The following is a 114,596-nucleotide window of genomic DNA, read 5'->3' on the forward strand; positions in this document are numbered from 1 at the left end:
AACCGGCCAGCAGCCCGGCAACCAGCAAGGCGTTGCGTTTTGTTGTCATTGTTATGCCCTCAGGATTGCACGCAAAACCTCTGTGAAGAGGCTATGGCAACCATCTTAGGAAGCACTTCGCCGCAACCCCATGCTGCTTTGGTGGCCGCCGCCCAGTACCTTGGTAGTAGGGCTTGTGGCGCACACCCAAATCAGGTGCGGTTTGGGAAGTCTTCCCGGCAACAGCGGGACTTTTTCCGTATCCGCCCAGCCGCCCGGCGCACCACCCTGTGCAGGCCAAAACCTCCACTGGGAACTGCAACCATGACAATAAGATCGCTACCCGCCCTTTCCCCCCTGTCTATCGCCGTGCAGGCTTTTCTGCTGGTGGGCAGCCTGTCCCTGAGCGCTGCCGGCCATGCCGCGAGCGAACCGGTCGCCGCCACGCACAACGTCAGTTGGGAAGACATCGCCAACGATCACCTGACCACCAAGGACGTGCTGCAATACGGCATGGGCACCAACGCCCAGCGCTGGAGTCCGCTGGCCCAGGTCAACCACAAGAACGTGTTCAAGCTGACGCCGGCCTGGTCCTACTCGTTCGGCGATGAGAAGCAACGCGGCCAGGAATCCCAGGCCATCGTCAGCGACGGCGTGGTCTACGTCACCGGTTCCTACTCTCGGGTATTTGCCCTCGACGCCAAGACCGGCAAGCGCCTGTGGACCTACAACCATCGTCTGCCGGACAACATTCGCCCGTGCTGCGACGTGGTCAATCGCGGGGCGGCAATCTATGGCGACAAGATCTACTTCGGCACCCTCGATGCGCGGCTGATCGCCCTCGACAAGAACACCGGCAAAGTGGTGTGGAACAAGAAATTCGGTGACCACGCCGCCGGCTACACCATGACCGGCGCGCCGGTGCTGATCAAAGACAAAGTCACCGGCAAGGTGCTGTTGATCCACGGCAGTTCCGGGGACGAATTCGGCGTGGTCGGCCAGTTGTTTGCGCGGGATCCGGACACTGGCGAAGAAGTCTGGATGCGGCCCTTCGTCGAAGGTCATATGGGCCGTTTGAACGGCAAGGACAGCACCACCACCGGCGACGTGAAAGCGCCGTCGTGGCCGAATGACCCGACCACCGAAACCGGCAAGGTCGAAGCGTGGAGCCACGGCGGCGGCGCGCCTTGGCAGAGTGCGAGCTTCGATCCGGAAACCAACACCATCATCGTCGGCGCCGGCAACCCCGGCCCGTGGAACACCTGGGCGCGCACCTCCAAGGACGGCAACCCACACGATTTCGACAGCCTCTACACCTCGGGCCAGGTCGGCGTCGATCCGAGCACCGGCGAGGTGAAATGGTTCTACCAGCACACCCCGAACGACGCCTGGGATTTCTCCGGCAACAACGAGCTGGTGCTGTTCGACTACAAGGACAAGGAAGGCAAAGTGACCAAGGCCACCGGCCACGCCGACCGCAATGGCTTCTTCTACGTGGTGGACCGCAACAACGGCAAATTGCAGAACGCCTTCCCCTTCGTCGACAACATCAGTTGGGCCAGCCACATCGACTTGAAGACCGGCAGACCGGTGGAAAATCCAGGCCAGCGTCCGGCCAAACCGCTGCCGGGGGAAACCAAGGGCAAATCCGTGGAAGTCTCGCCGCCGTTCCTCGGTGGCAAGAACTGGAACCCGATGGCTTACAGCCAGGACACCGGGCTGTTCTACATCCCGGGCAACCAGTGGAAAGAGGAATACTGGACCGAAGAGGTCAACTACAAGAAAGGCTCGGCGTATCTGGGCATGGGTTTCCGCATCAAGCGCATGTACGACGATCACGTCGGCACCTTGCGCGCGATGAACCCGACCACCGGCAAAGTGGTGTGGGAGCACAAGGAACACTTGCCGTTGTGGGCCGGTGTACTGGCGACCAAGGGCAATCTGGTATTCACCGGGACCGGCGATGGTTTCTTCAAGGCGTTCGATGCGAAGACCGGCGAGGAACTGTGGAAATTCCAGACCGGCAGCGGCATCGTCTCGCCGCCGATCACCTGGGAACAGGATGGCGAGCAATACGTCGGCGTGACCGTTGGCTACGGCGGCGCGGTGCCTCTGTGGGGTGGTGATATGGCGGAACTGACCAAACCGGTGGCTCAAGGCGGGTCGTTCTGGGTGTTCAAGATTCCGAGTTGGGATAACAAGACCGCTCAGAAGTAACGCCGCCAACCTTGCCGATACGACTCACGTAGCAGCTGTCGAGCCCCGGCGAGGCTGCGTTAGCGGTGTGTCAGGCACACCGTCGACGCAGCCTCGTTTCACTCGACAGCTGCTACGTGAAGCCGTACCGATACCCACTTAGAGGTTTCGTGATGAGATATCTGCCTTTATTGCTGCTCTTGACCCTTCCCCTCGCTTACGCCGACGACGGCGACGACGGCCCTCTCATCATCAACGGCTGCACCCTCGCCGAGCACAGCCAATGCCCTGGCGCGAATCTCAAGGGCGCGAACCTGAGCAATCAGGACCTGCGCAGCATGAACCTCAGCGGCGCCGACCTGCGCGATGCCGACTTGCGCCACGCCCGCCTCGACCTCGCCAACCTGGAAAAAGCCCAACTGCAAGGCGCCAACCTGACTCGCGCCAGCCTGCAACAAAGCAACCTGCGCCTTGCCGACTTCACCGGCGCGACACTGATGGCGATCCAGGGTTGGGGCCTGTTCGCCCAAGGCGCGCAATTCGAAAACGCCAACCTCAGCGCCGCCTACCTGCAATTCGCCCGACTCTCCGGGGCCAGACTGCACAACGCCAACCTGCGCGCCGCCGACCTGGAAATGACCTGGCTGAGCAAGGCCGACCTCAAGGGCGTCGATCTCAGCGATGCCAATTTGCAGGAAGCCAAGTTTGGTGAGAGCAACCTGGAACAGGCGAACCTCAGCGGCGCGCGGCAGCATTATGCGAATTTTCAGGATGCGAATATGGAGGGGTGCACGGGATGCCCGACCACTTGGGACAAATGAGCCGTGAACTGATCGTTCCCACGCAGAGCGTAGGAACGATCAACATCCCAATCCCCCGGTTGATACATAACCCTGTGGGAGCGAGCCTGCTCGCGAAAGCGGTGTAACAGTCGACGGAAAGGTTGAATGTAGCGACGCCTTCGCGAGCAGGCTCGCTCCCACAGGGGCTTGCGGTGATTGAACTAACCCGCCTTACGCACCACCCCCATATCAATCCCCAAATGCACCAGCTCCGTATGCGACGTCACTTGCAACTTGCTCTTCAACAACGTCAGGTGATTGGAAACCGTCTTGCTGCTGATATTCAGCTGCTCGGCAATCAACCGTGCCGGGGTGCCTTTGGCGAGCATCACGAATATCTCCAGTTCGCGCTGAGTCATGCTTTGCAAACGCGGATCGCTGGCGTCCTGTTGCGGGTGGCACGCCAGTTGAGTGGCCAGCGGCTGCTCGATATAGGCATGCCCGGCGAGGATCCGCCGTACCGCTTCGATCAACACTTCCGGTGCCGAGCTTTTGGTCAGATAGCCCGAAGCCCCCGCCTCCAGCGCCTGACGCACCAGCGGCAATTCATCGTGCATGCTGAAAAACAGCACGCGCAGTTGCGGCAAGCGCTGACATAATCGTCGGGTCGTTTCTAACCCGCTGATCCCCGGCAAACCGAAATCCATGATCACCAGGTTCGGCACCGCTTCCTGAACCCGGATCAGCGCTTCTTCGCCGGTGGCAGCTTCGCGCACTTCCATCGCCGGCAGCAGCGCCCGCAACAAACTGGCGTAGCCCTGACGGACCACCGCATGGTCGTCGACCAGCAGAATATTCATGACGCCTCCAAAGGCATGCTCAAGGCCAGCGCCCAACCGGCGCCGGGGTGGCTGATGATCCGCAGTTCGCCGCCGAGGCTGCGGGCGCGTTCGAACATCGAGTACAGCCCCACGCCCGGCCGTTGCGGCTGGGCGGCACCGCGCCCGTTATCGCGGATCAGCAATCGCAAGCGCCCGCCACGATGCTGCAATCGAACCCGCACCTGACTGGCCTCCGCGTGGCGGGCGATGTTGGTCAAGGCTTCCTGCAGCAGGCGATACAAATGGGTTTTGTTCGGCCCCGACAACGCCGGTAATTGCGCGCTGACCCGCAATTGGCAATCGATGCCCTGGCGGCCCTGCCATTGTTCCACCAGCAAACCGAAGGCGTCGGACAACGGCAGGTGTTGCAGCACCACCGGGTACAAGTCGTGCACCAGCGCGCGGAAACCCTGTTGCAGATGCTCGCAGTTATGCTCCAGCTCGCGCACCGTGCGTTCGACGGTGTCTGGCTGATCCGCCACCAGACGCAACAAACAGGCTTGCGCACGAATCCCGGCCAGGTACTGACCGAGGTCATCGTGCAGGGTCTGCGCCAAATGCGTGCGTTCCTGCTCCTGCACCGCGAGCAAGGTTTGGGTGAGTCGGGTGTTGTCGGCGCGGGCCTGTTCCAGCGCGCCGGTCATGCGATTGAAGTGGGTCGCCAGTTGCCGCGCCTCGGGCACGCCTTGCCCGCGCAGCCGCACGTTGAGCTGGCCAGCGGACACTTGTTGCAAGGCGCGGAGCAGTTCGTCGAGCAGGCCCATGCCCCGGCGCACTGCCCAGCGAATGGTCAACAGACTCACCAGCAACGCCAAACCGCAGAGGAACAGCACTTGTTGCAGCGAATCCCAGACCTCATCGATCTCGTCTCGCGGATCGACGTCAATCATCACTCGCCGGCCATCCTTCAAATCCAGCACCTGGGCGCTGTGACGGGCGTCGGCGAACAGCAGGCGCCCGAGCCAGGCATCCAGGCCATCCTGCACCGGCAGCCGCGCGGCTTCGCCCGGTTCCAGCCAACGCACCCGTACGTGGCGCAAGCTGCGGGTGAGGCGCGGTTGAAGGCTGACCGGGTCACGCTCGGCGGTTTCACTCAAATACTCGACCACCGCTTCGGCGGATTCCAGCTCACGCTCCACATCCGCCAGCGCCTGATGCACCAGCAACGCCATGCACGCCAGGGTCACCAGGGCGAAAAAGCCGCAGACCCACAGGTTGATCCGCCACAGCGCCGACACGCTTAGCGCCCCGGCAATGCGGGCGACATCTGCACCAGCGTCGGTCGCGGGCCGTGCAGTTTGTCGACGCCGATCAGGGTCAGGATCAGCAGCAACGGCAGGAGCAGCGCCTTGAGAATACGCATGGTCGATCTCCTCCTCAGTGATGGCCGTTGAAACCCATGCTAAAACCGCGCCGCCCGGGATGAGCTACTACCTTGGTACTGGCTTAGCGGTACTTTCTGCATATTTCCTCGGCCCCTCGGGCTTCCTATGCTGGCGCTACCTGTAACGGAGTGCCCTATGCGCCAGCTTGCCCCTTACGCCTTGATCTACCTGCTGGCGATTGCCTGCGCCGCCGGGCTGGCGACCCAGAGTCAGGCCGCCGATGCGCCGTTGCAGGTGCAGATCGGCTACCTGGGCTATCGCCCCGATCCGGGGCCGCTGCTGTCGAATGTGATTCCCGAACCCGCCGATGCCGGCCTGCGCGGCGCTGAACTGGCGATCACCGACAGCAACAGCACCGGACGTTTTCTCAACCACAGCTACAGCCTGGTCAGCGCCAGCGCCGAGACCCCGGATGCGCTGATCGAAGCCGCCAAGGCCCAGCACGCTCAGGGCCTGCGCCTGTTTGTGGTGAATGCGCCGGTGGAAACGCTGCGTCGGCTCAGCGCGGTGCTGACCGACAGTTTGCTGTTCAACGCTGGCAGCCCGGATGACAGCCTGCGCACCACCGACTGCTTGCCGAACGTGCTGCACACCTTGCCGAGCCGAGCGATGCTCGCCGATGCGCTGGCGCAATTTCTGGTGGTGCGCAAATGGCAGCGGGCGCTGCTGATCGTCGGGCCGACCCCGGACGATCAAGCCTATGCCGCCGCCCTGCGCCGCGCCGCCAAGCGCTTCGGCCTGAAACTGGTGGCGGAAAAAGCCTGGAGCTTCGACAACGATCAACGCCGCAGCGCCCAGGCCGACATGCCGCTGTTCACCCAGACCGCCGAATACGACGTGGTGCTGGTGGCGGACGAACGCGGCGACTTCGGCGAATACGTGCCGTACCAGACCTGGTATCCGCGTCCGGTAGCCGGGACTCAGGGCTTGACCCCGGTGGGCTGGCACAAAACCGTGGAAACCTACGGCGCCGCGCAGCTACAAAAACGCTTCGAGGCCATGGCCGGGCGCTGGATGAATGACCGGGATTTCGCCGCGTGGATGGCCGTGCGCAGCATCGCCAGTGCCGTGAGCAAACTGCGCCAGGTCGATCCGATGGCGATCCGCGCGCTGGAGATCAGCGATCAATTGCCGCTGGACGGTTTCAAAGGTCGCAAGCTCAGTTTTCGGCCGTGGAACGGTCAGTTGCGCCAACCGATCCCCATCGTGCAACCGCGGGCACTGGTCAGCACCTCGCCCCAGGACGGTTTCCTGCACCCGTTCAACGAAATGGACAGCCTGGGCTACGACAAGCCCGAAGTGACCTGCCGCTTTCCCTGATCCAACTTTCCACAAAATCAACAACAAAAAAGGAATCCGCCATGCGCCGTACCCTGCTCTCATGCGCCCTGCTGCTTGCCGCCGGGCACGCCGTGGCCAGCACTGCCTGGGTCTCCAACGAAAAGGACAACAGCCTGAGCCTGATCGACATGCAGACCCTGCAAGTCACCGACACCCTGCCCGTCGGCCAGCGCCCGCGCGGTCTGTTGCTGTCCCACGACAGCAAGTTGCTGTACATCTGCGCCAGCGACTCGGACCGGGTCCAGGTGATGGACGTGGCCACGCGCAAGATCATCAAGGAATTGCCATCGGGCAAAGACCCCGAGCAATTCGCCCTGCATCCCAATAACCGCTGGCTCTACGTTTCCAACGAAGACGATGCGCTGGTGACGGTGATCGACACCGAAACCTCCAAGGTGCTGAGCCAGATCAACGTCGGCGTCGAGCCGGAAGGCATGGCCGTCAGCCCCGATGGCAAATGGGCGGTGAACACCAGCGAAACCACCAACATGCTGCACTGGATCGACACCAGCACCCAGACCCTGGCCGACAGCACGCAGGTGGATCAGCGGCCGCGCTTCGTCGAGTTTTCACCGGACGGCTCGCAGCTGTGGGCCTCGGCGGAAATCGGCGGCACAGTGACGATTCTCGACGTGGCGACGCGCAAGGTCCTCAAGACCGTGAGCTTCCAGATCAAGGGCGTGCACCCGGACAAGGTGCAACCTGTCGGGATCAAGCTCAGTGCCGACGGCAAGTACGGCTTCGTCGCCCTCGGCCCGGCCAACCATGTGGCGGTGGTCGATGCCAAAACCTTCGAAGTGCTGGATTACCTGCTCGTCGGCCGGCGGGTCTGGCAGATGTCGTTCACCCCGGATCAGAAGCAATTGCTCGCCACCAATGGCGTCAGCGGCGATGTGTCGGTGATAGATGTCGACAGCCTCAAGGTCAGCAAATCGGTCAAGGTCGGGCGCTATCCGTGGGGCGTGGTGGTGACCCCATGAACACCCTGGAAGTCAGCGAGCTGAGTTTCGCTTATGGCGCAAAAGAAGCGCTGCGCCAGGTGAGTTTCAGCCTGGTGCCGGGACGGTTTGCGGCGTTGCTGGGGCCGAACGGTGCGGGGAAATCGACGCTGATTGCCTTGCTGACTAGGCTCTACGACGTACAGCGCGGCGATATACGAGTCGGCGGCTGTTCGTTGCGCGATGCCCCACGCCCGGCGCTCAAACAGTTGGGTGTGGTGTTTCAGCAAAGCACGCTGGACCTGGACCTCAGCGTCGAACAGAACCTGCGTTATCACGCCGCGCTGCACGGCATGTCCCGGCGCCAGACCGGCCTGCGGGTTGACGCCGAACTGTCGCGCCAGGCGTTGACTGAACGCCGTCGTGAGCGGGTGCGTGAACTGAATGGCGGCCACCGTCGCCGGGTGGAAATCGCCCGGGCGTTGCTGCATGAGCCGCGTTTGTTGCTGCTGGACGAGGCCAGCGTCGGCCTCGACCCGGCCAGTCGCCTGGCGCTGAATCAACACATCCGCAGCCTGTGCCGCGAGCAAGGCATCAGCGTGCTCTGGACTACGCACTTGCTGGATGAGGTGCAGGCCAGCGACGACTTGTTGATCCTGCATCAAGGCCGGCTGGTCGCCAGCGGCCAAGCCGACGCGCTGAGCTTGGAACACGGCGGTGACCTCGGTTCTGCCTTTGCTCGACTGACCACCGCAGGAGCCGCCCGATGAACGCGTATTGGCAGTGTTTCAGCGGCATCGTGTTGCGTGAATGGCTGCGTTTTGTGTTGCAGCGCACGCGGTTCCTCAGTGCTTTGGTGCGGCCATTGTTGTGGCTGCTGGTGTTCGCCGCCGGGTTTCGCGCGGCGCTGGGCATTGCGATCATCGAGCCCTACGACACCTACATTCCGTACGAGGTGTACATCATTCCGGGGCTGGCTTGCATGATCCTGCTGTTCAACGGCATGCAGGGCTCGCTGTCGATGGTCTACGACCGGGAGATGGGCAGCATGCGCGTGTTGCTGACCAGCCCCCTGCCCCGGACCTTTCTGCTGTGCAGCAAACTGCTGGCGACCTCGCTGATTTCGCTGCTGCAGGTGTATGCCTTCCTCGCGATTGCCTGGGTCTACGGCGTGCAACCGCCGGCCATGGGTTTGCTGATCGCGTTGCCGGCGTTGCTGCTGGTGGCGTTGATGCTGAGTGCGCTGGGGTTGCTGCTGTCAAATGCGATTCGCCAGTTGGAGAACTTTGCCGGGGTGATGAACTTCGTGATCTTCCCGCTGTTTTTCCTGTCGTCGGCGTTGTATCCGCTGTGGAAAATGCGCGAGTCGAGTGAGTGGTTGTATTGGTTGTGTGCGGTGAATCCGTTTACCCATGCTGTCGAGCTGGTGCGGTTTGCGCTGTATGAACGCTTTAATCCGCTGGCACTGGCGGTGTGTGTGGGCTTGACGCTGGTGTTCGTGCTGCTCGCCGTGCTCACCTTCAACCCGCAACACGCCGCCCTGCGCAAAGCCACCTGACCACACATCCCCCCGTAGGAGCTGTCGAGTGCAACGAGGCTGCGATCTTTTGATCTTTAAAAGCAAAGATCGCAGCCTCGTTGCACTCGACAGCTCCTACAGGGAAATTGTGTTGAGCACAGGCACAAAATTACTACTTTAGTACTGCTTTACCTGTCTATCGTCGCATTCCCTTCGCACCGCGACTGGCATGTAATGGGTTCATAACTATAAGGATTGAACCCCCATGCCGCGTTCCCGACGTCGTCTGCTACGCCCTTGCCTCGCTGCCCTGTCGCTCAGCCTGTTGCTGAGCACCGCGCAGGCCGAAACCCCGCTGTTCTCCGCTGACGGCTACCGCATCGGCCTGTACCGCAGCCCGACGCCGAATCAGCTGCAAGGCGCGACCATTCTCGACACCCCTGCCCTGCAAACCCTGCTCAACCAGACACCGCGCCCGGTGCTGATCGACGTCTACCGTCGCCAGTGGCTGCAAGGACGGTTCATCGAAGACCAGCCCCATGCGAACCTGCCCGGCAGCCATTGGCTGGCCAATACCGGTGACGGTGATCTGACGCCCGACTGGCAGGCTTACTTTGCGCGTAATCTGGACACATTCACCGACGGCGACCACCAGCAACCGCTGGTCTTCTACTGCCGCTCCGATTGCTGGTTGAGCTGGAACGCGGTAAAACGCGCCACCGCCATGGGCTATAAGTCAGTGTATTGGTATCGCGATGGCCTGGATGCCTGGCAAGCGGCGAACCTGCCTGTTGCGCCGGCCCAGCCCGAGCCCTTCCCCTGACCCGAACACTTGCATGTTGTTGCCCCACCCAAAAACACAATAATGAGGTGAAAGGCTATGTACAAAATTCTGATTGCCGATGATCACCCGCTGTTTCGCGAAGCCATTCATAACGTCATCAGCGACGGGTTCCCCGGCAGCGACGTGATGGAAACCGCCGACCTGGACAGCGCCCTGCTGCTGACCCAGGAACACGACGACCTGGACCTGATCCTGCTGGACCTGAACATGCCCGGCATGCACGGCCTCAATGGCCTGATCAACCTGCGCAACGAGGCACCGACGATTCCGGTGGTGATCGTGTCGGCCGAGCAGGACAAGCAGATCGTGTTGCAAGCCATCACCTATGGCGCGGTGGGTTTCATCACCAAATCCTCGCCACGCCTGCAAATGACCGAGGCGATCCAGCAGATTCTCAACGGCAATGTGTACCTGCCGCCGGACATCATCCGCACGCAAAAACCCGGCACCCACCGCCGCATGAACGACAACCCGAGCTTCCCGCCAGAACTGCTCCAGGCCCTGACCCGCAAGCAGTTGCTGGTACTGGAACGCATGACCAAGGGCGAATCGAACAAACAGATCGCCTACACCCTGGAAATCGCCGAAACAACGGTCAAGGCGCATGTGTCGGCGATTTTGCGCAAACTCAATGTGCACAACCGGGTGCAGGCAATCTTGAGTGCCGGGGATATAGATTTCGGGTCTTACTTACGGCGCTGAAACACAACTCCTGAGCGCAGGACACACTCCCTGTAGCAGCTGGCGAAGCCTGCGTTCGGCTGCGCAGCAGTCGTGAATCAGGCAATGGGGTTCATCAGGACGACCGCGCCGTCAGGGTTTACGACTGCTTCGCAGCCGAACGCAGGCTTCGCCAGCTGCTACACAGGTTCTGGGGCAACTTGGGTTAGCGGGCTGGGCCGAGCAAATGACTCATCGCCGTCTTGAGCTTCATCGGCCGCACCGGTTTATGCATCAAGGTGTGCCCCAACTCGCGAATCTGCATCTTGAGTTCATTGCTGTAATTGGCGGTGATCATCATCGCCGGAATGGCTGACCCACGCCGCGCATTGATCCGGGCCACGGCGTCGACGCCGTTCTGGTCGTCGTCCAGGTGATAGTCGGCGATCAGCAAATCGGCCTCTTCGTGATAGTTGTCCACTTGCCGCGCCAAATCCTGCTCCGACAACGCCGTCACCACCAAACAGCCCCAACCTTCCAGCAACGTGCGCATCCCCGCGCAAATCGCCGCGTCGTTGTCCAGCACCCACACCCGCGCACCGCGCAGGCGTTCAAGCATCGGCTCGCTCATCAACAGGCTCGGCAACGCCTTGGGTGCGGTGGCGCTGAGCGGCACTTCGACAGAAAACATCGAGCCCTTGCCCGGCCACGAGCGCACGTGAATCCTGTGCCCGAGGATCCCGGCGATTTTCTCGACAATCGCCAGCCCCAGGCCCAAGCCGCGATCCTGATCCGGACGCTGCACATCGCCACGCTTGAACTCCTGGAAAATCTCCTCCAAGCGGTTTTCGGCAATGCCCATGCCGCTGTCCCAGACTTCAATCGACAAGCGCTGATGATGGCGCCGGCACCCGAGCACCACGCGCCCGCTGTAGGTGTAGCGAATCGCATTGCTCAGCAGATTGCGCAGGATCCGCGCCAGCAACTGAATGTCGCTGCGCACCAACGCCGAACAGGGGATGAAATGCAATTCCAGCCCTTCACTGCGCGCCACTTGGGTGTATTCGGCGGCAAGGTTTTCCAGCAATTCGCTAAGAGCGAACGGCGCGATATCGGCCTTGATCACCCCGGCATCGAGTTTGGAAATGTCGACCAACGTGCCCAGCAGGTTTTCCACGTCTTCCAGGGAATTGCTGACGTTGCGCACCAGAATCGCATTGGCCACCGGCTCCCGGCGTTCGAGCAAAGCGCTGGTAAACAGCCGCGCGGCGTTGAGCGGTTGCAGCAGGTCGTGGCTGACGGCCGCAAGAAACTTGGTCTTCGACAGGTTGGCTCGCTCGGCTTCGAGTTTGGCTTCGCGCAGTCGTGATTCGGCGCGGCGACGCTCGTCGATCTCGCGCAGCAACTGGTCGTTAAGGGTGGTCAGTTCGGTGGTGCGTTCGCGCACCCGCAACTCAAGGTTTTGATAGGCCTGGTGCAGCGCTTCGGCGGTGCGGCGGCGTTCGGTGATGTCGCGGATCAACACAAAAATCCCCACCACTTCCCCGGTGGCCAGGCGATTGGGCACGTAGGAACGCAGCATGTAGCGCTCCTGATTGTTGATGTTGGTTTCGGCGAACTCGAAGGTCACGCTCTCCCCGGCCAAGGCCCGGGCGACGTAGGCTTCCAGGCGCTGGTAATGCTGCTCGCTGTGCACTTCGCGCAGGCTCTGCCCGAGCATCACGCCGCGAGGCCAGCAGTACCATTCTTCGTAGACTTTGTTGGTGAATTCGTAGACCAGATCGGCGTTCAGGTAGGCGATCAGCGCCGGCACGTGGTCAGTGATCAGGCGAATCCAGCGTTCGCTTTCGCTGAGCGCTTCGGCGTGCTGGTAGCGTTCGGTGATGTCGGTGAAGGTGTTGACGAAACCGCCGGTGGGCAGTGGATGGGTGCGGATTTCCAGGACCCGGCCATCGTAGAGGCGCTGCTCGCACTCCTGCACCGGTCGCCCATTGCTGTCGCGACTGGCCGGGGTCAGCAGGTTCAGTTCGCTGTCGGCAATCACTTCGGCAAACGGTCGATGGGCCGCCACTGGCGCGAGGCCGCTGAGTTCAAGAAAACGTCGGTTCCACAATTCCAGGATGCCGTCGGCGTTGACCATCGCCACGCCCTGGGACAGGTTGTCCACGGCCCGTTGCAGCAGGTGGGATTTCTGCGCCACCGCTTGCTCGCGGCGCACGGTTTCGCTGAGTTTGACGTCGGTGATGTCGGTGAACAGGATCACCCGCCCGCCTTCCTGGGTCGGCCGTTCGCTGACTTGCAGCCAGCGGCCATTTTGCAGGCGATACAACAGATTCTGATCGGCATGCCCACGCGGTTCTTCGGTGAACAACCCGGTCGCTGTCATCAGCCGCTTGACCTCAGCCAGGTGCATGCCAGCGATGATCCGCACCCGGCTGTTGCCCCAGAACGCCTTGAAGCGGCTGTTGAACAGCACAATGCGCTGATCTTCATCGAACAGCACGAAGGCATCGGAAATGCTCTCGATGGCATCAATCAAATGTTGATGGGCGGTTTCGGCCCGCAGGCGCGCGTCGCTGAGCAAGTGATTGCCAGCCTTGAGCTCGGCCATGGCCTGGTTCAGCGCGTCGGTGCGTTCGCGGACCTGTTCGGCCAGCACCACCGAATGCTGGAACGCGGCATACGGGTCGTTGCCCCGGGTGATGCCGGATTCGATGCGTTCGATCAGCGCGCCATTGATGCGCTGCAGTTTTTGATTGTCGCGCTGCAGGCTGGCGATCTGCGCCTGGAGCTCAACGGTGTCCAGGGGAACGGCCTCGGGCAATGGCAACCCCGGTGAAGGTCTGGTTGATGTGCATGCCATTGAACTGTTCTCCGTAGGTGTTGAAACCCATCACCCGATGCTCACGCAAAAACGCCCCGATCGGTTCCAGACTGCCGCGATCTTCCAGTTCCAGACGTCGCAGAAAGCAGTCGCAGCCGATGGTCAGCAACAGATCGCCGAGGCGTTGTTCCAGGCCTTCGAACAGCGCTTGCAGGTTCGGCAGCATCGGGCCGGGAGTCATGGCGGTGAGGACGATGCCGTTTTCCACGGCGCAGTAGAAACTCAAGCTCAGGTCCGGGTGCACCTGCTGGATGGCGCGCACGTAGTACTGGTCGTTGATCCGCACGGCCAGCGGGTGCGCGGCGAAGATCCGGTGATCGAGCTCGGCCACCGGCACGCCGATGTGCCGGGCGTACTCCTCGGCGGCGGGTTCGGCGTTGAGTTCGAAGACCCGCCGCGAGGCGCTGTCGGCACCGGTGACCACCAGTTTCTCCGCCCGGGGCAGGATGTGGTGGGTGGTGAACACTTCGAAATCGAGCCAGGTGTTGACCAGCACCACCACCGCCGCGCCGCTGTGGAACTCGCCGCCGAAATACACGTGGGTGTGGGTCAGGTAGTTGTCGTCGCCAGCAGAACCGCCGAAATGCGGGATGTCACCGAGCGCTGCACTTAACGCGGCGAGGACCATTTCCTCACGGCTGGACAGGCCATCGAGCAGGGTCAGGGCGAAGCTGTTGCCCTTGATCGGCGCCAGGGTGTTGCTGCGGCAGCCGCTGACCAGTCGTTCGACCATCTGCTGGGCGTCGATCAGGCTGAAGCGCTCCATTTCGTCGATCAGTTCGATGGCGATGGAAAAGTGCCGATGATCGAAGCCCACCGCCGTCACGCAGTTGCGGCCGTAACCTTGCGGGGTGATTTCCCCGGCGCTGGTGCAACCCACCAGGCGAATCCCGCCGAAGCTCTGCTGCAAGGCCTGGCCCAGCGCCTGCAAGTCGTACTCGGCGGAACAGAAAAACAGCACGAACCCCAAGTGCGGATGCAACAACTGTCGCGCCAACTCCTGCGCCGCCTGCTGCGCGTCGGTGGCCTGGGACATCGCGCTGACCACGCCTTCACTCTGGACCTGCTGCATCGTCGCCTCCCGCAGGTGCGCATGTATGAGGTGCGAGTGTACGAAGCCTGCGGGCCGGGACGTATGCTACTTGGGTAGCGGTCTTGGGCTTCGATGGGATGAGAGGGGTTGCGTAGGTCCCCCAAACACCACACATCCCCCTGTAGGAGCGAGGCTTGCCCGCGAAGAGGCCGTCACATTCAACATCAATGTCGACTGACACACCGCTTTCGCGGGCAAGCCTCGCTCCTACAGGGATCTGTGTGGGGAGCGAATCTCGCCGCGATGCGCGCAGCCAGACTCGCCACCCAAGCCTTACCAGGTCAACACCGCCCCCACCGCAAACGTATCGGTATCCTCGTTCTGCGCACTGGTGTCGTGCCCGTCGATGCTGAACTGGTTGTACTCCGCCACCAGTTTCAGGTTGTCATTCACGTCATGGAACAGCGCAATTCCGCGCGTCTTGTAATCCGCGCCGCTGCCCACCACGCCGTTGCCGTCGTCATCGGTCTTGCCGTAGGACAGCGCCAAGCGGTTCTTGCCGAGTTTGTAGGAGCCCTGCATCAGGTAACCGGTGCTGTCGACATTGCGCAGCGTGGCTTCACCGGCGTTGTTGGTGAAGAACGGATTGATGCCCTTGGCCTGGAAGCCGGAACCGGTCAACGACAACCCGCCCATTTTCGCCTGCACGCCGTAGCCGAGGCCTTTGGAGGTGACGGACTGGACGGTGGAGTCGGTGTTGTCCGAGGTCTGGTAGCTGCCGTTGACCCAGCTGTAAATCTTCGCCCCGGCGACGTCGAACTGGTAGGTGATCTCGCTCTCGGTGCGCGGGTTTTCCTGGTAGGCCTTGCCCAGCGGGCTGCTGTCATTGGTGTCCACCGGGTCCATGATCCCCACCGCTACGCGCAAGCCGTCCATCACCGGCGTTCGGTAGGTGATTTGCGAAGTCGGAAACGGATACGGATAACCGCTGCCGATGTTGCCGAACGACACCCCGCCACCGTCCACTAACCCCAGGCTGTCGCTGACCTGGCCGTAACCGGCGAGCAGTTCATCGAGCAGGATGTTGGATCGGGCGAACAGGCCGAAGTCCTTGCCGATCAACACTTCGCCCCACTCCGGGTTGGCCACGGTACCGTAGAACTGCCGCACATCGATGGCAGTGTCGGTGCCGTTGGTTTCGCTGTCGTTGATGGTCACCCAGAACGACGCGCGGGCGCCGAGCTTGAGGTCATCGATCTGCTTGCCCATGTTGAAGCCCAGGTAGTTGGGCAGGAAACCCATCTTGACCCGCGCCTGGCGACGGTCGAACTGATCGCCGGCGCGGTCGACCTTGCTGTTCACATAGAAGGCGTTGATGTAGCCGTCGGTGGAAAACGTGGTCTGGTCCTTGTCGTACAGCATGATCTCGGCTTCGGCGAATGAGCTCAGGCCAAGGGACGACAGGCCGGCAATAACGGCAGGCAAGAAACGATGCGAGAAGTTCTTATTGTTGTGCATGACGCGCTCCGCAACAGGGGACAAGTTGTCGGAGGCGATTATCGAAAGCTGACCGGCGGCGTCATACGCTGCCTTGGCGGCGGTTTTGAGCTGCTTTGGAGGGGCCGGGGATGCGCGGCAAATTCGGTGTAAGACCGGGCCGTGGCAAGGCCCGGAACTTTGGGTGTACGCCTGCGAGCGCTACTGGCGTGCGGAGGAACCGGTCCTGCCTAGACGCCCGCTCTAAACAGCATGTAAGCGGCGACCACGATGCAGACGCTGGCGAAGCCGACTTGCAGTGCACGGGCCGGAACCCGGGCGCACAACTGGCGGCCAATGATCATGCCGACGATGCTGGCGACGATAAACGCCACGCCAAAACCATCAATTCTGACGCCTGCATGGAACGCACCGATCACGCCGATGGCCGAGATCAAACTGATCACCATCAACGACGTGGCGACGATCCCGCGCATCTGCACATCGGTCAGTTGCTTGAACGCCGGCACGATCAGGAAACCGCCGCCGACGCCGAGCAACCCCGAGACCACGCCGGTCACCGCGCCGAGGGCCGCCAGGGTTGCGGTGCATTTGGCGGTCCAGGAAAAGCGCCCGGTCTGTTGATCGAGCATGCAATTCTTCTGGCCCCAGTTGGCGTGGCCGTGGTCGCTCGGGCCTTCGTCCTGACGCTCCCGGCGCAACATGCGCCAGGCCACCATGACCATCAGCAGGCTGAACAGAATCATCAGGATTTTTTCCGGCAACTGATGGGCGAAGTAGATGCCCAACGGCGAAAAAATCGCGCCAAGCAAGGCAATCAGCAACGCCGCGCGATAGCGCACCAGGCCATGCCGTAAGCCGTCGATGGCGCCAACGGCTGCCGCGCTACCCACCGCAAACAACGCGACCGGCGCCGCTTGGGTCATGCTCCAGCCGAGCCCGAGCACCAATGCCGGCACCGCCAGAATCCCGCCTCCGGCCCCGGTCAAACCGAGGACCAGGCCCATGAGCACACCAAAAAAACTTGCCAGCAACATAGGGTTCTCTCAGTCGACCTTGGACACAGCGGTCAGCCACTCGCGGCCCTTGAGCATGCCGTTCCAGTAGAACCACGGCAGCAGGCTCGCCTTGAGCCACCACGCCGAACGACGCGGCACGGTCGGGTCGAGGGGAAAGGTCGGCAGCAACTTACCGGCATAGCCGAACTCGGCGAGGATCACCTTGCCCTTCTCCACCGTCAGCGGGCAGGAACCGTAGCCGTCGTATTTGAGTGGCAGCGCTTGATGCTTGCGCAGGGCCAGCAGGTTTACCGCAACCACCACGATTTGCTTGCGCACGGCGGCAGCGGTTTTTGCGTTGCTGGTGGAGCAGATATCGCCCAGGCCAAACACCTCGGGATAACGCACGTGTTGCAGCGTGTGCGTGTTGACTTCGCACCAGCCGGCGGCGTCGGCCAAGGCGCTTTGGCGGATGAAATCGGGAGAAACCTGAGGTGGCACGACGTGCAGCAGGTCGAAGGTTTTCTCTTCAACCGTCACCGCGCCGGCAGCATCCTTGACCTCGAACCACGCGGTTTTCGCCGGGCCATCGACCTTGATCAGGTTGGAAGTGAAGGCCAGCCGGGCGTTGTATTTTTCGATGTATTTCATCAGCGGCGGCACGAAGGTCGGCACGCCGAACAGCGCGGCACCCGCGAGGTTGAACTCGACGTCGATGTTGTTCAGCACGCCGCTTTTCAACCAGTGATCGCAGGACAGGTACAAGGCCTTTTGCGGCGCGCCGGCGCATTTGATCGGGATCGGTGGCTGGGTGAAGATCGCCTTGCCGCCGCGCAAACCCTTGACCAGCTCCCAGGTGTAGGCCGCGTGTTGATAGCTGTAGTTGGAGGTCACGCCGTGCTGGCCGAGGGCTTCCTGCAAGCCTTCGATCTTCTCCCAGGCCAGGCGCAGACCGGGGCAGACGATCAGGTTTTGATAGCCGACGGTGCGGCCGTCATTGAGGGTCAGGTACTTGTTGTCGGCGGCGATGTTAGTGACCGACGCCTGCAACCACGTCGCTTGACGCGGCATCACGCTGGCCATCGAGCGTACGGTGTCTTCCACCGCATAAGCGCCACCGCCGACCAGGGTCCAGGCCGGCTGATAAAAGTGTTGGGCGTTGGGTTCGATAACGGTGATGTTCAACGACGGATCGCGCTTGAGCAGGCTGGCGACAAAACCAATCCCTGCCGTGCCGCCGCCTATCACCACGATGTCTGCACTGATGGTTGGGCCCCAGTGTTGATCGTTCATAGGTTGTTCCTTTTTACTGCTGCACGCATTGAGTCAGGTCAGGCACGCTCTGTGTAGCAGCTGCCGAGGTACGAGGCTGCGTTCGCTCGTAGCAGCTGCCGAGGTACGAGGCTGCGTTCGCTCGTAGCAGCTGCCGAGGAACGAGGCTGCGTTCGGCTGCGAAGCAGTCGTAAAACCTGAGTACGCGGTTTACCTGAAACACCGCGCCGCCTGATTTTACGACTGCTTCGCAGCCGAACGCAGCCTCGTGCCTCGACAGCTGCTACATCGGCCGAACGCAGCCTTCGGCAGCTGCTACAACGGACGTCGTCATGCAAAGCTTTTCAGTACCGCTCCGCAATACAGGCCGGATAGGGTCTTCATCACTTGGATCACTTCGTGGCTGGCCAGGCCGTAGAAAATGTATTTGCCTTCACGACGAGTCGCGACCAGGCCTTCGTCACGCAAAATGCCCAGCTGTTGGGACAGTGTGGGCTGGCGCACGCCGGTCATGGTTTCCAGTTCGCCGACGTTGCGTTCGCCCTGGGTCAATTGGCAAAGGATCAGCAAGCGATCTTCGTTGGCCAAAGCCTTGAGCAGCGCGCAAGCTTTGGAGGCTGAAGCGCGTAACTGGGCGACTTCACATTCGGTCAGACTGGATTGCATTTGCAGGATGCCTTCGACGTCACTTAAGCTGCAGACATTATGTGTAAACATAAAGTGTTGCAACCGGTTACTGTCTTCCTACCCTTTTCACAGGTCCGTGTCCCATGCCCGCGCTGATTGAAGCCTTCCTCGACCCCGCCTCGTCGACCTACAGCTACGTCGTCTACGAGCAGGACGGCGGGCTCTGCGCGATCGTCGACCCGGTGCTCGATTACGACCCGGCCGCCGGGCGCACCACCACCGTCCAGGCCGACCGCGTGATCGCTTTCGTGCGCGCCCATCAGTTGCAAGTGCAATGGCTGCTGGAAACCCACGCCCATGCCGATCACCTGTCCGCCGCGCCGTATCTGCGCCGGGAGCTGGGCGGGAAGATTGCGATTGGTCAGTCGATCAGCAAGGTTCAGGGCGTGTTCAAGACCCTGTTCAATCTGGAGCCGGAATTCTGTGTGGACGGCTCGCAGTTCGATCACCTGTTCGCGCCGAATGAATCGTTCATGATCGGCAACCTCAAGGCCACCGCCCTGCACGTGCCTGGCCATACCCCGGCGGACATGGCGTACTTGATCGACGGCGATGTGATTCTGGTGGGCGACACGCTGTTCATGCCGGATGTCGGCACGGCGCGTTGCGATTTTCCGGGGGGCGATGCCCATCAGATGTTCGCCTCGATCCACAAGCTATTGGCTTTCCCCGCTGGTGTGCGGCTTTACGTTTGCCACGACTATCCGCCAGAGGGACGCGAGCCTCAGTGCCAGACCACAGTGGGTGAGCAGTGCCAGAGCAACATTCACGTGCATGACGGTGTTGATGAAGCGGCGTTTGTGCAGATGCGCACGCAGCGTGATGCCGGGTTGGGCATGCCGAACCTGTTGCTGCCGGCGATTCAGGTGAACGTGCGGGCGGGGAATATGCCGCCAGCGGAAGAAAACGGCGTGACCTACCTGAAAATCCCCCTGAATAAACTCTGACCCGTAGCAGCTGTCGAGCCCCGCGAGGCAGCGTTCGGCGGCGAAGCCGTCGCAAAATCCGCAACCGTGCTCTTTCAGGTAAACCGCGTTGAATGGATAACGACGGCTTCGCCGCCGAACGCTGCCTCGCGGGGCTCGACAGCTGCTACAGGGGGAATGCGTTTAGGTGCCTAGGGTCAACCCATTCGCCGGCAACGGCAGCGCGGTTTTGTAGCGCACTTGCTTCAGCGCAAAGCTCGATCGAATGTTGGCGACGCCGGGGACTTTGGTGAGGAAGTCCATCATAAAGCGCTCCAGCGACTGAATCGTCGGCACCAGCACCCGGATCAGATAATCCGGATCCCCCGCCATCAAGTAGCACTCCATCACTTCCGGGCGATCCGAAATCGCCTCTTCGAAATGCGCCAGCGCCTCTTCCACTTGCTTCTCCAGGCTGACGTGGATGAACACATTCACGTGCAGCCCCAGCAGGTCGGCGTCCAATAGCGTCACTTGCTCGCGAATCAGCCCCAATTCCTCCATCGCCTTGACCCGGTTGAAGCACGGGGTCGGCGACAGGTTCACCGAACGGGCGAGGTCGGCGTTGGTGATGCGGGCATTCTCCTGAAGGCTGTTGAGAATGCCGATATCGGTACGGTCCAGTTTGCGCATGAGACAAAACCACCTGTTATTTTTGTTTATGCAGATTTTTTATCCTCAAATGATCGCCAACGCAACGAAACACAGATAAATATTCTCCTGCGCCGGGCCTATGATGTTTGTAGGACAAGATTTCCATCACCCATGGAATGACCGTCAGCTCACTACAAGAAATTCACAAGATCGAGCGTAGAAGCCATGAACCAAGCGTACGAACCGCTGCGCCTGCACGTTCCCGAACCTTCGGGCCGTCCCGGCTGCAAAACAGACTTTTCCTACCTGCATCTGACCGACGCAGGCCTGGTGCGCAAACCCCCAATCGACGTTGAACCGGCCGACACCGCTGATCTGGCCAAGGGCCTGATTCGCGTGCTCGATGACCAGGGCAACGCGCTTGGCCCATGGGCCGAAGGTGTACCGTCGGAGATCCTGCGTAAAGGCATGCGCGCCATGCTCAAGACGCGGATTTTCGACAACCGCATGGTGGTCGCCCAGCGTCAGAAAAAAATGTCGTTCTACATGCAGAGCCTTGGCGAAGAAGCCATCGGCAGCGCCCAGGCCCTGGCCTTGAACATCGACGACATGTGCTTCCCCACCTACCGTCAGCAAAGCATCCTGATGGCCCGCGAAGTGCCGCTGGTGGACCTGATCTGCCAACTGCTGTCCAACGAGCGCGATCCGCTCAAGGGACGTCAGTTGCCGATCATGTACTCGGTACGCGATCACGGCTTCTTCACTATTTCCGGCAACCTCGCCACCCAATTCGTACAGGGTGTGGGCTGGGGCATGGCGTCGGCGATCAAGGGCGACACCAAAATCGCCTCGGCCTGGATCGGCGACGGCGCTACCGCTGAATCCGACTTCCACACCGCCCTCACCTTCGCTCACGTGTACCGGGCACCGGTGATCCTCAACGTGGTCAACAACCAGTGGGCGATTTCCACCTTCCAGGCGATTGCCGGCGGTGAAGCCACCACGTTTGCCGGTCGTGGCGTCGGTTGCGGGATTGCCTCCCTGCGGGTCGATGGCAACGATTTCGTCGCAGTCTATGCCGCCTCTGCCTGGGCCGCCGAACGCGCGCGCCGCAACCTCGGTCCGACCATGATCGAGTGGGTCACCTACCGCGCCGGCCCGCACTCCACCTCAGATGATCCTTCGAAATACCGTCCCGCCGACGACTGGAGCCACTTCCCGTTGGGCGATCCGATCGCGCGCCTCAAGCAGCACTTGATCAAGATTGGCCAGTGGTCCGAAGAGGAACACACCGCCGTCAGCGCCGAACTGGAAGCCGAAGTGATCGCCGCGCAGAAAGAAGCCGAGCAGTACGGCACCCTCGCCGGTGGCCAGACGCCAAGCGCCGCGACCATGTTCGAAGACGTCTACAAAGAGATGCCGGAGCACTTGAAGCGCCAGCGTCAAGAGTTGGGGATCTGACATGAACGACCACAACACCAGCATTGAATTGGAAACCGCCATGACCACGACCACCATGACCATGATCCAGGCCCTGCGCTCGGCGATGGACGTGATGCTTGAGCGCGACGACAACGTCGTCGTATTCGGTCAGGACGTGGGTTACTTCGGCGGCGTGTTCCGTTGCACCGAAGGCTTGCAGAGCAAGTACGGCACCTCCCGCGTCTTCGATGCGCCGATCTCCGAAAGCGGGATCGTCGGCGTCGCGGTGGGCATGGGCGCCTACGGTCTGCGCCCGGTGGCCGAGATTCAGTTCGCCGACTACGTGTACCCGGCGTCGGACCAGATCATTTCCGAAGCCGCGCGCCTGCGTTATCGCTCGGCCGGCGAGTTCACCGCACCGATGACGTTGCGCATGCCTTGCGGCGGCGGCATCTACGGCGGCCAGACTCACAGCCAAAGTATCGAGGCGATGTTCACCCAGGTCTGCGGCTTGCGTACGGTCATGCCGTCCAACCCGTACGACGCCAAGGGCTTGCTGATCGCCTCCATCGAAAACGATGACCCGGTGATCTTCCTTGAGCCAAAACGCCTGTACAACGGCCCGTTCGACGGCCACCACGACCGCCCGGTAACCCCATGGTCGAAACACCCGGCCGCACAAGTGCCGGACGGCTACTACACCGTGCCGCTGGACGTCGCCGCCATCGCCCGTCCGGGCAAGGAAGTGACCATCCTGACCTACGGCACCACGGTTTATGTGTCGCAAGTCGCTGCTGAAGAAAGCGGTGTCGACGCGGAAGTCATCGACCTGCGCAGCCTGTGGCCGCTGGACCTTGAAACCATCGTCAAATCCGTGAAGAAAACCGGTCGTTGCGTGATCGTTCACGAAGCCACCCGCACCTGCGGTTTCGGCGCCGAACTGGTCGCGCTGGTGCAAGAGCATTGCTTCCACTACCTGGAAGCGCCGATCGAACGCGTCACCGGTTGGGACACCCCCTACCCGCACGCGCAAGAGTGGGCGTATTTCCCAGGGCCGTCCCGAGTGGGCGCGGCGTTGAAACGGGTTATGGAGGTCTGAATGGGCACGCACGTTATTAAAATGCCGGACATTGGTGAAGGCATTGCAGAAGTTGAGTTGTCGGTATGGCACGTCAAGGTCGGCGACATGGTTGTCGAAGATCAGGTGCTGGCCGATGTGATGACCGACAAGGCGATGGTCGACATCCCTTCGCCGGTGCACGGCAAGGTGATTGCGCTGGGCGGCCAGCCGGGCGAAGTCATGGCGGTTGGCAGCATTCTGATCAGCATTGAAGTGGAAGGCGCGGGCAACGTTAAAGAGTCCGCGCAGCCTGTTGCTGCTGTTAAAGAAGCACCGGCTGCAGCGCCTGCTAAAGTTGAAGCCGTTGCTGAAAGCAAGCCTGTAGCAGCGCCCCGCCCTGCGGTTTGTCAGGGTCCGATGGTGGCTCGTGAAGCCGACGAACGTCCGCTGGCCTCGCCGGCCGTGCGCAAACATGCGCTGGACCTCGGCATCCAGTTGCGCCTGGTGCGTGGCACTGGCCCTGCTGGTCGCGTGCTGCATGAAGACCTCGACGCGTATCTGGCTGAAGGTCAGTCGAACGCCTCGGCACCGGTGGCGGCTTACGCCCAGCGCACCGATGAACAGCAAATCCCGGTGATCGGCATGCGCCGCAAGATCGCCCAGCGCATGCAGGACGCCACCCAGCGTGCCGCCCACTTCAGTTATGTCGAAGAAATCGACGTCACCGCCGTGGAAGAACTACGCGCGCATCTGAACGAAAAACATGGCGCGACTCGCGGCAAGCTGACTTTGCTGCCGTTCCTCGTTCGCGCCCTGGTGGTTGCCCTGCGTGACTTCCCGCAGATCAACGCCCGTTACGACGACGAAGCCCAGGTCATCACCCGCCTCGGCGCGGTGCATGTTGGCGTCGCCACCCAGAGCGATATCGGCTTGATGGTGCCGGTGGTACGTCACGCCGAAGCCCGCAGCCTGTGGGACAGCGCGCAGGAAATCTCGCGCTTGGCCACCGCTGCCCGCAATGGCAAGGCCAGCCGCGATGAATTGTCCGGCTCGACCATTACCCTGACCAGCCTCGGCGCGTTGGGCGGCATTGTCAGCACGCCGGTATTGAACCTGCCGGAAGTGGCGATCGTCGGCGTGAACAAAATCGTCGAACGCCCGATGGTGGTCAAAGGCCAGATCGTGATTCGCAAGATGATGAACCTCTCCAGCTCCTTCGATCACCGGGTGGTCGATGGCATGGACGCGGCGCAATTCATCCAGGCCATCCGTGGCCTGCTCGAACAACCCGCCACCCTGTTTGTGGAGTAGGCAATGCAAAACCTGAACACCACGCTGCTGATCATCGGCGGCGGTCCTGGCGGTTATGTGACGGCGATTCGTGCCGGTCAGTTGGGCATTTCGACCATTCTGGTGGAAGGCGAATCGTTGGGCGGCACCTGCCTGAACATCGGCTGCATTCCGTCGAAGGCGCTGATTCACGTCGCCGAACAGTTTCACCAGACACAGCATCACAGTCAGCATTCGGCTTTGGGCATCAGCGTTTCGGCGCCGACCCTCGACATCACCAAAAGCGTCGAGTGGAAGGACGGCATCGTTGATCGCCTGACCACCGGCGTCTCGGCGCTGCTGAAGAAGCACAAGGTCCAGGTCATCCAAGGCTGGGCCAAGGTGATCGACGGCAAGACCGTTGAAGTCGGTGACACGCGGATTCAGTGCGAGCACCTGGTGCTGGCCACCGGTTCGAAAAGCGTGAACCTGCCGATGCTGCCGATTGGCGGGCCGATCATTTCCTCCACCGAGGCGCTGGCGCCGAAGTCCGTGCCTAAACGGCTGATCGTGGTCGGTGGTGGGTACATCGGTCTGGAGCTGGGGATTGCCTATCGCAAACTCGGCGCCGAGGTCAGCGTGGTCGAGGCTCAGGATCGCATCCTGCCGGCCTACGACGCGGAACTGACGCATCCGGTGCACGAAGCGCTGAAGCAACTCGGCGTGAAGCTTTACTTGAAGCACAGCGTGCAAGGTTTTGATTCTGCTAGTAATACACTGCAAGTTCTTGATCCGAATGGCGACACCATTAACCTGGAAACCGATCAGGTACTGGTCGCGGTCGGCCGCAAGCCGAACACCCAGGGCTGGAACCTCGAAGGCCTGAATCTGGCGATGAACGGTTCGGCGATTAAGATCGACAACCGCTGCCAGACCAGCATGCGCAACGTCTACGCGATCGGCGACCTGAGTGGCGAACCGATGCTCGCGCACCGGGCCATGGCTCAGGGCGAGATGGTCGCTGAGCTGATCAGCGGCAAAACCCGCGAATTCAACCCTACCGCCATTGCCGCCGTGTGCTTCACCGACCCGGAACTGGTGGTGGTCGGCAAGACTCCGGACGAGGCCAAGGCTGCGGGCCTGGACTGCATCGTTTCCAGCTTCCCGTTCGCCGCCAATGGCCGGGCGATGACCCTGGAATCGAAAACTGGCTTCGTGCGGGTGGTCGCTCGTCGGGACAATCACCTGATTGTGGGTTGGCAAGCGGTGGGTGTTGGCGTGTCGGAGTTGTCGACCGCATTCGGCCAGAGTCTGGAAATGGGCGCACGGCTGGAAGACATCGCCGGCACCATCCATGCGCATCCGACGCTGGGTGAGGCGGTGCAGGAAGCGGCGTTGCGTGCCTTGGGGCATGCGCTGCACCTCTAACGCATAGAACCTGTAGGAGCGAGGCTTGCCCGCGAACAAGGCACCACGGTGTACCTGATACACCGCGTTATCGTTCTTCGCGGGCAAGCCTCGCTCCTACAGGGAACGATCAGCGAGAGAGATCGAATTCCGGGCTGCGAAACCACCCCGGAATGAAGTATTGTTGTCCCCATCCAAAAAACGTCAGAAGCCTTGAACCGTTTCGGCGGTTGTTAAGTGATAGAGGGTGTCATGGGTAACGAAAGCATCAACTGGGACAAGCTGGGTTTTGACTACATCAAGACCGACAAACGCTATCTGTCGTACTGGCGCAATGGCGAGTGGGACGCAGGCACCCTGACCGAAGATAACGTGCTGCACATCAGCGAAGGCTCGACTGCCCTTCACTATGGCCAGCAATGCTTCGAAGGCATGAAGGCCTATCGTTGCAAGGACGGCTCGATCAACCTGTTCCGCCCGGACCAGAACGCCCTGCGCATGCAGCGCAGCTGTGCACGCCTGCTGATGCCGTTCGTCGAAACCGAGCAGTTCATCGAAGCCTGCAAAGCCGTGGTTCGCGCCAACGAGCGTTTCATCCCGCCTTACGGCACCGGCGGCGCGCTGTACCTGCGTCCGTTCGTGATCGGCGTGGGTGACAACATCGGCGTGCGTACCGCCCCCGAGTTCATCTTCTCGATTTTCTGCATTCCGGTCGGCGCCTACTTCAAGGGCGGCCTGACCCCGCACAACTTCCTGATCTCCAGCTACGACCGCGCAGCCCCACAAGGCACCGGCGCAGCCAAGGTCGGTGGCAACTACGCCGCCAGCCTGATGCCTGGCTCCCAGGCCAAGAAGGCGCACTTTGCCGACTGCATCTACCTGGACCCGATGACCCACACCAAAATCGAAGAAGTCGGCTCGGCCAACTTCTTCGGGATCACTCACGACAACAAGTTCGTCACCCCGAACTCGCCGTCGGTACTGCCGGGCATCACCCGTCTGTCGTTGATCGAGCTGGCTAAATCGCGTCTGGGCCTGGAAGTGGTCGAAGGCGACGTGTTGATCGATAAGCTGTCGGACTTCAAGGAAGCCGGCGCATGCGGTACGGCTGCCGTGATCACCCCGATCGGCGGCATCAGCTACAACGATCACCTGCACGTGTTCCACAGCGAAACCGAAGTCGGCCCGGTCACTCAGAAGCTCTACAAAGAGCTGACCGGTGTACAGACCGGCGACATCGAAGCGCCAGCGGGCTGGATCGTCAAGGTTTGATTTGACGCCAGTTGCGCAAAAGCCCTCCATTGCCTGGCAATGGGGGGCTTTTTCATGCGGCCTGAAGGCAATAGAGATCCCCTGTGGGAGCGAGCCTGCTCGCGAAGACGGCAGCACATCCAATATTGATGTGTCAGAGAGACCGCTTTCGCGAGCAGGCTCGCTCCCACATTAATCTGCTGCACCGTGTCTGTTGTCTCCCAGCGCAATCCGTTTACCACCCCTTCCCTTGATCCCACTGGCCTGCCCATCCTGCTGTTTCCCGGTACGCGCCTGAGTGATCAACCCCGGAATCAACGCCCCTTCCGGCAGGTTTTTCCAGAACCTCGCCGGCAGATGCCCCTGCATCACCTTCGGATTCAGCCGCGCCGGGTTGAAGATGTGGCTGTAGTAGGTCAGCCACATATCACCGTGAGGATCGTCGACGTTCTGCGCCAGCCGTTGCCATTCAATCGGGCATTGGCGTTGGTGAATCAACTGTTGGCCATCGTAATAGACCCCGTCGCGAGGCGTGGCGATCAGCCAACGGTGGCGGCCCATGCGGGCAACGAAATGCTCGCTGGCGCTGTGCAGGATGTCGTGGGCCGGTTCGTGCCACGCGACATACTGCGGGCCTTCGCTGGCTTGAGCTCGCTCGACGAAACGCACGAACGCATGCAGGTGATGGGCTTCGCGCTGCACTTGCTTGATCCGCCGTTGCAGTTCGCTGCCGAGCTTATCGCCGGCCAGCATCGCCGTGCGGTCGCCGTGACTGACCCGCCACAACACCTCATACAGCAAACTCCAGCGTTGATCGCCGTGATAGCGTGCGGCGCTTTCAAGAATACCCAGCAACGCCAGCGGGATTCGTGCCTGAAACGGGCCATTGCCCTCGGGCGGCGCATCATCGCTGGCGAACAGGTCAGTGACACCTTCCGACGCCCAACTGACGAGACTCGGATCAACCTCATGGCTGAGCAGCCAACGCGCCTGCTGACGCCAGGTCTCGAACAGGTCGTCGCAATCCAGATTGATCATCCCCATAACCCCATCTGTTGCGGCTGCGGCCGGTCACGCAGTTGCTGATACAGCAAATGGCTGGTGACTTCGGCCTGCTGCGGGTGGTAATCGCTAGTGATGATGAATGGCTTGGCCTTGGCCAGCACGCAGCGCATGCGTGCCAGGTCTTCATAACGAATACGTCGTTGTTGGCGCAGTTCCACCAGACGCTCGGTAGTGCGCAGGCCAATCCCGGGAATGCGCGCAATCAATGACGCCGCTGCGCGGTTGAGGTCCAGTGGAAACACCTCGCGATTCTCCAATGCCCAGGCCAATTTCGGGTCAATGTCCAGCGCCAGGTGCCCCGGCCCCTTGAACAACTCGCCAGCGGTGAATCCGTAGCTGCGCAGCAGAAAATCAGCCTGATACAAGCGGTGTTCGCGCATCAACGGTGGCGCGGCGAGCGGCACGCTTTTCGGGCTGTTGGGAATCGGGCTGAACGCCGAGTAATAGACCCGACGCAGACGATAGTTGCCATACAACGCCTGGGCGCTATGCAGAATGGTGCTGTCGTCAGTGTCATCGGCGCCGACGATCATCTGCGTGCTCTGCCCGGCCGGAGCGAATTTCGGCGCCCTAGGTTCGTTGAGCACGGTTTGTTCGCCGGTGTAGATGGTTTGCATCGCTTGTTTGATCGAGCCCAATTGCTTTTCCGGGGCCAGGGTTTGCAAGCTGGCGTCGGTGGGCAGTTCAATGTTGACGCTGAGCCGGTCGGCATAGCGCCCCGCTTCCTCGATCAGCGCTGGATCGGCTTCGGGAATGGTCTTGAGGTGGATATAGCCCCGGAACTCGTGGTCTTCGCGCAGCAACTTGGCCACGCGGATCAACTGCTCCATGGTGTAGTCCGCCGAGCGGATGATCCCGGAACTTAAAAACAAGCCGCTGACGCAGTTGCGCCGGTAGAAATCCATGGTCAGCGTGACCACTTCTTCAGGCGTAAACCGCGCCCGGGGCACATCGCTGGAACGGCGGTTGACGCAGTACTGGCAATCGTAGAGACAGAAATTGGTCAGCAGGATTTTCAGCAGCGAAACACAACGCCCGTCCGGCGTGTAGCTGTGGCAAATGCCCATGCCATCGGTAGAGCCCAGGCCACTCTTGCCCTCGGAGCTGCGCTTGGGCGCACCGCTGCTGGCGCAGGACGCGTCGTACTTGGCCGCGTCGGCGAGAATGCTGAGCTTGTCGATGAGTTCCATGGTCAACGCCTGATACTGTTCGGATATACAGTATAGCGTCGACCTTGCGGACACAAGCCATCCACGCACCTCTCATCGGACAGGATGAAATCGACGCCCTGCCCGATTCGTCACTAGACTTGCCCCGTGCACTCGCAATCGACAGGTGTCAGGAAACCATGGGCAAACTCTGGCGAAAGTATCTGGCCTTGCTGGACACCGACTTCACCACGCAGGTGTTCGATAACATCAAGAACCTGCTGGTCTGCGCATTACTGTTTGCGGCGGGCACCAACGCCTTGCACAGCGAGCACCATCCGTACATGGGGCTGCTCACCTCGGATGTGGCGGGCTGGGCGCTGATTGCGGTGTCGGCGCTGTTGATGCTGCTCAGCGTCAGTGACGGTCTGCGGCGCTTGTCCCGGCTGCCGTATCACACGGCGTTCCAGGTGATTTTATTTTTGATCTACCTGGTGCTGGCAGTGCGGGTGGTCGAGTATGTCTGGGATTTCCGGGCGTAGGAAAGATCGGTGGGCAACACCAGCTCAAACCGCGCACCCATCTCCTTGCGCCCCACCGCCGTCAACGCCAATGCCCGACTGTCCAGGTCCTGCGTCACCCATTTACGCTTGATCGCCACCTGTAACAATGCCGCCCCCAACGAACCGCCCAGATGCGGCCGGCGCACACTCCAGTCCAGGCACGGGCAGGAGAAGCGGCGACGCATCGTGCTCAAATCCTTGACCTCGATCCCCAGCCCTTCGAAAAACGCTTCGCCGCTGTCGCTCAGTTGATAAACCTGCTCGTCGGTTTCGAGTACCCACCCTGCCTCGATCATCCGGTCATGCAGCAACACCGCCAGGGTGCCGGCCATGTGGTCGTAGCAGGTGCGGGCGAATTGCAGGCGATCCGGCGTGCGCGGGTTGAAGGTTGGCGCAACGTTCTGGCCGATCACCATCAGGGCTTCCAGGGCTTGGGCCACCCGTTTGTCAGCGAGGCTGTAATAACGATGGCGGCCCTGGACGTGCAGCCGCAACAGCGCCAGTTCCTTGAGTTTGGCCAGGTGCGCGCTGGCCGTGGAGGCACTGACCTCGGCAATCGTCGCCAACTCGGTACTGGTGCGGGCGTGGCCGTCCATCAGCGAGCAGAGGATTTTCGTCCGGGCCGGTTCCGCAATCGCGGCCGCCACCTGAGAGACGCCGATGTCGTGTTGTTCAACGTTCATATTTCGCTCCCGGACGAATCAAGGCCCTTGTGAACTGGAGATAGTAGCAACACTTTCCCCACCACGAACAAGGCTGCGACCCATGGACCCGATCATCGCTGCGACTCATGCCGATCCATATCCTTATTACGCACAACTGCGTGCCGAGGGAGGACTGGTTTTTCATCAAGGACTGAAACTGTGGGTGGCCAGCAGTGCTGCAACCGTGGCGGCGGTGCTGGCGCATCCGGATTGCCACGTGCGTCCGTCGGCTGAGCCGGTGCCCAAGTCAATTGCTGACGGGTTGGCTGGCGAGGTGTTTGCCCGGTTGATGCGCATGAACGAGGGTGAACGGCAGCGTTGCCCTCGGTCGGCGATTGAGCCGGGGCTTGCATTGATTGATGTGAAGGAAGTGCAGGCGTTGGTCAGTGCACGATTGATCACTGCGGATGCAGAGGGTTTGTCCAAGGCGATGTTTCGCGGGCCGGTCGGCGTGGTCGCTGCGCTGTTAGGGTTCCCGCCCGCTCAAGCACGATTTGTCAGCGAGTTGACCGCCGATTTCGTGGCGTGCCTGTCGCCGCTGAGCAATCCCGCTCAACTGGACGTAGCCCATGGAGCGGCTGAACAGCTGCGGGGGTATTTCATCGAATTGCTGGAGGATCCCGATGCGCAGAGTTCGCTGTTGAACGGCATCAAGCAGCGATTTGCGTCGTCGGATAATGAAATGCTGATCGCCAACCTGATCGGACTGTGTTCGCAAACCTATGAAGCCACGGCGGGGTTGATCGGCAACGCATTGGTGGCGTTGATTCGAAACCCGTCATTGCAACGCGATTTATCCTCCACTGATGACCTGATCGCAGAAACCCAGCGCTTCGATCCATCAGTACAAAACACCCGCCGCTTCGTCGCCGCGTCTTGCGAAATCGACGGCGTGCGCCTGGAGCCCGGCGACACCATCCTGGTGCTGCTGGCCTCGGCCAATCGCGATCCGCAGCTCAACGACAACCCCGACTCTTTCATCCTTGACCGTCCGAATCGTCGCAGTTTTACCTTCGGCAGCGGCCGCCATCAATGCCCTGGGCAGACACTGGCCTTGAGCATCGCCAGCGCAACGTTGACGCAGATTCTGACGATAAAACCAAAGCTGGACGGTTTGACCTGGCACTACCGCCCTTCGCTGAATGGTCGGATTCCGCTATTTAGCGAGGTTCAAGACTGATCGTTCATGCGGAGCAAGCCTTCGACAACGCCAGGTAATGTCCAAGGTGTGTCGGCCAGGGCAAGGGCTCCGCTTTTCTTCAATTCATCGACGGATCCATAGCCCCAAAGCGCTCCTATCGGGATCACCGCATTTCTCTGGGCGGCCACCATGTCATCACGTTTATCGCCAATCATGAACACACTGGATGGCGGCTTCGCAAGGGATGCCAGCAGTCTCTGTACCAAGTCAGCCTTGTCATCCAGCTTACCGTCGGGTGAGGTGCCGAAGATCGACTGAAAAGATCCCGACAATCCATTGCAGGCCAGCATTTTTTCAGCAAACTCCTGGCGCTTCGAGGTCGCCACAAAGAGCGAATAACCGTGGTCCGAAAAATAGCTGAGCGTTTTTGTCATACCAGCGTAAGGAAGGCTTTTATAGAGCCCTTGCTCCCGGTAGTGCGAGCGGTACAAGTGGACGCACTCGTCCACGCGATCGTCGGCAAACGGCGCTAGCAATTCTGCGACTATCTGGTTCATCGGGGGCCCAAACAGCCTTTGCGTCTCAGCGCCGGGAGTAAAGTCATGGCCCAGTTGCCGTATGGCGTACGTCAAGCTCTCGACGATTCCGGGGGCCGAGTCGAGGACAGTACCGTCCAGATCGAAAATGATGACGTTGAAATCAGTCACGCTTGGAACCTCCTGTTCGCAAAAGGGGCGCTGCCGAAGGCTGCGATCTTTTGATCTTCCTCCCCAACACAACAAAAAAACCGCCCTCATTTCACCGAGATGGCGGGTTTTGTCGTTTCAAACCACGGGCAATCCATCAATCATCCCGCGTCAGCACTTCCAGCAATTCAATCTCAAAGATCAAATTCGAATTCGGTGGAATCGCGCCCATCGTGCGCTCGGCATACGCCAAATGCGCCGGCACCAGCAGCTTGCGCTTGCCGCCCACCTGCATGCCCATAATCCCCTGGTCCCAGCCTTTAATGACCCGGCCAGTCCCGATCACGCACTGAAAAGGTTTGCCTCGGCTGTAGGAAGAATCGAACTCGGTGCCGTCTTCCAGCCACCACGATATTGCGTCGTGATCAGCGCGCCTTTGACCGCTGCTTTGCCGTCACCCGGTTCTAGGTCGATTACCTGAAGCTCATCATTCATTACATGCACTCGTCTGTTCACTCCCTCGCAAGGGCTTATGGGCGTCGTTTTCCCAGAATTGCGAGCAATTGGCAACCGTTCGGCGCGGTTTGGATCTATTTACGCTCGTCAGGCTGAACTAAGATAAGCAGCATCACCCTCTCGGTTGAACATGTCATGACGGCCATTGCTGAATGAGTTTCCTCTGGATCAGCGCTGCCATTGGCTCAGTGATGCTTACCCTGCTGGTCGCTCTGCTCTGGCGCCAGTATTCCCTGCAACAGCAACTGACCGAATGCCGCGCGCTGATCGCCAGCCTGTCCAAAGGACAAAACATTCATCTGGACGGTGACGCCGAGCGCTTCAAGCGCAGCCAGTATTTCGCGCGTATCGGCACGTGGGATTGGGACGTGGACACCGACAAGCTCTACTGGTCGGAGGCGATCTACGGCATGTTCGGATTCAAGATCGGCGAAGTTACGCCCTCCTACACCTTGTTCTGCTCCTGCGTGCACCCGGACGACCGGGTCAAGGTCCGCGCCGGTGAATTACGTTGCCTGGAAACCGGCGAGAACCATGACGAGGAATACCGCGTGGTCTGGCCCGACGGCACCATCCGCTGGTTGCGCGAAACCGGCAATGTGGTGAAGAACGATCACGACACCACGATCAAAATGATGGGCGTGGTGCGCGACATCACCGAAGAAAAAGCCTCGGCCAGCTACCTGCAACACCTGGCCCACTACGATCCGCTGACCGGCCTGCCCAATCGCATTGTCCTGGAAGAACGCCTGTCAGAAGCGCTTGAGCAGGCGCGGATCAGCGCGACACGGGTGGCGCTGGTGTTTGTCGACCTCAATGGATTCAAGGCCATTAATGACCATTACGGTCATGCGGCGGGCGACCGGGTGTTGGTCACCACAGCGACCCGGCTGAAAAAAATCTTGCGCGCAACCGACACCGTTGCCCGGATCGGCGGCGACGAATTCGTGGTCATCCTGCAAGGCTTGCCCACGGGCATCAACTTGCAGGACGAAGCGCGCAGCATCTGTCAGAACATTTTCATCGAGCTTTCACCGCCGATGACGATTGGCAATGATCAGCGGCACATCGGCACCAGCCTCGGGGTCGCGGTGTTCCCGGATCATGCGCCGAGCATGGATCGGCTGATTCATATCGCGGATCTGGCGATGTATGAGGCGAAACGTAGCGGGAATAATCAGTATCGGTTGGGGGCCATCAACCCGGCGCGTGCTCATAGTGAATAACTCCGAACACGCGCCAAGACGCTAGCCGCGCGACTTACCGCTCTACCGGCGTGACATCCACAATCGTCCCGTTCGTGATCTTCACCATCATGTACTTGTCATTGATCTGCACCCACTGCGCATCAGCCGACGGCGCCTTCAGGCCTTTGGCCTTCCAGTTCTTCACGGCTTTTTCGCTGCGTTGATACATGTCCGGTGCGCGGTCGCCCTTCACCAGGCTGCGGGAATTGTTGACGCCGGGCTGGACGGTTTTCTGGGGTGGCTCTGCGGCCTGGACGATGGGGCTGATAGTGGCGATGCCGGCGACAAGGGCGAGGCTGGCGATAAGGGTTTTTCTGTTCATCGGTGAACCTCCTGGGTTGTCGTGGTACCTGAGTTCCGACTGCGCGGGCGGCGAATCATTCCTTACTGTAGCGATGATTCTGCGACCCACTGTATCGGGGCCGGCGTATCGGCTCGGCGTAAGCTGCGGAAAAGCCATCGGGATTCGCCATGCACATCGCCATTCTGACCTTCGACGGTTTCAACGAACTGGATTCGCTGATCGCCTACGGCATGCTCAGCCGAATATCGCTGCTGGGCGACCAGGACTGGCGAGTGAGCATCGCGTCGCCGACGCCCAAGGTGACGTCGATGAACGGTTTGACCATTGATTCGCACATCAATCTGCAGCAAGCCTGCGAGGCCGATGCTGTGCTGTTTGGCAGCGGCAGGAAGACCCGTGAAGTGGCCGATAACCCGGCGATCATGGAGCAACTTAACTTCGACCCGGCGCGGCAACTGCTGGGAGCGCAATGCTCCGGCACGTTTCTGCTGGCCAAACTGGGCCTGCTCGGTGATGCCCCGGCCTGCACCGATACCACCAGTAAACCCTGGGTGCAGGCGGCCGGCGTCAACGTCATCAACCAGCCCTTCTACGCCAACGGCAACATTGCCACGGCGGGTGGCTGTTTTTCGTCGCAGTATCTGTCGGCGTGGTTTTTGGCACGGCTCAAAGGCACTGAAGCGGCGCGGGAAGTGCTGCACTACTTCGCGCCGGTGGGTGAGAAGGAAGATTATGTGGCTCGGGGGATGGCGCATATCGCGGGGTATATCTGACAGGTGGGTTGTCTGTTTGGACGCCTTCGCGAGCAGGCTCGCTCCCACAGTTGTTCGCGGTTGTTCGCTGATTCTGTGTTCGCTGAAGATCCCTGTGGGAGCGAGCCTGCTCGCGAAGGCGGCAGGCCAGACACCAACAACCTCAGCCCCATTGATCCGCCCCACGCATCAATACATGCCAACTATGCAATTAACATATTGATGCCCCTGCTCCACTATCCGCCCCAATAAGAACCGTGCGCCGCCCCCACGCGGCGCACGTCATAAAAGCGGTGGAGTACACGTCAATGACAGCAGCAATCCCTTCCGGTCGTTCCCGGGCCGGTGCGATTTTCCGGGTCACGTCGGGCAATTTCCTCGAACAGTTCGACTTCTTCCTTTTTGGCTTCTACGCCACGCAGATCGCGGCCGTGTTCTTTCCAGCCAGCAGCGAATTCGCCTCCCTGATGATGACCTTCGCGGTGTTTGGCGCGGGTTTCCTGATGCGCCCGCTCGGCGCCGTGGTGCTGGGTGCCTACATCGATGATGTGGGCCGGCGCAAAGGGCTGATCGTCACACTATCGATCATGGCCAGCGGCACGATTCTGATTGTGCTGGTGCCCGGATACGAAAGCATCGGGCTGTTCGCGCCGGCCATCGTGTTGATAGGCCGCTTGCTGCAAGGCTTCTCTGCGGGCGCGGAAATGGGTGGTGTCTCGGTGTACCTCTCGGAGATCGCCACGCCGGGCAACAAGGGCTTTTTCACCAGTTGGCAGTCGGCCAGCCAGCAAGTGGCGATCATCGTCGCGGCAGCGCTGGGTTATGGGCTGAACCAATGGATGGCGCCGGCCATGATTGCCGACTGGGGCTGGCGGATTCCGTTTTTCGTGGGCTGCATGATCGTGCCGTTCATCTTCTTCCTGCGCCGCAACCTGGAAGAAACCGAAGAGTTCGCCGCACGCAAGCACCGTCCGAGCATGGGCGATGTGTTCCGCACCCTCGCGCAGAATTGGGTGATCGTGTTCGCCGGGATGATGATGGTCGCCCTGACCACCACCGCGTTTTACCTGATCACCGTGTACGCGCCGACCTTCGGCAAAACCGTGCTGCACTTGAGCACGTCCGATGCGTTGCTGGTGACGCTGCTGGTCGGTGTTTCCAACTTCTTCTGGCTGCCGCTGGGCGGAGCCTTGTCCGATCGCATCGGGCGGCGTCCGGTGCTGATCGCCATGGCGCTGCTGACCCTGGCCACGGCCTATCCGGCGCTGACGTATCTGGTGAACGCGCCGAGTTTCATCAACATGCTGCTAGTTCTGCTGTGGTTGTCGTTCATCTATGGCTTGTACAACGGCGCGATGATCGCCGCGCTCACCGAAATCATGCCGGTGGAAGTGCGCGTCGCCGGGTTCTCGCTGGCGTACAGCCTGGCCACCGCAGTGTTTGGTGGTTTCACCCCGGCGATGTCGACAATGTTGATCCAGTACACCGGCGACAAGGCGGCACCCGGTTACTGGATGAGTTTCGCCGCGCTCTGTGCGCTGTGCGCAACGCTGTTTCTCTATCGCCGCGCTTCCGGGCGCCTGCAACCGGCCGTGTCGTGACCGACCTTTGACTGCGAGAACCATTCGATGAAAAAGCTTTTTAACTATGCAGCACTGGTCCTCATTGCGAGTCTGAGCACCGTCGCCCAGGCTGAAGAAATTCGTGTAATGACCTCGGGCGGTTTTACCGCCGCCTACAAAATCCTCGGCCCGGAATTCGCCGCGTCCACCGGCAATACGCTGGATACGGCACTCGGCCCGTCCATGGGCAAGGCGCCGGAAGCGATACCCAATCGCCTGGCGCGTGGTGAACAGGCCGACGTGGTGATCATGGTCGGCTACGCACTGGATGACTTGATCAAACAAGGCAAAGTCGACCCCGCTTCACGGGTGGAGCTGGCGGACTCGCGCATCGGCCTGGTGGTGCGCGAAGGCGCGGCGAAGCCGGACATCAGTTCGGTGGAGGGCCTGAAAAAGACCTTGCTTGATGCGCAATCAGTGGCCTATTCCGACAGCGCCAGCGGTGTGTACATCGAGGAGCAGTTGTTCAAAAAATTGGGCATCGAAGACCAACTCAAGCCGAAGTCGAAGATGATCCCGAAAATACCGGTGGGCTCGGTGGTTGCCACGGGCGATTACCAACTCGGCTTCCAGCAGGTCAGCGAGTTGCTGCCGGTGCCGGGGGTGAGTTTTGTGGCGAAGATCCCCGAGTCGGTGCAGTCGGTGACCCGCTTCGCCGCCGGCATTCCGGTGGGCGCGCAACACCCGGCGCAGGCCAAGGCGTTGCTGGCTTACCTGGCCTCGCCGGCCGTTCAGCCGCAGGTACAAGCCACCGGGCTGGATTCGGTCAGCCGCTGATCGTTGGTGGCTGGACTTTCATTTCCACCACCAGCCGTTCCAGTTCCAACGCTGCCGGGGTCAAGGTTCGACCCCGGCGCTTGATCAGGCCGACACTGCGCATCACTTGCGGATCGGTCAGCGGCACCCGAGTCAAAATCGGGTGATCCTCCGCCGGCATCGCCATCAATGGCACCGCCGCCACACCCAGCCCCGCCTCCACCAGACCGATCATCGTCGTCACATGACGGGTTTCGCAGATGCTCGGTCGCTGCGGCACCACACCGGCCAGCGCTTGATCCAGCAAGAAGCGATTGCCCGAGGTCTTGTCGAGGGAGATGTAGTCCTGCTGGTAAAACTCGTCCCAGGTCACGCTGCTGCGCCCGGCCAACGGGTGATCGCGTCGGCAGGCAACCACGTAGCCTTCCTGCACCAGCGGTTCGAATTCGACTTCTGCTTCAAGGGTGCCCATGAAACTCAGGCCGAAATCCGCCTCGCCATTGACCACGGCACTCAACACGTCGTGGGCGCTGGAATCGAGGACTTTGACCTTGATCCGCGGAAATTGTCGGTGGTAATGCGCGATCACTCGCGGCATGAAGTAATACGCCGCTGACGGCACGCAGGCGACGGTGACATGGCCGAGACGGGTCGAGGCGACTTCGCTGATGCCGAGCAGCGCTACGTCCAGATCGTCCAGCAAACGCTCGACGCTGGGAATGAAACCGCGCCCCGCCTGGGTCAGGCTGACTTTGCGGGTGGTGCGTTCGAAGAGTTTCACGCCGAGGGCATCTTCGAGCTTTTCGATGCGCCGGCTCAGGGCGGGTTGGGAAATACGCACCGTGTCGGCAGCCTTGCGAAAGCTGCCCTGCTCAACCACGGCGCGGAAGGCTTGCAGGTCGTTGAGGTCGAAGTTGATGGCCATGTGGGTGCTCAGGGGCAGATTGATTGATCAGCTTATCCTATTAGTCCTTGGAATTGATGTTGCGAGTGAGGACGCCTTCGCGAGCAGGCTCGCTCCCACAGGAAGTTCTGCTGGGCACAGATTGTGTGTGCGGCACAGATCCCCTGTGGGAGCAGGCTTGCTCGCGAAAGCGGTGTGTCTGGCGAAAAGGATGTTGGATGTGATGGCCCCTTCGCGAGCAAGCCCGCTCCCACAGGGGCCTCTGCCGGGCACAGATGATGTGTACGGCACAGATCCCCTGTGGGAGCGGGCTTGCTCGCGAAGGAGGTGTGTCAGGCAACTTCATTTCATCTGCAAGGCTGACGCACGCGGCCTCAGCCTTTATCCTTGTCACCCCCGCTATACCGAGTCTATGGAGTTTCGCCATGCCCCATGAAGGCAACCTGTTGCAAGCCGCTGTCGTGTTTCTGTTCGCGGCGGTGCTTACCGTGCCTTTGGCCAAACGCCTGCAATTGGGCGCGGTGCTGGGTTATTTGTTTGCCGGGGTGATCATCGGGCCGTCGGTGCTGGGCTTGATCGGCAATCCGCAAAGCGTCAGCCACATCTCCGAGCTAGGGGTGGTGTTGCTGCTGTTTATCATCGGCCTGGAGCTGTCGCCGCGACGTTTGTGGGTGATGCGCAAATCGGTGTTCGGCGTCGGCCTTGCGCAGGTATTGCTGACGGGCTCGGTCATCGGCGTGCTGGCATTGTTTGTGTTCGGCCAGTCGCTGAACAGCGCGATTGTGCTGGGTCTTGGCCTGGCGTTGTCGTCCACCGCGTTTGGTTTGCAGAGCCTCGCCGAACGCAAGGAACTGACCAGCCCCCACGGGCGATTGGCGTTCGCCATTCTGCTGTTCCAGGACATCGCCGCGATCCCATTGATCGCCATGGTGCCGTTGCTGGCCGGCGGTGATCACACCACCAGCGCCGCCGAAGATCTGAACCACGGCTTGCGGGTCCTGGGCAGTATTGCGGTGGTGGTGATCGGCGGACGTTATCTGCTGCGGCCGGTGTTTCGGGTGGTGGCCAAGACCGGTCTGCCGGAAGTTTCCACTGCCACTGCGTTGCTGGTGGTAATCGGTACTGCATGGCTGATGGATCTGGTCGGCGTGTCGATGGCATTGGGGGCGTTTCTCGCCGGATTGCTGTTGGCGGACTCCGAATACCGTCACGAACTGGAAGCGCAGATCGAACCGTTCAAGGGTTTGCTGCTGGGACTGTTCTTTATCAGCGTCGGCATGGGCGCTAACCTGAGTCTGCTGCTGAGCGCACCAATCACGGTGCTCGGGCTGACCCTGCTGCTGATCGCGATCAAGCTGCCGCTGTTGTTTGTCGTCGGACGGCTGGCCGGTGGTTTGGGCAAGGTCAGTGCGATTCGCCTCGGCATCGTGCTCGCGGCGGGCGGTGAGTTTGCGTTTGTGGTGTTCAAGATCGGACGCGATCAGGGCCTGTTCGAGCCGCGTCTCTACGACCTGCTGGTGCTGACGATTACCCTGTCCATGGCGGTAACACCACTGCTGTTGCTGCTGTGCGCGCGGCTGTATTCGCCGAAAGTGCAGCCAGTGGTGGTGCCGGAAAAATTCCGCGACATCGACACCGACGCCCCGCGTGTGGTGATTGCCGGCATGGGCCGGATGGGCCAGATCGTTTCGCGGATTCTGCGCGCGCAGAACATCAAATTCGTGGCGCTGGACACCTCGGTGGAAACCATCGAACTGTCCCGCAGCTTCGGCGGCGTGCCGGTGTTCTACGGCGACCCGATGCGCCCGGAAATCCTCAGTGCAGCCAAGGTTGAGCAGGCGGAATATTTCGTGATCGCCACGGACGACCCGGACACTAATATCAAGACCGCCGAAGTGGTGCACCGCTTGTACCCGCACATCAAAATCATCGCCCGGGCGCGTAACCGCCAGCACGTTCACCGCTTGGTCGACCTCGGCGCCGAGGCGATTCGGGAAACCTACTATTCCAGCCTGGAAATGAGCCGCCGCACACTGGTTGGTCTCGGATTGACCCAGGCCCAGGCGGATGCGCGGATCAAACGCTTCAAGCATCACGATGAACAGGTGCTGGAAGCGCAGCATGCGGTGTATGACGATGCGGCGAAGGTGTTGCAGACCGCGCAGGAAGCGCGGGCGGAACTGGCTAAATTGTTTGAGTCGGATCAGTTGGAGGAGCAGGAGTCGGGTAAGGCTTGAAGGCTTGCGTAATAGGCAAGCCGCCTTCGCGAGCAGGCTCGCTCCCACAGGGACTCTGGTTGAGCACAAATTGTGGATACACCCGAGAATAAATGTGGGAGCGGGCTTGCTCGCGATGGCGGAGTGTCATTCAGCATTGTTGTTAACTGACCCACCGCTATCGCGAGCAAGCTCGCTCCCACAGTTTGTTACGCCATTTTCAGTGCTTTCACCTCAACCGCGCCCTTGACCTCAAACCGGTCCGCGAGGAAAGGCGTGATGTCCAGCGACAGCGGTTCGTGGTTCACCAGTTTATCCAGCAACACCCCGGTAATCGCCGACGTCAGGATGCCGGTGCGGAAGTGCCCGCAGGCATTCAGATACCCCTCCACTCCCTTCATCGGCCCCAGAATCGGCAATTCATCCGGCGACCCCGGACGCAGCCCGGCCCAGGTGCGCTTGAGATTCACGTCAGCCAGCTCCGGAATGCAGCGCACCGCGCCTTGTACCAGCCCGGCGATTTCCGGGTAGGTGGTGGTGACGTCGAAGCCTTTGTCTTCGGTGGTGCTGCCGATAAGGATCTCACCGTTGTCCTTCTGCGCCACGTAGCAATCGCTGGTGGTCAGGCAACCGCGCAGGATCTTCGGCATGCGTTCGGTCAGCAGGATCTGGCCTTTCACCGGGTTCACCGGTATGCGAATCCCGGTGGCCTGCTCGCTCAGGTCCGCCGCCCAGGCACCGGCCGCATTGATCAGCGTGTCGCAATGAAACACCCCGGCCTCGGCGGTTTGCACACCGGTGACCCGCGAGCCATGGTGTAAAACCCCGGTGACGTTGGTGTTGAAATACATGTCCACACCGTTCTGCCGCGCGCCTTCGGTATAGGCATCGGCCAGGCGGAACGGGCTGACCTGGTGATCGCAAAGGAACTCCAGCGCTCCCCTCGCCTCGTGGCTGACGGCTGGCTCGGCTTCGCGCAAGGCGGCCTGATCGAGCCAGCGCACCTGATCCGCCAGATGCGGAATGCAGGCAACGATATGCTCGGCGTAGAGCCGGTCTTCATCGTCGTAGATCACAAACTTCAGTCCGGTCTTCTCGAACTTGAAATCCATCCCGTGGTTGTCTTGCAACTCCTTGTGCAGCGCCGGGTACATCGCGTTGGACTGCAAGGCGAAATCGAAGAACGACTGCGGCAGGATGTGCGGCGTGCTGGAGTCCACCACCACCGCCGAGCCGTGGGCTTCGCGCTTGCGATTGGCCGACATCATGCGAAAGAAAATCACCCCGCAGCCCAACCCCACTGACTCGCCAATAGCCCACAAGCCACCGGCCGAGGCCCGGGTCGCGTTGCCCGGACGCTTGAAGTCGATCAGCGCCACCTTGAGGTTTTTGCGCTTGGACAATTGATAGGCGCAGGACGCCCCGATCACACCGCCGCCGGCGATGACCACGTCATAGAACTTACTCATGGTTGGCAGCCTCCGTGGCGGCGTTGTGGAAGGCAGAAAATGGAATCGGATCGATGGGAAAACGCGGTCGCAGCCAGCCCACATCCTGACGCCCGGTGGCTTCGCGCAACCGATCGCTGCAATAACCGACGCACATCCGGCCCTGACAATCGCCCATGCTGACCCGGGTACGCATTTTCAGGCTGGCCATGTCTTGCACGCCTTGCTCCAGCGCCCGGTCGATGTCGGCGCGGGTTGCGTGTTCGCACCGGCAGATCACCGTGTCAGCGGCAGGCAATGCGGTCTGCCCGGCACCGCGTTCGGTGTAGCGATCGACCGCCGCACGAAAGCGCACAATCGCCTTGAGTTTCGACAGATAGCGGTCACGTCGGACCAGCGCCAGTTCCGTGTCCAGTACGTCCCGTTGCAACAGGATCGATAGCGCCGCGATCCGCCCGGCGAACATTGCCGCTTCGCCACCGCGAATCCCGCCCATGTCACCGGCCAGGTGCACGTGGGGCTCGTGGCTTTGCTGCCAGATATTGGCGCTGGCTCGCAGGTAACCGTCGTCGCTGAAGCCGTGGTTCAGGCCCATCTGCTGGCTGAGTTGAGTGCGCGGGATAAAGCCGTAACCGACCGCCAAGGTCTGGGCGGCAATGGTTTCGGCGCGACTCAGGTCCGGTTCCCAAGTGCGGGAATACGGCGCCACGGTGACGGATTTCAACTCGCCGTCGCCCTGGGCCTCGACCACGCCCCAGCCGTAATGCATCGGGATGCCGTGCAGTTTCAAGAACGTCAACATGCTCAAGCCATCGAGAAACAGCTGCGGTTTGTTCAGCAGCGCCAGGCTTTCCCGGGCGATCTTGCCAAACCCGCAGGCCTCGTAGACCCCGGCGACGGTAACCCCGGACGCGTGCAACTGACACGCCACCAGCGGCAGCAACGGACCGGTGCCGGTAATGACCACCGGGCCCTGAGGCTTGACCACGCCGCTCTTGATTTGCAACTGCAGACCGCCGAGCAGAATGACGCCAGGCAAGGTCCAGCCGGGAAATGGCACGCTGCGTTCATGGCAACCGGCCGCCAGCAGCAGTTGCGGATACTCGAATTCGTGCAAGCGCTCGTCGCCATCCAGCACCACCAGTGCACGAGTGCCCTCGGCACCGACCACGCGATGATTGAGCCGCACATCGATCAGCCCCGACTGTTCCTGGAATTCACCGTGCAAGCGGCTCAGGATTTCCGAATAGCGCGGCCCCAGATAGTCGAGCTGAACGCCATCGCGCAACGGCCCGCGATAAACCACACCGCCAAGCCGCGAGGCTTCTTCCAGCAAGGTGCTGCGCACGCCATGTCGAGCCAGCTCAATGGCCGCGGCCATGCCCGCCGGGCCGCCGCCGACGATCACCGGATGCAGGCTCATAAGGCCTCCTGCTCGGCGATGCGATTGACCTGGGTTTCGACGGTCATGCCGTCACGCGCGATCGTCTGGCAGGCGCGACGCTTGTGCCGGCCGTTGATCTTCACCAGGCAGCACTGGCACACGCCCATGCCGCAATAGGCGCCGCTGATCTGATCGTGATCGTTACGGGCCACCTGGCGCAGGCCAAGGGACTGGATGACCGTGAGGACGGTTTCGCCGATGGCGGCGCTGACCGGTTGGCCGTTGATGTGCAAAGTCATATCCGCCCTGGCCAGCGGCTGGATATCGAAGGTTCTGTCTAAGCGTTGCATTGCAATGTTCTTCCGTGAAAGGTTCAGGTGGGTTCGTCAGCTCCATGCCGTACTACACCTTGCTGGCCAACTGAATACACAACAACGAGGAGGTCTGCATCGGTACTTCGACAGCGCAATGGCTGCGCATGAAAAGTACCTTAGCCGGTACAGCAGAGAGGGCCTGGATCTTTTACGTTAAGCGATATTTCAAAATTAAATATTGATCCACGCCAGTAAAAATGCCCTCCCCTCTAGCCCGGGCCTCAGTTGGAAAAAACGTACTGTCCCTTGATTTTTTTCGGCCCGATAAAGTTCAGGTCCGGGAACAGCAGTGTCTTGAGCCAGGCCACAAAAAACACCATGCCCAGGCCGATCGCAGCGCCGATCAACGTCGATACTGGATCCTCGGAAAAACCCTTGAACACTTGCGAGGCCTGGCTAAGGGAAAGGATCACGTACACGGTGTAAAACTGCGCCCGATACTTGTAGAAACCGTAGGCGAACCACAACGGAATCAACCCGCCAATCAACGTGAAAATCACCATCGCCTTCGGCCCGATCATCGCGCCCAGGGAGAACCCCGTGAGTGCGCCGAGCAAGGCTTGAGCAATCATCAGCCCGAGCAACACCTTGACCTTGCCCTGATGCTGCGCGTTGCGCGCCGGGTCCGGGTGCGAACCGATCCAGTAAGCCAGCACGCGGTCCTTGACCGCCCCGCCGGAAAACGCCTTGAACGTCTCGGTTTTGGAACGCCCGGCGTCGAGCATCGCCGTGATTTGCTGTTTGATTTCCTTCTTGTCCAAGCTGCTTCTCCCTGACACAACACAATTAAATGTGTGAGCGAGCCTGTGTGGCGAGGGGGCTTGCCCCCGTTCGGCTGCAAAGCAGTCGTAAAACCATTGCATGCGGTGTATCTGGTGCACCGCGATGGCAGGTTTTAGGGCCGCTTCGCATCCCAACGGGGGCAAGCCCTCTCACCACACAAGCCCGCTCCCACAGACGATAAATCGCGTTACATATTGCCCCAGAAAGCAAAACGCCGCTTCTACCAGAGGCAGAAGCGGCAGAGGCATGAGCCTCAGAGGGATCAGTGCATGAACAGGGCGATCAAAATGATGATCGGGATTGGCACGCCAAGAAAGAACAGAAGTAGTGAGCGCATGATGATTCTCCCGGGTTAGCGAACTGGTGGCAGAGTGGTGGTGGTTACGTAGGCATCCGATTCCAGATACACCACGGCATCCCGACGACGACCGCCAAAGGTTGCGGCAAGGCTGGCGAAGAACGCACCGGCCAGCAGCGCGACGAACATCCACAACGCGGTCCAGGCAGCGACTTTGGCAGCGGTGTCAGCGGCCTGTTGAGCGGCAAGTTTGGCGTCGGCAATGGCTTTCTGAGTGCGGGCGTAAACCTCATCCACGCGACGTTCGGCATCAGCCTGGGTCAGGTTGGTACGCTGGGCGACCAGTTGTGCGAGGTAGGTCCGGTCTTCAGCAGCCAGTTGGCCGTTGTTGCTCAGGCTGCGCACGAAGATGCGAGTCACGGTGCCACGGGCGGCGTCATCGCTGACGGCGGCCGGACGATCATCGCGGAACAGGCTATCGATGAAGTAACCGTACTGGTCACTGTTGGTGTTACCGGCAGCTGTGCCCGCCGCTTGAGTCACGGCACTTGCAGCGCCACCGGCAACACTCGCCCCGGCCTGCACACCACCGCTGACAATACTGCTGACCGAGCCGACCACCAGGGTCGCGGTTACCAGAGTTGCCACGCACCAGGCCAGGAAGCCATGGGCGGTATCACGGAAATACACTTCATCACCATGCATGTTGGCCCACTTCACCCGCAAGCGACCGGCAATGTAGCCGCCGAGTCCGGATGCCACGATTTGCGTGACCGCCAGCCAGATGATCGTTGAAATGCCCAGGCCCTTGGCGCTGACGCCCTCGTTGGCCCACGGTGAGACAGCTGAAAAGCCCAGGCCGAAGCCGAGCAATACCAGAATCAGCGACAACGCCGCTGCGGCAGCAGCCCCGGCGAAGATCGCGCCCCAGGACACGCCCGAGAGCGTGCTTGACTCTTCTGCGGCAGGATAAAAACCCTCTGAGGATCTATTCATTATTGTTCAGCTCCAGGCATGAAAGATGGTGTTACAACTCTTCGAGAGAGGAATTGCAGGCACCGTGCCAGTCGCCAGATATAAATAAATCTTTATATATCAATAATTTAAAAATCCTAAAAATCCTAGGACCATGCATTTTGCAAGAGCTGCTGAATATCAGCGGGTTTTATGCATTGGGCTCATGCCCTGTTTGGGCCTACTTGCGCTTGTAGCTTTTGTTACCGCTTGGCGTCAGGCAATACACGCCGCCTCGGGGGCCGGTGCAGAACGAACTGGTGCCGCATGCGCAACCATCGTCGCTCTGTAAAAGCGACTGGGGTCGCGCCTGACTTTGGCCGCCATACATTGCCGAACAACTTTTCTTCGAAGCGCTAATGGAGCCGTCGTTACACAAAAACAGCTCGCCGTCGCAGCGATCAATGCCGCCCTTCTTGCCTGAACAGGGGGTATTGCCCGCCCAAGCGGCTGCGCTGATCACGCTCAGCAACAGCACAAACATCGGCATCCAGCCACGACGAATCAACCTGCGCACAGTGCAACTCCTGTCAAAATCATGGCCCGATGATATCAACCTTCCAGGCAAATAAACGGAGCGCACGCAAGGTTCCTCAACCAACATGAAAGTTAATTTAATAAGCCGCGCGCATTTCTTGGCAAAATGCCCTCATTCTGTAACGAACTGAATAGCAGGCCCGCCCTATGACCCGCATCTTGACCATCGAAGACGACGCCGTGACCGCCCGCGAGATCGTGGCCGAACTGAGCAGCCACGGTCTGGACGTGGATTGGGTCGACAATGGCCGCGAAGGTCTGGCGCGCGCGGTCAGCGGCGACTACGACCTGATCACCCTTGACCGCATGCTGCCGGAGCTCGATGGCCTGGCCATCGTCACCACGCTGCGGACCATGGGCGTGGCCACGCCGATCCTGATGATCAGCGCCCTCTCCGATGTCGACGAGCGCGTGCGCGGGCTGCGGGCCGGTGGCGACGATTACCTGACCAAACCCTTCGCCACCGATGAAATGGCGGCGCGGGTGGAAGTGTTGCTGCGCCGGCAAAGCACCGTCAGCGCCCAGGCCACCACGTTGCGGGTAGCGGATCTGGAGCTGAACCTGATCAGCCACGAAGCCAGCCGCGACGGCGAATTGCTGACCCTGCTGCCCACCGAATATAAATTGCTGGAATTCCTGATGCGCAACACCGGGCAAATCCTGTCGCGCATGATGATTTTCGAAGAGGTCTGGGGTTATCACTTCGACCCCGGCACTAACCTGATCGACGTGCACATCGGCCGTCTACGCAAGAAGATCGACCCACCCGGCAACGTCCCGTTGATCCGGACTGTGCGAGGCTCGGGGTATGTCATTGCTGAACCCCTCTAAAGGCTGGCGCTCTTCCAGCAGCCGCTTGCTGGCGCTCTACAGTTCACTGTTCGTGGCCTGGAGCGGGATTCTGATGGGGGTCATGTATTACGAGGTGTCCGGTTACCTGGACAACCTGGCCAAGCACTCGTTGATGCAACGCCAACACCTGTTTTCGCGCTTTCGCGGCGAACAACTGGTGGACGCGCTCGCCGCCAGCATGACTTTCGACATTCGCGGCATCGACGCCTACGGCCTGTTCGATGCCCAGCATCGTTACCTCAGCGGCGCTCTGCGGGAGATCCCGGCGGAGCTGCCACTGGATGGCCGGATTCACATGCTCGGCAACTGCGCCGAGTCCGACGACCCGACCCTGCCCGCCGACAGCTGCGACGCCGTGGCGACTCCGACGCTGGACGGTCGCTGGCTGGTACTGGTGCGCGACAACGGTTCGTTGTTCGCCGTGACCCAGATCATCCTCCACGCGTTGTTCTGGGGCGTGTCGCTGACCATTCTGCCCGGCATTGCTGGATGGCATCTGTTACGCCGCCGTCCGTTGCGGCGCATCCGCGCGATCCAGGCCAGCGCCGAAGCCATCGTCGCCGGCGACTTGACCCATCGCTTGCCCCTGTCCAATCGCCGCGACGAACTGGACATGCTCGCCGCCATCGTCAACGCCATGCTTGAACGCATCGAGCGCTTGATGAACGAAGTCAAAGGCGTGTGCGACAACATCGCCCACGACCTGCGCACCCCGCTGACCCGCCTGCGAGCGCAGCTCTATCGGATCCAGCAACAGGCAGACGAGAGCTCGCCCCTGGTGCAGCAACTGGATTCGGTGCTGGCCGAAGCGGATACATTGATGGCGCGGTTTCGCGGATTGCTGCGGATTTCTGAACTGGAAGATCGTCAGCGGCGTTCCGGTTTTGTGCAGCTCGATCCAGTGCCATTGCTGCGGGAACTGCATGACTTTTATCTGCCGCTGGCGGAGGAAGGCGAACTGACGTTCCAACTACAACTGCCTGAGTCCTTGCCGACACTGAATGGCGACCGGGCTCTGTTGTTCGAAGCGGTTGCGAACCTGTTGAGCAACTCGATCAAATTCACCCCGCCCGGTGGCAAGGTGATCTTGCGCGGGATCAATCAAGGTGGGCATACGCGGATCGAAGTGCTCGACTCAGGGCCGGGTATTCCGCCGTCCGAACGCGAAGCGGTGTTCCAACGCTTTTATCGGGCTGAGGGTGGTAATCAGCAGAGCGGGTTTGGGCTGGGACTGTCGATCGTCGCAGCGATTGTCAGCCTGCACGGCTTCACCCTGGAAGTCGGCACCAGCGACAACGGCGGCGCACGGTTGGGGCTGGATTGCCGGCAGAGTTTGATCCCGCAAACCTGACAGCCACAGCAAAATCCCCTTGTGGGAGCGAGCTTGCTCGCGAAGGCGTTGGGTCAGTCGACATTGATAGTGACTGACACTCCGCTTTCGCGAGCAAGCTCGCTCCCACAGGGGATCTGCCGTGTACGCGAAATTTGTAGAAGTCCCCAATCTAATGTGGGAGCGGGCTTGCTCGCGAAGGCGCAGTGTCAGTCAACATTGATAGTGACTGACACTCCGCATTCGCGAGCAAGCCCGCTCCCACAGGGGTTTTGCGGTGGGGCTCAGGCCGGGTAGTTGGCCCGCAGGGCTTCTAGGCCGCCCTTGTAGATCCCGTCAAACAGCGCTTCGACTTCTTCATCGGTCACGCCTTTGGCGGTGAACCGGCCGGACCAGGTCACGCGAGCGCCCTGCCCTTGTGCTTCAACACGCAACGTTGCCAGGTAATCAGTCGCCGGGAACGGTGCCTGCTCGATCGAGTAGCTGTAACTTTTCCCCGCGTTGTCGAACGCTTCCAAACGCTCAACCACCACGGCGCCATCCGCCGTTTGCAGGCTACGCACGCGGCCGCCTTCGCTCAGTTCGCTTTTCACAATGAACGGCAGCCAGTCCGGCAGCGAGTCGAAGCCGCCGATCAATTGCCAGACTTGGTCGGCCGAAGCCGGGATGTCGATAGTTGCTGATGCAGTTGCCATAAATGAGTGTCTCTCTATGAATTCAGTTCAGATTGCCATGCTGTCGACGACGCCGCCATCCACGCGCAATGCCGCGCCGGTGGTGGCCGAGGACAGTGGCGAGGCGATGTAGGCCACCAGGTTGGCGACTTCTTCGACGTCGGCCACGCGCTGGATGATCGAGCTCGGGCGCGCCTTGCGTACGAAGACGTCGGCTTCTTCCCGGGCGCTGCGGCCGGACTCGGCGGTGGCGTCCTTGAGCATCTGTTCCAGGCCATCGGTAAACGTCGGGCCGGGCAGGATTGCGTTGACCGTCACGCCAGTGCCGGCCAGGCGTTTGGCCAAACCGTGGGACACCGCCAGGTTGGCGCTTTTGGTCACGCCATAGTTGATCATGTCGGCCGGGATCGCCACCCCGGATTCCGAGGACAGGAAGATCACCCGGCCCCAACCATTCTTGACCATCTCGGGCGTGTAATGCCGGGACAAGCGCACGCCGGAGATCACGTTGACTTCATAGAAGCGCGTCCACTCGCTATCCGGTGCATCGAAGAAATCCACGTCATCGAAGATCCCGAGGTTGTTCACCAGGATGTCCGCTCGCGGTTCGGCGGCGAACAACTGCTCGGCGCCTTCAGCGGTGCCGAGGTCGGCGGTCAGGCCACGCAGTTGCGCGCCCGGCACGCTGCCGCGAATGCTCGCCAGCGCTTGCTCAACCTTGGCCGAGTCGCGGCCAATCACCACCACCGTGGCGCCGCACTCGGCCAGCGCCTTGCTGATGCCCAGGCCAATGCCGGCGGTGCTGCCGCTGACGATGGCGAGTTTTCCTTTCAGATCGATTTTCATGCTCAACCTCCAATGATTGGCAGTGGTGCGCGCTCGGAAACCAGTTTCGCGTCACGCAATGCCTGCCAGAACGCCGCAGGGATGACCTCCGACAACGCGGCCACATCTTCAGCGATGCGGTCGGGACGGCTCGAACCCGGAATCACCGCCGCCACTGCCGGGTTGGCCAGGGAGAACTGCAATGCCGCCGCTTTGACGCTGACGCCGTGGGCCGCCGCAATTCGCTTGATGTGCTCGACTTTATTGATGATTGCCGGGCTCGCCTTTTGATATTCGAAGTGCGTACCGCCGGCCAGGATGCCCGAGCTGTAAGGACCACCGACGACGATTTCAACGTTCTGCGCCAGGGCCGACTCCATCAAGCGTTGCAAGGCGCGGTCATGATCGAGCAGCGTGTAGCGACCGGCCAACAGGAAACCGTCCGGCTGGGCTTCGGTGAGGTCCAGGGTCAGCTCGCACGGCTCGACCTTGTTCACGCCCAGGCCCCAGCCTTTGATCACGCCTTCTTCGCGCAAACGGGTCAGCACTTTGAACGCGCCGGTGCGGGCCTGATTGAAGTATTCCAGCCATTGATCGCCGTAGAAGTCCTGGGCGATGTCGTGAATCCAGACGATGTCCAGGCGATCGGTTTGTAGGCGTTTGAGGCTGTCTTCGATCGAACGCAGGGTTGCGTCGGCGCTGTAGTCGTTGACGATTTTGTTCGGGCGACCGTGTTCGAATACGCCGGCCTTCTCGCCGAGATCACGGGCGGCGGTGTCTTCGATTTCATCGAGGATCACCCGCCCGACTTTGCTGCTGAGTACATAGTCGTCGCGGTTGTATTGGGACAACGCGGTGCCGAGGCGGATTTCCGACAGGCCCGAACCGTAGAACGGCGCAGTGTCGAAGTAACGCACGCCGGCATCCCAGGCGGCGTGCACGGTGGCCATCGCCTCTTCTTCCGGGATCGCGCGGAACATGTTGCCCAATGGGGCGGTGCCGAAACCCAGCGCGCCGGGCAGTTTGTCTTTCAAGCTCATGGGTGATTCCTCTTGAGTGTCGAGGTCAGCTTTGGTGACCGTTGAGCCGATCGTAGATTGCCGTGATCGGACCGTCCAAGACATAATGCGCAGCACTTGAGTCCCCAGAGGTCTGACATGATCGACATCCGCCAATTGCGCTACTTCGTCGCCGTCGCCGAGGAAGAACACGTCGGTCGCGCCGCCGAACGCCTGCACATTTCTCAGTCGCCCCTGAGCCGGCAGATCGCCCAGCTCGAAGAACGCCTGGGCCTGACCCTGTTCGAACGCAGCCAGCAACGCATTCGCCTGACCCGCGACGGCCAGACCTTTCTCGCGGAAACCCGTGCCTTGCTGACCCACGCCAATCGCCTGGAATCGTTGGGCAAGCGCCTCGGCCGCGGCGAAGAAGGCGGCTTGTGCATCGGCTATATCGAAAACGCGATGCACGCTGGCGTGTTGCCGAATGCCCTGCGCGTGTTGCGCGTGGACCGGCCGAATGTGCACGTCGCGCTGTACAACTTGAGCTCTGTGGAACAATTGGAAGGCCTTCGCCAGCGTAGTCTGGATATTGCCCTGGTGAGCGAGCCGCCCGTCGCCGACGACCCGGATCTGTTGGGTTTTCAGGTACTGGACGACCCGATGCTGCTGGCTTTGCCTGAGCATCACCCGCTGGCGCATCAGGCCACGTTGGGACCAGCAGACCTGGCTGATCAGGAATGGATCGGCGTGCAACACCGGCAGAATTGCGCGAGCCGCGAAGACTTCGTCAGCGCCTGCATCCGTGCCGGGTTTACGCCGGACATTCGGATGGAGGCGACAGAGCCGTTTACTGCGCTGGGGCTGGTGGCGTCAGGGCTGGGGATTGCGATGATTCAGAAAGGCTTGAGCCGCAATGCACCGCCGGGGGTGGTGTTGCGGGAAGTGCCGTGGATTTCGTTTACCACGCCGTTGTGGGCTGCGTGGCACCGGATCAATTTGCGGCCGTTGGTGGAGACGTTCAGGAAGGTGCTGACTGAGCCCGCACAGCAACCGGTCTACAACAACACCACAAAACCCTGTGGGAGCGAGCTTGCTCGCGATAGCGGACTGTCAGCCAACATCTATGTTGAATGACCCACCGCAATCGCGAGCAAGCTCGCTCCCATAGTTGATTTGTGGTGTTCATCGGATCTCGACCACGACTCGCTCCGCCAACGCCAGGCAACTGGTCAACCCCGGCGACTCAATGCCGAACAGATTCACCAATCCCGGCACACCATGCTCCGCCGGGCCGCTGATGATGAAGTCAGCGGCCGGTTCGGTCGGCCCAGTAATCTTCGGCCGAATGCCGCTGTAGGCCGGTTGCAGGCTGTCATCCGGCAACCCCGGCCAGTAACGGCGGATCGCCTGATAAAAGCCATCCGCCCGGCGCGGATCGACGCGATAGTCGATGTGATCGACCCATTCCACGTCCGGCCCGAACCGAGCCTGGCCGCCCAGATCGAGCGTCATGTGCACCCCGAGCCCAGCGCTTTCCGGTGCCGGATAAACCAAGTGCCGAAACGGCGCCCGGCCGCTAAAGCTGAAGTAACTGCCCTTGCACAAACGCGCTGTTGGAACGTGCTGTGCCGGCAAGCCGCTGATCCGGCTCGCCACCTCAGGCGCGGACAACCCGGCGCAGTTGATCAACTCACGACAGGTCAACGTAATGGGTTGCGCACCACCCATTTGCAGTTCAAATCCCTGCTCAATACAACGCGCCGCCACCAGCGGCGTATGAAACGCAACCGACGCGCCCGAAGCTTCCGCATCCCCTTGCAGCGCCAGCATCAACCCATGGGAATCGACAATGCCGGTGGACGGCGACCAGAGCGCAGCGACGCAGGACAACGCCGGTTCAAGCTCTCGTGCCTGATCGGCATCCAGCCATTGCAAATCATCGACACCATTGCGCAACCCCTGCGCCAGCAGCCGTCGCAACGCCGCTCGCTGATCCTCATCGGTCGCAACAATCAACTTGCCCAGCCGCTGATAATCAACGCCACGCTCATCGCAAAAGGCATACAAGCGCTGCTTGCCCTCGACACACAGCTGCGCCTTGAGGCTCCCGCTCGGGTAATAAATCCCCGCATGAATCACCTCGGAATTGCGCGAGCTGATGCCCACGCCAATCCCCTCGCCGGCCTCGACCACAATCACTTCGCGCCCGCTCAAAGCCAACGCCCGAGCCACCGCCAGACCGACCACGCCGGCCCCGACCACCACGCATTCGATATCGACGCTCACCTGCCCTCCGCTCATTTCACGCCAGACCCCGTTCCCGATAATCGATCAGGCTGGAGAAAATCGCCAGCAGCAGGGCCATGACCACAAAGAAGATCAGCACCAGGAAGTACGACCCGGTGAACTGCACGATCAAGCCGATCAGGATCGGCACGATCACGCCAGCCATGTTGCCGCAGAAGTTCATGGTGCCGGCCAGCACGCCGGTTTTCGAGGTGCCGCCGAGGATCGACGGAATGCACCAGTACATGCCGCACCAGCGAATGAAAAACATCGCCACGCAGAGCAGGCCAATCGCTTTGCTCGCTTCGTTCGCATAGGCCACCGCCAGCATGCACAGCGCCGCCACCAGCGCCGAACCGCTGAACATGCTGCGCATCACCAGGTTGGGCGAGGCGCCGCTGGATTTCCATTTGTCGCCGAGATAACCACCCACCAATTCGCCAACGAAGCCGCACATAAAGATCAAAAACGTCGCGCCGCCCATGCTGGAGATGTTCAAGCCGTGGGTCTGGTGCAGGTAGCTCGGCATCCAGGTCAGCAAGCCGTAAAACACGCTGAGGATGCAGCAGTAACCGGCGAACATCGCCAGCACCGAGCGGTCCTTGAGCAGTTCTTTAAGCGGGATACTGGTGACCGCGCCGGGTTGGCTGGTCTGGCGATTGCCTTCAGTGATGTGCGCCAGTTCCGCAGCGTTGACGCCGGGGTGTTCGCTGGGGTGGTTGCGGATGTATTTCCAGGCCAGCACCCCGGCGAGCATGGTGCCGACCCCGGCGATCACAAACGCGATGCGCCACGAGTCGAACCAGCCGATCAGGCCGGCAATGATGATCGCGCCAAACGCACTGCCCAACGGTGCGCCGCCGTCGACCAACACCGCGCCGCGTCCGCGTTCGTTGGGGGTCAGCCAGGCGCCGTTGAGCTTGGCCCCGGCGGGCATGATCGGCGATTCGGCGATGCCCAAACCCATGCGGGTGATGAGCAGGAGGATCCAGTTGTGCGCCCCGGCGGCCAAGGCCTGGAACGCGCCCCAGGCGACGGTCGCAATGACAATCACACGGCGGGTCTGGAAGCGATCCAGCAGCATGCCGCCGGGAATCTGCATCAACGCGTAAGACCAGAAAAACGCGCTGAGCATCAAGCCTTCCAGCGCAGGCGGGATCTGGAATTCACTGGAAATCAGCGGCAAGGCCACCGACAGCGAGGCGCGGTCGATGTAGTTGATTGCGGTCAGCAGCAACATGATCAGGAAGATGCGCCAGCGCACGCTGGTGGGACGTTCGGCGGCGGACAGGGACAGCGTTTCAGCACTCGGATTGTTCATGAGGGGCGCTCTTTATTGTTGTGGATGCAAGCTGCCCAATGCCCATCAGTCACGACGCAAAACCTGTAGGAGCGAGGCTTGCCCGCGAAGGCGGTGTGTCAATAACGATAATGTTGACTGACACGACGCCTTCGCGGGCAAGCCTCGCTCCTACAGGGGTTTGCGTCATGGCTGACTGGCATTCGGCAAGCAGTCCCACTCTAATCACGCGCCTGACAAGTGAATAATGATGGGATCTGATTGGGGGATTACCAAACGTCATCCCCCGCAAAGATCAGAACGTGCCGGGGTAGCTGCCGCCGTCCAACAACAGGTTTTGCCCGGTGAGGAATCCAGCCTGGGCGCTGCAGATGAACGCGCAATAGGCACCGAACTCGTCAGGCTGGCCGAAGCGTTGGGCCGGCACATGTTTGCGCCGCTGTTCGCTGATGCTTTCGACGCTGGTGCCGTTGGCGTCGGCGGCAGCGCTCAGCGTCTTGTGCAAGCGCTCGGTTTCGAACGGTCCCGGCAGCAGGTTGTTGATCGTCACGTTGTTCCCGGCCAGCTTCGACTGACGCGCGAGCCCAGCGATAAAACCGGTGAGGCCACTGCGGGCGCCGTTGGACAGGCCCAGCACATCAATCGGCGCCTTCACCGCGCCGGAGGTGATGTTGACGATGCGCCCGAACCCACGCTCGGCCATGCCATCGACGCAGGCCTTGATCAGCTCGATGGGCGTGAGCATGTTGGCGTCCAGCGCCTTCAGCCAGTCTTCGCGCTGCCAGTCGCGGAAGTCCCCCGGTGGCGGGCCGCCGGCGTTGTTGATCAGGATGTCCACCTGCGGACACGCCGCCAGCACCTGCTCGCGCACGGCGGGTTCGCTGATATCTCCGGCAACGGTGCGCACTTCGACGCCCAGGTTGCGCAACTCTTTGGCAGCGGACTGCAAGGTTTCTTCGCCGCGCGCATTGATCACCAGGTTGACGCCCTCCTTCGCCAAGGCCCGCGCACAGGCCAGGCCCAAGCCTTTGCTGGCGGCGCAGACGATGGCCCAGCGGCCCGAAATTCCCAAATCCATGACGATGCTCCTGACAGTTGAAAAACCTTACGTTACCACTGCTGCCCGATACCTCAGGGGATGACAAAGGGTGATCACCGGATCAGACCTTTTCATTATCAGCCGCCCGCCCCGCTTATTACTGTCTCCCGACCAATAAAAAACCGGAGACACCCATGAACCCGTTCCAGTTTTATTTCCCCACAACTTTGAAGAGCGGCACCGGCCTGGTGCGTCAGGCCGGTGCATTGCTCAAGCCGCATGTTCGAAAAAAACTGCTGGTGGTCACCGATCAGGGGCTGATCGCGTCCGGGGTGATGGAGAGCTTTTTCGCCTCGCTGGCTGAAAGTGAAATCCGCTACGAAGTGTTCGCCGGCGTCGAACCGAATCCCACCACCGACGTGCTGGAACGCGCCGTGGCCTTCCTGAAAAGCCACGAGTGCGATGCAGTGATCGGCGTCGGTGGCGGCAGCAGTATCGACACCGCCAAGGGTGTGGCGGCCATGGCCACCAACCCCGGCAACATCCTCGACTACGAAGGCTACGACAAACTGCTGCACCCGCCGCTGCCGATTTTCGCGATCCCGACCACCTCCGGCACCGGCAGCGAATGCACCGCCTCCACGGTGTTCACCAACACCAAGACTCTGTTCAAGACCGTGATCATCAGCCCGGCACTGTTTCCAAAACTGGCGATTCTCGACGCCGAACTGACCCTCAAATTGCCGCCGTCGATCACCGCCGCCACCGGCATGGACGCCCTGACCCACGCCATCGAATCCTACGTGTCGAAGCAGGCTAATCCGGTGAGCCAGGCCCTGGCCCTGCAAGCGATCAAGATGATCTGCACGCACCTGCCCAAGGCATTCTTCACCGGTTCCGACCTGCACGCGCGGGAACAGATGCTGCTCGGCTCGTTCCTCGCCGGCGTCGCGTTTGCCCAGTCGAAACTCGGCAACGTGCATGCGATCTCCCACACCTTCGGCGGCGTCTTCAACATCCCCCACGGCATCGCCAACGCGACGCTGCTGCCCTACGTCATCGAATACAACCTGGCGGCCTGCCCGGAGCTGTTCCGCGAGATCGCTATCGCCATGGGCGAAGACGTCGATGGCCTGAGTCCTGTTCAAGCGGGCCGCAAAGTGGTCGAGCACGTCATGGCGCTGAACCAGGCCATTGGCATCCCCGCCAACATCAAGGACCTGGGCGTGGACCTCGACTACATGCCGCAGATGGTCAGCGACTCGATGCGCAGCGGCAACGTACTGGTCAACCCGCGCCTGACCACCGCCGCCGACATCGAACGGATCATCAACAACGCCTACCACGGCACTCATTCCTGAAGAGACCAACCCCATGTTTTACGAAATGCGCACCTACACGATCCAGATCGGAAAAATGCAGACCTACCTCAAGCACTTCGAGGAAAACGGCCTGCCGGTGATCTCCCGCTACGCCAAATTGGTGGGCTGGTGGTACACGGAAATCGGCGAGTTGAACCAGGTAATCCATATCTGGGCCTACGAGAGCCTGGATGAGCGAATCAAGAAGCGCGCGGCGTTGTATCAGGATGCGGATTGGCTGGAAGGGTTTGTGCCGATTGCGTTTCCGATGCTGGAAAAAATGGAATCGAAACTGCTGATCGCGGCGGATTTCTCACCGATCAAATAACCCCCAAACGCCACCGCCCCCTGTAGGAGCGAGGCTTGCCCGCGAAGGCGGCGTGTCAGTCAACATCATCGTTTCTGACACACCGCCTTCGCGGGCAAGCCTCGCTCCTACAAGGGCGGGTATGCCCCAATTCCAAGGACAACCTCATGTGCGACCACAACACCAATAACACCGCCGCCGACCGTTCTCCCGACATCAAAAAACTCCTCGAAGGCCTGCCCACCAATTGGGGCAAATGGGGCCCTGACGATGAAGTCGGTGCCCTGAATTACCTGCAAAGCGCCGAGATCCTGCGCGGCATCACTTCGGTGCGCCAGGGCAAGACCTTCACCCTGCAAGTGCAGATCGGCCATCCCAAAGGCGAACCGCTGTGGCCCGGCCGACGCCCGTCGATGCGGGTCAATGTGCTGGACAAGGGCATTTCCTCGCTGGCAAAACCCACTTCGACGGCCATGTGGAATACGCCGACGATGTGATCTTCATGCACCTGCAAGGCTCGACCCAGTACGACGCCTTGGGTCATGTGTGGCACGACAACAAATTGTGGAACGGCTACGACGCCATGAGCACCATCGGCAGCATGGACAAGGCCAGTATTTTGCCGATTGCCGAGCGCGGAATTGTCGGGCGCGCAGTGCTGATCGACATGGCACGTCATCGCGGCAAAGCGGTGCTGGATAAGGGCGAAACCTTTACCCATCTGGACCTGTTGGCGGCGGCGAAAGCCCAAGGCATCGAGATCGAGAAACGCGACATCCTGATCATCCGCACCGGTTGGATCGGCTCGTTCTATGACCGCGAACCGGAAGAGTTCTACAAGGATTTCGCTGAGCCAGGCCTGACCTTCAGCCGTGAACTGGTGGAATGGTTTCACCAGATGGAAATCCCCAACCTGGTCACCGACACCATGGCCAACGAAGTGGCGGTCGACCCCACCACCGGCGTGCTGATCCCGTTGCACAACGCCTTGATGCGCAACCTCGGCGTGACCTTCACCGAAGTGGCGCTGCTCGATGAGCTGGCCAGTGATTGCGCCGCCGACGGCCAGTGGAAATTCCTCTACACCGCCGCGCCGCTGAAGATTGTCGGCGGCACCGGGGCGCCGGTGAATCCGATCGTGATCAAGTAGTCAGGTCGTTCTGCAGTTCGTTGATCAGCAGGGTCGCCGCCGGAGACAGATCGGCGCCGGCTCTGGTGATCACGCCGAAAGGTTCGTTCAGCGCACGCAACGCCACCGGCAGCTTCACCAGCAGATGGAATTGCTCGCAGTACTCGGCGACTTCCACGGGAATCACCGCCAGCAACGTCGGGTCCTGTTGCACCAACAGAATGGTGGCGAGGATCGACGAGGTTTCCAGCGGATAACGCGGGATCTCCAGCCCCGCTTCGTTGAGTTCACGTTCCAGGGCCTGACGCATCGGCATGTCCTTGGGATAGACGACCCAGCGGTAATCGCTCAACTGCGAGAGTTGCAACGACTCAGCAGCGGCCAGGGGATGGTCTTTGCTGGCGACCACTGCCAAGGGTTCCTCGCTGAGCTCGATGCAGTCATAAGCCTCGGTTCGCTGGCCAACGCTGGTGCGACAAATCGCCAGATCCAGCCGCCCCTGATCCAGCAACCCAAGCAAGGTGGCGCTGGTGTTCTCCACCAGTTCCACCGACAACTCTGGCTGCTTGAGGCGCAACGCAGTCAAGGCCCGGGTCAGCAACGGCACCGCGCCCATGATTACCCCCACCGACAAACGCCCGCCCTGACCTTGCAGGATGCTGAGCATTTCCTCGTGCAAATGCTCGACATCGCTGTGGATCAGCCGGGCGTAGCGAATCATGCAGCGCCCCATTTCATTCGCCACCAGGCCTTTGGGTTGGCGTTCGAACAGCGGCATGCCAATCAGTGATTCAACTTCGTGCAAGGCTTTGGTGGCGCCGGATTGGGAGATCGAAATCTGCTCGGCGGCCTTGTGCAGGGAGCCCCGATCATCCAGGGCGATCAGCAGGCGCAGTTGTTTGAGCCGCAGGCGTGAAGCGATGCTGGCAAGGGTAGGAACCATGTCCGTGTGTTCTCCATTCCAGGAAAAAAACTCAGGCAAAAAACAGCCTTTGTAGCAGCTGGCGAAGCCTGCGCTCGGCCCTGTAGCAGCTGGCGAAGCCTGCGTTCGGCCCTGTAGCAGCTGGCGAAGCCTGCGTTCGGCTGCGAAGCAGTCGTGAAACCTGAGAACGCGGTCCAGCTGAAGCACCGCGTTGACTGATTTCACGACTGCTGCGCAGCCGAACGCAGGCTTCGCCAGCTGCTACAGAGCCGAACGCAGGCTTCGCCAGCTGCTACAAGGGCCGAACTCCGGCTTCGTCAGGTGCTACGGGTGGTGGGTATCAGTGGATCGCTACCGGGTTGATGTTGACCTGGGTCGAGCCCTTGTACAGCGGCTGGCCGAGGACAAACATGAACTCCCACGCCTTGTCTTTGACCAGTGCGCGGCTGTCGATCAGTTCCAGGTTGTAGATGCCGTTCTTGGCCAGCATGTACTGGTTGACCGGGAATTCCTGACCGTCCTTGGCCGGGTAGATTTCCGACGCCCAGGTGTCACCACCGAAGGCGACGATCTGCTTGTCGACCAGCCATTTCGCCGCTGCCATACCGATGCCCGGTTCCACCGCGAGGAACTTCTTGTTGTCCTTGCCCAGCAGTTCCAGCCAACCGGTGTTGAACAACACCACATCGCCTTTCTGGATGGTGACGCCTTGCAGGTCGAGGGCTTTCTGGATGTCGGCGACGGTAAATTCGGTTTTCTCCGGCACGATTGGTGTGCCGTATACGGCGGTCATGTCCAGTACCACGCCACGGGTAACGATCGGCGGGACCTTCTCGATGCCGAGTTTTTTCACGCCTTCGACAGTGACGAAATCCGCCGCACGATTGCCGTTGTAGTAGACGTAGTCGATGCCGATATGGCCGATGCCATTGAGCTGGGTGCCGACGCCAGTCCAGCCCACGACCAGTTCATCGTTGAAGGTGAATTTGTTCGGGCCCATGGTCGTGCCACCCGCCTCGCCCGGCTGTACGTTGGTCAGGTTGAAACTGCGATGACGGAAGGCCGGCAGGGTCTTGTCGATGGGCACGGCCAGTGGGTAGGTCTTGCCGGTCTTGATCAGTTTGGCAGCGTTGAGCACCGAGTCGGCGTTGAGCAGATTGAGCGCACCGATCTCATCGTTGGCGCCGTATTTCGAGGGGTACCACTTTTCGGCATCCGCAGCTTGAGCGGCGCTGAAGGTGAAGATCAAGGTGAAAGGCAGTATCAAACGATTGAGCATTGGGGGCGTCCTTATGGGGTTGCAGTGACCCCAAGGTACGCAGCCCGCCTGTGCGGAAACAGACAGGTATGGGCAATACATTTGTTCTGGAAAGGCACGATTCCCGTAGGAGCGAGGCTTGCCCGCGAAAGCGTCGTGTCAGCCGACATCGATGTGTCTGACACACCGCTTTCGCGAGCAAGCTTCGCTCCTACAGGGAACTGTGCCGGCTATAAATCTTGCGAACAACACTTGAACAAATGTGGGAGCGAGCCTGCTCGCGAAAGCGGAGTGCCAGTCGACATCAACGTGTCTGACACACCCCCTTCGCGAGCAAGCCCGCTCCCACAGTGGTCGGTGTGAAATCGAAATGGCGTTACGTCAGCCGTAAACCATTTCCGGATTACCCGCCTCCAGCGCCGCCGCACGATTAGCCGCCGGCGGATAAATCCACTGGGTGTTGATCATGCGCTTGCGCGCCTTGCCTTCGTCGTGGGTCAGCAGCACTTGGCGGTCCCAGCCTTCGGTGTACACCGCGCCCCACTCGCCCAAATCCAGGCAGGTGGCGTAGAACGGCTGGCGGTATTCCAGGGTCGGCACGCCCACCAGATCGGCGGCGACGTTATGCCCGGCAAAGCGGCCCATGAAGATCGCGTGCTGGCAGGACATCAACGAGTAATGACCTTCGTCATCGGTCAGGGCCATGGCCACATCGCCTGCCGCGAACACGTGATCGGTGCCGACCACACGCAAGTCGCCGGTGACTTCAACGCGGCCCTGGCGATCCAGTCGGGACGAGACTTGTGAGGTCAGGCCGCTGGCGATCATGCCACCCGTCCAGATCACAGTCTTGGCTTCGATACGTTTACCGGCAGCAGTCAGCACGCCGTTTTCATCAATCGCCACCACCCCGCTGCCAACCTGGAACTCAATGCCCATCGACACCAATGCTTCGGTGATCATTGGCCGTGGTTTCGGGCCCAAGTCCGGGCCGATTTCTTCGTTGCGTTCGATCACGATGATCTTGAACTGGGCATCTGTGCCATGCAGGCTGCGCAAGCGTTCCGGCAACTCAGTGGCGACTTCCAGGCCAGTGAAACCACCGCCGACGACCACGATGGTGTTGCGTGCCGGCGAATCCGGCAGATCGCCCAACTCCGTCAAATGAAGATCCAGCTTTACCGCATCGGACAACTGGTCCACGGCGAAAGCGTTTTCCAGCAGGCCCGGTACTGGCGGGCGATTGAGTTTGCTGCCACTGGTCAACACCAGACGATCATAGGGCACGCTGATGCGGCGGCCATCGCTGGTCAGCGCATGCACCACCCGATCGCTGGAGGTGTCGATGCGCTCGACTTCGGCTTCGATGAACTTGACCCCCGCCGCTTCCAGCAATGGCAGCAGCGGCGAACTCATCTCGTGGGGAGCCTGTTCGTGCAGGCGCGGACGAATGACGATTTCCGGCTTGGGGGAAATCAGGGTAATTTCCACATCGTCAGTCTTGTCGTTGAGGTCCAGCACGCGTGCCGCGCCCAAGGCGCTCCAGACACCGGCGAAACCGGCACCGACGATCAATATTTTGCGGGACATGATGGCTACCTTCGTTCTCGTGATGGAGGCAGACAGCGAGCGACTGTCTGCTGGTTCGGGAATCGATGGTAGGGCTGGACGCTGGCCCCCGAAATGACATAAAACCCTGAAATCCTGCCGTTTTTACCCGGCGTTGTGGAAGCTGCCCATGAATGAAATTGCTCAGCCGCGCTCAATCGTGTTCGTCGCCTACCCCGACATGGGCCTGCTGGACCTGACCGGGGCGCAAACCGTGTTCTGGGCCGCGTCCAAAGCCATGGCCGAACGCGGTTTGCCGGGGTACGAGCGCCACACCGCGAGCCTGAGCGGTGGCCTGATCCAGACCGCCGAGGGGCTGGTGGTCGAGACGTTGCCGTTGAGCGATTTCGCCGAGCTGGCCATCGACACCCTGATCGTTCCCGGCGCGCCGAATATCCGCCAAGCGATGCATGATTCTCTGGAACTGGTCACTTGGTTGGCGGCGGCTTCGGCCAAAGCCAAGCGCACCGCGTCGGTGTGCAGCGGCACGTTTCTGCTGGCCCAGGCCGGGTTGCTCGAAGGCCGGCGCGCGGCGACCCATTGGGCAATGTGCGACATGCTCAAGGAAGGCTTTCCGTCGATTGAAGTCGACAGCGATGCGATCTTCGTCCAGCAAGGCAACGTATGGACCTCGGCGGGAGTCAGCGCCGGGATCGACCTGGCACTGGCCTTGGTGGAAGCCGATTGCGGCCGCGAAGTGGCGTTGCAAGTGGCACGCGAACTGGTGGTGTTTCTCAAGCGCCCCGGCGGCCAGGCGCAGTACAGCGAGATGCTCCAGGCGCAAACCCGGGACGGCGCGGTTTTCGACGACTTGCACCTGTGGATCGCGCAGAACCTGAGTCGCGAAAACCTTACGGTGGAGGTGTTGGCCGAACAGGTGCAGATGAGCCCGCGCAACTTTGCCCGGGTCTACAAACTCAAGACCCGTCGCACCCCGGCCAAAGCCGTGGAAGTTCTGCGGCTGGAGGCGGCGCGCCGGCTGTTGGAAGACTCTGAACGCAACATCGACCAAATCGCCCGGCAATGCGGGTTTGGCGATGAAGAACGCATGCGTTTTACCTTTCAACGCAACCTCGGTGTTTCGCCACGGGATTATCGGAACCGGTTTTCCCGTTGATTCATGGTTGTATTTGTAGGAGCGAAGCTTGCTCGCGAAGGCGGCGGCACATCCAGCGATGATGTGACAGATACATTGCCTTCGCGAGCAAGCTTCGCTCCTACACTGTCATTTACCTGAACCAACTCTAACTTCAATAAACAAATATGAAGTTTCCACACTCAATAGCGCATTAATCGAACATTTACGGTTGACTTGCCCCACCCGCCTGAGTAAATTGCGCGGGCCGGTTTCACAGGCCTTTTTTCAACTCACAAAAGAATCCAATGGACACAGTATCTAGTCGCTGTCGGGTAACTGCGAATTCGCAGGATCTGGCACATAACCCAGAACATGACGGGACTCGACTTTGCGGTCGGGTGAGCTGCGCTAGAGCTTGATGCTCCACCGTAACTTGCCTCGCCGGCGTCAGTCCGGTCCAGAGGTATGTTATGAACTTCAAATCCACTGTAATGCCCGGCGTACGCGCCTTTGCCTCGACCATGCGGGTCAAGTCCTGCCGTGAGCGTCTCGCCCCGGCCGTGGCCCGCGCGCCGTTTTCCAGCCATTCCTCCCCTGCCAAGGCGCACCTGCGTGCCAACTGGCGCGTCTGCCCGATGACCGGCCAGCTTCAGCAACGCTGGAGCGTCGACGACAACTCGGAACCACCGAGTCGGCGCATCGCGCGCCTGTTCCAACAGGCGAGCCTGATGCTCAGCCTAGCCCTCGGCGCGCGCACTTTCAATTGAGCTGAAGGCACTTTAAAAGTCCTTCCCCAGCGTTTTCCTTATATAGGAATTCGGCAACTTCTTATTGCCTGTTAAATAGTGAGTTAGTTATGGACGAAGCCAGTAGACGGTTCGCTGCCCACAACTATTCAGTTGCTGGCCAGCGAACGTTAAACCCTGAAACGCAACTATCAGAATCGATCGCTTATTGGCGGCTCGACATACGTGCGCTCGTCTTTCATTAGCTGAGGTGCCTGTGTGTCGTGCCGCAAGCCTGCGGCAGGAGCACAGCAATGACCCTTGTAAACACCGCAAAAAAAGCCACTCGCGGCGCCAGCACCGACAACGCCAAACTGTCGATGCGCGCCGCCCGGGAAGCGCAAAACGGCCTCGCCGTGACGCTGACCAACCTCAATGCCAGCACCGACGGCCTGACCGAACTCGAAGCCCAGGGCCGCCTGGCGCGCAACGGTCACAACGAAGTGGCCCACGACAAGCCGCCTCACGCCCTGATCCAACTGCTCAAAGCCCTGAACAATCCGTTCATCTATGTGTTGCTGACCCTGGCCGGTATCAGTTTTTTCACTGATTACTGGTTGCCGATCAGCAGCGGTGAAGCGGATGACGCCGACCTGACCAAAGTCATCATTATCATGACCATGGTCAGCCTCAGCAGCCTGCTGCGTTTCTGGCAGGAATATCGCTCGGCCAAATCCGCCGAAGCTCTTAAGGCGATGGTGCGCACGACCGCCACCGTACTGCGCCGCGAGCACAACGACGGCACACCACGGCTGCGGGAAGTGCCGATGCGCGACCTGGTGGCCGGCGACATCGTGCAGCTGAGCGCTGGGGACATGATCCCGGCGGACATCCGCCTGATCGAGTCCCGCGACCTGTTTATCAGCCAGGCGGTGCTGACCGGCGAAGCGTTGCCAGTCGAGAAGTACGACACCCTCGGCAATGTCGCGCAGAAGTCCGCCACCAGCGCGGCGCCTGATCAATCGAACTTGCTGGACCTGCCAAACATCTGCTTCATGGGCACCAACGTGGTCAGCGGCACCGCGAAAGCCGTGGTGGTCGCCACCGGGGCGCGGACTTACTTCGGTTCGCTGGCCAAAGCCATTGTCGGCTCACGGGTGCAAACGGCGTTCGACCGCGGGGTGAACAGCGTCAGTTGGTTGCTGATCCGTTTCATGCTGGTGATGGTGCCGATCGTTTTCCTGCTCAACGGCTTCTCTAAAGGTGACTGGGGCGATGCCTTCCTGTTTGCCCTGGCAGTGGCTGTCGGTTTGACCCCGGAAATGCTGCCGATGATTGTCAGCGCCAACCTGGCCAAAGGCGCGATGGCGATGGCCAAGCGCAAAGTGGTGGTCAAGCGCCTCAACGCGATCCAGAACTTCGGCTCGATGGACGTGCTGTGCACCGACAAGACCGGCACCCTGACCCAGGACAAAATCATTCTTGAGCACCACGTCGACAGCCACGGTCGGCGCGATGATTCGATCCTCGAACTGGCGTGGCTAAACAGTCATCACCAAAGCGGTTTGAAAAACCTGATGGATCAGGCAGTGGTGCTATTTGCCAATGCTAACCCAGCATTCCGCGTGCCTTTCGCCTACAGCAAAGTCGATGAATTGCCCTTCGATTTTGTGCGGCGACGCCTGTCGATCATCGTCAAGGACAGCCGCGACGATCACCTGATGGTGTGCAAAGGCGCGGTCGAGGAAATGCTGTCGATCGCCAGCCACATCCATGAGAACGGCCAGGTGGTCGCGCTGGATGCGCAGCGGCGCAAAGACCTGCTGGCGTTGGCCAACGAGTACAACGAGGACGGTTTCCGGGTGCTGTTGGTGGCGACTCGCGAGATCCCGAAAGCCCAGAGCAAAAACCAGTACCACACCGCCGATGAGCGTGATCTGGTGATCCGCGGCTTCCTGACCTTCCTCGATCCGCCGAAGGAAACCGCTGGCCCGGCGATTGCCGCACTGCGGGATATGGGCGTGACGGTCAAGGTGCTGACTGGCGACAACGCCGTGGTCACCTGCAAGATCTGCCGCGAAGTCGGGCTCGATCCAGGCACCCCGCTGCTCGGTCAGGACATCGAGCACATGGACGACACCACCCTCAAGCTGCGGGTCGAAGAACGCACGGTGTTTGCCAAGTTGACGCCGCTGCAGAAATCCCGGGTGCTGAAGGCCCTGCAAGCCAACGGTCACACCGTGGGTTTCCTCGGCGACGGCATCAACGATGCGCCGGCGCTGCGCGATGCCGACGTCGGTATTTCCGTGGACAGCGGCACTGACATTGCCAAGGAGTCGGCGGACATCATCCTCCTGGAAAAGAGCCTGATGGTCCTCGAAGAAGGCGTGCTCAAGGGCCGCGAAACCTTCGGCAATATCATGAAGTACCTGAACATGACCGCCAGTTCCAACTTCGGCAACGTGTTCTCGGTGCTGGTGGCGAGTGCGTTCATTCCGTTCCTGCCGATGCTGTCGATTCATCTGCTGCTGCAAAACCTGATGTACGACATCTCTCAGTTGGCGTTGCCGTGGGACAAGATGGACAAGGAGTTCCTGCGCAAACCGCGCAAGTGGGATGCGAAGAATATCGGGCGCTTCATGCTGTGGATCGGGCCGACCTCGTCGATCTTCGACATCACCACGTTTGCCCTGATGTGGTACGTGTTCGCCGCCAACAGCGTGGAAATGCAGAGCCTGTTCCAGTCCGGCTGGTTCATCGAAGGGCTGCTGTCGCAGACATTGGTTGTGCACATGCTGCGCACCCAGAAGATCCCGTTCTTCCAGAGCACCGCGGCGTTACCGGTGATCCTGGCGACCGGCACGGTGATCTGCCTGGGTATCTACATCCCGTTCTCGCCGCTGGGGACGTTGGTCGGTCTGGTGCCGTTGCCATGGGAATATTTCCCTTGGCTGGTGGGCACCTTGCTCAGCTACTGCGTGGTGGCGCAAACCATGAAAACGATCTACATCCGCCGGTTCAAGCAGTGGTTCTGATCGCCTGAACACCACCATCCCCTGTAGGAGCGAGGCTTGCCCGCGAAGACGGCCTCACATTCAACATTGTTGGCGGCTGACACACCGCCTTCGCGGGCAAGCCTCGCTCCTACAGGGGCAATGCGTTTAACCATACGAATAAAGGAGAGTTCTCATGTCGGGAACGACTCTACTGATCAACCTCGCCGGCGCCATTGCACTGTTGCTGTGGGGCACGCACATGATTTCTTCGGCGCTGTTGCGCGGCTTCGGCACGCCGCTGCGCCAGTGGATGGGCCAGCACCTGAACAACCGCTGGCTGGCCTTGCTCGCGGGCATCGGCATCACCGGCATCCTGCAAAGCAGCACCGCCGTCAGCCTGATGGCCACCTCGTTCACCGCTGCCGGCACCTTGGGCCTGGCCCCGGCGCTGGCGGTGATGCTCGGTGCCAACATCGGTTCGACCCTGGTGGTGCAACTGCTCAGCGCTGACATCTCGATCCTGACGCCGCTGGTGCTGCTGACCGGCCTGATCGTTTTCCGGTCGAGGGATGACTCGCGTTTCGAGAGCATCGGCTGTGCGCTGATCGGCCTGGGGCTGATGTTGATGGCCCTGCACCTGCTCGGCTCGACCCTGGCGGAGGTGGAAGGCACGCCGGTGTTCCAGCTGATCATGCAAAGCCTCGACGGCGATCTGTTGATCGCGTTGCTGGTGGCGCTGATCCTCACCTGGCTGTGCCATTCCAGCGTGGCGGTGGTGCTGCTGATCGTGTCGCTGGCCGCGACCGGAATGCTCTCGGTGACCACCATTGCCGCGTTGGTTCTGGGGGTGAACATCGGCGGCGCGTTGCCGTCGGTGATCAATACCGGCTCCAACGTTGGCCGGCGCCTGCCCCTCGGCAATCTGCTGGTGCGCACGCTTGGCGCGGCAGTGGTATTGCCGTTGGCCGGGTGGTTTGCTGAGTTGAAGCTTGATCCAACAGCGCTGGTGGTTTATCTGCACACCGGTTTCAACCTGCTGCTGGCGCTGGTGTTTATCGGTTTCACCCAGCCGATGGCCAAATTGCTGACTCGCCTGTTGCCGGAAACGCCACGGGATGTCGATCCAGGCATGCCGCGCTACCTCGACGAGGCGGGTCTGGAAGTGGCCAACATCGGCCTGTCGAATGCCGCCCGCGAAGCACTGCGCATCGCCGACATGCTCTCGGCCATGCTGGAGCGCACGCTGCAACTGTTCCACACCTCGGCGCCGGTCTGTGCCGATGAGGTGCGACGCATCGATCAATCCCTCGACGTTCTGAGTGCGGCGATTCGTGCGTATCTGGCGGACATCGGGCAAGAAGGCATCAGCGACAGCGATGCTGATCGTGCCCAGGAAGTCCTGACGTTCGTGATCAATCTGGAACACGCGGCGGACATTCTTTCCAGCAGCCTGACGCAACTGGCCATGCGTCGTTTGCGCCGTGGCGAACATTTCTCGGTGTTCGAGCTGCGCAACATCGCGCCGTTGCACGAAGCGTTGCTGGAAAGCCTGAGCCTGGCGATCACCGTGTTCCTGCGCGAAGACATCGGCACCGCGCATCAACTGGTCCAGCGCAAGGAAATCGTGAGAAGACTGGAAGCCGAAGCCAGCCGCGCGCACTTTCGCAAACTGCAGGAGGACAAAAGCACCTGGGCCGAATCCGGCGATATCTTCCAGCGCGTGCTGCGTGACTACCGTCGGGTACATCACCACATCGCCGCCCTCGCCTACCCGTTGCTGGAACGGGCCGGTGAGTCGCTGGGGGATGATCAGGCCAAGGAAACCTCGCCATGCGCGTCCTGATCTGTGCCGGCCGCCATTACACCGACAGCCGCCAGTGCCGCCGCGTGCTCGACGCCTTCCAGCGCCTGCACCCGGTGCAGGTGCTGATCCATGGTGGCAATCAATACCTGGGCGCCGACATCGAGGAATGGGCCCGCGAACACGGCGCCGACATCGTGCGCTACCCACCCAACTGGCAACGCCACGGCAAACTCGCCGAACGCCTGCGCAACCACTTCATGCTACGCGACAGCCGCCCCGACGTGGTCATCGCCCTGCCCGGCGGCGAAGACACCGAAGAACTCGTCGCCCAGGCCCGGGTTGCGGGCCTACAAACCCTGTCGGTAACAGATCGCGATTGAAGCACCAGAACACAAACCCTGTGGGAGCGAGCCTGCTCGCGATGGCGGTGTGTCAGGCAGCATCAATGTTGAATGTGATGGTCTCTTCGCGAGCAGGCTCGCTCCCACACTGGATTTTCAGTGAACTCAAAATCTGTGATCCACCTCGCCCCCTGTGGGAGCGAGCCTGCTCGCGAAGGCGCTGTGTCAGGCGACATTGATAGTGCTTGATATGGCGCTATCGCGAGCAAGCTCGCTCCCACATTGGATTTTCAGTGAACTCAAAATCTGTGATCAACCTCGCCCCCCTGTGGGAGCGAGCTTGCTCGCGATGGCGGAGTGTCAGGCAACATCAATGGCACGCGCCCTCCCACATTGCGCCTGGCGCAAATCACATTTTCCGCAATTGCACGAATGCGCGATTCCAAACCCAGTCAGTATTCCGACAGCCTCAATTCGGGTTCAACAGCGCCTCGCGTAACAGCCTGGCCGCTGGCGAGTCGGGCACGTTTTTGCGCGAGACCAGTTCATAGGGTTCGCTGCGCGAGGTGATGGGCAGCGGCAGTGTGGTGGTAAAGCCGTAGCCGGAGCAAAACTTCGCCACGTCGGTGGACACCAGCGCGACGAGGGTCGGGTTTTCCTGAAGCAACGACAACGTGGCAAAAGCCGAGGTGGTTTCCAGCAGGTGCACCGGGAAGCGCAAGTCGGCTTCGTGGAACTCGCGCTCCAGCAGCAAGCGCATGGGCATGTTGGCGCGATAGACCACCCAGCGGTAATCCACCAGGTCCTTGAGCGAGAGTTGCCGGGCATAGGCGAATGGATGTTGAGTGCTGGCGATCACCGCCAGGGTTTCTTCGACGAATGTAGAGCTCTCATATAAGTAGGGGGTGGTGCTGATCGTAGTGCGGCAGATCGCGAGGTCCAGGCGACCGGCGTCGAGTTGGCTGAGCAACGCCGCGCTGGTGTCTTCGACGATTTCGATGGACAGTTTCGGGTTGTCGGCAATCACTCGGCTGATCGCGGTGGTCAGCAGCGGCACGGCGCCCATGATGGTGCCGACCGACACGCGCCCGCCCTCGCCGCTCATGATGCCGATGATCTCTTCGCGCAGGTGCGCGAGGTCGGTCTGGATCAATCGCGCGTAGCGAATCACCGAGCGCCCGGCGTCGTTCGGTTCAAGCCCGCGGTTAGTCCGGGTGAACAGTGAAGTGCCGAAAGTGGTTTCAATTTCCTGCAGCGCTTTGCTCGCGCCGGGTTGGGTCAGCGCGACCTGTTTGGCCGCGCCCAGCAAGGAGCCGTGCTCATCCAGCGCAATCAGCAAACGAAGCTGTTTGATGTGCAGGCGGGACATGATCGAGTTCAGTGAGGGCGTCATCAGGGTTAACTAAAAGTTATAGAGGTATCGAAAGTTGTCAGTATCGGGGCTCGCCACGACGGCCCTATAGTCCACCCCACAACCAGGCAATGCAATGGGTTTGACCAGAGAGCGATAGCCCTCCTGCCCCGGACCGATTGCAACAATAACAATCCTGTATAACTTGTGGTGAATCATGTCCCTCATCAATTACGTCACCAAAATCCAGTTCGGCTACGACAGCCTGGCGCATCTGGCCGCCGAAGCCGAGCGCGCCGGCATCACCCGGCCACTGATCGTCACTGACATCGGCGTGCGCAATGCCGGCATCGTCGACAAAGTCATCGCCGCCCTCGGTGGCAGCGCTCCAGCGATTTTCGACGCCACGCCACCCAACCCCAACGAACACGCCGTACGCGAAGCGGTCGCGCAATATCGCCTCGGCGAGTGCAACGGCATCATCGCGGTCGGCGGTGGTTCTTCCATCGATCTGGCTAAAGGCGTAGCGGTCTGCGCGACCCACGACGGCCCGCTGCAAAGCTTTGCGGTGATCGAGGGCGGACTGGATCGCATCACCTCGGCTACCGCGCCGCTGATCGCGATTCCGACCACCGCCGGCACCGGCAGCGAAGTCGGCCGGGGTGCCATCCTGATTCTCGACGATGGTCGCAAAGTGGGCGTCATCTCACCGTATGTCGTGCCTCGCGTGGCGATCTGCGACCCCGAGCTGACCCTCGGTTTGCCAGCGATGCTGACCGCCGCCACCGGCATGGACGCGATCGCGCACTGCATCGAAACGTTCATGGCCCCGGCCTTCAATCCCGCCGCCGATGGCATTGCCCTGGATGGCCTGTGGCGCGCCTGGGAACACATCGAACGCGCCACCACCGAGCCCGGCGACCGCGAAGCGCGGATGAACATGATGAGCGCCTCGATGCAAGGCGCCCTCGCATTCCAGAAAGGCCTGGGCTGCGTGCACAGCCTGTCCCATGCCTTGGGCGGGATCAATCCGAAGCTGCACCACGGCACCTTGAACGCGATCTTTCTGCCAGCCGTCGTCGACTTCAATGCCAACGCCCCGACCGTACGTGACGAACGCAAGCTCGAACGCCTGCGCCACGCCATGGGTCTTGAGGCCGACGCCAATATCGGCGCCGCCATCGAGGACATGACCCGCCGCCTCGGCCTGCCGACCCGCCTGCATGAGATCGGGGTCGACGAGAGCCTGTTCGCCGGCATCGTCGAAGGCGCGTTGCACGATCACAGCCACAAGACCAACCCGCGCGAAGCGTCATCTGCGGACTACCTGTCGATGCTCGAACAATCGCTGTAAGCAGCCGCTATCCAACAACAATAAATCAGGAGGCAACCGCGTCGTCGAACTCACCCCACGAGCCTCGACGCCAGCGGAACAATCATGAAGCCCACCGTCCTTATCGAACGGCAAGCGTCCATTGCCATCGTCACCCTCAGCCACCCAGGGAAAATGAACGCCCTGACCCTGTCCATGTGGCAGGACCTGGGTGATGTCATGACCGAACTGTCCGCCGACACCTCCGTGCGCTGCGTGGTGTTGCGCGGCGCCGGTGAACAGGCGTTTGCCGCCGGCGCCGACGTCAGCGAATTCCCCAGCGTGCGCGCCAACCAGGCCCAGGCCCGTCACTACGCCGAAATCACCTCGGCGGCGATGCGCGCCGTGGTCGAGTGCCCGCACCCGGTGATCGCCATGATCCACGGCGTGTGCGTCGGCGGTGGCCTGGAAATCGCCGCGTTGTGCGACCTGCGCATCTGCGGCACCTCCAGCCGTTTCGGCGCGCCGGTCGGCAAGTTGGGGCTGGTCATGTCCTATGACGAAATGGCCGGGCTCGTCGCCCTGGCCGGGCGCTCGACCACCCTGGAGATTCTGCTGGAAGGTCGCATTCTCGACGCCAACGACGCCTACGTGAAAAACCTCGTGACCCGGGTCGTGCCGGATGCCGAGGTCGAATCCGAGACCCTCGCCAGCGCCAAACGCATCACCCAGGGCGCGCCTCTGGTCGCCCGCTGGCATCGCCAGGCCGCGCGCCAACTGGAAGCAGGCGTGGCACCCACTGCCGAGCAGATCGACGCGAGTTACTCCTGCTACGACACCGAAGATTTCCAGACTGGCCTGAACGCGTTTATCGCGAAAGCCAAACCACAATTCGAGGGCAAATAACATGGGACCGCTGACAGGCATGCGCGTAGTAGAACTGGCTCACATCATGTCCGGGCCGGTGTGCGGAATGATGCTGGCCGACATGGGCGCCGACGTGGTGAAGGTCGAGAAAGTCCCGGACGGTGATGATTCGCGCCGCTTCTCGCCGATCATGCAAAGCGGTGAGTCCGCCTCGTTCATGGTGGTCAACCGCAACAAGCGCGGCATTGGTCTGAACCTGAAAACCGAGGGCGGCCGCGACGTGTTGCGCCGGCTGTTGCTGGACGCCGATGTGGTCACGGAAAACTACCGGGCCGGCACCATGGAGAAATTCGGCCTGGGCTACGAAGCGCTGAAAGTCATCAATCCAGGGCTGATCTACTGCGCGATTTCCGGCTACGGGCGCAGCGGGCCATTCGGCGAAAAAGGTGGTTTCGACCTGATCGCCCAAGGCATGAGCGGCATGATGAGCATGACCGGTGAAGCCGGGCGTGAACCGGTCAAGGCCGGCTCGCCGGTGGCCGACATCAACTCCGGCATCCTCGCCGCCCTCGGCATCTGCGCCGCCTACGCCGCCAAGCAGAAAACCGGCCTCGGGCAAATGGTCGACACCTCGCTGTTCGAGGCCGGCCTGCAACAGATGTACTGGCCAGCAGCGGCGTATTTCGCCGATGGCACCATCCTGCCAAAAATGGGTTCGGCCAACTCCACCAGCGCGCCGTACCAGGTGTTCCGCACCGCCGATGGCTGGATCAACATTGGCGCGGCCAACCAGGCCAACTACGAACGTCTGGTCGAAGCCCTGGCCGTGCCGCAACTCAAGGCTGATCCGCGTTTCGCCAGCAATGCGTTGCGCATGGAGCATCGCCTGGCCCTGGTAGAAATCCTCAACGAAGTGCTGGTCGCGCGCACCACGGATGAATGGATGGTGTTGTTCGACAGCCTCGGCCTGCCTGCCGGGCCGGTCCTGGACATCGCCGCCGCGCTGGCGCATCCACAAACCATCGCTCGCGGCATGGTCGTTGAAACCGAACACCCCACCGAAGGCCGAGTGCGCGGCATGGGCCTGCCGATTCACTTCTCCGACATGGACAACGGCGCCCCGCCGGCCAGCCGTCACGCGCCGCTGCTGGGCGAGCACACCCGCGAAGTGCTGAAGGAAAGCGGGTATGCGGACGATGAAATCGACGAACTGATTAAAAGCAAAGCCGTGGTGGCATTGGCATAACCCATAACCCCTGTGGGAGCGAGCCTGCTCGCGAAGGGGCCGTCAGCCTCGACATCTGTGTTGACTGACCCACCGCTTTCGCGAGCAGGCTCGCTCCCACAAGGAACCGTGCTCGCTTAACGAACTGAACAACTACAAAAACAATAAGGTGAACATCATGAGCCGTATCTTGACCGAGACTGTCAGCCGCCGATCATTCCTGGTATCTGCCGGCGTCACCGTCGGTGGCGCCTTTGCCGCCAACCTGCTGCCGTCCAGCGTCTTCGCCGCGACCAAGCCGATTGTGTTGCGCTACACCAGCAGCCTGCCCGACACCCATCCGCTGAACAAACAGATGAAGGCCGCGTCCGAAGCGATCAAGGCTGAAACCAACGGCGCCGTGGACTTGCAGGTGTACGCCAACGGCGCCATGGGCGGCGACACCGACATGCTGTCCCAGGTGCGCGCCGGGGCCATCGATTTCATTCCGTTGCCAGGCGCGATTCTCTCGACCCTGGTGCCGGCCATGTCGATCGAAAGCATGCCGTTCGCGTTCAAGGACTACGAGAGTGTCTGGGCAGCACTGGACGGCAAGCTCGGCGAGTACGTGCGCGCCAAGACCGAGAAAGTCGGCCTGATCCCGATGGAAAAAGTCTGGAACAACGGCTTCCGCCAGATCACCAGTTCGACCCGGCCGATCAACACCCCGCAAGACCTCGCCGGTTTCAAATTGCGCGTGCTGGTCAGCCCATTATGGACCTCCATGTTCAGCGCCCTCGGCGCCTCGCCGACCGGCATCAGCATCAACGAAACCTACTCTGCGCTGCAGACCAAAGTCGTCGACGGCCAGGAAAACCCGTTGGTGGTGGTCGAATCCGCGCGCTTCTATGAAGTGCAGAAATACTGCTCCATGACCGACCACATCTGGGGCGGTTTCTGGATCGTTGCTTCGGGCAAGACCTTCCCCAAACTGCCCGCCGACGTGCAGGAAATCGTCTCCCGGCAGATCAACGCTGCGGCACTCGTTCAGCGTCAACAAGTCATCGACCTCAACACCAGCCTGGAGCCGTCCCTGACCGCCCACGGCATCACCTTCAACAAAGTCGACCGCGCATTGTTCCGCGCCGACCTGCAATCGAAAGGCTTCTACACCCAATGGAAAGACAAGTACGGCCCGGAAGCCTGGAGCTTGCTCGAGCAGTACGCGGGTCAATTGTCCTAAGCCGGAGACCAGGTCATGAAAAACGACATACCAATGACGGATGTTTCTCCCGCTGAAGGACTCAGCCCACGCCAGACCACTTTCCGTCTCGGCCGCGCCCTCGATACCGGGTTGCGCTGGTTGACCGAAGGCAGCGCGGCGTTGCTGGTGGTGATCGAAGTCACCCTGCTGTTCTGCAATGTGTTCTCGCGCTACGTGCTGAATCAGCCGATTGTGTGGGGCGATGAACTGGCCTCGCTGCTGTTCCTCTGGCTGGCGATGCTCGGTTCGGTGGTGGCGATGCGGCGCGGTGAACACATGCGCCTGACCTCGTTTATCGGGCGCTTGCCTGCGGAAAAACGCGCCTTCGTCGATACTCTGGGCGCGGTGATCGTCATCACCTTTATCGGGCTGCTGTTCACCCCGGCCTGGGAGTACGTCAGCGACGAGTGGATCATCACCACCGCCGCCCTGGAAATCCCCAACGCCTTTCGCGTGTCCGCCATCGCGGTCGGCCTGAGCCTGATGCTGATGACCTGCGTCGCGCGTCTGCTGACCAGCGCGCGGCTGATCGACTTCTCGGTGTCGGTGGCAATGCTCGGCTCCCTCGCGGCGCTGTTGTGGGTCGCGGAAGGCCCGCTGTTGCTGATGGGCAACTGGAACCTGGTCGTGTTCTTCATGATCGGCGTGATGGCGATGATCGTCATCGGCGTGCCGATCATGGTCGCGTTCGGCCTGGCCACGGTGGCGTACCTGTCGACCATGACCAGCACGCCCCTGACCCTGGTGGTCGGGCGTATGGATGAAGGCATGGCGAGCCTGATCCTGCTGGCCATCCCGTTGTTCGTGTTCCTCGGTGCCTTGATCGAAGCCATGGGCATGGCCCGCGCGATGATCCGTTTCCTCTGTTCGTTGATCGGCCATGTGCGCGGCGGTCTGTCGTATGTGCTGATCGGCGCCATTTACCTGATCTCGGGTATTTCCGGCTCCAAAGCCGCCGACATGGCCGCCATCGCGCCGGCGCTGTTTCCGGAAATGAAGAAACGCGGCGAGGATGAAAACGAACTGGTGGCGATGCTCAATGCCTCCGGGGCGATGTCGGAAACCATTCCGCCAAGCCTGGTGCTGATCACGATCGGTTCGGTGACGGGCGTGTCGATTTCCGCGCTGTTCACCGGTGGCTTCATGCCTGCAGTCGTGGGCGCAATCGCCATGGCAGTGGTGATCTGGTGGAAGAACCGCAAAGGCGAAGCCTCTACCGGCAAACGCGCCACAGGCAAGGAAATCGGCCACTCACTGCTGCTGGCATTGCCAGCGCTGGCCCTGCCCTTCGTGATCCGCACCGCAGTGGTCGAAGGGGTCGCCACCGCCACTGAAGTCGCCGCCATCGGCGTGGCCTACACCTTTATCGTCGGTTTGCTCTGCTATCGCTGCTTTGACTGGCGCCGCCTGTATCCGATCCTGGTCAGCACCGCCGCATTGTCCGGCGCGATTCTGATCATCATCGGCAGCGCCACGGCCATGGCCTGGGCCCTGACCCAGTCCGGTTTCTCCCATCAACTGGCGCTGGTGATGTCGACGGTGCCGGGCGGCGCGATGGGCTTCCTGATCATCTCTGCGGTGGCGTTCATCCTGCTCGGCAGTTTCCTCGAAGGCATCCCGGCCATCGTGCTGTTCGGGCCCCTGCTGTTTCCGATTGCCAAGACCATGGGCATCAACGATGTGCATTACGCCATGGTCGCGATCTTCGCCATGGGCCTGGGCCTGTTCGCGCCACCGTTTGGCGTGGGTTTTTACGCTGCGTGCGCCATCGCCAAGGTCGACCCCAGCGGCGCCATGCGTCGGGTCTGGCCGTACCTTGGCGCACTCGTGGTGGCCTTGGGCGTGTTGATCGCCGTGCCATGGATTTCCATCGGTTTCCTGCCTAACGCCTGACTCATTCTTTGATATCCCGAGGTTTCTCATGAATTTCTCCACGCTGGAAGCCGGCACCGCCACCGAACGCAAACTGATCGTCGATCGGGAACGCACCATTTCATTCTTGGGCGAGGACTTGCGCATCTACGCCACACCGCGCCTGGTCGATGACATCGAACAGACCTGCCTCGACTACCTGCTGACGTTCCTGGGTGAAGGCGAAAACACTGTCGGCGCAGCCGTCGATATTCGCCACGTCGGCGCCACGCTGCTGGGCATGGCGGTGAGCATTGTTGCAACCGTCACGCGGATCGAGGGCCGTAGCGTCACCTTCAATGTCGAAGTACGCGACGACGTCGAGTTGGTGGCCACCGCCGCGCATACCCGCGTGCTGGTCAACGTCGCCAAATTGCGCAGCCGGGTCCAGGCCAAGGCCGAAGCCGCTGCCGCCGGTGAAGTCGAAGACGGCGTGCTCAGCCCTTCCCAATTCGCCTCGCGCTAAACCAAGGGACGCCCCCATGATCACGCTGCACGAACGCAATGGCTTGCCGAACCTTGCCGCCGAGGATGCGCTGCCGATTGTCGATGCTCACCATCACTTGTGGGACCTCGGTAACGGTCGTTATCCGTGGTTGCAGGACGAGTATCACGAGGGGTTTTTTCTCGGCGACTATCACAGCCTGTGCCGTGATTTCTTGCCGGAAGACTTCCTCGCCCTGACCAAAAAGCAACGGCTGATCGGCACCGTACACGTCGAGGCCGAGCGGGCGCGAAATGAGCAAGTCGCCGAAACCCTGTGGCTGGAACAGGTCAACGCGCGCTACGGCTTCCCGAATGCCATCGTCGCCCACGCCTGGTTCGATCGCGAAGACAGCGCCGAGATTCTTGCGGCCCAGGCTGCGCGGCCACTGGTGCGGGGGATTCGTTCCAAACCGGTGACCTCGGCGTCGCCGGATGTCTCGATTGCCGGCGCTCGCGGCACCATGCAGGACCCGAAATGGCTGGAAGGTTTTGCACGGCTGGCTGAACACGGTTTGTCCTGGGATTTGCGCGTGCCGCCTTGGCATCTGGCGGAAGCCGCCGAAGTGGCGGCGATGTTTCCGCAGATCCAGATCGCCCTGAACCACACCGGTTTCGCCTGGGATCGCAGCCCCTCGGGCATGGCGCGCTGGCGCGAGGGGCTGGAAGCGTTGGCGATGCAGCCCAACGTGCATATCAAGCTGTCGGAGTTCGGCCTGAAGGATTCACCCTGGAACTATCAGGACAATCGCGTGGTGGTGATCACGGCGCTGGAGATATTCGGCCCCGAGCGCTGCATGTTCGCGAGCAATTTCCCGGTCGCCGGGTTGCGCGCATCCTACGACACGATTGCCGATGGCATGGCAGCGATGCTCGCACCACTGGGGCGTGCCGTGCAGGAAGCGGTGTTCGCCGGCAATGCTCAACGGTTCTATCGCCTGGAGCCACAACATGGATGACTGGCGCGCACGCTTTCTGGCCAGTGGCGACGACGCGGACCTGCCGATCGTCGACGCCCATCAGCATTACTTCGATATCGATGTCCATTACTACCCGTGGCTCAACGACCGCCCCTTGCGACCGTTTCGCTATGGCGATTACTCGTCGATCTGCCGCACCTTTTTGCCCCAGGATTATCGTCGGCTGACCGGCCAGCATCGCATCGTGCAAACGGTAGTGATCGAAGGTGAATGGGACCCCGCAACTCCGGCCGATGAAGTGAGTTTTATCGAGTCTTTGGCGCAAGACGAGCCGACCCTGGCAACCATGGTCGGGCAGGCCTGGCTGGATCGCGAGGATGCACCGAGCCTCTTGCGTGAGTACGGCAAACACCCACTGGTACGCGGCGTGCGCCACAAACCCACGGTCACCACCCGTGAAGACTGGCGCGAAGATTTCGTGGCGCCGGGCTCCATGCGTGATCCCCGTTGGCGCGAAGGTTATGCCCGACTGGCCGAATACGGCCTGCACTTCGAGTTGCAGGCGCCGTGGTGGCATTTGCCTGAAGCGGCGGAGCTAGCCAGGGACTTTCCCGACGTGACCATCGTGGTCAATCACACGGCGCTGCCGGCGGATCGCTCGGCAGAAGGTTTGGCTGGTTGGCGCGACAACCTGGCGCTGCTGGCCCGCGAGCCAAACATCGCCCTGAAGATTTCCGGTATTTGCATCCCCGGCCAGGCATGGCCCATCGAGGCCAACCGCGTGGTGGTGAATGACGCGATTTCGATTGTTGGTGTCAGTCGCTGCGCGTTTGCCAGCAACTACCCGGTCGATGGCGTGGTGAACAGCCTGAGCGAAGTGTTCGACGGTTTCAAAACTATCGTCGGGGATCGCTCCCGCGCTGATCGGCTCGCCCTGTTTCACGATAACGCCCGACGCATTTATCGGCTCACTTGATCCCTATCTGAACAGCCCTTAAGGAGTTCCCATGTTTGAAGTTTCAGGCCACAACTACATCGCCGGCGCTCGCTCGGCACGCGGTTCGAATACCGTGCAAAGCCACGACGCCAATACCGGCGAAGCGCTGCCGTATCGGTTCCATCAGGCGACCGTGGAGGAAGTGAACGCCGCTGCCGAAGCAGCGGCCACGGCGTACCCGATATTCCGCAATCTTTCTGCCGCCCGACGTGGCGAATTCCTCGATGCCATCGCCACCGAACTGGAAGCGCTGGACGATACCTTCATCGCTTTGGTCTGCCGCGAAACCGCCCTGCCCGCCGGGCGCATTCAAGGTGAACGGGCGCGCACCAGCGGCCAGATGCGCCTGTTCGCCACAATGCTGCGCCGGGGCGATTTCTACGGTGCGCGCATCGACCGCACCCTGCCGGACCGCCAACCGCTGCCGCGCCCGGATCTGCGCCAGTACCGCACCGGCCTCGGCCCGGTCGCGGTGTTCGGCGCCAGCAACTTCCCGCTAGCCTTTTCCACGGCTGGCGGTGACACCGCTTCCGCCCTCGCCGCCGGTTGCCCGGTAGTCTTCAAGGCCCACAGCGGGCACATGGCGACTGCCGATTACGTGGCCGATGCGATCACCCGTGCCGCGCGTAAAACCGGTATGCCCGAGGGCGTGTTCAGCCTGCTCTACGGCAGCGTCGGTGAGGCATTGGTCAAGCACCCGGCGATTCAAGCCGTAGGCTTTACCGGCTCGTTGCGCGGTGGTCGGGCCCTGTGTGACATGGCGGCGGCGCGGCCGCAACCGATCCCGGTATTTGCCGAAATGAGCAGCATCAACCCGGTGTTGCTGATGCCCGCAGCGCTCAAGGCTCGGGGTGAAAAAATCGCCAGCGAACTGGCGGCTTCCGTGGTGTTGGGCGCCGGCCAGTTCTGCACCAATCCCGGTTTGGTGCTGGGCATTCGCTCGCCGGAGTTCAGTGCGTTCCTCGAACGTTTTGGCGCGCTGATGGGCGAGCAAAACCCGCAGACGATGCTCAATACTGGCGCGTTGAAAAGCTATTGCCACGGCTTGGACAACCTCCACGCACACGCCGGCATCACCCACCTGGCCGGCGACGCACAACAGGGCAATCAGGCGCGACCGCAGTTGTTCAAGGCTGATGTCAGCTTGTTGATTAACGGTGATGAGTTGCTGCAAGAAGAGGTCTTCGGCCCTACCACCATCGTGGTCGAAGTCGCCGATCACGCCGAGTTGCTCCGGGCGCTTCACGGTTTACGCGGTCAATTGACCGCGACCCTGATTGTCGAGGATTCGGAACTCGACACTCTGGCCGAAGTGCTGGCCCTGCTGGAGCAGAAAGTCGGGCGCGTGCTGTTCAACGGTTATCCGACTGGCGTGGAAGTCAGCGATGCGATGGTGCACGGCGGGCCGTATCCGGCGACGTCGGATGCGCGCGGCACGTCGGTCGGCACGCTGGCGATCGATCGATTCCTGCGGCCGGTGTGCTACCAGAATTGCCCGGACAGTTTGTTGCCCGAGGCATTGAAAAACGCCAACCCGCTGGGCATTGCCCGACTGGTTGACGGGGTCAGCACCCGCGCGGCGCTGTAAGCAATTCAGACCTAGTAACCACTAACAAACCAGAGCAACTCCCGCGCCTGTTGAAAAACAGGCGTCGGACACGCTCGTCCCAAAAACCGCTGTAGCCATAAAAACAACAACAGAGGAACACCGATGAAAGTTCAACTTCACCCGACACTGCGCTTGTCCAGATTGATGTTGGCGCTCACCGCAGCCGTGCTGATCAATGCAAGCGTTTCTCAACTCGCGGTGGCAGAAACCGCACCCACCGCGACGGCAGCGCCCATGCAATGTGCAACTGAAACCACACCGCGCTACACCAAGACTCCCACCGGTTACCTCATGGTGCTGCGCATGGGCGACAACGCCTTCAAGGAGCTGACCAAACTGGCCATCGCCGAGAAGATCCCGAGCGCTTCCATCAGCGGTATCGGCTTCGGCAATGTGAAGTTCGGCTTCTGGAACAAGGATAAAAAAGACTTCGACGCCAAGGTCTTCAGCAACGTCGAGATGGCCAGCATCACCGGCTCCGTGGCCTGGAAGCACGACCAGCCTTCGATCCATATGCACGGTGTCGCCGGCGACGCGACCTTCCAGGCCTATGGCGGCCACATCCTCGATTTCGACGTGACCACCGGTTCGATGGAAATCACCGTGATCGTGCACCAGCGTCGCCTGGAGCGCGGGATTGATCCGTGCATTGGCGCCAACGTCCTGGGTATCTGACGCAAGTTCCAGGCTCCCGCAACTGCGGGAGCCACCCTCCTGAATTCGAATTACAAAAAAATAGGGGCGATTTAGATGAGCAACAAAAGCACGGTTGTAACCCTCGCGTTGGGCGCCATTGCATTGAGCACCCAAGCAAACGCGGACTTCCTGAGCGATAGCAAAGCCACCCTGGGCCTGCGCAATTTCTACTTCAATAATGACAACCGCGACGGCACTGCCACCCCTTCGAAAACCGAAGAGTGGGCGCAGGGTTTCATGCTGGATTACAAGTCCGGCTACACCGATGGCGTGGTGGGTTTTGGGGTTGATGCGCTGGGTTTGATGGGCGTTACGCTGGACAGCGGCAAGGGCCGGCATGTGGGCAGCTCGATGATTCCTTCGGACACCGATAACAGTGCGGTCGATCAGTGGAGCCGGCTGGGATTGACCGGCAAGGTCAAGGTGTCGAAAACCGAACTGCGCCTGGGCACGTTGATGCCGAAGCTGCCGATCCTGGTGTCCAACGACGGGCGCCTGCTGCCGCAGACCTTTGAAGGTGGGCAGATCACTTCGGGGGAGTTCAAGGACCTGATGTTCACCGGTGGTCGAATCGAGCACGCGACAGGCCGGGGTTCAAGCGACCAGACCGGGCTGGCGGCCACTGGCGGTACGCGGGAGAGCAATGCGTTCGACTTTGCCGGCGGCGACTGGAAAGTCACCAAGGACCTGACTGCGCAGTACTACTACGCCAACCTCGACAACTACTACACCCAGCAGTTTTTCGGCCTGATCCACACCTTGGCGATTTCGGAAGGTCAGTCCCTGAAAACTGACTTGCGCTACTTCAAGACCGATTCGTCCGGGGCCAACAGTTCGGGCACGTCGGGCTACAAGATCAGTGGCTACACCGAGGGCGGTGATGGCGAGATCGACAACAAAACCTGGAGCGCGGCGCTGATCTACAGCCTCGGTGGCCATGCGGTTACTGCCGGTTATCAAAGCGTGTCGAGCGGCAGTGGTTTTACTCAGCTGAATCAAGGCTCCTTGCCGGACAAAGGTGCTGCCGGGGTCAGTCTTTATTTGTATACCGATCGCCTGATCCAGACGTTTACCCGCGCGGGTGAGCGCACGTCGTTCGGACAGTATGCGTATGACTTTGCGGCGCTGGGGGTGCCGGGGTTGAAAGCGTCGGTCATGTACCTGAGCGGGGACAACATCAAGACGGTTTCTGGCGACAACCAAAAGGAATGGGAGCGGGATATCAGCCTGGATTACGTCCTGCAATCAGGCGCGCTGAAAGGCGTCGGGTTTGGCTGGCGTAACGGCAAGTCGAACAGCGAAGCGTCCCGCAACCAGGACCAGAACCGGCTGATCGTGAGCTACAGCATCCCACTGCTGTAGGAGCGAAGCTTGCTTGCGAAGGCGTCGGCACATCCAGCATCTTCGCTGACAGTTACACCGCTTTCGCGGGCAAGCCTCGCTCCTACAATTGATATGGGTTGAACCAGATATCTGTGAACAACCCACCCCCCCTGTAGGAGCGAGGCTTGCCCGCGAAGAGGCCATCACATTCAGCCCCCATATCGCCTGACACACCGCCTTCGCGAGCAGGCTCGCTCCCACATTAAATCTCGAGTGGATGCAGGACTTGTGATCAGCCTTAATCCCCTGTGGGAGCGAGCTTGCTCGCGATAGCGTCCGCACATCCAAAATCAATGTAGCTGACCCACCGCCATCGCGAGCAAGCTCGCTCCCACAGGGGGGGGCTTTGGTGGATGCAAAATTTGTGTTCGCCAGTCATTTATGTGGGAGCAGGCTTGCTCAGTTCGGCCTTTTTTCCGCAGCGCCCGATGTACGCGCCCACCCCGCCACCAATTGTGCGGTGATGCTGACCCCGCCGCACACGATGATTACCACGTCATGGGCCTCGGCAATCGCTGGGTGATCGAGGTACGCCACCGCCAGTGACACGCCGCATGCCGGTTCAACCAACTGGCGCAAGTCGCTGGCGTAACGGACTACGCCCATGATTGCCTCATCGTCGCTGAGCACTACGCATTCGTGGGGGAAGTCGCGAATATGCTCCACCGGCCACGCCGCCACTTGGGCCGCGCCGAGGGAGGTGGCCACCGTGCTGATCCGCGCCAGCCGCACCGGGCGCCCGGCTTCGACGGCGGCGGCAAACGACGCCGCGCCTTCGGTCTCGCAGGCGACGATCCGGCAATCCATGCGTTTGTGGCGGATCAATCCAGTGAGGATCCCCGCCAGCAAACCACCGCCGCCGACCGATGTCACCACCACATCGACCTCGGGGCAATCCTGAAGAATTTCATCAATCATCGTGCTGTGGCCTTCCCAGAGAACAGGATGATCGAACGCCGGCACGTATTCAGTGTTCGCGCCCCGCGCCAATTCCTTGGCCCGTTGATTGGCTTCGTCCCAGATTTTGCCGTGGACCAGCACCTCGGCCCCAGTCTTGCTGATCCGCAAGCGGGTGCTTTCAGGGGTGGTGTTGGGCACGACGATGCAGGCTTTCAGACCCAGACGAGCAGCGGCCACAGCGGTAGCAAACCCGGCATTGCCACCGGACGGACACACCACTTTGCGTTTGCCCTGGGCCGCAGCCTGGCTGCACAAAAGCCCCATGCCGCGCAGTTTGAACGAACCGCTGGGTTGCAGGTTTTCCAGCTTGAGCCAGATGCGCCGGGTTGGCGTGGACAGGGTCGGGTGCAGAATCAGCGGTGTTCGGATGTGCAGCATCGAGGGCTCCTGGCGACACCCAGAGCCCGTCGAAATCCTTCAACGAGCCCAGGATGAAAAGGTGAATGGGCCTTATCCAAGCTTAGTTCACCCCTGCCCCTGCCCGACCTTTTCAACGATAACGCGGTGCCGCCGTGGAGTGCCCGAACAGCCCCGACAGCGCCCGGCGTTGAGCCTCGTAAGCGTCCCACTTGTCGCCTTCATGCAGGCTCGGAATCGTCACCACTTCGCCCTGGGCCAGCCCGGCCAGTGCAGCATCGACCATGTCCTGGGCCGACATCACGATCTCTTGCGGCAGGTTTTCCACCGGGTTGCCGGCCTCGCTCCAGAAGTCGGTGGCGGTGGCGCCGGGTAACACGGCCTGGATGCGAACGCCTTTATCGGCCAGTTCATGATGCATCGACTGACTCAAGCCAAGCACAAAGGCCTTGGTCCCGCCGTACACGCCGTTGAGGATTTCCGGGCCGATGGCGACGATCGAGGAAATGTTGATCACGGTCCCCGCGCCACGGGCGACGAAACCCGGCACCACGGCGTAGGCCAAACGCATCAGCGCGGTGACGTTGAGGGTGATCATGTCTTCCATCTCGTCCACCGGGCTGCCGAGCAACGGCATGACCCCGCCGACCCCGGCGTTGTTGACCAGCAAGGTAATACTGGCGTCAGTGCGCAGGATGTTTTCGACCCGTAGCAGGTCGGCCTTGTCTTTCAGGTCGGCGGCGACCACTTCCACGGCGCGCCCGGTTTCGTTGCTCAAGTGGTTGGCCAGGGCGTTTAATTTACTTTGGCTGCGGGCGACCAGGATCAGGTCGTAGCCTTGCCGGGCGAGACGGTCGGCGTAGACCGCGCCGATGCCGGAAGATGCGCCAGTGATCAGGGCGGTGCCTTTGGATGAAAGTGCCATGTCGCGTTTCCTTCACAGTGAGGGCGATAAGCTCGCCGGGTGTGAACAGTTATAAAGCGACTGACACGAGTCTCAAATGACGTTTAAAGTACGTTTTCGGGACATGACCTTTTGAGGACACAAAAATGACTTCCGTGGCGTTTGTGGTGTTCGAGGGTTTCCAGTCCATGGCGCTGGCAGCCATGCCGGTGTTCGAGTACGCCAATTTCAGCGCCGGCGAGACCCTGTATGAAGTCAGCGTATTGTCCGAAGATGGCCGCACATTGCGCGCTTCCGGCGGCTTGAGCGTCGGCACTGAGGCGTTTGATCAACGGGTGTTCGACACGGTGATTGTGGTCGGTGGCGACGCGATTCTTGAGCAGGCGCCCGAGGCGGTGCTGAGTTATGTGCGTGACAGCGTAAAAACCGCGCGGCGCACGGCGTCGATTTGTTCCGGGGCATTCGTGCTGGCTCAGGCCGGGTTGCTTGAGGGACGCCGCGCCACCACCCATTGGGCGTACGCGCGGGAGTTGCAAGCGCGGTTTCCGACGATCAAGGTCGAGGAAGACCGGATCTTCGTGATCGACGGTTCGATCTGGACTTCGGCAGGCATGACTGCCGGTATCGACCTGGCGCTGGCCATGGTCGAAAAGGACCACGGCGCCGAACTGGCCCGGGCCGTGGCGCAGAAACTGGTGATGTACCACCGCCGCGCAGGTGGCCAGTCGCAGCACTCGGCATTGCTGGAACTGGAGCCAAAATCCGACCGTATCCAGACCGTGCTCGGTTATGCCCGGGAAAACCTGGCCTCGGCGTTGTCGGTGGAGCAACTGGCGGACGTCGCGCGGCTCAGTCCAAGGCAGTTCAGCCGGGCGTTCCGCGCCGAAACCGGGCAATCGCCGGCCAAGGCCATCGAGAACCTGCGCCTGGAAGCGGCGCGGCAGCTGCTGGAACGCGGTCGATTGACCCTGGATCAGATTGCCGAGGAAAGCGGTTTCAGTGATCGGCGAAGGATGCGCGAAGCGTTCCTCAGGGCATACGGGCAGCCGCCGCAAGTGATTCGGCGCAACGCCAGATCCGCATGACCCTGCTGCTGGTGATCTGAAGCCCGACACCAAACCTGTGGCGAGGGAGCTTGCTCCCGCTGGGCTGCGCAGCGGCCCTTAAAATCTTGTGAGCGCTACGCACTCAAGCGGGAGCAAGCTCCCTCGCCACAAGAGCCCCTCATCAATCCCCCCGCCCCAGACGCTATCTACACTTGTCTTATGTAGCCTGTGGAGCTAGCCATGAACATCTCGCCCAAACTGGCATTTTTCGCCGTCGTGTCCACCCTCGCCTACCTCGGCCTCGCGGTGTGGGGATTGGGTGGGTTTGCGACGTTCTTTTCCCACGGTTCGCTGGTGGTGGTGGCGTTGGCGACTGTGGTGATGGCGATTGCTTCGCTGTTCACCGAGGTCAACCTGAGTTCCGGCGAACGGGAAGACCGGGCCAATCGCTGGGTGCTGCCGGTGTTCGGGATTATCGGGTTGCTCAGCGGGTATTTGCCGGCGTACACCGACCGCATCGATTTCTGGACCTTCGGTGGCGAGGGCGTGCGTTGGCTGGGTGCGCTGCTGTTCATTGTCGGCGGTGCATTGCGCTTGTGGCCGGTGTTTGTGCTGGGCAAGCGTTTCAGCGGATTGGTGGCGATTCAGCCGGGGCATACGCTGGTCACCGACGGGATTTACCGCACCTTGCGCAATCCCAGTTACCTGGGGCTGATGGTCATTGGCATTGGTTGGGCGTTGGCGTTTCGTTCGGTGGTGGGGTTGATTCTCGCGGCGTTGACGTTGATTCCGTTGATCGCGCGGATTCACTCCGAAGAGGCGCTGCTGCGGGCGCAGTTTGGGCGGGAGTATGAGGATTATTGTGGCAGGACCTGGCGGTTGCTCCCAGGCATCTACTGACACACCTCGATCACTGTGGGAGCGGGCTTGCTCGCGAAAGCGGTGGGTCAGCCTCTATCAATGGTGACTGACACGACGCCTTCGCGAGCAAGCCCGCTCCCACAGGGGAATGGGTTGGTCAGGAAGAATGCACGCGGATTCGGCCATCGGCATCGGTGCGAACTTCGGCTGATGCGTAATCAGCCATCGTGTCATGCGGCGTCTGGATCGGATGATCATGCGTCGACGTAATCACCAGCAAATCAGCCTCCGCCGCTTCAGCCGCCTGAATCCCCACGGTGGCGTCTTCAAAAATCAGGCACTCCGTCACTTCAACGCCTAACCGCTGGGCCGCCAATCGATAACCGGCCGGATCCGGCTTGCCCGCTTTCACGTCCTCGGCCGTGACCATCACCGCAGGCTCGGGAATCCCCGCCGCCGCCATCCTGCGCAACGCCAAGGCCCGCGGTGCTGACGTGACAATCGCCCACTGATCAGCAGGCAACGTCTTCAGAAACGCAGCCGCGCCAACCACCTCGACAATCCCTTCCACGTCCTCGATTTCCGCCTCGGTAATAAACGCGGCCTCAGCCTCGGCATCCAGCCCCGGCAAGCCTTGGCGGTTGATGGTGTCGATGGCGCGCGCGCCGTGAATCGTCGGCAGGAATTTCGCGACATCGATGCCATGGCGCAACGCCCACGCCGTCCAGATTCGCTCGGCGGCGGCGATGGAGTTGAGGACGGTGCCGTCCATGTCGAACAGAAAGGCGCGGTATGACGTGTTGAAAACGGATTTTTGAGCAGGCAAAAGACAGCTTCCTATCGCAAGGGGCCAGGCAGGTGTGTCGAGCAATGTACCACCGACAATCGATCACAATCGACGTAGCAGCTGCCGAAGGCTGCTCCTACAGAGGACGATGTGTCTTCAGAGCCCCCTCCACGCAATCGAGTAATTGCCCCAATGCCCACGGTTTCTTGATGAACGAAACCGAATGCCGCACCCCGGCGCTTTCCGGGGTTTCGAAGCCGGACATGATCATGATCGGTTTTTCCGGCCAGCGATCACCGAACTCATTGGCCAGGTCCGCGCCGTTGCGCTTGCCGGGCATCGTGATGTCCGTCAGTAACAGCATGACCTTACCCGCGTGTTCTTCCAGGTACAGCGTCGCCGCATCCGCGCTGATTTGCGGCTCCACGACAAAACCTTCTTCCTGAAGAATTTCGCAGAGAAACTCCAGAATCAGCGGGTCGTCCTCCACCACCAGTATCAAGCCGCCAGGTAACGACTCGCCCGCCATTGTTATTGGATTCATGACCTGACCACTCCCTGATTGCATAAATGATTTCGCAGCTCAAATCTGCCACCTATCAGGTATGAGCGGCGGACTGAGCGGAAATTCATTTTTGATACAAGCCAAGTTGAAATCAGGCGTCCTGCAGGATCAGATCGGCGCCCTTCTCCGCCACCATCAGCACGGCGGCGTGGGTATTGCCGCTGGTCACGTTGGGAAAAATCGATGCATCGACAATGCGCAATCCGTCAATTCCGTGAACCTTCAACCGTTTGTCGACCACCGACTGCTGGTCATCCGCGCCCATCGCGCAGGAACCGCACAGGTGATAAATCGAACCGCTGTTTTCGCGAAAGTACTGCAACATCTGTTCGTCACTTTCGACCACTGGTCCCGGCAACACCTCGGCGACGGTGATGCCCTTGAGCGCCGGCGCCTGCATGATCTTGCGCATCAGTCGACTGCCCTGGATCACCTCGTCGATGTCCTTCTGCGTGCTCAGGTAGTTGGGATCAATCAGCGCCGCGTCCCGTGGATTTTTCGAGGCGATCTCGATATGCCCGCGACTGGTGGGCCGGCACGGGTTAAAGCACAGCAGGAAGCCTGAATATGGCTCGGGCTTGAGGCTGGCCTTGTTGTTTTTCGGAATCTGGTACGACAGCGGGTTGAAATACAGTTGCAGATTCGGATTGGCCTGGGTGTCATCACCCCGGAAGAAGCCACCGGCCTGGTTGACGCTCATCGCCAGCGCGCCCTTGCGGGTCAGCAGGTATTTGAGCCCGAGCTTAAACTGGCCAAACAGCGAACTGAGCTGATCGTTGAGGGTCGGGATGTTGGCCTTGTAGTAATAGCTGGCGCACAGGTGATCCTGCAGATTCTGCCCCACCGCCGGCAGGTGCTTGACCAGCGGGATTTGATGTTTGGCCAGCAGAGCCTGATCAGCGACGCCGGACAATTGCAGGATCTTCGGCGTGTCCACGGCCCCGGCACAGAGGATCACTTCCTTGCGCGCAGTGAAGGTGCGGACCACGCCGTGCTGGGTCACGGAAATCCCGGTCGCCCGCTCGTTATCAAACAAAACCCGATCCACCAGGGCGTAGTGCTCGACCGTCAGGTTCGGTCGGCTGAGCGCCGGGTGCAGGTGCGCGAAGCTGCTGGAGCAACGCTGGCCATCCTTGGTGTTGACGTCGTAGATGCCCGAGCCTTCGAATTTCGGGCCGTTGAAGTCGTCGCTATGCGGGTAACCGAGTTCGTCGCAGCCCTTGAGGAAAACGTCGCAGATTGGATGGGTCTGGCCCTTCATCGGGGTGATGCTGATCGGGCCGCTGCCGCCGTGGTATTCGCTGTCGCCCAGCGGGTGGTTTTCCAGTTTGCGGAAGTACGGCAGCACGTCCTTGTAGCCCCAGCCGTCGTTGCCGTTGGCCGCCCAGTCGTCGAAGTCATGGGCCTGGCCACGGACGTAGACCATCGCGTTGATCGAGCCGGAACCGCCCTGCACCTTGCCGCGCGGGGCGTAGATTTCGCGGTTGTTGAGTTGCTTTTGCGGCTGGCTGTAGTACATCCAGTTGAAGGTCGGGTTGTAATACATTTTCGCGAAGCCGACCGGGATCTTGAACCACAGCGAGCTGTCCTTGCCGCCCGCTTCCAGCAGCAGCACCGTGTACTTGCCCGAGGCCGTGAGGCGATTGGCGAGGATGCAGCCGGCGGCGCCTGCGCCAGCGATGATGTAGTCGTATGTCATGTAAGTCGTTGTCCAAATAAAACCGTCATGCGCAAAACCTGTGTAGGAGCGAAGCTTGCTCGCGAAGGCGTCGTGTCAGTCATCATTGATAGTGGCTGACCCACCGCTTTCGCGAGCAAGCTTCGCTCCTACAGGGGATGTGCCATTTCCGTCAGCCCCTGGCCGGCGATGTGTCTTTGACGTCAGCCGGGGTCGGCGCCATTTGCAGGTGCAAACGCTCGCCGGTGTACGGCGAATGCCGACGCACCACGTCCATGTTCAGCTCAACCCCAAGACCCGGCTCGGTGGACGGGATGATGTAGCCGTCCTCCCATTGCAGCGGTTTGGTCAGCACTTCGGCGTGGAAACCACCCCAGGTCATGATGCTTTCCTGAATCAGGAAGTTCGGTGTGCAGGTCGCCAACTGGAAACTCGCCGCCGCGCCAATCGGCCCGTTGTAGAGATGCGGCGCGATTTGCGCGTAATAGGCCTCGGCCATGCTCGCAATTTTCTTGGCTTCCAGCAGACCGCCGCAGCGAGCGACGTTCATCTGCAAAATCGACGCGCCGCCGGCCTGCAACAGCTTGAAGAATTCGTACTTGGTGGTCAGCCGTTCGCCGGTAGCAATCGGGATCGACGTCTTGGCCGCGACTTGCGCCATGGCCTCTTCCTGGCCCGGCGGCACCGGTTCTTCGAACCACAGCGGGTCGTATTTCTCCAGGCGCTTGGCCAGGCGAATCGCCGAGGACGGGACCATTTGCCCGTGGGTGCCGAACAGCAGGTCGCACTTGTCGCCCACCGCTTCGCGGATCTTGCGGCAGAAGGTTTCGCAGCGTTCCAGCACTTCCAGCGAGATCTGGTGCCCGGAGTACGCGGTGTACGGCCCGGCCGGGTCGAACTTCACGGCGGTGAAGCCTTTATTCATGTTGGCGATGGCGCATTCGGCGGCCAGGTCCGGGTCGTCGTAGTCGTACTCGCCTTTACTGTTGACCGGGTACAGGTAGGTGTAGGAACGCAGGCGTTCGTTGACCTTGCCGCCGAGCAATTCGTAGACCGGTTTGTTCGCCGCTTTGCCGATGATGTCCCAGCAGGCCATCTCCAGGCCGCTGACCACGCCCATCATGGTCAGGTCCGGACGCTGGGTGAAACCACTCGAATAGGCCTGGCGAAAAAAGCGCTCGATGTGATGCGGGTCGTGGTTGAGCAGGTAGCGTTCGAACACGTCTTCGATGATCGGCAGCATGGCTTTGGGGCCGAAGGTCGCGGCGTAGATCTCGCCCACGCCTTCGATGCCGCAATCGGTCTTGAGCTTGACGAACAGCCAATACATGCCGCCGATGTGCGGTGGCGGTACGGCGACGATATGGGTTTCAAGGGCGACGATTTTCATCTCAGGCACCTGTTTTTTTCGAAGATTGACGATTGATTCGGGCGCGCAAGGTCAGGGCCGCAAGGGTCCCGAGCAGGCCGACGAAGGCGATGTAGCCGAAATACAGTTTGTAACCAAAGGCACCGGGGAAATGCTCGGTGAGGTAGCCGTTGATCAAGGGAATAAAGGCGTCCGGCAGGTAACCGACCACCGAGACAATGCCGATGGCCAGGCCGGTGATGCGCAGCGGAATGTTGCAGGTGTCGAGGATCGCCCAGTACAGACCGCGAATCGCGTAGGTCATCAGGCCGATGAAGATCACCGTGCCGATCAGCAAGCCCATGCTGTTGAGCGCCGGGAACACGATCAGGCCGACCATCGCCAACGTCGCGAGGAACAGCGCCACGATCAGCACCGAGATATTCGAGAACTTGTCACCGAGCCAGCCGCCGCCGATGCCGCCAATCGGGCGCATCCACAGCTTGATGGTGGTGATGGTGCCGGCCATGACCGCAGTCATCCCGCCGCCCTGCAGATAATCCGAGAAACTGTAGGTGGCCCAGAAGATGTGGTAACCGCAGAACACGATGGCGGTGACCAGCCACAGTTCAGGGATTTTCACCAACGTCGCCAGGTCGCTGAGCAGGTTGTACTTGCCCTTCTCCACCGCCCCGGTGTCGTCCATCGACTTCGGGTCCTTGATCAGCACCAGCACACAGCCGATGGCGATACAGGTGAAGGCGTAGAGGTAAACCACGTGCTTGAAACCTTCAGCGGCGGACTCGCCACGGGTTTCGGTGGCGAAGGCAAACAGCCCTAGCGCGACCGTGGCTAGCAACGCTTCCACCAGCCCGCGACCGCCATCGAGGATGCCGAAGAACCGGCCCTGTTCCGTGTGATGGGCGATCATCTTCACGCGCTTGAGTACCGAGGCCCAGAACGTCAGGCCGGTAGTCAGGCCCCAGCAACCGAAGATGATCATCAAACCGGTCATCGACGGCGCGGTGGAGTACCACAGGCCCAAGGCGCCAGTGGCCACCAGCGAGAAAAAGATCAGGAAACGCGGGGCAATCCGGTCCGCCAGCCAACCGCTCGGCAAGTAGCTGAGCAGGAAAATCGTCCCCAGCATCGAGTACAGATAACCCAGCTCGCTGTGGTTGATCTGGAACACTTCGAGCATGGTGGTCTGGTAGACCTGGCGCAGGTACAGGATCGGGTAGATCGCACCGGCGGCCAGTACCAGCAGCATCAATTGGATGTAGCGACTTCCCTTGTCACTGTGGCTTTTTGAACCCGCGTTCGAATCCTGAACAGCGGCAACAGTGGTTGCAGGCTTGGACATCGAGTAGACCTCTGGCGCCCAGTGGTCTGGGCGCTCTGATAATTGTTTTTATATATCTCAGGTGTACTCAGGCCTTTGTGGGAGCGGGCTTGCTCGCGAAAGCGGTGGATCAGGCCATTGATGTATCGACTGACACACCACCTTCGCGAGCAAGCCCGCTCCCACATAAGCGAGAGGGTGCTGCACGTGGATCAATAGTTCATAACGACCAATCGGGTCTGGGTGAACTCAAGCATGCCGTGCTTGCCGTCATCACCGCCCAGGCCGGAACGTTTCCAACCGGCGTGGAAGCCCTGGTACGGGTCGGCCGGGGTGCGATTGACGTACAACTCGCCGGCCTCGATAGCGTTGGCGACTTTCATCGTGGTGCGGTAGTTCTCGGTGTACAGCACCGAGGACAGGCCGAACTGATGATCGTTGGCCATGGCCAGCGCTTCGTCGATGTCGCGGTACTTGAGCACCGGCAGCACCGGGCCGAAGATTTCTTCCTGGATGATTTCCATGTCCTGGCGGCAGTTGCTCAGCAAGGTCGGCGGGTAGAAATGACCGTGGCCTTGCGGGATAAAACCGCCTGTTTCCAGTACAGCACCGTCGGCGATGGCGCGCTCGACCATGGCGTGGATGTTCTGCCGCGAACTGGCGTTGACCAACGGGCCCATCAGGCTGGCGTCGGTGGCGCGGTCGCCGAACTGCACGGCACTGATCTTGGCTTTGAGCAGTGCAAGGAACTGGTCGTAGACGCTTTCCTGCACGTAGACCCGCTCCACTGCCGTGCACAACTGGCCGCAGTGGGTGGTCTTGGACGCGACGATGGCGCTGGCGGCGGCTTCAAGGTCGGCGTCAGCTTCGATGATCGCCGGGGTTTTGCCGCCCAGTTCAAGCGATGGCTTGGCAATGTTGGCCTTGCAGTAATCGAGCACGATGCGCCCGGCGTTGACGCTGCCGGTCAGGGTAATCAGACCGACGGCTTTGTGGCTGCAAACGGCGGCGGCGGTGGCGTGGTCCATGGTCAGGATATTCACCACCCCGGCCGGCAAACCGGATTGCTGCACAGCCTTGGCGATTTCAAACGCCGAGGTCGGGGTGTTGTTGCTCGGGCGCACCACCACGGTATTGCCGGCAATCAACGCCGGGGCGATTTTGCGCAGCAAGGTGTAGACCGGGTAGTTGAACGGAATCAGGCAAGCGACCACGCCGATGGGTTCGCGGTGCAGAAACAGGTTTTCGTTGGGACTGTCGCTGGGAATGATCTCGCCTTCGATCCGCCGCGCCCACTCGGCGTGGTAACGGGTGATCTGCGCGGCGTAGCGGGCTTCGTTGCTGGCGTCGCTGACACTCTTGCCGGATTCGGCAGCCAGGGCTGCACCGATATTCTCGGCGCAGGCGTCCAGGGCGTCGGCGAATGCGCGCAGGTGCTCGGCGCGTTCGATGCTGGTGAGTTTGCCCCAGAGCTTTTGGGCAGCGGCTGCGGCGTCTACGGCAGCGGTGGCTTCAGCACCGGTGGCCGCTGAGACGTGGCCGACCAAGGCTTCGGTCGCCGGGTTGTAGACTGCAATCAGCGCTTCGCTGGCAGGCTCAATGAAGTGACCGTTTACAAAGTTTCGCTCGAGTCGCATGTGCATCGCCCATCGTTGTTTTTATCCAGTTCCCGCAGTCTTGGCATCCGGGGCGGGTTGAACAAACGATTTATTGAGCGGGGTAACATTCAAAAAATGCAGGTTACTCATTTCCTTGTAGGAGCGAGGCTTGCCCGCGAAGGCGTCAGAACATTCAACATCGATGTTGACTGACACGACGTCTTCGCGGGCAAGCCTCGCTCCTACAGGGGGTGTGGATGTCTAGTTGGCGGCGGTGGACGGTTCGAGTTGGCGTTGCGCCAACCAGATTTCTTCCTGCAACCACTGGCTGAACACCTGCAATTGCGGATTCAGGGTCTGCTCCGGCCGGGTCACCAGCCAGTAGGATTGATGCCCTTCCACGTGCACGTTCAGCACCTGGGTCAACTGCCCGCTGGCCAGTTCCGGGGCGACCATGTGCCAGTCGGCGATGGTGATGCCCAAACCGTCAGTCGCCGCGCGGATCGCCAGGTCCAGCAGGTCGAATTCATAACCGCCCTGGGTGTCGACGCCGCTGATTTTCGCCGCATCCAGCCAGTGTTTCCAGGTCAGGTAGCGCTGGTCTTCCCGAGCCAGTACGTGCAGCAACGTCAGGCGATTGAGGTCGATGCCACCCTCGCTCCACTCCCGTGAATACAGTGACGGCGCGCACACCGCGATGTGCCGTTCCTGAATCAGCAGCGAGCTGTCCAGCCCATCCCATTCGCCATCGCCAAAACGGATCGCACAGTCCAGGGTGCTGGTTTCCGCCAGGCTGTCTTGCAGACGGGTGGTAATGCTCAACTCCAGTTCCGGGTGCTTCTCGCGCAGGCGTCCCAGGCGCGGCATCAGCCAGCGGCTGGTGAAGGTCGGCGGCGCGTTGATGTGCAGACGATTGGCGTGGGATTTCTGCTGGATGCTGCGCACCGTCAGCTCGATCTTGTCGAAAGACTGGTGCAACGCCCGCAGCAACACCCGGCCAGCACTGGTCAGTTCGAGGTGATGATGCCGTCGTTCCAGCAGGTTTTCGCCCAGCTGTTCTTCCAACTGACGGACCTGCCGACTGACCGCGCTCTGGGTGACATTGAGCAACTCAGCCGCCCGGGTAAAGCTGCCGGTGCTGCCGGCCACTTCGAAGGCTTTGAGCGCATTGAGCGCGGGCATTTTGCGTTTCATGAAGAGGACTCGCGCAAGGGCTGACGAGTGCCAAGCATCCCACGGCTTGGGGGAAATTTCCTGAGTAACATGCATTTTTGTGTTGTGCGGGGTGATTTGGACAGCATCACCACACCCTGTAGGAGCGAGGCTTGCCCGCGAAGGCGGCTGGCCTGCCAACATCTGGGTTGAATGTGATGACGCTTTCGCGGGCAAGCCTCGCTCCTACAGGGATGGGGGTCGGTTTTGGCCCTGTCATTGTCGCTCACGCATAAATAGCATGAGTATTTCGCCGCACACTCATGACTATTAAGCACTGGCTGTTTTCTTTATATAAACGCTAGTCTGCTTTTAATTAAACACAGCAATACACCGCCGCACTTACATAGGGCGAAACGTTCAACTTCGCCCCATCCTGTTGCAATTAATCCGAGCGGAATATATGTCACCCACTGTTAATTCACCCGCCAGAAGTATTGGCCTATTGGCGCTCATCTTCACGGCCTGTAACGCCACCACCCACGGTTTCAGCATTTTCCTGTATTCGGCGTTATTACCCGAAATCCGCCAGGCGTTCGAACTGAGCTACAGCCAGGCTGCGTTTATCGCGGCGCTATTGCAGCTGTTTTATATGGGCGCGTCGATTGCCAGCGGCATCGCGGCGGCGTGGATCAGCCCGCGCAACATGGTGCGCCTGACGATGGCCTTGAGCCCGGCGCTGCTGGCCCTGGCCGTCGCCACGCCATGGGTGCTGCCGTTTGCGCTGTGCCTGGCACTGGTTTCGGCGTGTGCGGTGTCGAACTGGAACGCGATCGCGGCGCTGGCCAGCGAGGTGATCCCGGCCTCCCATCGCAGCCGCGTTCTGGGGCTGGCGTCTTCCGGGGCGGCGTTTGCAATTTGCCTCAACGGCGTGTTGATCGCTTTGCTGCACGGTATCTCGTTGACGCACTTCTGGCTGATCTGCGCCGCGCTGACGTTGATCGTCACCACACTGACCTTCTGGGCCCTCGCCCCGCTCGCTAAACAGCAAGACCTCAAGCCCGGCAGCCCGCCTTCATTGCGCCGGGTCCTTCGGCAATGGCTGCACCTGTGCCTGGAGCACCCGGTGGCGCTGCATATTCTGCTACTCAGTGCTTTTATCGGCGGGATCAGCGGACCGTTCCTCAACTTCCTCTCAGCTTTCGCCAGCGAACGCCTGGGCGCCACCGCGCAAATCACCGGTTCACTGTGGACGCTGATTGGCATCGGCGGCGTTGTCGGTGGTTTGCTCCTGGGTGCATTGGCGGATCGCTGGGGCGCGTTGCGGGTCATGGCATTGAGCATCGGCGCGTTCGGCCTGGCGATGCTGGCCCTGCTCTGGCAGCCGAGCCTGGGCCTGACCTGGCTGGCGGCCGGTTTGTTCGCGCTGTTCTATTTCCCGGCCTGGGGTTTGATGGCCGCCTACCTCAGCGCACGCTTGAATCCGGTGCAGAGTCTGCAAGTGGTGAGCCTGAGCATGGTCGGTTATGGCCTGGGCAGCGCCACCGCCAATTGGCTGTGCGGCTGGCTGCTGCAAGCCACCGGGCAGTTCGCCCTGGTGCACGGCTGGATCGCCTGCTGGGTGGCGGCCAGCCTGTTATTGCTGGGGTTGATGGCCCGTCGCCAATCCCGCGAGCCCGCGCTCGGCCAGCCACTCTGAACGGCTCAACTCGCGGCTGAAAATCTCCACCAGCGCCTCGACCGCCGGCGCCTGAGACTGAGCGGAACGCCAGAACATCAACTGCGCCGGGTCGATCGGCGGGAAGCCCTGCGCGTCATCCAGTACCTGCCAACCCGGCGGCACCAGGCGTCGCGCCGTAACGCCCACAGACTGGCCCTGCTCGATGGCGATCCCGATGCCCCGCGGGCTCTGGCTGGTGTAAACCACATGCCACGGCCGCCCGGCCTCGGCCAGCGCCCGCACCGCGTTGGCCCGGAAGGCGCAGCCCTCGGCGTACACCGCCAACGGCACCGACTCGCCCTCGCCAGCGCACCACCCTTCAGCCGCCACCCACGCCAGCGGCTCGTCGCACAGGTATTCCCCCGGCTGCAGATTGGCGTGCTGCACACCCAGCACCAGATCCAGTTCGCCGCGCTGCAAACGGCCGACCAGCGCGGTCGACATCTCGCAACAAATGTCCGGCCGCACCTGTGGAAACTGCGCCTGAAAGTCGCGTAGCACCCCGGCCAGGCAGAACTGGGCGTAATCCTCGGGCACGCCGACGTGAATGCACACGTGCTCGTCGGGCTGCTGCACGGCGTTGATCGCATCGGCGTGCAGCTTGAGGATCTGCCGGGCGTAGATCAGAAAGGTTTCGCCGCCGGGGGTCAGGCTCACCGAACGACTGGTGCGTTGCACCAGCGGCGTACCGACGATTTCTTCCAGCCGCTGCAAACTTTGACTGATGGTCGATTGGGTTTTATGCAGGCGTTCGGCGGCCGCGGAAAATCCGTGGCATTCGATAATCGCGACAAAGACTTTAAGTAAGGTCCCATCCAGTTCGCCTGACATAACTATCGCCCCTGCCGATGGATTCGATCACAACTTGTAATTTCCACTTCGCACCTCTTTAAGCAACTATCGATTCAACGCCAAACACTGTTAATTGATAGTTCCAGGAGACTTGCATGAGCCTTCAACTTGCCGACGCCGAAGTGGGCGATATCAGCGACATCATTAATACCGAGTTGTACCCCATACATGATTCGGGCCATGTCCAATTGCAGGCGCTAATCGAACACGCCCGCGCCGAACTGGCCGAGGACGGCTGCTGCCTGCTGAAGAATTTCCTGCGGCCCGAGGCGCTGGAGCAGGCCCGCGCCGAAGGCCAGGCGCTGTCGGGCAAGACGTTTTACTCGGTGCGCAAGGTCAACGCCTACTTCACCGAAGACGACCCCGCCCTGCCCCAGGATGACCCGCGCCGCACATTCATGGAGCGCACCAGCGGCTTCGTGACCCGGGACATGATCGCCCCGGACGCGATCATTCATCGCTTGTACGTCTCGCCGATGGTGAAGCGCTTTATCGGCGCCTGCCTGAACGAACCGGAGATTTTCGAATACGCCGACCCGTTCGCCGGCCTGGTGATCAACGTCATGCCCCACGGCACCGAGCAGCCCTGGCACTTCGACACCAACGAATTCATCGTCAGCATGATGACCCAGAAGCCCGAGGCCGGAGGCTTGTTCGAGTACGCGCCGATGATCCGCACCCGCACCCAGGAAAACCTCGGCGCGGTGGGCAAAGTCGTGCGCGGCGATGACCGCAGCCGCGTGCAGGAACTGGAACTCAACCCCGGCGATTTGCAGATCTTCAAGGGCCGCTTCTCGGTGCACCGGGTGACCCGTGTCGAGGGCGCCACCGAGCGTAATACAGCGATCTTCGCCTACTCGGAAAAGCCCGGGATCATCGGCCGCGCCCAGCGCACCAAGCAGCTTTACGGACGTCTGTCCGAAGCCCACCTGCAAGCCGAACGCAACCTGGTGCGCAGCGACCAGTTGCTCGACTGATTCGCCCAAAAATTCCTAGAAAAAACCAACCGTATTTGCCCTGCGAGGAACACCCCATGAGTCTGTCCGGCCCTAACCGCAACCCCGCCGACTGCGAACCGACCTACGACGAAATCCAGCAAATCCAGCTCGACCGTTTGCAACGGGTGCGCAATGAACTGAAAAAACGCGACTACGCCGCGTGCGTGTTGTTCGACCCGACCCACATGCGCTACGCCACCGGCTCGCGCAACATGCAGGTGTACTCGGCGCGCAACCCGGCGCGGTATGCCTTTATCCCGGCGGAAGGCCCGGTGGTGATCTTTGAGTTCGGCGGTTGCCTGCACCTGGCAGAACAGCTCAACACCGTCGACGAAGTGCGTCCGGCCAAAGCCATTTCCTATTACTTCTGCGACAGCTTCCTCAACAACGTCACCGCCGAATGGGCCGCCGAAATCGATGAGCTGGCGCGCAAGCACGGTGGTGGCAACAAGCGCATCGCCATCGAAAGTGCGACCTCGGCCGCCGCCTTCGAACTGCAAAAACTCGGCTATCAGATCTTCGACGCTCAAGAACCGCTGGAACGCGCGCGCTGCATCAAGGTGCCGAACGAGCTGAAGATGATCCGCGCCAGCCTGCGCGCCACCGAAGCCGGGGTGCGCTTGATGGAAAGCAAACTGGTGCCGGGTATCAGCGAAAACGAACTGTGGTCGCACCTGCACCAGCACGTGATCGCCACCGATGGCGATTACGTGGAAACCCGTCTGCTGTCCTCCGGGCCGCGTACCAATCCATGGTTCCAGGAATGCAGCACCCGGCCGATCGAGGCCGGTGACCTGGTGGCACTGGACACCGACGTGGTCGGGCGCTTCGGCTACTACGCCGACTTCTCGCGGACCTTCCTCTGCGGCGAACAAGCCGCCACCGCCAAGCAACAAGAGCTGTACAAACTGGCCTACGAGCAAGTGCAGACCAACATGGAAATGCTCAAGGCCGGGCGCAGCTTCAAGGAATACGCCGAATTGGCGTGGAAGATCCCGGATAACTACAAGGCCAACCGTTACTTCGCCCTGGCGCATGGCGTTGGCATGACCGGTGAATACCCGTACGTGGTGCACCGCGAAGACATCGATGCGCTGGGCTACGACGGCGTGTTCGAAGCCGGCATGACCATCTGCGTGGAAAGCTACATCGGCCACGATGAAGGCGGCGAAGGGGTCAAGCTCGAAGAGCAGATCTACATCCACGAAAACGGTATCGAATTGCTCTCCGACTACCCGTTCGATCCGCGCCTGATGCCGCGATGATTCCAACGCATGGGTGACCCCACGCGGGTCCCCTGGAAACGCGAACCCCTGTAGCAGCTGCCGAAGGCTGCGTTCGGCTGCGAAGCAGTCGTCATCCAGCCAATGCGGGGCAGCAGGAAGAATGTGGTCGCACCGTTTTGCGACTGCTTCGCAGCCGAACGCAGCCTTCGGCAGCTGCTACAGGAGCGTTCGGCGGCGGCTACAGAAGACGTGCATAGCGGTCGCAAACACGCGCGGTAAACGGCCGCCTCCAATTTTCCGGGCGCAACGCTTTCGAAGCGGCGTCTTCCTTACGGTCAGTAACATGCATTTATCGAACGTTTCACCGTTGAATTTATCGTTTGTCGATCTTTGCCCAGATGACAAAACTGCGGGCATCTCTAATAAAAACAACATGAGAGCAGCCCTATGTCCTACCCCATTTCCGACCTCCTGATTTCGTTGCGCCTTGATCTTCTGCTGGCTTCACGCCTGTCGTGCCTGTGCCTTCGCGGTACCTGCCACTGACAGTTTCGGTTCATCGAAAACCGACCGCGTCTGCCGCTCGCCCCACCCAGCGGCCAGTCGAAAAACGCATTTTTTGCACGTTATCGGAGAGGCATATGAAAGAGTTAATGACACTGGACGGCACCCTGCCGCATCCAGCGGTAAACGACCTGTGCACCCAAGTCAAACGTGGCGAGATCAATCGCCGGCAATTCCTGCGCAGCGCCGCGCTGCTGGGCATCACCGCCGCCAGCGCCAGCACCTTCCTAGGTTCTGCGCTGCTGGGCAATTCTGCTCGTGCTGCCGATGCGGTCACGCCGCGCCAGGGCGGCAGCCTGCGGTTTGCCTGTGCCATCCAGGAAATCCAGGACCCGATGTTGATCACCTGGATCGAAGCCTCGAACCTGCTGCGCAACTCCCTGGAATACCTGACCTGGGTCGACGCCGACAACATCACCCACCCGTACCTGGCCGAAAGCTGGAGCCCGTCCGAAGACCTCAAGACCTGGACCTTCAACCTGCGCCAGGACGTGAAGTGGAGCAACGGCGACACGTTCAATGTCGAGGATGTGCAGCACAACATCCAGCGCTGGATTGCCGCTGACTCCAAGTCGGTCAACCGCACCGCGTTCCAGGACATCAGCGCCTTCGAAAAAGTCAGCGACTTCCAGTTCCGCCTGGTGCTCAAGCGGCCGATGCTGGCGATCCCGGAAATGCTCAACGCCTTCACCTGCGCCATCGTCCATCGCAGCTTCAAGGCCGGTGACGATTGGGCGAAAAACCCGCTGGGCACCGGACCGTTCAAACTGGTGTCGTTCGCGGTCAACAAGCAGGCGACCTTCGCCAAGCGTGCCGATTACTGGCGCAAACCGGCCAACCTCGACGAGTTGCGTTACGTCGACATGGGCACCGACATCTCCACCCATCTCGCTGCACTACAGGCCGGGCAAGTGGACGTGCTGTACCGGGTGACCGTGGCCGAACTCGACCTGGCCAAACGCTTGCCGGGCGCGCAGTTGCTCACCTGTAAGTCGGCGCAAACCATCGTCATGCGCATGGCCTGCGACCAGAAACCGTTCGACGACGTGCGGATTCGCAAAGCCGTTGTGCTGTGCGCCGACAACGCACAGATGCTGAAAATTGCCTATCGCGGCATGGGCACCCTGGGCGAAGACCATCACGTCGCACCGTCGCACCCGGAATACTTTCCGTTGCCCAAACGAGCGCGGGACGTCGCGGGCGCGAAGAAACTTCTCGCCGAGGCCGGCCACCCGAACGGCATCGACATCGACCTGATCGTCGGCAACACCCAGGGCCGTTACGAACAGGACTGCGCGCAGATCCTGCAACAAAACTGCGCCGAAGCCGGCATCCGCATCAACCTGAAAGTGATCCCGGCCACCCAGTATTGGCCAATCTGGGACAAAGCCGCGTTCAGCCTCACCTACTGGGCGCATCGACCACTCGGCGTGATGTCGCTGGAACTGGCGTATCGCAGCGGTGCAGCCTGGAACGAGAGCCACTACAGCGACCCGGCGTTCGACGCTGCACTCGATAAAGCCATGGGCATCATCGACCCGAAACAACGCGCGGCCGCCATGCAGAACGTCGAGCAAATCCTGCAGGACGCCTGCGTCATGGTGCAGCCGTTCTGGGGCGACAAATTCACCGCCGCGAGCAAGAAAGTCCAGGGATTCCAGGTTCACCCGTCGGACTTCTACCCAATGGATGAAGTCTGGTTGAGCGCCTGATTCAAGCGCCCCTCATGCGGCTCGCCCACCTCGGTGGGTTGGGCCGCCATCCCTTGATTAGCCGGAGCGTGCGAGCATGGCTGAATTTCTATTGCGCAAGTTATTGGCGCTGGCGGCAACCCTGTTGTCGGTGTCGGTGATCGTGTTCCTGGCCCTGGAACTGAATATCGAAGACGTTGCGATCAACGTCCTCGGTCCCTACTCCGCCGCCGACCAGCGCGCCGCGTGGCTGGTGGAACACGGTTACAACCAACCCTTCGTCTGGCGCTACCTGGTGTGGCTGAAGGATTTTCTCAGCGGCGACTGGGGCACTTCGGTGCACTTTCGCGAGCCGGTGATCGACCTGTTGCTGCCGAACCTCGGGCAAACGTTGATCCTCGCAGGCCTGGCCCTCGCGGTAATGGTGCCGGTGGCGTTGACCCTCGGCATTCTGGCCGGGATTCGCCAAGGCTCGGCGGTGGATCGGCTAGTGTCTTTCCTGTCGATCGTCACCACTTCGATTCCGGACTTCGCCAGTGCGGTGTTCGTCTCGGCGATCTTCGTCTTCTGGCTCAACTGGCTGCCGGGTGTGAGCAGCATGAGCGACGGCTTCAACGCCGTGGAACTGGCGCTGCCACTGATGGTGCTATGCCTGTTCGGCATCGGCTATCTGGCGCGGATCACCCGGGCCTCGATGGTCGAGGTGATGCAGGCGCCGTACATCCGCACCGCCCGCCTCAAAGGCGCGTCAACCTCACGAATCGTGCTGCGGCATGCCTTGCGCAACGTGTTGATCGCACCGATCACGGTGATCATGTTGTACATCCCGTGGCTGCTGTCGAACGTGATCGTGGTCGAGGTGTTCTTCGCCTACAAAGGCTTCGGTTCGCTGCTCTATACCGCGTCGCTGAACCATGACGTGTACCTGATCGAAGCCTGCGCGATGATCAGCGGCATCGTGGTCGGCGCGACCAAAATCTTCTCGGACCTGGCCTACACCTGGCTCAACCCGCGCATCACCTTGCGCAGTCTTGGCGGAGGTGGCCAATGAACTTCCTCAACTCGTTCAAACATCCCTTGGCGTTGCTCGGTTTGCTGCTGGTCGGCGGCTGGGTGTTGATGGCGATTTTTGCGCCATGGCTGGCGCCCCACGATCCCCTGGAAAGCTTCACCCCGCTGCTGACGCCGATGACCCCGGATGGCAACGGCATGAGCTTTCTGCTGGGCACTGACATGATTGGTCGGGACATTCTCTCGCGGCTGATCTGGGGCACCCGCACCGTATTGTTCTGGTCGATTCTCGCCACGCTTACCGCATTCGCCGTGGGCATCGCCATGGGCCTGTGCGCCGGCTACTTCAATGGCTGGGTCGACGGGTTGTTGTCCTATGTCGCCGACACCGTGCTGTCGTTCCCGGTGCTGGTGTTGTACATCGTGATCATCATCGCCCTCGGCGCTTCGGCGTTGAACATCCTGATCGCGGTGACGTTCACCAGCGCCCCGGCGATCTTCCGGATCATGCGCGCGCTGACCATCGACATCCGTTCCCGGGACTACGTGCTCAGCGCCATCACCCAGGGCGAAGGCTCGTTGCGGATCATGCTGGTGGAAATCCTGCCGAACTGCGGCGGCCCCTTGATCGTCGACTTCTGCCTGCGCATCGGCTACACCGCGATCATGATCGGCGCCCTCGGCTTCCTTGGCCTCGGCCTGCCGCCGCCCACACCCGACTGGGGCGGCATGATCAACGAAGGCCGCAGCATGGCCATCGCTTTCCCGCACCTGGTGATCTTCCCGTGCATTGCCATCTCCACCCTGATGCTGGGCCTGAGCCTGTTGGCGGACGGTCTGGACGAACACGCCCAGAAAGGCGCAAGGAGTTGAGCATGAGTCAACAACAAGTCTTAAAGGTTGAAAACCTGTCCATCGAACTCCCAGCTGGCGCTGATCGCAGCCACGCCGTAAAGGGCATCAGCCTTGATGTGCGCAAAGGTGAAATCCTCTGTGTGATCGGCGAATCCGGCTCCGGCAAATCGGTGCTCTCGGCGGCGATCATGGGTGATTACGCCAAGGGCCTGCGCCACAGCGAAGGGGTGATCGACTTTCTCGGCGACGACATTTGCCGCATGGACGAACACGCGCTGCGCAAGCTGCGTGGCAACCGCATCGCGATGATTTTCCAGGAACCGATGGCGGCGCTGAACCCGGCGATTCGTATCGGCCAGCAAGTCGAAGAAATCTTCGACATTCACGCCCCGAGCATGCCCGCCAACGAGCGTCGCGAACGCATGCTCGCCCTGCTCGACTCCACCCAATTGCCCGACCCGCCACGGATCGCCAACAGCTTCCCGCATCAACTCTCCGGCGGCCAATGCCAACGGGTGGTGATTGCCATGGCGCTGGCGATGAATCCGGATTTGTTGATTGCCGACGAACCGACCACGGCGCTGGACGTGACCACCCAGGCCCAAGTGCTGAAACTGGTGCGCGACCTGCGCGGTCGTGGCCAGCACGGCATTCTGTTCATCACCCACGACTTCGGCGTGGTGGCGGAAATCGCCGACCGCATCGCCGTGATGGAGGGCGGCGTGCTGGTGGAAATCGGCGAGCGCGATCAAGTGCTCAATGCACCAAAACACCCGTACACCCGCAAGTTGATCGCCGCCGTGCCGGCACTGCACCCGGAGCTGCACGCACCGTGCGCCGACGGTGAGTTGGCATTGCGCATCGAGCACCTGACCAAAACCTACAACGTCGGCGGCCGTCTGGTGCCGGCGCTCAAGGATGTCTCGCTGCAACTGCCACGGGGCAAGACGCTGGCGATTGTCGGCGAGTCCGGCTCGGGCAAGAGCACGTTGGTCAAAGCGGCGATCCGGCTGGTGGACAGCGACAGCGGCCACGTCTGGGTCGGTGACACGGATTTCCTCGCGTTGCGCGGCTCGGCCCTGGCGGCCAACCGGCGGCGCATCCAGATGATTTTTCAGGACCCGTACGGTTCGCTCAATCCACGGCATCGGGTCGGCGACATCATCGCCCGCGCCGCGCAACTGCGCGGGCTGTCGGCCAAGGACGCGTGGACCGAGGCCGGTGACTTGCTGGAACAGGTCGGGCTCAAGCGTGACGCCCTCAAGCGCAAGCCACGGCAATTCTCCGGTGGCCAGCGCCAGCGCATCGGCATCGCCCGGGCCCTGGCGATGCGCCCGGAAGTGTTGATCGCCGATGAAAGCGTCTCGGCGCTGGATGTCTCGGTGCAAAAGCAGGTTCTGGAACTGCTCGCCGAACTGCAACAACGCCTGAACCTGAGCATTTTGTTCATCACCCACGACTTGCGGGTGGCGGCGCAGATCAGCGACTACATCGCGGTGATGCGCCAGGGCGAAGTGGTGGAATACGGCACCGCGCAGCAGGTGCTTTTGCGACCGCAAAACACCTACACCCAAACCCTGCTGGCTGCGGCGCCCGGTGCTTCGGCGATACCGGTGGTACCCGTCGCAGAACCGCCACTGAGGCTGATCCGACCTCAAGCCAACTGACCCCATAACCTTTTCCCCAGGTCGCAGCGTTCGCTGCGGCATGGGTTGCTGTTGCCAACGATAACTAAAAAATCAGGAGTATGACTGTGCGCACAACCACCCCGATTGCGGTCCGTTCCATCGTTCTCATTCCGCTGCTCGGTGCCTTCGCGGCGCCGGCCATGGCGGTCCAAGTCACCGACAACCTCGACCTCGGCGGCGCCATTCGCGCACGTTGGGACTACGACCCGGATCGCGACATCCAGAAGTTTGGCCTCGACACGGTGTTCCTCAGCGCCAAGTACAACTCCGACACCTGGATCGGGGAAGCGCAGTACCGTTTTTACGGACGCTCCTATCCTTACCAGTACACCAAGAACTATGGCGACATTCAGTTCGCCAAGTTCGCCTGGGCCGGCTACAAGTTCAACCCCGACCAGCAAGTGCAAGTGGGCCTGAACACCGTGCCGTTCGGCTTGCAGCCTTACTTCGGCAGCACCTTCTACGAAACCCTGGGCAACGTCATCGGCCTGGAAGATGTGCAACAAGTCGGCGCCAAGTACATCCAGCAAAGCGGCGACTGGAATATCCAGGCCGGTTACTACCTGCGCCCGGCGTGGCAAGGCAAAGGCACCAGTAAAGGCGTGACCTATTCCAGCGTGGTGTCCGGGGCCGACAGTTATGTGGGCGACGGTAGCGACAACCAGGAACGCAACACCGTAGTGCTGCGGGTGGCCAAGGCGTTGGACCTGGGGCCGTGGAAATCCGAAGTCGGCATCTCGGGCCTGACCTCAACGTTAGAGAACAAAGACACCGACAACGATGGCCGGCGCAACGCCGTGGCCGTGCACTACCTGGGTAAGAACGGCCCGTGGGGCGTGCAATTGCAAGCGGCACGCCAGCAGATGTCGCCGCGCAATGCGGGCACCGATGAAGTGGTGACCCTCGGCGGTTACGACGGCACTTACAACGTCGCCAGTCGCGGCAATCTGTACGTGGCGGATCTGAGCTACGACGTCAGCGGCAAATACCTGTTCGATCTGGTCAGCGGCGTGAAGCTGTACGCCAACTACAGCGCCTTCGACAAATCCGCCGATGAGTTCAAGACCTCGCAGCGGATGATCCTCGGGACCTCGTTTTCCTTCAGCAAATTGTGGATCGCGACGGAGTGGTTGTATGGCAAGAATGATCCGTATATCGGCGGTAGCAGCTACACCCAGAGTTTGGCTGCGGGTGGGACCGATCACTGGGAGAATCAGTTGTACATGAACATTGGGTATTACTTCTGATCCGGGATTTTTGGCGTTCTTGAGGACGCCTTCGCGGGCAAGCCTCGCTCCTACAGGTTTAGCGCATAACCTGTGGGAGCGAGCCTGCTCGCGAATCGCCCAAACACCACTTGCATCAGCCCCCGCCACAGGAGTCAGATACGCCCTACAAAACCATCACCAAAAACAATAAACCTGCCCCGCATCGGCGTCAGGTATGGAGTCACCCTTTCATGCGTCAACTGCCCTCGCTCAACATGCTGCGAGTCTTTGAAGAAGTCGCCCGGCATCGCAGTTTCAGCCAGGCGGCGTTGGGACTGAACGTCACCCAAGGCGCAGTCAGCCGTCAGATCAAGCAGCTCGAAGATTACCTCGGCGTGGCCCTGTTCATCCGCACGCCACAAGGCCTGTCCCTGACCGAAACCGGCCTCGCTCTATCCCCGCATTTAAGCGACGCCTTCGACCACATCGAACGCGCCCTGCAAGCGGTGCGCGTGCCCAATCTGCGCCAGCGCCTGCGCATCGTCGCGCCACCGACCTGGGCCACGCGCTGGCTGTCGGCGCACCTGCGTGCATTCTGCCAGCGCTACCCCGACATCAGCCTGAGCGTCACCCACCAGACCGGCCACGACAACCTCGCGGAAATCGACTGCCACATCCGCTTCGGCCTCGAAGCCGACAGCCATTGCAGCAGCCAGTTACTGGTGATGGAACGCCACATGGCGGTGGCCAGCCCGGAGTTGTTTATCAATGGTCAACCGCCGGACCTGCGGCAGTTTCCACTGCTGCACATCCTGCACGATGGCAGGCGTTTGAAGGTGTGGGAGAACTGGCTGGCGGCGATGGGCCGGGACGATATCGATGCCGGGCAAGGGCTGGAATTCAGCACCCTCGACCAAGTGATCCACACGGCGCTGGCCGGTGGCGGGTTGGCGGTGATTGATCGGCAGATGATTGAGAAGGAATTGGCTAATGGCAGTTTGTTGCCAATCACCCCGGTGGAAGTGGTCGGGCCGTATGGGTATTGGCTGGATGTGGCGAATGACAAATTGGGCTTGTCGAAGGTGCGGTTGTTTACGGAGTGGTTGGGGTTGGTGAGTAATCCTTGAAGGCCACCCCTCACCCCAGCCCTCTCCCCAGAGGGGAGAGGGAGCCGACCGAGGTGTTCTTGGAGCTACATCGACCTGAAAGTCCTGAGTCGAACTCTGGTTTTGAAAAGCATGAAGATCAGCTCCCTTTCCCCTCTTCCCTTTGGGGAGAGGGTTGGGGTGAGGGGTTGGATCTCAAGAACACCCAATATCCTACTGCCTGTCTATTAAGCCGGGGCTGCGACTTTGACGGCCACCGGCACCCCACTCTCCACCGGGCTCTGAGCCTTGCACGCCTGGCTCAGCGTCAGGGATTTGGTCTCCGGCGCCCAGGCCCAGGAAATCATCGCGCCCAGTGCCAGGATCGCCGCAAGAATCCCCATGGTCGGGCTCAACCCGATCCCCGCCACACTCACCGGCAACAGGAAGGTACTGACCGCTGAACCCAAACGACTCACCGCCGTCGCCAGGCCAATCCCGCTAGCGCGCACTTCGGTCGGGAAGCTCTCGGCCGGGAATACGCCGACCAGGTTGCTCACCGCCGACAGCACCAGCGTGAACAGACCAAACACCAACACCATCAGGAACGCCGCACTGCCCGGCAACACTGCCAGCAGAAACAACGCCACCGCCAGGATGATGAACGAATTGATCAAGAAGCCCCGGCGGGAGAACTTCACCGTGCACCAGATCCCGATCAACGCGCCGAGGATCAGCAGCAGGTTCAGCATCAGTTCCGTACCAAACCCTTCCGCCAGGCCCATCTTCTGCAGAATCGACGGCAAGAAGGTGTAGATCGCGAAGTACGGCATCACGATGCACACGAAGAACAGGCAATTGAACGCCGTGCGCTTGCGGTATTCACGACTGAACAGCACGGCGTAGCCGGAACGGGTTTCGGTGGAGCGGGTTTCGTCGAGTTCGACGTTGTCGCCCAGGTGCTTTTTGACGATGGCCCGGGCTTCGGCGATGCGTCCTTGATTGACCAGCCAGCGTGGCGATTCCGGGGTGCCGATACGCGCGATCAGGATCAATGCCGCCGGGATCGCCGACGAGGCCAGCATCCAGCGCCAGGCGTCATCGCCGAGGTTGAGCATGGCCGTGCCGACGAAGGTCGCGGCGACGTAGCCGAAGGTCCAGATCACGCTGAACGAACCGAGCAGCACGCCGCGATGTTTCTTCGGCGAGAACTCGGCGAGCATCGCGTGGCCGACGCTGAAATCACCGCCCAGGCCAATGCCGATCAGCACCCGGCAGAGGAACAACTGCATGGCAGTTTCGGCGTAGAACTGCATAACCGAGGCTATGGTGATCAGCACAAAACTGACCAGGAAGATTTTCTGCCGGCCGACTTTGTCGGAGATCCAACCGAAGAACAGACTGCCGAGGAACAGGCCGATCAGCGCCGAGGCACCGATCAGGCCCTGCCAGAAAGCATCGAGGTGCATCTGCGGGCTGAGCAGGGTGAAGGCGATGCCGATCAGGCCGAGGATGTAGCCGTCGGTGAAGTGCGCGCCGAAGGTCAGACCGGCGATTTTGAGGTGAAAGCGCCCGATGGGCAGGTCGTCGATTTTTATCGATTGAGCGGACATGTTCGTCTCCAGTTGTTGTTATTGACGGAGAAATGAAACCGTTGGCGCTATCCCTTGTAGGAGCGAGGCTTGCCCGCGAAGACGGTGTGTCAATCGACATCCATGTTGAATATTGAATCGCCTTCGCGGGCAAGCCTCGCTCCTACAGGGATTGATGGTGTCAGAGCCCGCCCATCAACAGGTATTTGATTTCCAGGTAGTCTTCCAGGCCGTATTTGGAACCCTCGCGGCCGAGGCCCGATTCCTTGATGCCGCCGAACGGCGCGACTTCCGTGGAGATGATCCCTTCGTTGATCCCGACCATGCCGGCTTCCAGGCCTTCGGCCATGCGCCAGACGCGGCCGACGTCGCGGCTGTAGAAGTACGCCGACAGCCCGTAAGGCGTGTCGTTGGCCCGCTGCAACACTTCGGCCTCGTCCTTGAAGCGGAAGCACGCGGCCACCGGGCCAAAGGTTTCGTCCTGGGCGATCAGCATGTCGCTGTTGGCTTCGGTGAGGATGGTCGGCTCATAGAAGGTGCCGCCGAGGGCATGCCGACGACCGCCGCACAACAGCTGGGCGCCCTTCTCCAAGGCGTCGCCGACATGCAATTCAACCTTGGCCAATGCCGCCGCGTTGATCAGCGGACCTTGCTCGGTCTCTCCGTCCAGCGCACTGCCGACGCGCATAGCCGCGACCGCTTCGGCGAGTTTGCCGGTAAAGGCTTCGTAGACGCCGTCCTGAATGAAGAAGCGGTTTACGCAAACGCAGGTCTGCCCGGTGTTGCGGAATTTCGAAGCCATGGCGCCTTTGACGGCGGCGTCCAGGTCGGCGTCGTCGAACACAATGAACGGCGCGTTGCCGCCCAGTTCCAGCGAGACTTTTTTCAGCGTGTCCGCCGCCTGACGCATCAGCAATTTACCGGTGCGGGTGGAGCCGGTGAACGACAGTTTGCGCACGATGCCGGAGGCTTGCAGCGCCCCGCCAATCGCCACCGCGTCACCCGAAACGATGTTGAACACGCCGGCCGGAATGCCCGCCTGCTCGGCCAACACCGCCAGGGCGAAGGCTGACAGCGGGGTTTCTTCCGACGGCTTGAGGATCATCGTGCAACCCGCCGCCAGCGCCGGGCCGACCTTGCGGGTGACCATCGCCAGCGGGAAGTTCCACGGGGTGATCGCCGCCGCCACACCGATGGCTTCCTTGACCACGATGATCCGCGCGTCAGCCTTGTGGCTCGGGATCACGTCGCCGTAAGCACGCTTGGCTTCTTCGGCGAACCACTCCAGAAAACTCGCGGCGTAGACCACTTCGCCCATGGCTTCTGCCAACGGTTTGCCCTGCTCGCGGCTGAGCAAGGTGGCCAGGCCCTTCTGACTGCTCAGCATCAGCTCGCTCCAGCGCTTGAGCTTCTGGCTGCGTTCCTTGGCGGTCAGTTTGCGCCAGGCCGGCAAGGCGCGGTTGGCGGCGGCAATCGCGAGGTTGGTTTCTTCAGCGCCAGCCTTTTGCACTTCGGCGATGAGTTCGCCGTTGGCCGGGTTCAACACCGGGTACGTGGGGCCACCGCTGGACCATTGGCCATCGATGAAGTTACCGTTACGGATCAGCGCGCTCATGCCACGGCCTCGGTCAGAGTGAAGCGTTCCAGCGCAGGACGGGCCGAGCGCAGGATGCGTTTGCCGGCGGTGTAATCGTTGATCACGTCGCACGGCGTGTAGTTGCGTTCCAGCTCATGCAGTTCTTCGGCGTCGAGCCTGGTTTCCAAGGCTGCCAGGGCACTGTCGAACTGCGCGGTGGTGTCGGCGCCAACCAGCATGCAATCGACCCCCGGATGGTTGGCGACCCAGGCCTGGGCGATCTGCGCGTTCGACACGCCACGGGCACGGGCCACGCGCTGTACCGAATGGGCGATCTCGAACGAGGCTTCGTCGCTGTACATTTGCTGGGTGAAAAAGTCGGTCTGGTTGCGGGTCGATTGCACGTCGCCGGTCAGCAAGCCACGGGCCAGCGGGCTGAACACTGAAACGCCGAGGCCCTGGTCGCGGCAGAACGGAATCATCTCGCGCTCTTCTTCGCGGTAGGCGCAGTTCAGTTGCAGCTGCATGTTGATCGGCTTGACCCAACCATTGCGCTCGCAGGCCATGAGGATCTTCGCCAGTTGCCCGGTGAGCATGGTCGAGACGCCGATGTAACGGGCCTTGCCGGAGCGCACGATGTCATTCATAGCGCTCATGGTTTCTTCGACCGGGGTGTTCACGTCGAAGTAATGCAGCATGAACACATCGACGTAATCCATGTTCAGACGCTTCAGCGAAGCGTCGATGCTGTCCATGATGTGCTTGCGCGAATGACCGCTGGCATTGATGCCGTTGCGGGTGCCGTAGCCGACCTTGGTGGTGATCACCAGGTCTTCGCGACGGGCCAGGCGCTTGACGATGCGCCCGACGACTTCTTCGCCGACGCCAGCGGAATAGAAGTCCGCCAGGTCGATGAAATTCACCCCGTTATCGAGGGCGTGAGCGACGATTGGCTCGCTTTGCTTTTCATCGAAAATCCACGGCTTCCAGTCCGGGGTGCCCATGTTCATGGTGCCCAGGCACAGGCGGGAGACTTGCAGGCCGGAGTTGCCCAAACGAATGTATTGCATGGCGCGGACCTCAGGCTTTTGGCGTGTAGAAAGGGTTGCTGATGTGGCCGACCACATCCGCCAGTTGCGCGGTTTCCGGCTTGCCGGTCAGGGCGGCACGGATCGCGGTGCGGCAGGCGTTGTAGTTGTTCAGGTACACCGCATCGAGATCATCGCAGGCCGGGTTGACCCAGTTGGCCGTCACAATCGCCCACTCGTCCTCGGCTTCCGGCGGCAAGGTGCCGTCCAGCAGTGCTTCAAGAACAGCCTTTGCAATCCCGGCCTGGGACGCGCCCCAGGTGGCGTTGCCGTGCAGGTCGCTGCTGATCGCGGCCTTGTTGACGTAGAGCGTCATCGGTTTGACCGGGATGTTCGGCTGAGCGATCACCATGAACGGGCAATGCCCTTGGCTTGGCGACGCCAGGCTATTGGCAAACGCCTGCCCCGCCGGACCGTTGCGTGGCCCGATCAGGATGTTGATGTGCGCGGCATTCACGCCTGGGCCTTCGAAGCCTTCACCGATGTACAGGTCGAGTTCTTTCATGGGGAATACTCTTTTTGGATTTTTTGGGGTGATCAGAAGCGCACGCGGATCGTAAAGATCGCGGGGCAAAAGTCGGGGTTCGAAGAGCGCAGCGAGGGGCTGGCGGGGACGCGGCAGTGGGGCTTGGTCATGGTTGCAAACGCTCTTTTTTGTTGTTGATGAGCTGTGTTTGCGATTTTTTAACACTGGGGGTTGGCGGGGCTGTAACCATTAAAAGTCATGGGGGTATGAGTTCAGGTAATGCCCCTGAAATGAACAACCTGTGGGAGCGAGCCTGCTCGCGAAAGCGGTGTGTCAGGCAACGTATTTGTTGACTGAATTGACGCCTTCGCGAGCAAGCCCGCTCCCACAGGGGATTGGGGTTGTGTTGGGTTACTGCGACATGGCGTCTTTTTTCATCGCATCTTTGCTCATGCTGTCCTTGGACATGTTGTCTTTCTTCATCGTGTCCTTGCTCATCGCATCCTTGGACATGCTGTCTTTCTTCATCGTGTCCTTGGCCATGTTGTCCTTTTTCATCGTGTCTTTTTTCATGGTGTCTTTGGACATGGCGTCTTTGGACATCGAGTCCTTGCTCATGCTGTCGTTGCTCATGGTGTCGGCGGCGTAGACGCTGGCGACGCCCATGGCCAGGAACAGGGACAGTGCGGCGGTGGCGAGCTTTTTCATGGTGGTATTCCTTGTAGAGTTGAGTGTGCTTGCGGTGAATTGATGGGTGTTTGTCAGCTACCACCGAACCAGTTGTAGCCCTGGTCTTCCCAGTAGCCGCCGGGGTAGGTGTTGGTGACGAAAATCGCCTGGATGTGTTTCGGGTTCTTGTAGCCGAGCTTGGTCGGCATGCGCAGCTTCATCGGGAAGCCGTATTCGCGGGGCAGTACGGCGCCGTCGTAGGTCAGGGTCAGCAGGGTTTGCGCATGCAGCGCGGTGGCCATGTCGATGCTGGTGTAATAGTCGTCGGCGCATTTGAAGCCGACGTACTTGGCATCGGTATCGGCGCCCACCCGTTTGAGGAAATCGCTGAAGCGCACGCCGCCCCAGCGGCCAATTGCGCTCCAGCCTTCGACGCAGATGTGCCGGGTGATCTGGTCGACCTGGGCCATGGCGCGCAGCTCTTCGAGTTTCCAGTTGCGCTTGTCGGCGACCATGCCGGTGACTTCCAGTCGGTAGCTTTCTTCCTCGA

102 protein-coding genes and 2 pseudogenes (2 of these 104 cut by a window edge) are annotated in these 114,596 nt (G+C 61.0%); 54 read left to right on the forward strand and 50 right to left on the reverse strand.

Features of this window, described 5'->3' with window-relative positions:
- Positions 1-49, reverse strand: the 5' end (the start) of a protein-coding gene (gene pedF / locus ACIOYV_RS07300; protein WP_054047345.1) for a cytochrome c-550 PedF. Its footprint begins 413 nt before the window's first position; only the first 49 of its 462 coding nucleotides appear in the window; the start codon lies at positions 47-49; its stop codon lies beyond the left edge, outside the window.
- Positions 50-303: 254 nt separating this feature from the next.
- On the opposite strand from pedF, the gene exaA reads away from it, so the two are divergent.
- Together exaA and ACIOYV_RS07310 are read left to right on the forward strand one after the other, a co-directional pair.
- The gene (gene exaA / locus ACIOYV_RS07305; RefSeq protein ID WP_401322275.1) at positions 304-2,196 is read left to right on the forward strand and encodes a quinoprotein ethanol dehydrogenase; all 1,893 of its coding nucleotides are present in this window, start codon (positions 304-306) and stop codon (positions 2,194-2,196) included.
- 152 nt (positions 2,197-2,348) lie between these two features.
- Positions 2,349-2,996 carry a pentapeptide repeat-containing protein gene (locus ACIOYV_RS07310; RefSeq protein ID WP_401322277.1) on the forward strand — a complete coding sequence of 216 codons (648 nt, stop codon included), beginning with the start codon at positions 2,349-2,351 and terminating at the stop codon, positions 2,994-2,996.
- Between the two features lie 182 nt (positions 2,997-3,178).
- Here the strand turns inward: ACIOYV_RS07310 and ACIOYV_RS07315 are convergent, their stop codons facing one another.
- Genes ACIOYV_RS07315 through ACIOYV_RS07325 form a run of 3 tightly spaced genes read right to left on the reverse strand, consistent with a single transcriptional unit; the run spans position 3,179 to position 5,201 of the window.
- Entirely contained in the window at positions 3,179-3,817 is a 639-nt protein-coding gene (locus tag ACIOYV_RS07315; RefSeq protein ID WP_401322279.1) for a response regulator, read from the reverse strand.
- The gene (locus tag ACIOYV_RS07320; protein ID WP_401322281.1) at positions 3,814-5,076 is read right to left on the reverse strand and encodes a histidine kinase; all 1,263 of its coding nucleotides are present in this window, start codon (positions 5,074-5,076) and stop codon (positions 3,814-3,816) included. Before ACIOYV_RS07320 ends, ACIOYV_RS07315 begins: the two co-directional genes overlap by 4 nt.
- Positions 5,077-5,078: 2 nt before the next feature.
- Positions 5,079-5,201 (reverse strand): hypothetical protein, encoded by a 123-nt coding sequence (locus tag ACIOYV_RS07325; RefSeq protein WP_265044960.1) that lies wholly within the window; start codon positions 5,199-5,201, stop codon positions 5,079-5,081.
- A 157-nt stretch (positions 5,202-5,358) separates the two neighbouring features.
- On the opposite strand from ACIOYV_RS07325, the gene ACIOYV_RS07330 reads away from it, so the two are divergent.
- The 6 genes from ACIOYV_RS07330 to ACIOYV_RS07355 all read left to right on the forward strand — a co-directional run bounded on the left by ACIOYV_RS07330 (position 5,359) and on the right by ACIOYV_RS07355 (position 10,567).
- Positions 5,359-6,543 (forward strand): ABC transporter substrate-binding protein, encoded by a 1,185-nt coding sequence (locus tag ACIOYV_RS07330; RefSeq protein WP_401322283.1) that lies wholly within the window; start codon positions 5,359-5,361, stop codon positions 6,541-6,543.
- Between the two features lie 41 nt (positions 6,544-6,584).
- A complete protein-coding gene (locus ACIOYV_RS07335) occupies positions 6,585-7,544 on the forward strand; it encodes a YVTN family beta-propeller repeat protein (protein ID WP_401322285.1) in 960 nt (319 codons plus the stop codon).
- Positions 7,541-8,272: an ABC transporter ATP-binding protein gene (locus ACIOYV_RS07340; protein WP_401322287.1), complete on the forward strand. Its 732-nt coding sequence runs from the start codon at positions 7,541-7,543 to the stop codon at positions 8,270-8,272. The genes ACIOYV_RS07335 and ACIOYV_RS07340 overlap by 4 nt, the downstream gene beginning before the upstream one ends.
- On the forward strand, positions 8,269-9,060 hold the full coding sequence (locus ACIOYV_RS07345; RefSeq protein ID WP_401322290.1) for an ABC transporter permease: 792 nt from the start codon (positions 8,269-8,271) through the stop codon (positions 9,058-9,060). Before ACIOYV_RS07340 ends, ACIOYV_RS07345 begins: the two co-directional genes overlap by 4 nt.
- Positions 9,061-9,286: 226 nt before the next feature.
- Positions 9,287-9,844, forward strand: coding sequence for a PQQ-dependent catabolism-associated CXXCW motif protein (locus ACIOYV_RS07350; RefSeq protein WP_401322293.1), 558 nt, complete (start codon positions 9,287-9,289; stop codon positions 9,842-9,844).
- Between the two features lie 57 nt (positions 9,845-9,901).
- Positions 9,902-10,567, forward strand: coding sequence for a response regulator transcription factor (locus tag ACIOYV_RS07355; RefSeq protein ID WP_054047333.1), 666 nt, complete (start codon positions 9,902-9,904; stop codon positions 10,565-10,567).
- 184 nt (positions 10,568-10,751) lie between these two features.
- On the opposite strand, the gene nahK is transcribed toward ACIOYV_RS07355, so the two are convergent.
- From nahK to ACIOYV_RS07385, 6 genes are all read right to left on the reverse strand, one after another.
- Positions 10,752-13,349, reverse strand: a complete 2,598-nt coding sequence (nahK, locus tag ACIOYV_RS07360; RefSeq protein WP_401322634.1) for a hybrid sensor histidine kinase/response regulator NahK/ErcS' — start codon at positions 13,347-13,349, stop codon at positions 10,752-10,754.
- Positions 13,318-14,481, reverse strand: a complete 1,164-nt coding sequence (nosP, locus tag ACIOYV_RS07365; protein ID WP_054615168.1) for a nitric oxide-sensing protein NosP — start codon at positions 14,479-14,481, stop codon at positions 13,318-13,320. The genes nahK and nosP overlap by 32 nt, the downstream gene beginning before the upstream one ends.
- A 294-nt stretch (positions 14,482-14,775) precedes the next feature.
- Positions 14,776-15,960, reverse strand: a complete 1,185-nt coding sequence (locus tag ACIOYV_RS07370; RefSeq protein WP_401322297.1) for a porin — start codon at positions 15,958-15,960, stop codon at positions 14,776-14,778.
- Between the two features lie 209 nt (positions 15,961-16,169).
- Positions 16,170-16,976, reverse strand: coding sequence for a sulfite exporter TauE/SafE family protein (locus ACIOYV_RS07375; RefSeq protein ID WP_401322300.1), 807 nt, complete (start codon positions 16,974-16,976; stop codon positions 16,170-16,172).
- A 9-nt stretch (positions 16,977-16,985) separates the two neighbouring features.
- On the reverse strand, positions 16,986-18,230 hold the full coding sequence (locus ACIOYV_RS07380; RefSeq protein WP_401322301.1) for an FAD-dependent oxidoreductase: 1,245 nt from the start codon (positions 18,228-18,230) through the stop codon (positions 16,986-16,988).
- A 309-nt stretch (positions 18,231-18,539) separates the two neighbouring features.
- On the reverse strand, positions 18,540-18,875 hold the full coding sequence (locus ACIOYV_RS07385) for a helix-turn-helix transcriptional regulator (RefSeq protein WP_054054409.1): 336 nt from the start codon (positions 18,873-18,875) through the stop codon (positions 18,540-18,542).
- A gap of 104 nt (positions 18,876-18,979) precedes the next feature.
- Here ACIOYV_RS07385 and ACIOYV_RS07390 point away from each other — a divergent pair, with 104 nt between their 5' ends.
- On the forward strand, positions 18,980-19,843 hold the full coding sequence (locus ACIOYV_RS07390; RefSeq protein WP_401322303.1) for an MBL fold metallo-hydrolase: 864 nt from the start codon (positions 18,980-18,982) through the stop codon (positions 19,841-19,843).
- 162 nt (positions 19,844-20,005) lie between these two features.
- On the opposite strand, the gene bkdR is transcribed toward ACIOYV_RS07390, so the two are convergent.
- Complete coding sequence (gene bkdR / locus ACIOYV_RS07395) at positions 20,006-20,494, reverse strand: Bkd operon transcriptional regulator BkdR (RefSeq protein ID WP_054054414.1); 489 nt, start codon at positions 20,492-20,494, stop codon at positions 20,006-20,008.
- Between the two features lie 186 nt (positions 20,495-20,680).
- Between bkdR and ACIOYV_RS07400 the strand changes: the two genes are divergently transcribed.
- The 5 genes from ACIOYV_RS07400 (at position 20,681) to ACIOYV_RS07420 (ending at position 26,885) form a co-directional block, all read left to right on the forward strand.
- Entirely contained in the window at positions 20,681-21,916 is a 1,236-nt protein-coding gene (locus ACIOYV_RS07400) for a 3-methyl-2-oxobutanoate dehydrogenase (2-methylpropanoyl-transferring) subunit alpha (protein ID WP_054054416.1), read from the forward strand.
- Position 21,917: 1 nt separating this feature from the next.
- On the forward strand, positions 21,918-22,976 hold the full coding sequence (locus ACIOYV_RS07405; RefSeq protein ID WP_054054417.1) for an alpha-ketoacid dehydrogenase subunit beta: 1,059 nt from the start codon (positions 21,918-21,920) through the stop codon (positions 22,974-22,976).
- The gene (locus ACIOYV_RS07410; RefSeq protein WP_401322305.1) at positions 22,977-24,248 is read left to right on the forward strand and encodes a dihydrolipoamide acetyltransferase family protein; all 1,272 of its coding nucleotides are present in this window, start codon (positions 22,977-22,979) and stop codon (positions 24,246-24,248) included.
- Between the two features lie 3 nt (positions 24,249-24,251).
- Positions 24,252-25,634 (forward strand): dihydrolipoyl dehydrogenase, encoded by a 1,383-nt coding sequence (gene lpdA, locus ACIOYV_RS07415; RefSeq protein WP_401322308.1) that lies wholly within the window; start codon positions 24,252-24,254, stop codon positions 25,632-25,634.
- Between the two features lie 231 nt (positions 25,635-25,865).
- Complete coding sequence (locus ACIOYV_RS07420) at positions 25,866-26,885, forward strand: branched-chain amino acid aminotransferase (protein WP_054615175.1); 1,020 nt, start codon at positions 25,866-25,868, stop codon at positions 26,883-26,885.
- 171 nt (positions 26,886-27,056) lie between these two features.
- Here the strand turns inward: ACIOYV_RS07420 and ACIOYV_RS07425 are convergent, their stop codons facing one another.
- Both ACIOYV_RS07425 and ACIOYV_RS07430 read right to left on the reverse strand, forming a co-directional pair.
- Positions 27,057-27,902, reverse strand: a complete 846-nt coding sequence (locus tag ACIOYV_RS07425; protein ID WP_401322310.1) for a TIGR03915 family putative DNA repair protein — start codon at positions 27,900-27,902, stop codon at positions 27,057-27,059.
- Positions 27,899-29,119 carry a putative DNA modification/repair radical SAM protein gene (locus tag ACIOYV_RS07430; RefSeq protein ID WP_054054427.1) on the reverse strand — a complete coding sequence of 407 codons (1,221 nt, stop codon included), beginning with the start codon at positions 29,117-29,119 and terminating at the stop codon, positions 27,899-27,901. The genes ACIOYV_RS07425 and ACIOYV_RS07430 overlap by 4 nt, the downstream gene beginning before the upstream one ends.
- A gap of 158 nt (positions 29,120-29,277) precedes the next feature.
- On the opposite strand from ACIOYV_RS07430, the gene ACIOYV_RS07435 reads away from it, so the two are divergent.
- A complete protein-coding gene (locus tag ACIOYV_RS07435; protein WP_123511492.1) occupies positions 29,278-29,619 on the forward strand; it encodes a hypothetical protein in 342 nt (113 codons plus the stop codon).
- Here the strand turns inward: ACIOYV_RS07435 and ACIOYV_RS07440 are convergent.
- The gene (locus ACIOYV_RS07440; protein WP_401322313.1) at positions 29,565-30,323 is read right to left on the reverse strand and encodes an ArsR/SmtB family transcription factor; all 759 of its coding nucleotides are present in this window, start codon (positions 30,321-30,323) and stop codon (positions 29,565-29,567) included. The two genes, ACIOYV_RS07435 and ACIOYV_RS07440, sit on opposite strands and share 55 nt — an antisense overlap.
- Before the next feature lie 82 nt (positions 30,324-30,405).
- Here ACIOYV_RS07440 and ACIOYV_RS07445 point away from each other — a divergent pair, with 82 nt between their 5' ends.
- Complete coding sequence (locus ACIOYV_RS07445; RefSeq protein ID WP_401322316.1) at positions 30,406-31,524, forward strand: cytochrome P450; 1,119 nt, start codon at positions 30,406-30,408, stop codon at positions 31,522-31,524.
- Here ACIOYV_RS07445 and ACIOYV_RS07450 read toward each other — a convergent pair.
- Positions 31,515-32,192, reverse strand: coding sequence for an HAD hydrolase-like protein (locus ACIOYV_RS07450; RefSeq protein ID WP_401322319.1), 678 nt, complete (start codon positions 32,190-32,192; stop codon positions 31,515-31,517). The genes ACIOYV_RS07445 and ACIOYV_RS07450 overlap by 10 nt on opposite strands.
- A 136-nt stretch (positions 32,193-32,328) precedes the next feature.
- Positions 32,329-32,666 (reverse strand): annotated as a pseudogene (locus ACIOYV_RS07455) (FKBP-type peptidyl-prolyl cis-trans isomerase).
- Positions 32,667-32,839: 173 nt separating this feature from the next.
- Here ACIOYV_RS07455 and ACIOYV_RS07460 point away from each other — a divergent pair.
- Positions 32,840-33,913: a diguanylate cyclase domain-containing protein gene (locus ACIOYV_RS07460; protein ID WP_401322322.1), complete on the forward strand. Its 1,074-nt coding sequence runs from the start codon at positions 32,840-32,842 to the stop codon at positions 33,911-33,913.
- A 34-nt stretch (positions 33,914-33,947) separates the two neighbouring features.
- On the opposite strand, the gene ACIOYV_RS07465 is transcribed toward ACIOYV_RS07460, so the two are convergent.
- Positions 33,948-34,256 carry an RcnB family protein gene (locus tag ACIOYV_RS07465; RefSeq protein ID WP_163909649.1) on the reverse strand — a complete coding sequence of 103 codons (309 nt, stop codon included), beginning with the start codon at positions 34,254-34,256 and terminating at the stop codon, positions 33,948-33,950.
- 149 nt (positions 34,257-34,405) lie between these two features.
- Between ACIOYV_RS07465 and ACIOYV_RS07470 the strand changes: the two genes are divergently transcribed.
- From ACIOYV_RS07470 to ACIOYV_RS07480, 3 genes are all read left to right on the forward strand, one after another.
- Positions 34,406-35,011, forward strand: a complete 606-nt coding sequence (locus ACIOYV_RS07470; protein WP_401322324.1) for a DJ-1/PfpI family protein — start codon at positions 34,406-34,408, stop codon at positions 35,009-35,011.
- A 287-nt stretch (positions 35,012-35,298) separates the two neighbouring features.
- Positions 35,299-36,591 (forward strand): MFS transporter, encoded by a 1,293-nt coding sequence (locus tag ACIOYV_RS07475; protein ID WP_054054448.1) that lies wholly within the window; start codon positions 35,299-35,301, stop codon positions 36,589-36,591.
- A gap of 27 nt (positions 36,592-36,618) precedes the next feature.
- On the forward strand, positions 36,619-37,389 hold the full coding sequence (locus ACIOYV_RS07480) for a substrate-binding domain-containing protein (RefSeq protein WP_401322327.1): 771 nt from the start codon (positions 36,619-36,621) through the stop codon (positions 37,387-37,389).
- On the opposite strand, the gene ACIOYV_RS07485 is transcribed toward ACIOYV_RS07480, so the two are convergent.
- Complete coding sequence (locus ACIOYV_RS07485; protein WP_054054454.1) at positions 37,379-38,293, reverse strand: LysR family transcriptional regulator; 915 nt, start codon at positions 38,291-38,293, stop codon at positions 37,379-37,381. The two genes, ACIOYV_RS07480 and ACIOYV_RS07485, sit on opposite strands and share 11 nt — an antisense overlap.
- Before the next feature lie 404 nt (positions 38,294-38,697).
- Here ACIOYV_RS07485 and ACIOYV_RS07490 point away from each other — a divergent pair, with 404 nt between their 5' ends.
- Positions 38,698-40,509: a monovalent cation:proton antiporter-2 (CPA2) family protein gene (locus ACIOYV_RS07490; protein WP_054615187.1), complete on the forward strand. Its 1,812-nt coding sequence runs from the start codon at positions 38,698-38,700 to the stop codon at positions 40,507-40,509.
- Between the two features lie 188 nt (positions 40,510-40,697).
- On the opposite strand, the gene hcnC is transcribed toward ACIOYV_RS07490, so the two are convergent.
- The 6 genes from hcnC to ACIOYV_RS07520 all read right to left on the reverse strand — a co-directional run bounded on the left by hcnC (position 40,698) and on the right by ACIOYV_RS07520 (position 46,273).
- On the reverse strand, positions 40,698-41,957 hold the full coding sequence (gene hcnC, locus ACIOYV_RS07495; protein WP_401322331.1) for a cyanide-forming glycine dehydrogenase subunit HcnC: 1,260 nt from the start codon (positions 41,955-41,957) through the stop codon (positions 40,698-40,700).
- Positions 41,950-43,359, reverse strand: a complete 1,410-nt coding sequence (hcnB, locus tag ACIOYV_RS07500) for a cyanide-forming glycine dehydrogenase subunit HcnB (protein ID WP_401322334.1) — start codon at positions 43,357-43,359, stop codon at positions 41,950-41,952. Before hcnB ends, hcnC begins: the two co-directional genes overlap by 8 nt.
- Positions 43,356-43,670: a cyanide-forming glycine dehydrogenase subunit HcnA gene (gene hcnA / locus ACIOYV_RS07505; RefSeq protein ID WP_054054462.1), complete on the reverse strand. Its 315-nt coding sequence runs from the start codon at positions 43,668-43,670 to the stop codon at positions 43,356-43,358. Before hcnA ends, hcnB begins: the two co-directional genes overlap by 4 nt.
- A 245-nt stretch (positions 43,671-43,915) precedes the next feature.
- Positions 43,916-44,455, reverse strand: a complete 540-nt coding sequence (locus tag ACIOYV_RS07510; RefSeq protein WP_401322337.1) for a hypothetical protein — start codon at positions 44,453-44,455, stop codon at positions 43,916-43,918.
- A 374-nt stretch (positions 44,456-44,829) separates the two neighbouring features.
- Positions 44,830-45,771, reverse strand: a complete 942-nt coding sequence (locus tag ACIOYV_RS07515) for a hypothetical protein (RefSeq protein ID WP_054615193.1) — start codon at positions 45,769-45,771, stop codon at positions 44,830-44,832.
- A 199-nt stretch (positions 45,772-45,970) separates the two neighbouring features.
- Positions 45,971-46,273 (reverse strand): hypothetical protein, encoded by a 303-nt coding sequence (locus ACIOYV_RS07520; protein ID WP_401322637.1) that lies wholly within the window; start codon positions 46,271-46,273, stop codon positions 45,971-45,973.
- A 200-nt stretch (positions 46,274-46,473) separates the two neighbouring features.
- Here ACIOYV_RS07520 and ACIOYV_RS07525 point away from each other — a divergent pair, with 200 nt between their 5' ends.
- Entirely contained in the window at positions 46,474-47,157 is a 684-nt protein-coding gene (locus ACIOYV_RS07525; protein WP_290027411.1) for a response regulator transcription factor, read from the forward strand.
- Positions 47,135-48,529, forward strand: coding sequence for a sensor histidine kinase (locus ACIOYV_RS07530; protein WP_401322340.1), 1,395 nt, complete (start codon positions 47,135-47,137; stop codon positions 48,527-48,529). The genes ACIOYV_RS07525 and ACIOYV_RS07530 overlap by 23 nt, the downstream gene beginning before the upstream one ends.
- A 263-nt stretch (positions 48,530-48,792) precedes the next feature.
- Here the strand turns inward: ACIOYV_RS07530 and ACIOYV_RS07535 are convergent, their stop codons facing one another.
- Genes ACIOYV_RS07535 through ACIOYV_RS07545 form a run of 3 tightly spaced genes read right to left on the reverse strand, consistent with a single transcriptional unit; the run spans position 48,793 to position 51,047 of the window.
- A complete protein-coding gene (locus ACIOYV_RS07535; protein WP_401322343.1) occupies positions 48,793-49,203 on the reverse strand; it encodes an SRPBCC family protein in 411 nt (136 codons plus the stop codon).
- A gap of 27 nt (positions 49,204-49,230) precedes the next feature.
- Positions 49,231-50,028 (reverse strand): SDR family NAD(P)-dependent oxidoreductase, encoded by a 798-nt coding sequence (locus ACIOYV_RS07540; protein WP_401322346.1) that lies wholly within the window; start codon positions 50,026-50,028, stop codon positions 49,231-49,233.
- Between the two features lie 2 nt (positions 50,029-50,030).
- Positions 50,031-51,047: an aldo/keto reductase gene (locus ACIOYV_RS07545; RefSeq protein ID WP_401322348.1), complete on the reverse strand. Its 1,017-nt coding sequence runs from the start codon at positions 51,045-51,047 to the stop codon at positions 50,031-50,033.
- Positions 51,048-51,164: 117 nt separating this feature from the next.
- On the opposite strand from ACIOYV_RS07545, the gene ACIOYV_RS07550 reads away from it, so the two are divergent.
- Complete coding sequence (locus ACIOYV_RS07550) at positions 51,165-52,142, forward strand: LysR substrate-binding domain-containing protein (protein WP_401322349.1); 978 nt, start codon at positions 51,165-51,167, stop codon at positions 52,140-52,142.
- 48 nt (positions 52,143-52,190) lie between these two features.
- Here ACIOYV_RS07550 and ACIOYV_RS07555 read toward each other — a convergent pair whose 3' ends face one another.
- The 3 genes from ACIOYV_RS07555 to ACIOYV_RS07565 form a co-directional block, all read right to left on the reverse strand.
- A complete protein-coding gene (locus ACIOYV_RS07555; RefSeq protein ID WP_401322351.1) occupies positions 52,191-53,294 on the reverse strand; it encodes an NAD(P)/FAD-dependent oxidoreductase in 1,104 nt (367 codons plus the stop codon).
- A 16-nt stretch (positions 53,295-53,310) separates the two neighbouring features.
- Positions 53,311-54,615: an MFS transporter gene (locus ACIOYV_RS07560; RefSeq protein WP_054052689.1), complete on the reverse strand. Its 1,305-nt coding sequence runs from the start codon at positions 54,613-54,615 to the stop codon at positions 53,311-53,313.
- Positions 54,616-54,889: 274 nt separating this feature from the next.
- Positions 54,890-55,672 (reverse strand): SDR family oxidoreductase, encoded by a 783-nt coding sequence (locus ACIOYV_RS07565; protein ID WP_401322354.1) that lies wholly within the window; start codon positions 55,670-55,672, stop codon positions 54,890-54,892.
- Positions 55,673-55,827: 155 nt separating this feature from the next.
- On the opposite strand from ACIOYV_RS07565, the gene ACIOYV_RS07570 reads away from it, so the two are divergent.
- From ACIOYV_RS07570 to ACIOYV_RS07580, 3 genes and pseudogenes are all read left to right on the forward strand, one after another.
- Positions 55,828-56,994: an iron-containing alcohol dehydrogenase gene (locus ACIOYV_RS07570; protein ID WP_401322356.1), complete on the forward strand. Its 1,167-nt coding sequence runs from the start codon at positions 55,828-55,830 to the stop codon at positions 56,992-56,994.
- A 13-nt stretch (positions 56,995-57,007) separates the two neighbouring features.
- Positions 57,008-57,322 (forward strand): NIPSNAP family protein, encoded by a 315-nt coding sequence (locus ACIOYV_RS07575; protein ID WP_054615203.1) that lies wholly within the window; start codon positions 57,008-57,010, stop codon positions 57,320-57,322.
- Between the two features lie 146 nt (positions 57,323-57,468).
- Positions 57,469-58,451: pseudogene (locus ACIOYV_RS07580) on the forward strand (cyclase family protein).
- On the opposite strand, the gene ACIOYV_RS07585 reads toward ACIOYV_RS07580, so the two are convergent.
- From ACIOYV_RS07585 to ACIOYV_RS07595, 3 genes are all read right to left on the reverse strand, one after another.
- Positions 58,444-59,373 (reverse strand): LysR family transcriptional regulator, encoded by a 930-nt coding sequence (locus ACIOYV_RS07585; RefSeq protein WP_401322357.1) that lies wholly within the window; start codon positions 59,371-59,373, stop codon positions 58,444-58,446. The pseudogene ACIOYV_RS07580 and the gene ACIOYV_RS07585 overlap by 8 nt on opposite strands.
- Positions 59,374-59,692: 319 nt before the next feature.
- Positions 59,693-60,631 carry a cyclase family protein gene (locus tag ACIOYV_RS07590; RefSeq protein ID WP_401322359.1) on the reverse strand — a complete coding sequence of 313 codons (939 nt, stop codon included), beginning with the start codon at positions 60,629-60,631 and terminating at the stop codon, positions 59,693-59,695.
- 360 nt (positions 60,632-60,991) lie between these two features.
- The gene (locus tag ACIOYV_RS07595) at positions 60,992-62,200 is read right to left on the reverse strand and encodes an NAD(P)/FAD-dependent oxidoreductase (RefSeq protein WP_401322361.1); all 1,209 of its coding nucleotides are present in this window, start codon (positions 62,198-62,200) and stop codon (positions 60,992-60,994) included.
- A gap of 148 nt (positions 62,201-62,348) precedes the next feature.
- Between ACIOYV_RS07595 and ACIOYV_RS07600 the strand changes: the two genes are divergently transcribed.
- The 5 genes from ACIOYV_RS07600 (at position 62,349) to ACIOYV_RS07620 (ending at position 69,201) form a co-directional block, all read left to right on the forward strand.
- Positions 62,349-63,335, forward strand: a complete 987-nt coding sequence (locus ACIOYV_RS07600; protein ID WP_401322364.1) for a GlxA family transcriptional regulator — start codon at positions 62,349-62,351, stop codon at positions 63,333-63,335.
- 431 nt (positions 63,336-63,766) lie between these two features.
- A complete protein-coding gene (locus ACIOYV_RS07605; RefSeq protein WP_401322366.1) occupies positions 63,767-64,063 on the forward strand; it encodes a hypothetical protein in 297 nt (98 codons plus the stop codon).
- A gap of 272 nt (positions 64,064-64,335) precedes the next feature.
- Complete coding sequence (gene mgtA / locus ACIOYV_RS07610) at positions 64,336-67,056, forward strand: magnesium-translocating P-type ATPase (RefSeq protein ID WP_401322368.1); 2,721 nt, start codon at positions 64,336-64,338, stop codon at positions 67,054-67,056.
- 154 nt (positions 67,057-67,210) lie between these two features.
- Positions 67,211-68,860 carry a Na/Pi cotransporter family protein gene (locus ACIOYV_RS07615; protein WP_401322370.1) on the forward strand — a complete coding sequence of 550 codons (1,650 nt, stop codon included), beginning with the start codon at positions 67,211-67,213 and terminating at the stop codon, positions 68,858-68,860.
- Positions 68,848-69,201 (forward strand): SLOG family protein, encoded by a 354-nt coding sequence (locus tag ACIOYV_RS07620; RefSeq protein WP_401322372.1) that lies wholly within the window; start codon positions 68,848-68,850, stop codon positions 69,199-69,201. Before ACIOYV_RS07615 ends, ACIOYV_RS07620 begins: the two co-directional genes overlap by 13 nt.
- Before the next feature lie 430 nt (positions 69,202-69,631).
- Here ACIOYV_RS07620 and ACIOYV_RS07625 read toward each other — a convergent pair whose 3' ends face one another.
- A complete protein-coding gene (locus tag ACIOYV_RS07625; RefSeq protein ID WP_054052714.1) occupies positions 69,632-70,555 on the reverse strand; it encodes a LysR family transcriptional regulator in 924 nt (307 codons plus the stop codon).
- A 175-nt stretch (positions 70,556-70,730) separates the two neighbouring features.
- Here ACIOYV_RS07625 and ACIOYV_RS07630 point away from each other — a divergent pair, with 175 nt between their 5' ends.
- From ACIOYV_RS07630 to ACIOYV_RS07680, 11 genes are all read left to right on the forward strand, one after another.
- The gene (locus ACIOYV_RS07630; protein WP_401322376.1) at positions 70,731-71,867 is read left to right on the forward strand and encodes an iron-containing alcohol dehydrogenase; all 1,137 of its coding nucleotides are present in this window, start codon (positions 70,731-70,733) and stop codon (positions 71,865-71,867) included.
- An 84-nt stretch (positions 71,868-71,951) separates the two neighbouring features.
- On the forward strand, positions 71,952-72,731 hold the full coding sequence (locus tag ACIOYV_RS07635; protein ID WP_401322378.1) for an enoyl-CoA hydratase-related protein: 780 nt from the start codon (positions 71,952-71,954) through the stop codon (positions 72,729-72,731).
- 1 nt (position 72,732) lies between these two features.
- Positions 72,733-73,938 (forward strand): CaiB/BaiF CoA transferase family protein, encoded by a 1,206-nt coding sequence (locus ACIOYV_RS07640; protein ID WP_401322380.1) that lies wholly within the window; start codon positions 72,733-72,735, stop codon positions 73,936-73,938.
- Positions 73,939-74,095: 157 nt separating this feature from the next.
- A complete protein-coding gene (locus ACIOYV_RS07645; protein ID WP_401322383.1) occupies positions 74,096-75,139 on the forward strand; it encodes a TRAP transporter substrate-binding protein in 1,044 nt (347 codons plus the stop codon).
- A 15-nt stretch (positions 75,140-75,154) separates the two neighbouring features.
- Positions 75,155-77,053: a TRAP transporter large permease subunit gene (locus ACIOYV_RS07650; protein ID WP_401322386.1), complete on the forward strand. Its 1,899-nt coding sequence runs from the start codon at positions 75,155-75,157 to the stop codon at positions 77,051-77,053.
- A gap of 28 nt (positions 77,054-77,081) precedes the next feature.
- Complete coding sequence (locus ACIOYV_RS07655; RefSeq protein ID WP_401322388.1) at positions 77,082-77,537, forward strand: thioesterase family protein; 456 nt, start codon at positions 77,082-77,084, stop codon at positions 77,535-77,537.
- A gap of 16 nt (positions 77,538-77,553) precedes the next feature.
- Complete coding sequence (locus tag ACIOYV_RS07660) at positions 77,554-78,513, forward strand: amidohydrolase family protein (protein WP_401322390.1); 960 nt, start codon at positions 77,554-77,556, stop codon at positions 78,511-78,513.
- A complete protein-coding gene (locus tag ACIOYV_RS07665) occupies positions 78,506-79,450 on the forward strand; it encodes an amidohydrolase family protein (RefSeq protein ID WP_401322393.1) in 945 nt (314 codons plus the stop codon). Before ACIOYV_RS07660 ends, ACIOYV_RS07665 begins: the two co-directional genes overlap by 8 nt.
- A gap of 31 nt (positions 79,451-79,481) precedes the next feature.
- Complete coding sequence (locus tag ACIOYV_RS07670; protein WP_401322395.1) at positions 79,482-81,059, forward strand: aldehyde dehydrogenase (NADP(+)); 1,578 nt, start codon at positions 79,482-79,484, stop codon at positions 81,057-81,059.
- A 123-nt stretch (positions 81,060-81,182) separates the two neighbouring features.
- Positions 81,183-81,755, forward strand: coding sequence for a PPC domain-containing DNA-binding protein (locus tag ACIOYV_RS07675; protein WP_401322397.1), 573 nt, complete (start codon positions 81,183-81,185; stop codon positions 81,753-81,755).
- Between the two features lie 75 nt (positions 81,756-81,830).
- Entirely contained in the window at positions 81,831-83,138 is a 1,308-nt protein-coding gene (locus ACIOYV_RS07680; protein WP_401322400.1) for an OprD family porin, read from the forward strand.
- A gap of 420 nt (positions 83,139-83,558) precedes the next feature.
- Here ACIOYV_RS07680 and ACIOYV_RS07685 read toward each other — a convergent pair whose 3' ends face one another.
- On the reverse strand, positions 83,559-84,497 hold the full coding sequence (locus ACIOYV_RS07685) for a pyridoxal-phosphate dependent enzyme (protein ID WP_401322403.1): 939 nt from the start codon (positions 84,495-84,497) through the stop codon (positions 83,559-83,561).
- 112 nt (positions 84,498-84,609) lie between these two features.
- Entirely contained in the window at positions 84,610-85,401 is a 792-nt protein-coding gene (locus tag ACIOYV_RS07690) for an SDR family oxidoreductase (RefSeq protein WP_054615218.1), read from the reverse strand.
- Between the two features lie 125 nt (positions 85,402-85,526).
- On the opposite strand from ACIOYV_RS07690, the gene ACIOYV_RS07695 reads away from it, so the two are divergent.
- Both ACIOYV_RS07695 and ACIOYV_RS07700 read left to right on the forward strand, forming a co-directional pair.
- Positions 85,527-86,465: a GlxA family transcriptional regulator gene (locus ACIOYV_RS07695; protein WP_401322407.1), complete on the forward strand. Its 939-nt coding sequence runs from the start codon at positions 85,527-85,529 to the stop codon at positions 86,463-86,465.
- Positions 86,466-86,666: 201 nt separating this feature from the next.
- On the forward strand, positions 86,667-87,326 hold the full coding sequence (locus tag ACIOYV_RS07700) for a methyltransferase family protein (RefSeq protein ID WP_401322410.1): 660 nt from the start codon (positions 86,667-86,669) through the stop codon (positions 87,324-87,326).
- Positions 87,327-87,444: 118 nt separating this feature from the next.
- Here ACIOYV_RS07700 and ACIOYV_RS07705 read toward each other — a convergent pair whose 3' ends face one another.
- The 7 genes from ACIOYV_RS07705 to ACIOYV_RS07735 all read right to left on the reverse strand — a co-directional run bounded on the left by ACIOYV_RS07705 (position 87,445) and on the right by ACIOYV_RS07735 (position 95,799).
- Entirely contained in the window at positions 87,445-88,113 is a 669-nt protein-coding gene (locus ACIOYV_RS07705) for an HAD-IA family hydrolase (RefSeq protein WP_401322413.1), read from the reverse strand.
- Between the two features lie 97 nt (positions 88,114-88,210).
- On the reverse strand, positions 88,211-88,618 hold the full coding sequence (locus ACIOYV_RS07710) for a response regulator (protein WP_054052744.1): 408 nt from the start codon (positions 88,616-88,618) through the stop codon (positions 88,211-88,213).
- A gap of 112 nt (positions 88,619-88,730) precedes the next feature.
- The gene (locus tag ACIOYV_RS07715) at positions 88,731-90,338 is read right to left on the reverse strand and encodes a GMC family oxidoreductase (protein WP_401322416.1); all 1,608 of its coding nucleotides are present in this window, start codon (positions 90,336-90,338) and stop codon (positions 88,731-88,733) included.
- A 151-nt stretch (positions 90,339-90,489) separates the two neighbouring features.
- The gene (locus ACIOYV_RS07720) at positions 90,490-91,707 is read right to left on the reverse strand and encodes a mandelate racemase/muconate lactonizing enzyme family protein (protein ID WP_401322419.1); all 1,218 of its coding nucleotides are present in this window, start codon (positions 91,705-91,707) and stop codon (positions 90,490-90,492) included.
- A gap of 1 nt (position 91,708) precedes the next feature.
- A complete protein-coding gene (locus ACIOYV_RS07725) occupies positions 91,709-93,028 on the reverse strand; it encodes a nitrate/nitrite transporter (RefSeq protein WP_401322421.1) in 1,320 nt (439 codons plus the stop codon).
- 191 nt (positions 93,029-93,219) lie between these two features.
- Positions 93,220-94,644: an aldehyde dehydrogenase gene (gene aldA / locus ACIOYV_RS07730; RefSeq protein ID WP_401322640.1), complete on the reverse strand. Its 1,425-nt coding sequence runs from the start codon at positions 94,642-94,644 to the stop codon at positions 93,220-93,222.
- 222 nt (positions 94,645-94,866) lie between these two features.
- Positions 94,867-95,799: a LysR substrate-binding domain-containing protein gene (locus ACIOYV_RS07735; protein ID WP_290029010.1), complete on the reverse strand. Its 933-nt coding sequence runs from the start codon at positions 95,797-95,799 to the stop codon at positions 94,867-94,869.
- A gap of 421 nt (positions 95,800-96,220) precedes the next feature.
- Between ACIOYV_RS07735 and ACIOYV_RS07740 the strand changes: the two genes are divergently transcribed.
- Positions 96,221-97,456 carry an MFS transporter gene (locus ACIOYV_RS07740; RefSeq protein ID WP_401322425.1) on the forward strand — a complete coding sequence of 412 codons (1,236 nt, stop codon included), beginning with the start codon at positions 96,221-96,223 and terminating at the stop codon, positions 97,454-97,456.
- On the opposite strand, the gene ACIOYV_RS07745 is transcribed toward ACIOYV_RS07740, so the two are convergent.
- Complete coding sequence (locus ACIOYV_RS07745; RefSeq protein ID WP_401322427.1) at positions 97,394-98,308, reverse strand: LysR family transcriptional regulator; 915 nt, start codon at positions 98,306-98,308, stop codon at positions 97,394-97,396. The genes ACIOYV_RS07740 and ACIOYV_RS07745 overlap by 63 nt on opposite strands.
- 116 nt (positions 98,309-98,424) lie before the next feature.
- Between ACIOYV_RS07745 and ACIOYV_RS07750 the strand changes: the two genes are divergently transcribed.
- From ACIOYV_RS07750 to ACIOYV_RS07785, 8 genes are all read left to right on the forward strand, one after another.
- Positions 98,425-99,306, forward strand: a complete 882-nt coding sequence (locus ACIOYV_RS07750) for a phytanoyl-CoA dioxygenase family protein (protein WP_401322430.1) — start codon at positions 98,425-98,427, stop codon at positions 99,304-99,306.
- 56 nt (positions 99,307-99,362) lie between these two features.
- Positions 99,363-100,592, forward strand: coding sequence for a M24 family metallopeptidase (locus ACIOYV_RS07755; RefSeq protein ID WP_401322432.1), 1,230 nt, complete (start codon positions 99,363-99,365; stop codon positions 100,590-100,592).
- 602 nt (positions 100,593-101,194) lie between these two features.
- Positions 101,195-102,829 carry an ABC transporter substrate-binding protein gene (locus tag ACIOYV_RS07760; protein ID WP_401322434.1) on the forward strand — a complete coding sequence of 545 codons (1,635 nt, stop codon included), beginning with the start codon at positions 101,195-101,197 and terminating at the stop codon, positions 102,827-102,829.
- Positions 102,830-102,905: 76 nt separating this feature from the next.
- Positions 102,906-103,859, forward strand: coding sequence for an ABC transporter permease (locus ACIOYV_RS07765; protein WP_034135584.1), 954 nt, complete (start codon positions 102,906-102,908; stop codon positions 103,857-103,859).
- Positions 103,856-104,692: an ABC transporter permease gene (locus ACIOYV_RS07770; protein ID WP_401322437.1), complete on the forward strand. Its 837-nt coding sequence runs from the start codon at positions 103,856-103,858 to the stop codon at positions 104,690-104,692. The genes ACIOYV_RS07765 and ACIOYV_RS07770 overlap by 4 nt, the downstream gene beginning before the upstream one ends.
- A gap of 2 nt (positions 104,693-104,694) precedes the next feature.
- Positions 104,695-106,341 (forward strand): dipeptide ABC transporter ATP-binding protein, encoded by a 1,647-nt coding sequence (locus tag ACIOYV_RS07775; protein WP_401322440.1) that lies wholly within the window; start codon positions 104,695-104,697, stop codon positions 106,339-106,341.
- Positions 106,342-106,421: 80 nt separating this feature from the next.
- Positions 106,422-107,609, forward strand: coding sequence for a hypothetical protein (locus tag ACIOYV_RS07780; RefSeq protein WP_401322442.1), 1,188 nt, complete (start codon positions 106,422-106,424; stop codon positions 107,607-107,609).
- Between the two features lie 212 nt (positions 107,610-107,821).
- Entirely contained in the window at positions 107,822-108,697 is an 876-nt protein-coding gene (locus ACIOYV_RS07785) for a LysR substrate-binding domain-containing protein (RefSeq protein WP_401322444.1), read from the forward strand.
- Positions 108,698-108,903: 206 nt separating this feature from the next.
- On the opposite strand, the gene ACIOYV_RS07790 is transcribed toward ACIOYV_RS07785, so the two are convergent.
- From ACIOYV_RS07790 to ACIOYV_RS07815, 6 genes are all read right to left on the reverse strand, one after another.
- Positions 108,904-110,268, reverse strand: a complete 1,365-nt coding sequence (locus tag ACIOYV_RS07790; protein ID WP_401322447.1) for an MFS transporter — start codon at positions 110,266-110,268, stop codon at positions 108,904-108,906.
- Positions 110,269-110,428: 160 nt separating this feature from the next.
- Positions 110,429-111,862: an NAD-dependent succinate-semialdehyde dehydrogenase gene (locus ACIOYV_RS07795; protein WP_401322449.1), complete on the reverse strand. Its 1,434-nt coding sequence runs from the start codon at positions 111,860-111,862 to the stop codon at positions 110,429-110,431.
- Positions 111,859-112,893 carry an aldo/keto reductase gene (locus tag ACIOYV_RS07800; RefSeq protein ID WP_054615232.1) on the reverse strand — a complete coding sequence of 345 codons (1,035 nt, stop codon included), beginning with the start codon at positions 112,891-112,893 and terminating at the stop codon, positions 111,859-111,861. The genes ACIOYV_RS07795 and ACIOYV_RS07800 overlap by 4 nt, the downstream gene beginning before the upstream one ends.
- A 10-nt stretch (positions 112,894-112,903) precedes the next feature.
- Positions 112,904-113,416 carry a formaldehyde-activating enzyme gene (gene fae / locus ACIOYV_RS07805; protein ID WP_150676399.1) on the reverse strand — a complete coding sequence of 171 codons (513 nt, stop codon included), beginning with the start codon at positions 113,414-113,416 and terminating at the stop codon, positions 112,904-112,906.
- Between the two features lie 372 nt (positions 113,417-113,788).
- Complete coding sequence (locus tag ACIOYV_RS07810) at positions 113,789-114,085, reverse strand: pentapeptide MXKDX repeat protein (protein WP_290028986.1); 297 nt, start codon at positions 114,083-114,085, stop codon at positions 113,789-113,791.
- 53 nt (positions 114,086-114,138) lie between these two features.
- Positions 114,139-114,596: the 3' portion of a molybdopterin-dependent oxidoreductase gene (locus ACIOYV_RS07815; protein WP_401322453.1), read on the reverse strand. Its footprint extends 322 nt past the window's final position; only the last 458 of its 780 coding nucleotides appear in the window; its start codon lies off the right edge, out of view; its stop codon occupies positions 114,139-114,141.

It is taken from the genome of Pseudomonas sp. NPDC087342 (genome assembly GCF_044744265.1).
Taxonomy (GTDB): Bacteria; Pseudomonadota; Gammaproteobacteria; order Pseudomonadales; family Pseudomonadaceae; genus Aquipseudomonas; species Aquipseudomonas nunensis.

Coding starts and splice junctions, on each gene's coding strand:
- ACIOYV_RS07650 (WP_401322386.1), top strand. CDS start 75,155: ATGAAAAACGACATACCAATGACGGATGTTTCTCCCGCTGAAGGACTC.
- ACIOYV_RS07535 (WP_401322343.1), bottom strand. CDS start 49,203: ATGGCAACTGCATCAGCAACTATCGACATCCCGGCTTCGGCCGACCAA.
- ACIOYV_RS07515 (WP_054615193.1), bottom strand. CDS start 45,771: ATGAATAGATCCTCAGAGGGTTTTTATCCTGCCGCAGAAGAGTCAAGC.
- ACIOYV_RS07550 (WP_401322349.1), top strand. CDS start 51,165: ATGATCGACATCCGCCAATTGCGCTACTTCGTCGCCGTCGCCGAGGAA.
- ACIOYV_RS07615 (WP_401322370.1), top strand. CDS start 67,211: ATGTCGGGAACGACTCTACTGATCAACCTCGCCGGCGCCATTGCACTG.
- ACIOYV_RS07375 (WP_401322300.1), bottom strand. CDS start 16,976: ATGTTGCTGGCAAGTTTTTTTGGTGTGCTCATGGGCCTGGTCCTCGGT.
- ACIOYV_RS07695 (WP_401322407.1), top strand. CDS start 85,527: ATGACTTCCGTGGCGTTTGTGGTGTTCGAGGGTTTCCAGTCCATGGCG.
- ACIOYV_RS07520 (WP_401322637.1), bottom strand. CDS start 46,273: ATGTTTGTGCTGTTGCTGAGCGTGATCAGCGCAGCCGCTTGGGCGGGC.
- hcnC (WP_401322331.1), bottom strand. CDS start 41,957: ATGAGTAAGTTCTATGACGTGGTCATCGCCGGCGGCGGTGTGATCGGG.
- ACIOYV_RS07760 (WP_401322434.1), top strand. CDS start 101,195: ATGAAAGAGTTAATGACACTGGACGGCACCCTGCCGCATCCAGCGGTA.
- ACIOYV_RS07390 (WP_401322303.1), top strand. CDS start 18,980: ATGCCCGCGCTGATTGAAGCCTTCCTCGACCCCGCCTCGTCGACCTAC.
- ACIOYV_RS07775 (WP_401322440.1), top strand. CDS start 104,695: ATGAGTCAACAACAAGTCTTAAAGGTTGAAAACCTGTCCATCGAACTC.
- ACIOYV_RS07620 (WP_401322372.1), top strand. CDS start 68,848: ATGCGCGTCCTGATCTGTGCCGGCCGCCATTACACCGACAGCCGCCAG.
- ACIOYV_RS07640 (WP_401322380.1), top strand. CDS start 72,733: ATGGGACCGCTGACAGGCATGCGCGTAGTAGAACTGGCTCACATCATG.
- ACIOYV_RS07540 (WP_401322346.1), bottom strand. CDS start 50,028: ATGAAAATCGATCTGAAAGGAAAACTCGCCATCGTCAGCGGCAGCACC.
- ACIOYV_RS07715 (WP_401322416.1), bottom strand. CDS start 90,338: ATGACATACGACTACATCATCGCTGGCGCAGGCGCCGCCGGCTGCATC.
- ACIOYV_RS07765 (WP_034135584.1), top strand. CDS start 102,906: ATGGCTGAATTTCTATTGCGCAAGTTATTGGCGCTGGCGGCAACCCTG.
- ACIOYV_RS07690 (WP_054615218.1), bottom strand. CDS start 85,401: ATGGCACTTTCATCCAAAGGCACCGCCCTGATCACTGGCGCATCTTCC.
- ACIOYV_RS07475 (WP_054054448.1), top strand. CDS start 35,299: ATGACAGCAGCAATCCCTTCCGGTCGTTCCCGGGCCGGTGCGATTTTC.
- ACIOYV_RS07325 (WP_265044960.1), bottom strand. CDS start 5,201: ATGCGTATTCTCAAGGCGCTGCTCCTGCCGTTGCTGCTGATCCTGACC.
- ACIOYV_RS07780 (WP_401322442.1), top strand. CDS start 106,422: ATGACTGTGCGCACAACCACCCCGATTGCGGTCCGTTCCATCGTTCTC.
- ACIOYV_RS07430 (WP_054054427.1), bottom strand. CDS start 29,119: ATGGAACTCATCGACAAGCTCAGCATTCTCGCCGACGCGGCCAAGTAC.
- aldA (WP_401322640.1), bottom strand. CDS start 94,644: ATGCGACTCGAGCGAAACTTTGTAAACGGTCACTTCATTGAGCCTGCC.
- ACIOYV_RS07345 (WP_401322290.1), top strand. CDS start 8,269: ATGAACGCGTATTGGCAGTGTTTCAGCGGCATCGTGTTGCGTGAATGG.
- ACIOYV_RS07330 (WP_401322283.1), top strand. CDS start 5,359: ATGCGCCAGCTTGCCCCTTACGCCTTGATCTACCTGCTGGCGATTGCC.
- ACIOYV_RS07770 (WP_401322437.1), top strand. CDS start 103,856: ATGAACTTCCTCAACTCGTTCAAACATCCCTTGGCGTTGCTCGGTTTG.
- ACIOYV_RS07460 (WP_401322322.1), top strand. CDS start 32,840: ATGAGTTTCCTCTGGATCAGCGCTGCCATTGGCTCAGTGATGCTTACC.
- mgtA (WP_401322368.1), top strand. CDS start 64,336: ATGACCCTTGTAAACACCGCAAAAAAAGCCACTCGCGGCGCCAGCACC.
- ACIOYV_RS07685 (WP_401322403.1), bottom strand. CDS start 84,497: ATGCTGCACATCCGAACACCGCTGATTCTGCACCCGACCCTGTCCACG.
- ACIOYV_RS07480 (WP_401322327.1), top strand. CDS start 36,619: ATGAAAAAGCTTTTTAACTATGCAGCACTGGTCCTCATTGCGAGTCTG.
- exaA (WP_401322275.1), top strand. CDS start 304: ATGACAATAAGATCGCTACCCGCCCTTTCCCCCCTGTCTATCGCCGTG.
- ACIOYV_RS07625 (WP_054052714.1), bottom strand. CDS start 70,555: ATGACGCCCTCACTGAACTCGATCATGTCCCGCCTGCACATCAAACAG.
- ACIOYV_RS07590 (WP_401322359.1), bottom strand. CDS start 60,631: ATGCTCAATCGTTTGATACTGCCTTTCACCTTGATCTTCACCTTCAGC.
- ACIOYV_RS07585 (WP_401322357.1), bottom strand. CDS start 59,373: ATGGTTCCTACCCTTGCCAGCATCGCTTCACGCCTGCGGCTCAAACAA.
- ACIOYV_RS07665 (WP_401322393.1), top strand. CDS start 78,506: ATGGATGACTGGCGCGCACGCTTTCTGGCCAGTGGCGACGACGCGGAC.
- ACIOYV_RS07400 (WP_054054416.1), top strand. CDS start 20,681: ATGAACCAAGCGTACGAACCGCTGCGCCTGCACGTTCCCGAACCTTCG.
- ACIOYV_RS07310 (WP_401322277.1), top strand. CDS start 2,349: ATGAGATATCTGCCTTTATTGCTGCTCTTGACCCTTCCCCTCGCTTAC.
- ACIOYV_RS07420 (WP_054615175.1), top strand. CDS start 25,866: ATGGGTAACGAAAGCATCAACTGGGACAAGCTGGGTTTTGACTACATC.
- ACIOYV_RS07530 (WP_401322340.1), top strand. CDS start 47,135: ATGTCATTGCTGAACCCCTCTAAAGGCTGGCGCTCTTCCAGCAGCCGC.
- ACIOYV_RS07370 (WP_401322297.1), bottom strand. CDS start 15,960: ATGCACAACAATAAGAACTTCTCGCATCGTTTCTTGCCTGCCGTTATT.
- ACIOYV_RS07725 (WP_401322421.1), bottom strand. CDS start 93,028: ATGTCCAAGCCTGCAACCACTGTTGCCGCTGTTCAGGATTCGAACGCG.
- ACIOYV_RS07340 (WP_401322287.1), top strand. CDS start 7,541: ATGAACACCCTGGAAGTCAGCGAGCTGAGTTTCGCTTATGGCGCAAAA.
- ACIOYV_RS07755 (WP_401322432.1), top strand. CDS start 99,363: ATGAGTCTGTCCGGCCCTAACCGCAACCCCGCCGACTGCGAACCGACC.
- ACIOYV_RS07525 (WP_290027411.1), top strand. CDS start 46,474: ATGACCCGCATCTTGACCATCGAAGACGACGCCGTGACCGCCCGCGAG.
- ACIOYV_RS07670 (WP_401322395.1), top strand. CDS start 79,482: ATGTTTGAAGTTTCAGGCCACAACTACATCGCCGGCGCTCGCTCGGCA.
- ACIOYV_RS07605 (WP_401322366.1), top strand. CDS start 63,767: ATGAACTTCAAATCCACTGTAATGCCCGGCGTACGCGCCTTTGCCTCG.
- hcnB (WP_401322334.1), bottom strand. CDS start 43,359: ATGAGCCTGCATCCGGTGATCGTCGGCGGCGGCCCGGCGGGCATGGCC.
- ACIOYV_RS07800 (WP_054615232.1), bottom strand. CDS start 112,893: ATGCAATACATTCGTTTGGGCAACTCCGGCCTGCAAGTCTCCCGCCTG.
- ACIOYV_RS07660 (WP_401322390.1), top strand. CDS start 77,554: ATGATCACGCTGCACGAACGCAATGGCTTGCCGAACCTTGCCGCCGAG.
- ACIOYV_RS07565 (WP_401322354.1), bottom strand. CDS start 55,672: ATGGATTTGGGAATTTCGGGCCGCTGGGCCATCGTCTGCGCCGCCAGC.
- ACIOYV_RS07655 (WP_401322388.1), top strand. CDS start 77,082: ATGAATTTCTCCACGCTGGAAGCCGGCACCGCCACCGAACGCAAACTG.
- ACIOYV_RS07595 (WP_401322361.1), bottom strand. CDS start 62,200: ATGTCCCGCAAAATATTGATCGTCGGTGCCGGTTTCGCCGGTGTCTGG.
- ACIOYV_RS07465 (WP_163909649.1), bottom strand. CDS start 34,256: ATGAACAGAAAAACCCTTATCGCCAGCCTCGCCCTTGTCGCCGGCATC.
- ACIOYV_RS07785 (WP_401322444.1), top strand. CDS start 107,822: ATGCGTCAACTGCCCTCGCTCAACATGCTGCGAGTCTTTGAAGAAGTC.
- ACIOYV_RS07410 (WP_401322305.1), top strand. CDS start 22,977: ATGGGCACGCACGTTATTAAAATGCCGGACATTGGTGAAGGCATTGCA.
- ACIOYV_RS07380 (WP_401322301.1), bottom strand. CDS start 18,230: ATGAACGATCAACACTGGGGCCCAACCATCAGTGCAGACATCGTGGTG.
- ACIOYV_RS07315 (WP_401322279.1), bottom strand. CDS start 3,817: ATGAATATTCTGCTGGTCGACGACCATGCGGTGGTCCGTCAGGGCTAC.
- ACIOYV_RS07635 (WP_401322378.1), top strand. CDS start 71,952: ATGAAGCCCACCGTCCTTATCGAACGGCAAGCGTCCATTGCCATCGTC.
- ACIOYV_RS07355 (WP_054047333.1), top strand. CDS start 9,902: ATGTACAAAATTCTGATTGCCGATGATCACCCGCTGTTTCGCGAAGCC.
- ACIOYV_RS07425 (WP_401322310.1), bottom strand. CDS start 27,902: ATGATCAATCTGGATTGCGACGACCTGTTCGAGACCTGGCGTCAGCAG.
- ACIOYV_RS07795 (WP_401322449.1), bottom strand. CDS start 111,862: ATGAGCGCGCTGATCCGTAACGGTAACTTCATCGATGGCCAATGGTCC.
- ACIOYV_RS07720 (WP_401322419.1), bottom strand. CDS start 91,707: ATGAAAATCGTCGCCCTTGAAACCCATATCGTCGCCGTACCGCCACCG.
- ACIOYV_RS07350 (WP_401322293.1), top strand. CDS start 9,287: ATGCCGCGTTCCCGACGTCGTCTGCTACGCCCTTGCCTCGCTGCCCTG.
- ACIOYV_RS07630 (WP_401322376.1), top strand. CDS start 70,731: ATGTCCCTCATCAATTACGTCACCAAAATCCAGTTCGGCTACGACAGC.
- ACIOYV_RS07675 (WP_401322397.1), top strand. CDS start 81,183: ATGAAAGTTCAACTTCACCCGACACTGCGCTTGTCCAGATTGATGTTG.
- ACIOYV_RS07445 (WP_401322316.1), top strand. CDS start 30,406: ATGGACCCGATCATCGCTGCGACTCATGCCGATCCATATCCTTATTAC.
- ACIOYV_RS07645 (WP_401322383.1), top strand. CDS start 74,096: ATGAGCCGTATCTTGACCGAGACTGTCAGCCGCCGATCATTCCTGGTA.
- hcnA (WP_054054462.1), bottom strand. CDS start 43,670: ATGCAACGCTTAGACAGAACCTTCGATATCCAGCCGCTGGCCAGGGCG.
- nosP (WP_054615168.1), bottom strand. CDS start 14,481: ATGCAGCAGGTCCAGAGTGAAGGCGTGGTCAGCGCGATGTCCCAGGCC.
- ACIOYV_RS07385 (WP_054054409.1), bottom strand. CDS start 18,875: ATGCAATCCAGTCTGACCGAATGTGAAGTCGCCCAGTTACGCGCTTCA.
- ACIOYV_RS07405 (WP_054054417.1), top strand. CDS start 21,918: ATGAACGACCACAACACCAGCATTGAATTGGAAACCGCCATGACCACG.
- ACIOYV_RS07745 (WP_401322427.1), bottom strand. CDS start 98,308: ATGTCAGGCGAACTGGATGGGACCTTACTTAAAGTCTTTGTCGCGATT.
- lpdA (WP_401322308.1), top strand. CDS start 24,252: ATGCAAAACCTGAACACCACGCTGCTGATCATCGGCGGCGGTCCTGGC.
- ACIOYV_RS07560 (WP_054052689.1), bottom strand. CDS start 54,615: ATGAACAATCCGAGTGCTGAAACGCTGTCCCTGTCCGCCGCCGAACGT.
- ACIOYV_RS07810 (WP_290028986.1), bottom strand. CDS start 114,085: ATGAAAAAGCTCGCCACCGCCGCACTGTCCCTGTTCCTGGCCATGGGC.
- ACIOYV_RS07470 (WP_401322324.1), top strand. CDS start 34,406: ATGCACATCGCCATTCTGACCTTCGACGGTTTCAACGAACTGGATTCG.
- ACIOYV_RS07485 (WP_054054454.1), bottom strand. CDS start 38,293: ATGGCCATCAACTTCGACCTCAACGACCTGCAAGCCTTCCGCGCCGTG.
- ACIOYV_RS07710 (WP_054052744.1), bottom strand. CDS start 88,618: ATGAATCCAATAACAATGGCGGGCGAGTCGTTACCTGGCGGCTTGATA.
- fae (WP_150676399.1), bottom strand. CDS start 113,416: ATGAAAGAACTCGACCTGTACATCGGTGAAGGCTTCGAAGGCCCAGGC.
- ACIOYV_RS07335 (WP_401322285.1), top strand. CDS start 6,585: ATGCGCCGTACCCTGCTCTCATGCGCCCTGCTGCTTGCCGCCGGGCAC.
- ACIOYV_RS07490 (WP_054615187.1), top strand. CDS start 38,698: ATGCCCCATGAAGGCAACCTGTTGCAAGCCGCTGTCGTGTTTCTGTTC.
- ACIOYV_RS07740 (WP_401322425.1), top strand. CDS start 96,221: ATGTCACCCACTGTTAATTCACCCGCCAGAAGTATTGGCCTATTGGCG.
- ACIOYV_RS07440 (WP_401322313.1), bottom strand. CDS start 30,323: ATGAACGTTGAACAACACGACATCGGCGTCTCTCAGGTGGCGGCCGCG.
- ACIOYV_RS07680 (WP_401322400.1), top strand. CDS start 81,831: ATGAGCAACAAAAGCACGGTTGTAACCCTCGCGTTGGGCGCCATTGCA.
- ACIOYV_RS07600 (WP_401322364.1), top strand. CDS start 62,349: ATGAATGAAATTGCTCAGCCGCGCTCAATCGTGTTCGTCGCCTACCCC.
- bkdR (WP_054054414.1), bottom strand. CDS start 20,494: ATGCGCAAACTGGACCGTACCGATATCGGCATTCTCAACAGCCTTCAG.
- ACIOYV_RS07575 (WP_054615203.1), top strand. CDS start 57,008: ATGTTTTACGAAATGCGCACCTACACGATCCAGATCGGAAAAATGCAG.
- ACIOYV_RS07750 (WP_401322430.1), top strand. CDS start 98,425: ATGAGCCTTCAACTTGCCGACGCCGAAGTGGGCGATATCAGCGACATC.
- ACIOYV_RS07790 (WP_401322447.1), bottom strand. CDS start 110,268: ATGTCCGCTCAATCGATAAAAATCGACGACCTGCCCATCGGGCGCTTT.
- ACIOYV_RS07435 (WP_123511492.1), top strand. CDS start 29,278: ATGGGCAAACTCTGGCGAAAGTATCTGGCCTTGCTGGACACCGACTTC.
- ACIOYV_RS07545 (WP_401322348.1), bottom strand. CDS start 51,047: ATGAGCTTGAAAGACAAACTGCCCGGCGCGCTGGGTTTCGGCACCGCC.
- ACIOYV_RS07735 (WP_290029010.1), bottom strand. CDS start 95,799: ATGAAACGCAAAATGCCCGCGCTCAATGCGCTCAAAGCCTTCGAAGTG.
- ACIOYV_RS07570 (WP_401322356.1), top strand. CDS start 55,828: ATGAACCCGTTCCAGTTTTATTTCCCCACAACTTTGAAGAGCGGCACC.
- ACIOYV_RS07700 (WP_401322410.1), top strand. CDS start 86,667: ATGAACATCTCGCCCAAACTGGCATTTTTCGCCGTCGTGTCCACCCTC.